The sequence below is a fragment of the Martinezella sp. CNPSo 3959 genome (assembly GCF_057784355.1).
In genome coordinates, this window is sequence record NZ_JBXSOV010000002.1 from 278,165 (window position 1) to 392,191 (window position 114,027).

A 114,027-nucleotide genomic window follows, 5' to 3' on the forward strand; every position below is an offset into this window, starting at 1 on the left:
TGACTTCGAGGATCGAGTGATGGCAAAGCCGCCGGAGGCTTTCCGGCGGCTCGTTTGCGGCAGCTTGGCAATCAGAGGCCGAGGGCGGCGCGTAGCTCAGCCTTGGCGCCTTCATACTCGGTCTTGTAATCGTCATGCGTCATGATGGTTTCGGCGATGACGGTGCCTGCAATATGGGCAGCTTCGATATCGGAGGCGTAGTGGATGCCGCCGACGATGCGGTTATGGCCGTATTCCCAGGCACGCGCCATGATGACGGCGCGCTTTTCCGGTACCATGTTCGCGAGCACGATGCCCATCAGCGTGCCGACAGTGGCATGGCCGGACGGATACGAGCCGGACTTGGAGAGCGGAACGATCGGTTTGACGAGGTCGCTGTAGAGATGCGGGCGCGGGCGCTTCCACACATCCTTGGCTGGATCGACGACGGCGCCTTCGGTCTCGACGACGCGATCGAAGAAGGCCGAAAACTTCGGCAGGTTTTCCTTGGTGAATTTCGGATTGTCGATGACGTCGGAGAAGCGCCAGACGTTCTCTTCGGCATCGGCCACGGCGCGAGCCGCCATTTCCGGTGTGCGGGTCACCTGGATCGTTAGGATTTCGCCGAGCTCCGCCTTCATCTGCGCGGAATCATTGGCGGGCGGCGGAGGCAACAGATCGAGAAGGTTGATCTCCTTGGCATCGGCGAAAGGCTTGGCATCTTCGGCGAAAACCGGCGAGGCCAGGCCGACGACGAGCAACAGGCTTAAAGCTTTGGCAAAAGTACGCATTTGGGGGCTCCGTTCAAAAGACCCTCGTACCTAGCAAGCTGTCATCTCAGTCTCGTGACAGCAATCGGTGCATAAACACTATGCACTCGACGTTGCCGTAGGGACATAATTCAATGCATCCGCAGTTTTTCACCTCGCCGGCGCCAGCCGGTCGATAACGCCCAGGTCGTCGTTCTCGCGCACCTGCTTCAGATGCTCCTCGGCCTGCGTCGCCTCGCGCTGGCGGTTCCACATGGACGCATAAAGCCCGTTCCGTGCCAGCAGTTCGGCATGTGTGCCGCGCTCGGCGATCACACCGCTTTTCAGCACGATGATTTCATCCGCGCCGACGACGGTCGACAGACGATGAGCAATCACAAGTGTCGTGCGGTTCTTGGAGACGACATCGAGGGCGGCCTGTATTTCGCGCTCGGTCGTCGTGTCGAGCGCCGAGGTCGCCTCGTCGAGGATCAGAACGGGCGGCGATTTAAGAACGGTGCGCGCGATCGCCACGCGCTGCTTCTCGCCGCCGGACAATTTGAGGCCGCGTTCGCCGACCTTGGTCTCGAAGCCTTCCGGCAATTGGCGGATGAAGTCGCCGATCTGCGCGATCTCCGCGGCCGCTGTCACTTCCGCCTCGCTTGCGCCCGGCCGGCCATAGCGGACGTTGTAGGCGATGGTATCGTTGAAAAGCACGGTATCCTGCGGCACCATGCCGATGACTTTGCGCAGGCTTTTCTGCGTGACGGTTCGCAGATCCTGGCCGTCGATGGTGATCGTACCGCTTTGCACATCGTAGAAACGATAAAGCAGGCGCGACAACGTTGATTTCCCGGCGCCTGAAGGCCCGACGACAGCGACGGTCTTGCCGGCCGGAACTTCGAAAGAAATGCCCTTCAGGATCGGCCGGGCCGGATCATAGGCGAAATGCACGTCCTTGAACGTGATCGCGCCATTACCGATGACAAGTTCCTTGGCGTCAGGCGCATCGACCACCTCGGGCCTGACCTCGAGCAGATCGAACATCTCCTCGATATCGGTCAGGCCCTGGCGTATTTCGCGATAGACGAAGCCGATGAAGTTGAGCGGCACGGAGAGCTGCAGCAGCATGGCATTGATGAAGACGAAGTCACCGACCGTGTGTTGACCGTTGAGAACCGACCAGCCGGACATGACCATCATCACTGTCGTGCCGAGGCCGAAAATCAGGCCCTGACCGAAGTTCAGCCAGCCGAGTGACGTCCAGACGCTGGTGGCTGCCTTTTCGTATCGTTCCATCGATTGATCGAAGCGCTTGGCTTCCATCTCCTCGTTGCCGAAATATTTGACCGTCTCGAAGTTTAACAGCGAATCGATCGCCTTGGTGTTGGCGTCGGTGTCGCTGTTGTTCATCGTCCGGCGGATGGAGATGCGCCAGTCGCTCGCCTTGACGGTGAACCAGATGTAGAGCCAGACCGTGACGGCCGTGACCGCGAGATAGGAAAAACCATAGCCGCGCCAGAAGATGATGGCGGTCAGCAGGAATTCGATGAAGGTCGGAAACGTGTTGAGGATCGTGAAGCGGACGATCGTCTCGATGCCCTTGGTGCCGCGCTCGATGATGCGCGAGAGGCCGCCGGTCTTGCGCTCCAGATGGAAACGCAGCGACAGCTCGTGCATGTGCACGAAGGTTCGATAGGCGAGCTGGCGTACCGCATACTGACCGACACTCGCAAACAGCGCATCGCGCAGCTGGTTGAGGCCGAGCTGGATCAGGCGCGTCGCGTTCGTGGCGATGATCAAGGCGACAGCGCCGACGAGGAAGGCAGGCAGAATGCCTTGCATGTCGAGCTTGCCGTTCAGCGCGTCGACGGACCATTTGAAGAAGTAGGGGACCAGCAGCAGGAAGAATTTCGAGACCAGCAGGAAGACGGTCGCCCAAACCACCCGCATCTTCAGATCCATGCGCCCGCTCGGCCACATATAGGGCCAGAGATTGACGATTGTATTCAATGGATTGCTGGAATCCGCCGATATGGTTTTCTTCTGGCCTGCCATGTCCGTCTCCGGCGAATGATTGGGCAGCCGGGCGTGGCAATGTTTGCACAGCCGGCTGACGAGCCTTCCCAGCCAAGACTGGCTATCGTGCGAAGGCTATAAAGGTTGGGGGACGCTTATACTATTTTCATGCCCTATAAAAGCAGCGGCCAGGCGCTGATGAGCCTGGCCGCTGTCAATGTTCACGATGGACCGTCGTTGCTGCTAGAGATGCTCGCCCGAAAGCCGCTTGCGATGAAGCGCCTCGGCATTCGGCAATGCGTCCTTCGGCAGACCGAAGACCTGACCCGGCAGGATCCGGTCCGGATTGTTGATCTTGTCCTCATTGGCCAAATAGATCGTCGTATAGCGCACGCCCGCGCCGTAGATGCGGCGCGAAATCTGCCACAGCGTATCGCCGCGACGGATGATGACGGCATTGCTATCTTGCGAGAGGGGCGCCTGCTCGAGCGTCTTCGGGCCGCTGTCGTTGGATGAGACCTCTGTGTTCGGCTGTGCCGGTGCTGTCTGAGCAGGCTCCGTGATAACGGCGATCATCTGTTCGAGTCCAGGCAGGGCGGCGCCGACCGACTTCGGGTCCTTCGGCAAGGCGACGAGAGCAGCTAGCGCCTTGCCGGCCACGCTGGAGGCATCGGCCGCCGCCTTCTTGAGCGCGGCGCTGGCGTTGATGGTCGGCCGGAATTCGAAGAGCGACTTCAACGCGATTTCCGTGCCGGAGCGGGCGGCTGCGAGCTGTTCCGTATTCGGTTGCTTACCGTCGGTAAAGAGGCCCTTCAGCAGCGCAAAAGCCTTGCCGGCGCCTTCCTTGAGCTTGGCAAGCTCACCCTCGTCGAGTGGTACCATGTTTGCCGTGGTCGCTTGCGCTTGACCATTGGCGGCGGGCGTCTGCGCCGCAACCGTCACCTGATTGCCCTCGGGGCGGGTGAAGTTGACGCTGGTCCGCACCACGACTTTGCCGGCGCCATCGAGCACGTCAACGCGGATCTTGTGATCGCCGACGGCAAGAGGCATGGGTCCGTCCACAACAAAATGACCATCCGCACCCGCGACGTTCTCACCGATCAGCTTGTCGTCGGCATAGGCGCGGACCTTGGCATTCGGCTTCGCGGTGCCGGCAACGAAGATATAATCGTTTTCGATCTCCACCGCATTGACCATGACGTCCTGATCCGCTTCCGCCTTTGCTGCCGGCGGCGTTGCCGTGCCGGCTGCCGGATTGGCGGATGCGACCGCCGTACCATCCTGTTGCAGCTTGGCGTCTGCCGTGGCTGCCGGCTTGTCCGTCGCTTTGGCTTGGGCGCCAGCCGCGGACGCGTCCTGTTCGCCGGCGGTCACGCGGCCCTGCTTGGCGGAAGGCGCAGTGATGATGCGGCTTGCAGCGCCTGGCTTGGACACCATCGCGAGGACCTGGGTGGAATTGTCTTTCGGCACGGAAACAGTGGCGACTTCCTCGGAATTGACGGCCTTGCCGTCCTTGCCGGTAGCGCGCAGCACCAGTTCGTGGTCCCCAGGCGGCAGCGGATTGTCGAGCACGGCGGCAAAGTCGCCGCTCGGGCCGGCATTGGTGGTGGTGACGACCTTTTCGCCGTCGACGATTTCCAGCTTGGCATTCGGCTCGGCCGAACCAGCGATGACGGTGGAGCCATCCGGCTCGACGCGCAACACGTCGAATGATGGTACGCGAGGATTGGCTGCAGAAGCCGTCGTAGGCGCCGGCTGGCCGGTTAGCGCTGCGAAAGCCTTGTCGATTGCTGCACTCGCTTCGGCGGTATTGTCGGGGAGAGACTGGATGATGGTGAGCGCCTTGCCAGCGCCGTCCTGTACCTTCTTCACAAGCCCCGTCGTCGCTGCGTCGATTCCCTCAGGAAGCGCGAAGCCGACGATCGATTGCAGGGCGTTGGTTGCCTTCGTCTTTGCGGCAGTGAAGGTATCCTGAGACGGTGTGTTGCCATCCTTGAACAGCGCCTTGAGATCGGCAAGCGAGGTGGTTGCCGCACCCGTCAGCTCGGTCAGCTTCTTGGTGAGATCTGCTGTGTTGAGGGCATTCTGCGCGGTTTTCGTCGCGTTCTGTGCAGTCTCGCCGGCCTTCTGCGCGTTCTCGTCGATGGTGTTCTTCACCGTGTTGCTGGCTTGATTGACGGCATCACCGATCGGGGTCTTGTCACCGTTGATGCGCGGCATCACGAAGAAGACCATCAACAGGGTCGCAATTGCCAACACCAACAGAGCCAGCCACCCGGCACGGTTCTTCATCATCATTCATCTCCACGCGGCGAAGTCGTCGCAACTCCTGAAATTGCTAGCGATTTCGGCTGCTTTTACAAGCTTTCTCAGCCATTTTCGCATGTCCCGGCACAAGTTTTCCTTTGAAAAATCTTGACTGAGCATCTGCAGCATAGTTGTTTGCATCCATGACCGACGATTCCACGCCAATTCGAACCATTTGCGTCTATTGCGGCTCACGGCCGGGGCGCGATCCCTCTCACATGGCTGCCGGCCGCGAACTGGGCAAAAGCATTGCCGAAAACGGCCTGCGCCTGATCTATGGCGGCGGAACGAAGGGCATCATGGGCGCTGTCGCGAGCGGCGTGCTATCGCACGGCGGTCAGGTTACCGGCATCATTCCGGAATTCCTCGTCGATATGGAAGCGACGCGCCATTCGCTCGGTCAGCTCGACGAGCTCATCATAACGCCTGATATGCATGCGCGCAAACACGGCATGTTCGAGCGCGCCGACGCCTTCGTGGCATTGCCGGGCGGCATCGGCACCTTGGAAGAGATCGTCGAGATCATGACCTGGGGTCAGCTCGGCCGTCACGAAAAGCCGATGGTCTTCGCCAATATCAACGGTTTCTGGGACCCGATGATGGAGCTCATCCGCCATATGACGGAAGAGGGCTTCGTCCATACCGCCCACCGCGTCCAGCCGCTGGTTATCGACAAGATCGCCGACATTATCCCCGCCATCCGCAAGCACGCTGCGGAAGTGCCCGGAGATCGCGGCGGCGAAGAGGCCGTCATTTCCAAGCTTTGACCGGGGATTTGCTAACCAGGCCCGCTGGTTAGCCTCCTCTGCTCTGACGCAGCATCGACCAGCTATAGAGTATGAGACCGGCCCAGATCAGCGAGAATGCAATCAGCTGCGTCGTGCCGAAGGGCTCCTTGAACAAAAAGACGGCGATCAGGAAGACCATGGTCGGCACGATGTATTGCATAATGCCGATGGTCGACATCCTCAGAAGCTTCGCGCCATTGGCGAAGATCATCAGCGGCAGCGCCGTCACGAGCCCGCAGCCGAGCAGAAGCGCGGTATCCGAAATGCCGGTCTGGTAAAAATGGCCTTCGCCGCGCGCTTCCAGATAGAGGATGTAAAATGCTGCCGGGATGCAGAGCAGCAGCACCTCGATGAAGAAGCCCTGATTGGCTCCGACAGACAGGGTCTTACGGAAAAAGGCATAGAAGCCCCAGGAGAAGGTCAGCGACAACGCGACCCAGGGCACGGTGCCGGCTTTCACCGTCAGAATGATGACGGCGGCGGCTGCAAGGCAGATCGCGACGATCTGCGTCGGCGCAAGCTTTTCCTTGAGCAGGATGGCGCCGAGCGCAATGCTGAATAGCGGATTGATGAAGTAGCCGAGGGCAGCATCGAGCGAATGGCCGGCGCCGATCGCCCAGACATAGGTTCCCCAGTTGATGGTGACGAGCGCTGCCGTCAGCGATGCCATGGCGATCGTGCGCGGATTACGAAACGCCGCCTTCACGTCACCTAGGCGCCCCAGCGCCAGCAGCACGATGCCGGCGACGGGAACCGACCAGACGATGCGATGGGCAATGACCTCGAAAGCCGGGATATGCGCCAGCGCCTTCATATAGAGTGGCAGAATGCCCCAGAAGAGATAGGCCGTCATCGCGAAGCAGAAGCCCCGGACTGCGTCGTTGTTCTTGATTTCAGGTTTGACCGCGTCGGTGGCCATGAATTTTCCCGTCATTCTCTGTTATTTGAGACGGGATTACCCCAATGCATGCGGCATGGCTAATTCATTTCATTGACGGCATCGTCAAGCTTTTTGATGGGCGGCGGATTACTCCGCCGCTATTCTGCCTGCCATGTGCCGGTTCTTCATCAGCTTGTAGATCACGGAATCCATCAACGCCTGGAACGATGCGTCGATGATGTTCTCAGATACGCCGACAGTCCACCAGCGTACGCCGTCGCTATCCGTCGACTCGATCAGGACTCGGGTTATGGCCTCCGTACCGCCATTGAGGATACGCACCTTGAAGTCGGCCAGTTCCAGATCGTCGATTTCGTGCTGGTATTTGCCGAAATTCTTGCGCAGCGCCAGGTCGAGCGCGTTGACCGGGCCGTCGCCCTCGGCAACCGACATGATGGTCTCGCCATCGATGATGATCTTCACGACCGCTTCCGAGACGATTTTCACCCGGCCATGGGAATCGAAGCGGCGTTCGACCATGACGCGGAAACCATCGATCGCAAAGAATTCCGGGATGGTGCCGAGCGTGCGCCGCGCCAAAAGTTCAAAGCTCGCATCCGCGCCTTCGTAAGCATAGCCTGTCGCTTCGCGTTCCTTGACGATCTGGATCAGCTGGTCGAGCTTCGGATCGTCCTTGCCGACCTCGATGCCGCGCCGTTTCAGGGCGTTGATGAAGTTCGACTTTCCGCCCTGGTCGGAAACCATGACCTTACGGAAGTTACCGACGCTCTCCGGCGGCACATGCTCGTAAGTGCGCGGGTCCTTCAGCAGCGCCGAAGCGTGGATGCCGGCTTTGGTAGCAAAGGCAGAGGCGCCGACATAGGGCGCCTGATGGTCCGGAGAGCGGTTCAGCAGTTCGTCGAAGGCATGCGAAAGACCGGTCAGGCCCACCAGCCGCTCGGCATCGATCGTCGTTTCGAAGCGTTCGCTGTAGGCTCTTTTCAGCGCCAGCGTCGGGATCAACGTGATCAGGTTGGCATTGCCGCAGCGCTCGCCGATGCCGTTCAGCGTGCCCTGGATCTGCCGAACGCCTGCCTCGACTGCGGCAAGCGAATTGGCAACCGCCTGGCCGGTGTCATTATGGGCATGGATGCCAAGACAGTGCCCGGGAACGCCACAGGCAATGACGGCTTCGACGATGGCGCGGACCTCCGGCGGCTGCGTGCCGCCATTGGTGTCGCAAAGCACCACCCAGCGGGCGCCCGCATCGTAGGCCGTCTTCGCGCAGGCAAGCGCATAGGTTGGATTGGCCTTGTAGCCGTCGAAGAAGTGCTCGCAATCGACCAGGGCTTCCTTGCCCGCGGCGATGGCCGCCTTGACGCTTTCGGCAATGCTTTCGAGGTTCTCCTCGTTGGTACAGCCGAGTGCCACCTTGACGTGGTAATCCCAGCTCTTGGCGACGAAACAGATCGCGTCGGATTTCGCCTGCAGCAGGCTCGCAAGGCCGGGATCATTGGAGGCGGAGATCCCGGCGCGCTTCGTCATGCCAAAGGCGACGAAGCTGGCCGATCTCGTGCGCTTCTCATCGAAGAAGGCCGTATCGGTCGGATTGGCGCCGGGGTAACCGCCTTCGATGTAGTCCAGGCCGAATTCGTCTAGCATGGTCGCAATCGCAATCTTGTCCTCGACCGAGAAATCGATGCCGGGCGTTTGCTGGCCATCGCGGAGCGTCGTGTCGAAGAGATAGATTTTTTCGCGTGTCATACTGTTTCCTCCGGCGAACCGGTTTTCTTGCTCAGTCGCTCCCTCTCCCCCACGTGCGGGGAGAGGGTTAGGGTGAGGGGCGTTATTCGGCCTATGCTTTCCCGGCAAACTTATCGGTCGCGCGGATCAACTGATCGAGAATGCCTGGTTCCGAATAGGCATGGCCCGCGCCCTCGATCAGATGAAATTCCGCTTTCGGCCAAGCCTTGTGCAGCGCCCAGGCATATTTGGCCGGGCAGGGCATGTCGTATCGGCCATGGACGATGACGCCGGGAATGTCTTTCAGCTTGTAGGCGTCGCGCAGCAGTTGGCCCTCTTCGAGCCAGCCGGCATTGACGAAGAAATGGTTTTCGATGCGGGCAAAGGCGTGGGCAAATTCCGCATCGGCAAAGTGGTCGCTGGTGGCCGGCTCCGGCAGCAGCGTGATCGTTTCGCCCTCCCAGATCGACCATGCCTTGGCGGCTTCCAGTCGGGCAGCCTTGTCCGGATGCGTCAGCAGCCGATGGTACGCTGCCATCATTTCATGACGCTCTTCCGGTGGGATCGGGGCGATGAAACGCTCCCATTTGTCGGGGAACATTTCGGAGACGCCGAACTGATAATACCAGTCGAGCTCGGTTTTCGTCAGCGTGTAGATGCCGCGCACGACCAGCTCAGAAACACGCTCCGGATGCGTTTCGGCATAGGCGAGCGCCAGCGTCGAGCCCCAGGAGCCGCCGAATACAAGCCATTTTTCCGCGCCGGCCATTTCGCGCAGCCGCTCGATGTCAGCGACGAGGTGCCAGGTGGTGTTGGCTTCCAGGCCTGCATGCGGCGTCGAGCGCCCGCAGCCGCGCTGGTCGAACAGGGTCACGTCGTAGAGCCTGGGATCGAATACGCGGCGATGGCTCGGCGAGATGCCGCCGCCCGGACCGCCATGCAGGAAGACGGCGGGCTTGGCGCCGGGCGTTCCCACCCGTTCCCAATAGATCACATGCCCGTCGCCGACATCGAGGTGACCGGAAGCATAGGGTTCGATTTCCGGATAGAATGTGCGCAGGACTTCGGTCATATTTTCAGTCCCTCCGCCGGCCAGACATCGGTATCGTGATCGGGATGCTGGAAGGAAATGATCTGCTCCTGCCGCGAATAGAAATCCGGATCCTGATAGACAGGTTTTTCGAAGATCGTCTCCACCCATGGCAGGCGATAGGCGTGGTTGACCTGGATCTGCGGAGCGAGATCGTCGCGCTCGTCGAAGGCGCCGATGGCAATTTCGAGGCCGCCCGGATGACGGTAGGTCAGCGGCGTGCCGCAGTTCTTGCAGAAGCCGCGATCGATGTTGACGGAGGATTGGAAATAGGTCGGCTCGCCACGCGTCCATTCCAGGCCATCTTCAGGTGCCGTAACGAGGGCGGAGAAGAAGTTGCCGAACTGCTTTTGGCACATGCGGCAATGGCAGATCGACGGGCGGCCAAGCTCGCCGCGAATGCGAAACCGCACCGCGCCGCATTGGCATCCTCCGCTTCTGGTGGCTTCACTCATGAGCTCTTCTCCTCTGGCCAGCTTGAGGTATCGTGATCGGGATGTTGATGATTGGAGAGCCTGATCGATATCGCACGATCCGAGCTATCCTCATCCGGTTCCATCGGTAGTGCATCGAGCGCCTGGAACCAGGGCATTTTTCCTGCGCGGTTCGATTGCGCAACGGGTTGGACCGCCGCTGGCTCATCCAATGAACCAAGTGTCACATTGATGGAATCCGTGCCGGGCACGTCGTAAAACAATGGTGTACCACAGGTGCCGCAAAAGCCGCGGCGCACAAGATCCGACGAATGAAACCACGAGGGTTCGCCGCGCGTCAGCTCGAAATCGACACGCTTGGCACTCCCCAGTGGGAGGGCGTAATTGCCGGATGCCTTCTGGCACATGCGGCAATGGCAAAGATGCGGATAGCCGAGCGCACTGGCGGTGCGATAGCGAACCGCGCCGCATTGGCATCCGCCGCTATGCCCTGCAACCGTTGTCATTTGCCGCCCTCCGGTGGCCATGCCGCCGTATCGTGGTCAGGATGCTGGTTGGACACGATGTTCAGCACGAAGGGCGCTTGCGCAGCGTCTTCCTCCGTCGAGCGCCCGGGCAACAGATGCAGCCCATCGACGAAGCCGATCTTGGCTTCCGTACCATATTGCACGACAGGCGGCAGTCGTGAGGGATCGTCGAACGCGCCGGTCGCGACTGCAATGCCATCGGGCGCCTCATAGGTCAGCGGCGTGCCGCAATCCCCGCAGAAGCCGCGCTTCACATAGTTGGATGATTGAAACACCTTCCGCTCGCCACGCGTCCATGCGAGTTCGGCACCAGGCGTCGAGACTAGGGGCGCATAATAGGCGCCGAATGCCTTCTGACACATGCGGCAATGACAGATCGACGCATCCTTCAGTTCGCCCCGCACCCGGAAGCGAACCGCGCCGCATTGACAGCCGCCGGTGTAGGTCGAGACGGTCATGATCTATCCTTTCCGGCGACGATGAGAATATGCATGCAGACGTTATCGATATCCTTCAGGACATCGTCGTTCCAGAAACGCAGAACAGTCCAGCCGTCTGCTTGAAGGCGTAGGGTGCGGACCCGGTCATAGGTTTGATCACTCGCATTGCCGTGTTGCGAGCCATCGACCTCAACGATGAGCTTTTCGGTCGGGCAAGCAAAATGGACAATGTAGCCGGCGATGGGGAATTGCCGGCGGAAGCCGAGACCCATGAGGCGATGTGCGCGCAATTCATTCCAGAGCCGAAGTTCCGCGTCCGTCATGACCTTGCGCATGCGGCGGGCATTGCTGCGGATTTTGGGTGGGACTGGAGTATGCGGCAAGTTACCCCCCTCTGTCCCTGTCGGGACATCTCCCCCACAAGGGGGGAGATTGTTAACCCGCAGCGCTCGCTCGGCCCAAATGGACATCGAACTTGCAGAGACTAGGCTTCGTGTTTGCGTGCACAAGAGCGGCAAACTCCCCCCAATCTCCCCCCTTGTGGGGGAGATGTCACGAAAGTGACAGAGGGGGGTATAAAAACTCACCGCTTGATCTCCCAAGTCGTGATGCGCTCACCCGTCGCCGCATCCTTGCCGTCCTTGAGCTGGATGCCCATGGCCGTCAGCTCCTCGCGAAGCTTATCGGCCTCGGCGAAGTTCTTCGCCTTCAGCAGCTCCAGACGCTGGCGCACCTTGGCATCGATCTCTGCGACCACAGCTTCGTCGATCTCCGCCTTCTTCGGCAGCAGGCCGAGAAGATCGGCGCTGGCCGCGAAGACCGACAGGAGGCTGGCATCGGCATTGGCGGCCTGTGCCAGGGCATGCAGTGCCTGGATGGCGGCGACCGTGTTGAGATCGTCGCCGAGTGCGGCAAGCACTGTTTCATCCGGAGCCGCCCCACTCACGTCAGCTGCCGGCCATTTCGCGATTAGCCGTTCGGCTTCCTCAAGGCGCTTGACGGAAAAGTCGATCGGCTCGCGATAATGCGTCATCAGCATCGCAAGCCTCAGCACCTCACCCGGCCATGTCCGGCCGCCGAGCTTCTCTGTCTGCAGCAGCTCGTGGATGGTGACGAAATTGCCTTCCGACTTCGACATCTTGCGGCCTTCGACCTGCACGAAGCCGTTATGCATCCAGACATTCGCCATCGCATGCGTGCCATGCGCGCAGCGCGACTGGGCGATTTCGTTTTCATGGTGCGGGAAGATCAGGTCGAGCCCGCCGCCGTGAATGTCGAAGACATCGCCGAGATAGCGCCCGCTCATGGCCGAGCATTCGATATGCCAGCCCGGACGGCCGCGGCCCCAGGGGCTTTCCCAGCCCGGTTCGTTCTCGTCCGACAGTTTCCACAGCACGAAATCGCCGGGGCTCTTTTTGTGTTCGTCGACGGCGACGCGGGCGCCAGCCTGCTGCTCATCGAGATTGCGCTTCGAAAGCTGGCCGTAATCGGCCATCGACTTGGTGTCGAACAGCACCTCTCCGGCCGCTCGATAGGCATGGCCCTTGTCGATCAGCGTTTCGATGATCGCGATCATCTGCGCGATATTGTCGGTCGCCCGCGGCTGTACCGACGGTTCCAGGCAGCCGAGATCAGTCGTATCCTCGCGGTACTGCTGCTCGGTCTTTTCCGTCACCAACCGGATCGCATCGTTCAGCGGCAGACCGGGGTGATCGCGCAACGCGCGCGCGTTGATCTTGTCGTCGACATCGGTGATGTTGCGGACGTAGGTGACGTGGCTCGCGCCGTAGACATGCCACAGCAACCGGAACAGCACGTCAAAGACGATGGCCGGGCGGGCGTTGCCGATGTGAGCGAAGTCATAGACCGTCGGGCCGCAGACATACATGCGGACGTTGTTGCGGTCGATCGGCTGAAAATCGACCTTTTCGCGCGTCAGCGTGTTGTAGAACTTCAATTGCGGCTCGGCGGCCATATCATTCTCCCAAGGCATAAATCCGAAAAATACCGTCACCGGCAGGCCGGACGTTTGTCATCTTGGATTTTGGGAGACGAAAACGGCCAGGCCAGCGAAACGCTAGCGAATAATCTTCCGGCAGATAATGCAGATAACCGTTTTCATGGGCGGCTTTATCGCGCGCCGGATGAATTTGGTCAAGTAGGGATAAGGCGTCTCGCGTAAAGGCCTAGGATGTTTTTATTCCGGCATCCGATAGCCGACGAGCTTGTTCTCGCGCACGACGAAAAGCTTGCCGGTTTCAGTGACGTCGGGACCGACGAGCGGGACGATTGCCTGGGCGACTTCTCGCGGATGTGGCAGCGTATCCGGATCTTCGCCGGGCATCGCCTGGGCGCGCATGGCGGTGCGGGTAGCACCGGGATCGACGCTGGTAATGCGCAGCGGCGTGCTTTGTGTTTCCCCGGCCCAGGTGCGGGCCAAAGCTTCGACAGCCGCCTTGGAGGCGGAATAGGGGCCCCAGAAGGGCCGGCAGCGATGAGCGGCGGCCGAGGAGAGGATGACGGCGCGACCGGCATCGGAGCGCATCAGCAGCGGCTCGACGGAACGGATCAGCCGCCATGTGGCGGTGACATTGATCGTCATCACCTTCTCGAACACCTTGGCCTCAACATGGCCGATCGGCGAGATCACGCCGAGGACACCCGCATTGGCGACGAGAATATCGAGTTTGCCCCACCGCTCGTAGATGGAGGCGCCGAGCGCGTCGATGGCATTCATGTCGGCAAGATCGAAAGGAACGAGAGTTGCCGAGCCGCCGGCAGCCTTGATGGCATCGTCAAGCTCTTCAAGCCCGCCGACCGTGCGGGCGCAGGCGATCACGTGCGCGCCGGCCTTGGCCAGTTCCAGTGCCGTGAAATAGCCGATACCGCGCGATGCGCCGGTGACGAGGGCGATCTTATCCTTGAGATTGACGCTCATACTACCTGGATCCGGATATGTAAGGGAAGGGAGAGGAGCGAAATGCCCCTCTCGGCCGTTACTTGGGCGTGTCAGCCGTTGCTGGCGAGAACGGAAAGCTTGCGCACGTTGCTGGTGCTTTCCTTGTCGAGCAGGCGCGTCGGATAGTCACCGGTAAAATAATGATCGGTGAACTGCGGCTGCGCGTTGTTGCGGGGCTCGCCGCCGACGGCTCGGTAGAGCCCGTCGATCGACAGGAATTCCAGCGAATCCGCGCCGATGAAATCGCACATGGCCTTCAGGCTGCTGTACTGGTTAGCGAGCAGCTTGTCGGCGTCCGGCGTGTCGATGCCGTAGAAGTCTGGATGGAAGATCATCGGGCTGGCGACGCGGATATGCACTTCGCTGGCGCCGGCATCGCGGATCATCTGCACGATCTTCACGGACGTTGTGCCGCGCACGATGGAATCGTCGACCAGCACGACGCGCTTGCCCTCGATGATGGCACGGTTGGCGGAATGCTTGAGCTTCACGCCGAAGGCGCGAATCTGCTGCGTCGGCTCGATGAAGGTACGGCCGACATAATGGTTGCGGATGATGCCGAGTTCGAATGGAATGCCGCTCGCTTGGGCAAAGCCAATGGCAGCAGGCGTGCCGCCGTCCGGCACGGGAACGACAACGTCGGCCGCAACAGGCGCTTCCTTGGCGAGGTTGATGCCCATGTTCTTGCGGGCAACATAGACGTTGCGGCCGCCGACGACGGAATCGGGGCGGGCGAAGTAGACGTATTCGAAGAGGCAGAGCCGCTCGGGCTTCGGAGCGTCGGGCTTGCGGGCATCGATGGTGATCGAGCCATCGGGCTGGATCTCGCAGATGACAACCTCACCGTTTTCGACATCGCGGACATATTTTGCGCCGATGATGTCGAGCGCGCAGGTTTCCGAGCAGAAGATCGGCTTGCCATCGAGTTCGCCCATGACCAGCGGCCGGATGCCGATGGGGTCTCGGGCGGCGATCAGCTTCGTGCGCGTCATGGCGAGCATCGAATAGCCGCCTTCCATCTGTCTGATGGCATCGATGAAGCGGTCGGAAGAGGAAACCTGCTTGGAGCGGGCAATGAGATGAAGGACGACTTCGGTGTCCGAATTCGACTGACAGATGGCGCCATCGGCGATCAGCTGCCGCCGCATGGTCAGGCCGTTGGTGAAATTGCCGTTGTGAGCGATAGCGATGCCGCCGACTTCCAGTTCGGCGAATAGCGGCTGCACATTGCGAAGCACGGCATCGCCCGTCGTCGAATAACGCACATGGCCCATGGATCGGTCGCCGGGCAGGCGGGCAAGCGTCGCGGGATCGGTGTAGTGATCGCCGACGAGACCCATCCGTCGCTCGGAATGGAAGCGTTGACCATCGAAAGAAACGATGCCGGCCGCTTCCTGGCCGCGATGCTGCAGGGCGTGCAGGCCGAGCGCCGTCAGCGCTGCCGCGTCCGGGTGTCCCAGAATGCCGAAGACGCCGCATTCTTCATGCAGCGTGTCGCCGTCGATATCGTCCTCGAAGGAAAGGGAATGATTCATGGCTGCGGGCCTTTGCTCTCAACGTGGGCGGATCGGGGCGGCGTCACGAGTAACCATTAAAATAGCTCAAAATCCGGCCGGAAAAAATATCCGGTCGGATCTTCTATTGTCACGCCGCTCAAATGGAGTTTCTCGAGCGGCAGGTCAAGCCTGTAAACGCACCGTCAATTGTTTGTCTGCGGCGCCGGCGCGTCATCCGAGGGCGCGGTATCGTTCGGCGCGGCGTTATCGCCATTTCCTTGCTGCTTCGGCGCGATCTTGTTGAGGATCTCAGCTGGCAGCCTTGCCTGAATGTCCTGCGGAAGCGCTGCGGTCAGTTTCTCGACCATCGAATCGAGGAACGGCTTCGACTTGGCGTTGTTGACCCAGTCCGGACGTGCGGCCGGTGCCACCAGCCAGTTCCAGAAGGCGACGACGACGACCATCAGGAGCAGGCCGCGAGCGGCGCCGAAGAGGAAGCCGAGCGTGCGGTCGAGCGCGCCGATGCGGCTGTCGATGATGAAATCGGCAATCCGGATGGTAATGAAGGAAATGATGATGAGCGCCAGCAGGAAGATGACGGCGGCTGACGCGATCGTCGCGATCTTGGTGTCGGCCTTGTATTGCAGGGCATAGGGAACGAGCAGCGGATAGAGATAATAAGCGGCGACTGCGGAGCCGCCCCAGCTGACGATCGAGAGGATTTCGCGCGAGAAGCCACGAACCATGGCCAGAACGGCGGAGAAGAGAATAACGCCGATAACAATACCGTCGAAAATCGTAATGGGCATTTATAATCCACTTCAAGACTTGCCAGACCTTTTGGTCGGCATCGGCCTCAATCAGGAGCCTCTTCTTCGCCAAGAACGGCTGAAGTAAGGCTCAGTCTTCATCTTCCGCGCGTTTCAGCGCGCCCTTCGATCCGGCAATGCGCGCCACCAGATCCGGCAGGCTGTCGATCTCGCTCCAGCGTCCGCCGTTGACCTTCGGCAGATCGGCAGAAGCGGCAGGCAGAACAGCCCCGGAAAATCCCAGCTTCTCGGCTTCCTTGAGGCGCTGGGCGGTGTGCGCAACCGGCCGGACGGCGCCCGACAGGCTGACTTCGCCGAAATAGACGCAATCGGCGGGCAGAGCAAGACCGGCTAGGGAGGAAACCAGTGCAGAAGCGACGGCAAGGTCCGCAGCCGGCTCGGAAATGCGGTAGCCACCGGCAATATTGAGGTAAACATCGTGCTGGCCGAGCCGCACGCCGCAATGCGCTTCCAGAACGGCCAGAATCATCGAGAGGCGCGCCGAATCCCAGCCGACGATGGCGCGGCGCGGGGTGCCGAGCGATGTCGGCGCGACCAGCGCCTGCACTTCGACCAGCACCGGACGTGTCCCCTCGATGCCGGCGAAGACAGCCGCACCGGGCGATTTTTCGTTGCGCTCGCCGAGAAAGAGCTCGGACGGATTGGGCACATCGCGCAGCCCAGCGTCGGACATTTCGAACACGCCGATCTCGTCGGTGGGGCCGAAGCGGTTCTTCACCGTGCGCAGGATGCGGTAATGATGGCCGCGATCGCCTTCAAAATAGAGAACGGCATCGACCATGTGCTCGACGACGCGCGGCCCTGCAATCTGGCCATCCTTGGTGACGTGGCCGACCAGCACCATGGCCGTGCCGGTCTGCTTGGCGAAGCGGATCATCGCCTGCACGCCGGTGCGCACCTGCGTCACCGTGCCGGGCGCGGACTCGGCAAGCTCGCTCCACAGCGTCTGGATGGAATCGATGATGACGAGATCCGGCCGCTTGCCTTCGGAAAGCGTCGCGAGAATGTCCTCGACATTGGTCTCTGCGGCCAGCAGCACTTCCGTATCAGCCGCTTTCAGACGTTGGGCACGCAGGCGAACCTGCGCCACGGCCTCTTCGCCGGAAACATAGACGATCTTGTGCCCCTGCCGGGCGAGGGCGGCTGCGGCTTGCATCAGCAGTGTCGACTTGCCGATGCCGGGATCGCCGCCGACAAGGACGGCCGAGCCGCGCACGAAGCCGCCGCCGGTGGCGCGGTCGAGCTCGGATATGCCGGTATGGATGCGCGGGGCTTCCTCGATCTCGCCCGAAAGCGTCGTCAGCGTGACAGGCTTGCCCTTGCGCGGCGTCTTCGCCGGTCCGCCGCCGATGCCGCCCATCGGATCTTCCTCGACGATGGTGTTCCATGCGCCGCAACTGTCGCATTTGCCGACCCAGCGATTGTGGACCGTGCCGCAGTTCTGGCAGATGAATTGTGTACGGGCCTTAGCCATCGGATGCTGTTCTCAAGTTCAAATGCTTCGCTCTTCGCGACGAATCGCGATCGGCTGACAGATAATGTCTTTCCCGGCCTATCAAAACTAATGATTTCCGTATCAATGGCGATCGTGTCAGCTTTTATGCTGGGTTTTTATGGACGATGACCGATGTTTGACTATTCGCTTGCGCACTGGATCGCCTTTCTCACCGCTGCAACCCTTCTCAATCTCTCGCCGGGGCCGGATATCGCTTTCATTCTCGGCCATACGATCAGAAGCGGCATGCGCTCCGGCTTTGCGGCGCTGTTTGGCATCTGGAGCGGCGCGTGCCTGCATGTGCTGATGGCGGCTGCCGGTCTTTCGGCGATCCTTGCAGCCTCCGCGTTGGCCTTCTCGACGGTCAAATGGATCGGTGCCGCCTATCTGATCTGGCTCGGCATCCAGGCCCTGCGCTCGAAGGGCGAGGCGGCATGGATCAAGGAGGCGGGCAAGACCTTGTCCTTTGGCCGCATCTATCGCCAAGGCATCCTGGTCTCGCTGCTCAACCCGAAGGTCGCCATCTTCTTCCTGGCCTTCCTGCCGCAATTCGTCGTCGAAGGCGCCGGCCCGGTCTGGGCGCAGCTTCTTCTGCATGGCAGCCTCATCATTGTCGTCGCCGCCTTCATCGAGCCGCCGCTCATTCTGCTCGGCGGCCGTCTGAGCGAGGCGCTTCGGCGCAATCGCAGTCTCGGCCTGTGGCTCGATCGCGGTCTCGGCACGCTATTCGTCGCCCTTGGCGTCCGGCTGGCGATCAGCGCCCGCTAAATATTTTGAGGAGTAGCCAGGCTATTCTTCGGTCTCTTCCGAGATATACCGGCGCTCGTGCCGCAGCCCCATGCTGGTCAGCATCTCGTAGCCGATCGTGCCTGCCGCCCTTGCGGCCTCGTCGACCGAGATGTTACTGCCGAAAAGCTCGACATAGTCACCGGCTCTGACCAGGTTTTCCGGCAGGTCGGTGACATCGAAGATGGTCAGGTCCATGGTGATGCGGCCGGCAACGGGCACCTTATGACCGGCGATAAAGCCATGACCGCCTGGGATGCCGGTCTGGCGCAATGGCACACCGGCGCTCGACTGGCTGCGCATATAGCCGTCAGCGTAACCTGCCGAGACGATCGCCAACCGGCTGTCGCGGGTCAATTGCAGGGCGCGACCGTAGCCTACGGTTTCGCCTGATTTGACCGAGCGGGCCTGGATGATCCGAGCCTCCGCCGTTGCCACTGGGCGCATCGGATTGGCCAAGCCGGGCGCCGCCTCGCCGCCGTAGGTGGCGATACCGGGGCGGGTGAGATCGAAATGATAATCCGGCCCGAGAAAGATGCCGGCCGAATTGGCAAGGCTTGCCTCGATGCCTTCAAAGGCAGCGCTGACCTTGCGAAAGGCCTCGAGCTGCTGCCTGTTCATTGCATTGGAAGGATCGTCGCCGCAGGCGAGATGGCTCATGACAAGCACCGGTGCAAAGCTTGCCGGGCGGGAAACGTCGTCGGCCAGCGCGATCGCATCGTCCATCGGCAGACCGAGCCGGTTGAAGCCGGTGTCGACCTGCAGCGCACAGGGATAGTCGCCATAGTCGGACAGAACCGACATCCAGAAGGTCAGCTGCTCCTCCGAAGCGATGACGGGCACGAGATCGTTTTCGAAGAACCGCCGCTCCATGCCCGGCCAGATGCCGCTGAGCACGAAGATGCGGGCCTCGGGGGCATAGAGCCGCAAGGTCGCGCCCTCATCCGCTGTCGCAACGAAGAAATCGCGCGCGCCGGCGCCATAAAGCGTTTCACCGACATCCTCGATCCCGAGCCCGTAGGCATCGGCCTTGACCACGGCCGACGTGCGGGCCTTTCCCGAGCGGCGCGCGAGGTCGCGCCAGTTTTCGACGAGCGCGCCGAGATCCACCGTCAGCCGCAGGCCGGCGGAAGCGAAAGCATCATCGTCATTGAAATTATCTGTCATGGGGCGCCCTGAATAAGGAAGTGGCCGGAGGTGATTTGGCTTGGGTCAGGATACTGGCCGTCGATGAAAAGAAAAAGTGCTGCGAGGCATGTAAGCGGAATTAGGCAGAAACTGCCGCCACATTTCTAACGACAGCTTCCGGCTGAGGGTCGGAAACCAACAGGCTGCTTCGAGGCACGAATTAGCTGAAGGGCAGGCCTTCAGGCACGCTGCGCGCATCATCTTGAAGGTAGTCTGTCGTAGGCTTTAGTTTCCGGGATGACGGCTATTTCGAAATAGCGGCATCGAGGAGTGCCTCGCTGACGATCGCCGGAATAGGCTCAGTCGTCACGCCATCTCACCGCCCATGAGGCGGTATCGCGATCAGGGTGCTGGTTGTTGCTCGTCTTGATCGCCGCAGCCCAATCGGCGCCGTTATTTTCCGTCGCACCGGTATTTTCTAGGCCCGTAATCGTATCGAACCATCTAACCATGTTCTCGGTGCAGGTGTTGGCATGCGGCGGGAAGGCGTGGGGATCGTCCAGCGAACCGATCATCAGGTTGGTGCGGCCGTTTTCGAGGTGATGGAAGAACAATGGCGTACCGCAATTGGCGCAGAAGCCCCGCTCGACAAGCTCCGAACTCTTCCAGACACTCGGCCTGCCTCGTGTCCAGGTGAGCGCATCATCGGGCGCGGCGACGAGCGCGGCAAAGATGTTACCCGAGGCTTTCTGGCACATGCGGCAATGGCAGAGATGCGAATTATCATGCATGGCAGTTGCGTGATAGCGCACGGCACCGCACTGGCAGCCGCCGCTCACCTTCATCTCGATGCGTTTCAATTTGTCTTCTCCTTCAAGGGGCGGGTTTGGGCCTAACGCTTTTTAGGTTTTCATTTTTGGATCGTCCAGCAGAACGACGGGTCCGATCACGTCTTCTCGAGAAAGCGCGGACAGGCAGATACCAGCCTTTCTCACATGCGATCACTTTTGTTCAAGACGCGCGGCAGCCGGCTCGATAATGTGCTGACATGCAGAACGTTTCGCAGAAAGAGGCGGCTGACGCCATGCCGCTTGCCAAGGTGGAATCGACCCGCTTCTGGCGGGACGGTCGCTTTCGCGGCATGGAATGCCTGAGCGCAAGCTTCGTGACGCATGAATATGCGCCGCATGCGCACGACACGTTCAGTATCGGGGCAATCGAAAGCGGTAGCCAGATCGCCACACTGCGCGGCAGGCGCGAAGAAACCGGGCCGGGCGATCTCTATCTGATCAATCCTGGCATCGTGCATGACGGCGCTCCGGGCGGCGGGGGCTATCGCTACCGCATGATTTACCCGGACGCGAAGCTCTTCGTCGACATTCTGGAAGACGTCACGGGCAAAGCCTTCAACGCGACGCCATCTTTCGCCAGTTCGTTGTTGCGCGATCCGCAGCTTGCCAGCGCCTTCCACAAGGCGCACCGCACACTCGAGAGCGGCGCTGGCGCGCTGGAATCCGATGAGGGCATGTTCTCGGTGCTGGCAGCACTCTTTGCGCGCTACGGCAGCACGATCGTCCTTCCCGTCGATACCAAGGAACGTAGCGCCGTTGCACGCGCCCGCGATTATCTGACGGAGAATTTCGACAGCGATATCGGATTGGAGGAGTTGGCCAAGGTGGCGGGGCTGAGCCGCGCGCACCTGATCCGCGCTTTCCGCAGGGAGTATCATATTACGCCCCATGCCTTTCTGACCGACCGGCGCGTCATCGTTGCCCGCCGATTGCTCAGGGAAGGCCGCATGCCGGCCGATGTCGCCATGGAATGCGGTTTCGCCGATCAGGCTCATTTTACGCGGCACTTCAAATCGCGCACCGGCGTCACCCCGGGCCAGTTCCGCGTCGGCTAGCGCATTTCCGGGAAAGTGCGCAGCGATTTTCCATCCGGAATGCGCTGAGAAATAAAAACATGGAGCATTTTCGCTTTTCCGCGAACAGTGAAAACGCCTTGCTGATTCTGGATGGAGCTCTAGTCACTTTCGTTCAATACAGCGCCAGATGCCGTCGGCTACCTCTTCGTCATTGTTGAAGTGGAGGTTGCCCATGTTGCAGCAAAGCCGGCCGGACGGCGAATTCAAAGCCGGGATGCGTGCCATTTTTCCGCTGATCGTCGCCGTCCTGCCGATCGGCCTCGTGTTTGGCGCGGTTTCGGCGACTAAGGGGCTTTCGCCGCTGGAGACCACGCTGATGAGCGCGTTCGTCTTCGCCGGCGGCTCGCAATTCGTGGCGATGGATATCTGGACACATCCCGCAAGCTGGATTGGCGCCGGCTTCGCGGCCCTGCTCGTCAATGTCAGGCACTTGCTGATGAGCGCTTCGATCGGCACGAAGATGGAGTCTTTCTCCGGCATCAAACGCTATATCGCCATGCTGTTTCTCGCCGATGAGATTTGGGCCATGGCGGAATTCCGTGCCGGCGCAACGCGACTCACACCCGCCTGGTATGCGGGCATCGTCACGCCCTTCTACTTGGCTTGGGTCGGCTCGTCGCTTGCGGGTGCTCTGCTTGGCGCCTTTCTCGGCGATCCCGCCGTCATCGGTCTCGACTTCGCCTTTCCGGCTGTCTTCATCGTGCTGGTCATGGGCTTTTGGAAAGGACCGGAAACCGGCGCGGTGCTTGCCGCGAGCGGAATTGCAGCCGTTGCTGTCCACCAGTTCGTGCCCGGTGTCTGGCATATTGCAGCCGGTGCGCTGGCTGGGCTGGCAATGGCTTTCTGGAAAGGCAGGGCGCGGGAGCAGGCCGCATGACGCTCGATCTCAACACGCTGCTCGCCATCCTCGCCATGGCTGCCGCAACGATTTTCACTCGTGTTGGCGGTCTTGTCTTGATTCGCTACGTTAGGATTGACGAGCGCCGGCGAACCGCAATCGAAGCCATTCCACCGGCCGTGCTGATGGCCGTCATTGCCCCGACAGCTTTTGCTACCGGTTGGGCGGAGACGCTGGCCTGCGCGGCCACCGCAATCGCCTCCCGCCGCTTGCCGATGCTGGCAAGCGTTGTTGTTGGCGTTGTGACGGTGGCTTTGCTGCGAGCTGCGGGACTGTGAAGCGTCTCCGGGAAAAGTGCGAAGCGTTTCTTCGTCTCAGCGAAACATTGACGCGTCAAGCTCCGTGTCAATGTTCCTCATACTGCGTGAAAGACGGGTCGGCGAGATCGGCAAAGCGGGTGAATTCCGACTGGAAGGCGAGCTTCACCGTACCCGTCGGTCCGTGGCGCTGCTTGGCGATGATGACGTCGGCCGTGCCTTTGACGCGGTCGAACAGGGCTTCCCATTCCCCATATTTCGGGTCGTTCGGATCGCGCGGCTCCTGGTTCTTGACGTAATATTCCTCGCGGAACACGAAGAGTACCACGTCGGCGTCCTGCTCGATCGAACCGGATTCACGCAGGTCGGAAAGCTGAGGCCGCTTGTCGTCGCGGCTTTCGACCGCACGCGAGAGCTGGGAGAGCGCGATGATCGGCACGTTCAATTCTTTGCCGAGCGCCTTCAGGCCGGTGGTGATCTGGGTGATTTCCTGAACACGGTTCTCGTTCGATTTGCCGGAGCCGGTCATCAGCTGCACGTAGTCGACCACCAGAACGTCGAGACCGCGCTGGCGTTTCAGGCGTCGGGCACGCGCGGAAAGCTGGGCGATGGAGATGCCGCCGGTCTGGTCGATATAGAGCGGCACCTTCTGCATCATCATCGAGCAGGCAACGAGCTTTTCGAAATCGGCGTCATTGATATCGCCGCGTCGGATCTTCGACGAGGAGACTTCCGTCTGCTCGGAGATGATACGGGTAGCCAGCTGTTCGGACGACATTTCCAGCGAGTAGAAGCCGACGACGCCGCCGTTCTTCGCCTTCATCGAGCCATCCGCCTGGACTTCGCCCTCGTAAGCGGCGGCGATATTGTAGGCGATGTTGGTCGCAAGCGAGGTCTTACCCATGCCGGGGCGACCGGCAAGGACGATCAAGTCGGAGCGCTGCAGGCCGCCCATCTTGCTATCAAGCGAGTGGATGCCCGTGGAGATGCCGGAGAGGCCGCCGTCACGCTCCTTGGCGACGGCCGCCATGTCGATCGCAAGGGCCACGGCGTCGTTGAAGGACTGGAAGCCGCCGTCGTAGCGGCCATTCTCGGCAAGTTCGAACAGCCGGCGCTCCGTATCCTCGATCTGCGCCTGCGGCGGCATGTCGAGCGGCGCGTCATAGGCGATATTGACCATATCCTCGCCGATGGTGATCAGCGCGCGGCGCAGCGCCAGATCGTAGATGGCGCGGCCATAGTCTTCCGCATTGATGATCGACACGGCTTCGACGGCAAGCCGCGCGAGATATTGCGCGACCGTCATGTCGCCGACCTTCTCGTCAGCCGGCACGAAGCTCTTGATGGTGACGGGGTTGGCAGTCTTGCCCATGCGAATGATGTCGCCGGCGACCTCGAAGATCTTGCGGTGCAGCGGTTCGTAAAGATGAATCGGCTTCAGGAAGTCGGAGACGCGGTAATAGGCATCGTTGTTGACGAGGATGGCGCCGAGCAGAGCCTGTTCCGCCTCAATGTTATTGGGCGCTTCACGATAATGCTGGTCGGCGGGAGCAATGGCGGCGAGCTTGCGCGCAGCTTCGTTCATTTTCCATCTCTTCGTACTTTAGGGTGTCGACTGGTTTGCGACGTTCCGATGTCATGGTCAACCAGGCAAATGGACAGCCACCCGAAGTGGGGCGAATAGGTCCGGCCTATCAACGTTTTTCCACTCGTCCACAGGCGCAGATTGCCGCCACGTAAAAAATCTCTTGTGGCCACTTTGCAACGAAAAGATCGACACACGAATCACATATGCAAACCATCTGTGGGGAATATCTTAGCTGGGTCTTTCGCCGTATGCATCAATTGGTGCGGCTATCCTGCTTGAAAAGCTGGGGAAATCCGGGTATTCCCTTTAAATTAGGGTAGGACGCTAATTATATAAAGCTGCAATAATGCCAGGTGCGCCATCAAGACAAGAACTCTTCGACGACCTCTCTTCGTTCAATCGCAAGCTGAGGGCGGCTTTTGACGCCCTCGTTCGCGAGCACGGCATGACCCTTTCCCGCGCGAGGGTTTTTCGCAAGCTCTCCCGCCGGGATGGGATAAACCAGAGAGAGCTCGCCGACGAGCTGGAGCTGGAAACGCCGACGCTCGTACGCATTCTCGATGCGATGGAGGCGCAGAATTTCATCGAACGTCGGGCCGCCGTATCCGATCGCCGCGCCAAGCAGATCTTCATAACGGAATCCGGAAAAGTCGTTGCCGCGGAAGTCGAAGCTCTTGCCACCGGTGTGCGCGCGGATATCTTGGAGGGGATTTCGGACGAGGATGTCGGCATGGCGCTGAAGGTTATTCGCGCCATGACTGCCAATCTTCAGAATATCGGCAAATCATGAGGTAATGCATGAGCGGGGATCCGGGCCCGGTCGCCAATGCGCAAGCTAACGCCGTCCCGCCCGCTCCACCGCCTATGCCGGGCTGGAAAGTGCCGCTCTATATTGCGGCATCCGTTCTGTTCTTCCTGACCCAGGGTCTGGGTCTTAATCTTGCCTTCGCCAACCTTACGCAGATCCAGGGAACCATTGCGGCGACGACCACAGAGTCGGCGTGGCTATCTGCTGCCTATATGGCGCCCAATGTCAGCCTCGCCATCGCGTTGGTGAAGATTCGCCTTCAATATGGCGTGCGCAATTTCGCCGAGGTCAGCATTCTCGGCTTCGTGCTCGCCTCGCTGCTCAATCTCTTCGTCTCCGACCTGCATTCTGCGATCGTCGTCCGCTTCCTGAGCGGGATTGCCGGCGCGCCGCTATCGACGCTCGGCTTCCTTTATATGCTGGAGGCCTTCGAGCCGGCGAAGAAGATGACTGTCGGCGTCAGCCTGGCGATGATGAACACGCTGCTTGCCGCTCCCATCACGCGCCTCGTGTCGCCATCGCTGCTGGACTATGGCGAATGGCGTGGCCTCTACACGCTCGAGATGGCATTGGCGCTGCTCGTCATGCCGATCATCTATCTCCTGCCGCTGACGCCGCCGCCGCGCGTCAAGGTCATCGTATTGGGCGATATTTTCAGCTATCTTCTCGTGGCGATCGGTTTCGGCTGTCTGGCTGTCGCGCTGTCGGTCGGTCGCCTTTATTGGTGGCTGGAAGTGCCCTGGCTCGGCGTCGTGCTGGCGGTCGGCATCGCCTCGATCACCGCCGCAATCGTCGTCGACCTGAGACGGGCAACGCCACTGATAGACGTTCGCTGGCTGCTTCGGCCGGAAATTCTGCATCTGACGGCGATCCTGCTGGTCTTCCGCATCATTGCCGCCGAGCAGACCTCCGTCATCATGACCTTTTATCAGAACGCGGTCGGGCTGCTCTATGATCAGCTTTCCATTCTGTACTGGATCATCCTGGCCTTCTCCATCATCGGGGGCCTCATCTGCACCGTGTTCATGAGCTACGGCTTTAGCTGGCAGATCCAGTTCGTCGCGCTCATCCTGATGGGCGTGGGCGCGCTGATGGATTCGCAGGTGACGAACCTCACCCGTCCCGAACAGATGTATTTCAGCCAGGCCCTGGTCGCAGCCGGCGCGGCCCTGTTCCTGCCACCCTCCATGTCGCAAGGCTTCAAGGAGGCTATATCCAAGGGTCCCCCCTATCTGGTGACCTTCTTTGTCGTCTTCACCTTCACGCAGAGCATCGGCGGCCTGATCGGCTCGGCCTTCTACGGCACGCTGATCACTATTCGCGAGAAGTTCCATTCTGCCGTCCTGACCGAGCGCGTGCTGCTGACGGATCCGCATGTGGCCACACGCGTCAGCCAGCTTTCATCCTCCTACGGCAAGGTGATCGGGGATAGCGTGCTCCTGAAGGGGGAGGGGCTGGCGCTGCTCGGCGCGCAGGTCAGCCGCGAGGCCAATATGCTAGCCTATGGAGATGCGTTCTTCGTCGCCGCCGTAATCGCTTTCCTGTCGCTTGCCGGCCTCTCAATCCATGTCTTCTTCCGATTCGTCAGGGCTCGCCTGGCCGACGATCGGGCTGAGGTCGTGACATCCAACCCATGAGGATATGAAATAGCTCCATGTCGAGGCTCGTTCGCTCCCCCATCGAAGTCATCGCGGTTCTCGCCGGCATCGGCGGCGTCATGCTGGTTCTCTATGCCTGGCATCTGCCGCCGTTCAAAACCGCGGTCGAGACCACGGACGATGCCTATGTCAAAGGCTATGTCACGACCATCAGCCCGCAGGTCAGCGGCTATATCACCGACGTGCCGATCAAGGACTACAAGCTCGTCAAGGAGGGCGACGTGCTCGCCCAGATCGATAATCGTATCTACAAGCAAAAGGTCGCGCAGGCCCACGCGACGCTGGACGGGCAGAAGGCGGCACTTGCCAATTCGCAGCAGCAGGAGCAGGCCGCCAAGGCTGGCATCGCCTCCAGCCAGGCGCAGATCGATAGCGCCAACGCAGCCCTGAAGCGTGCCCAGCTTGCCTTCGATCGCGTCACGACACTGGTCTCCAGAGGTGTCTCGACCACGAGCGATTCCGAACAGGCTCAGGCGACGCTGCAGCAGGCTCAGGCATCGGTCAATCAGGCAAAGGCCGCTCTCGACGTCTCTCAGCAGAACCTGACGACGATCATCGTCAACCGCGCCTCCCTGGAAGCCGGTGTCAGCGGCGCGGAGGCTGCCGTACAGCTTGCCGATATCGATCTCGACAACACGACCATCAGAGCGCCGCAGGACGGCCGCATTGGGGAGGTTGGCGTACGCCTCGGCCAATATGTGACACCAGGTACGCAGCTGATGAACCTGGTGCCGAAGGACGTCTGGGTCATAGCCAATTTCAAGGAAACGCAGCTCGATGGCATGAAGCTCGATCAGCCCGCCACGATTTCCGTGGATGCGCTCGGGCATCGCGAGATCAAGGGCCGCATCCAGCGTTTCTCTCCGGCAGCGGGTTCCGAATTTGCCGTCATCAGGCCCGACAACGCCACGGGCAATTTTACCAAGGTCGCCCAGCGTCTCGGTGTGAGGATCAAGATCGAGGATGGACAGCCACTCGCCGACCAGTTGGCGCCTGGCATGTCCGTCGTCGTTTCGATTGACAAGGATTCGGCTCCGCTGCCGGAGCCTAGGAATAATGACTGACAGAGGCGTTCGCTTTATCGTCTGCCAATAACCAAAAAGCCTGGGTCGAGGACCCAGGCTTTCTTTCATTCACAGTTTTGGAGAAGGCTTGAGGATCAAGCTTCTTCTTCGCCGTCGCGGTCAGCTTCCGGATCGAAGAAATCTTCCGGACGCAGCGCGTCTTCGTCAACGCCGTAGATGGCGTCTGCGGAGGTGAGGGTTTCGCCCTTGGCCTGACGCTCGGCTTCTTCAGCGGAACGGGCAACGTTGAGCTCAACCTTGATTTCGACTTCGGCGTGAAGCCCGATGGCAACATCGTGCAGGCCGATAGCCTTGATCGGCGTGTTCATGTGAACCTGGCTGCGGCCGATGTTGAAGCCTTCGGCGGCGAGGATTTCGACGACGTCACGAGCAGCGACCGAACCGTAGAGCTGGCCGGTTTCGCCAGCCGAGCGAACGACGATGAAGGACTTGCCGCCGAGAACGTCGGCAACCTTCTGGGCTTCGCTCTTGCGCTCGAGGTTGCGGGCTTCGAGCGTTGCGCGCTCGGCTTCGAAACGAGCCTTGTTGGCGGCGTTGGCGCGCAGCGCCTTGCCGAGCGGCAGCAGGTAGTTACGAGCAAAGCCGTCGCGAACCTTGACGGTTTCGCCCATCTGGCCGAGCTTGGAGATGCGTTCGAGAAGAATGACTTCCATTTTCTTGTTCCTTTCGATGTCAGATTTTCGTGTCTTGTTTGGGTGTGTCGGCATTCTTGTTCGGGGTGAGCGATATCGCTTTGCGAGTATCGTAGAGGCCGAGAACAAGGATGATGAAGAGCGGCAGCGTCACAAAGAAGCATACCAGGTAGCAGATGATCAGAACCGGCAGACGCCAGTCCTTGCCCCGCGTCCGGTAGTGCAGCGAGGCAAAGCCGGAAACGATGAAGCCAGCGCCGAAAGCACCGAGCACGGCGGCGGCGATGAGGCCGAGAACGCCACCGAAGAAGATCGCGACGATCGCCACGAGAAAGACGAAGATCGCATTGCGGTTCATACGCAGCGACGAGGGAATGTCTTCGCGCGGACGCTGGCTGCGGCCAGAGGCGACAACAATACGCGTTGCAAAATAATAGGCTGCAAAAACAGCGGACACCCAGCACACGCCCCAAGCGAAAGGGACCGCGTAAAGCAGGATAGTCTTCAACTTTTCGATCGAGGCAGCATCCAACGCTTGCTGCTGCTGATCGTTCAGCAGTTCGAGATTGAAAGCGATCGTCTTGCCGATGAGATCTGGACCGTAGCCCATAAGAATGCCCGCGACGACGATTGCGACGGAGGCAACTGCACAGAGATGCAGCATGATGTCCGAGAGCGGATACCACGCCATTAGATTATCCGGGCCACCAAGCTCGGATGCCGGGCGCGCCAGACTTGCAAGATGGCTGAGCCAAGCTGGGACGGCGGCGAGGACTATTGCGATCATTGCAAATGGCAGCGGACCGATAACGCTGCCCAAAATACCGGCAGCAACGATCGCCGTTGCGGCAGCAATATTTCCCCAGCCGAGACCAACGATCAAAATAGGGAGAGCGGAAGCACTGATGAACACGATAGCAAGAAATGGCTGACGTAATGCGCCATACACGAGTAGGGCGGCGGTCAGACCGGCGAGCGCGCCGATGCCAAGCTCTTTTGCGTTCAACTTTTTCACGTCGCTGTCCTGCTTCGTATCGAGCAGTTAGAGGATGCCTTCGCCACTCGGGCGTGAAAGCTTATCCCCAACATGGGGTTTCAAGGTTCCGATCCGCGCCCATCGCGAAAGGGAGAAGGGAAGGCATCGCTGCCTTCCCTCTAATTCAGTCGGCGTCAGCTTATATTAAGCGACGACGTAAGGCAGCAGGCCGAGGAAACGGGCGCGCTTGATCGCCTGGGCGAGTTCGCGCTGCTTCTTCTGGGAAACGGCCGTGATGCGGGACGGAACGATCTTGCCGCGCTCGGAAATGTAGCGCTGCAGGAGACGAACGTCCTTGTAGTCGATGCGCGGCGCATTGGCGCCCGAGAACGGGCAGGTCTTGCGGCGGCGATGGAACGGACGGCGGACCGGTGCGGAGGAAACTTCAGACATTCTCAAATCTCCTTATACGCGGTCTTCGCGCGGACGGCGCGGACGGTCTTCGCGGTCACCACGATCCGGGCGCGGACCACGATCGCCGAAGCTGCGCTCCGGACGGTCGCCATCGCGGCGCGGACGGTCGTCACGGTCGCGCTTCTGCATCATGGCCGACGGGCCGTCTTCGTGCTTCTCGACAGCGATCGTCATGTAACGCAGGACGTCTTCGCTGATGCGCATCTGGCGTTCCATTTCCTGGATCGCAGCGGCCGGAGCATCAATGTCCATCAGGGCGTAGTGAGCCTTGCGGTTCTTCTTGATGCGGTAGGTGAGGGACTTGAGGCCCCAGTTCTCGATACGCCCGACTTTACCGCCGTGAGCTTCGATGACACCCTTGTACTGTTCTACGAGGGCGTCGACCTGCTGAGCGGAAATATCCTGCCGGGCAAGGAATACATGTTCGTAAAGAGCCATGGATAGCTTTGCCTTTCTTGCGTTGGTCTGAACCCGATATTCGGCGGCTAAGCCTCAACGACTGCTCCTGAGAGGGTAAACCCAAGCAAGAAAAGCGTTTCCGAGACGGTCGAGAGCGGAGACACGGGAGGCTGGAACGCTTCCGTTCCGAACGATTCCCCTTGCGGAAAACCGGCCCTCCGTTCAGCCACCAGCCAGAAGACCGGGTTGCGAACAGGGCGGCTTATACGGATTTTTCTCCGAAAGGCAAGGGTGCGGGCGAAATTATGCCGTTTTGCCCGTGAGCGGCGTTGATGCTTGGGCCAAATCGTGAGCTCCCGTTCGCCGCAGCGTTGCGCCAGCCGCACTCTCCCATATGATAGCATGCGAATTGCAGCAACAGGGATGGTTCATGCGCATCTTTCTCGTTCGGCACGGCGAATCCCTTGGTAATATAGACGACCGGGCCTATCGGCAGTTCGGCGATCATAATGTGCCCTTGACGGAATGGGGCTATCGACAGGTGCTGGAGGCGGGTGAGGCGATATCAGCCTATCTGAAGGCATTGCCATCAGCCGAATTACGCAAGCTGAGCGTCTGGTACTCGCCTTTCCTGAGGACGCGGCAGAGCAAGGACGCCCTGCTGGAGGTTCTGCCTGCCGAACTCATCGGGGATACCAGAGAGGATTATCTGCTGCGCGAGCAGGATTTCGGGCTCTTCACCGAAATCTACGATCACGCCGAACAGAAGCGGAAATTCCCCGACGAGTTCGAGAAATGGGCCAGGCTGCGCAACAACAACGGCAAGTTCTACGCGCGTCCGCCGGATGGCGAAAGCCGCGCCGATGTCGCCCAGCGCGTCCGTCTGTTCCTGCAGACCGTCATGCACGACGCCGAAAACGGCAGAAACAATGTCATCATCGTCGGCCACGGCGTCACCAATCGCGCTTTCGAGATGAACTTCCTGCACCACCCGGTCGATTGGTTCGAGCGCTCCGACAATCCGGGAAATGCCGATGTCACCCTGATCGAAGGGCGTAGTTCGGAGGGTTATCGGTCGATCCTGCTTCACAAGTCCATGGACCGCGTGAAAGGGCAGGAAGAATTGAAGGAGGCTTATGGTTCCGAATTGGCGATTGCGCCGAAGGCGGAGTAATCGGCCGCTTGCCGCAGGCATGACTCTTCCCGCTGCCGTGTAGGCCCGCTTTTATTTCGGCGGCAAGGCCGAATCTTTCGAACGCGTGCTGCAATCATGGCTTGTGAAGCGCCTGGAGCTATGGAATTCATGGCTTGGCTGCAATTGGGGGTGGGCTGTGAAGACTGTGAAGAAAAGCTTTGCTTTGCTGAGTTTTGCTTTGGGCTTCGCCCTGCTTGCGCAAGATGCAGCGGCGCGGCTGAGCTACGACGTTCGAACTGCGGATGATGGCGTTACCTATATTACGGTAATTGGCAGCTTCGAGGCTGACGATGATTTGAGCCTGTTCCGCAATAAGGCTGTTTCAAGCCATGCTATTTACGTTGGCTTCAATAGCGGCGGTGGAAATGTCTACAAGGCATTGGAACTCGGCCGGCTGATTAGGTCTCTAGGGCTCAGCACACTCGCTGTAAGAAGCGCCGAATGCTCCTCGGCTTGTTCCCTGTCATTTCTTGGCGGAGTAGGCCGCTTTGCCCACCCGGGTTCGATCGGCGTTCACAAATCTTCGTTCAGCGATACAAGAGGGATGGACGTCGAGGCTGCTGTTGCAGCCGTTCAGCAACAGACCGCTGATGTGATTGCTTACATGAATGAAATGGGCGTCGATCCAGGTTTGCTGCAACTCACGCTCAAGTACGACAGAAACGATATGCGCTACCTGTCCTCGAGCGAAATGACGCAGTTTCGGGTAACGACCGTGTCATATCAGGAGCTTCAGGAGTTCGAGGCAAAGTCGTCATCTAACAACGCTCCGACGGCGAGCGCTGAAGCGCGTAAGGCGGCTCAGCCAACGAGCGAGGAATCGCCGCTTCTGCAAGTTCCAGTCCCCAGAAATGGCATTGTTCAAAACGACGCAGGGGCAGCCCTGCTGAAGACAAGCCGAAACATGAGCGCCAAGACGATTGCAACTTTCCCGAATGGGAGCCAGTTGACGATCAATAAGAGCATTGGCGACTGGTATCGTGTGTCGATCGGCAAGAAATCCGGCTATATGCTTCAGACGTCGGTGTGGGTGCGCGAATTCGAAGAGAACCGGTTCGGCAAACAATATATCGAAATAACCGTCGATCCGGTATTGAAGACAGCTCTGCAGTTGGCCAGGGAGTCAAACCTTCCCATGGCGGTCCATTTGACTGTACAAGGCAGGTATGCTGTTACCGTTAAGGACGCATATGACAAAAACATCGCGCCGCTGGTGTATCAGCACCTCACGGGGAGTAAAAAGATCGCCCTCAGTGCCATCCTCACTCACGGCAACAACTACGTTCGCGAAATCTGCTGTAGCGCTTCCAACATAACGGCCGAATGAGCGGGCAAACTTGCCCGCTTATCCGTTTGAATCCTACCGGAAGGCTTCCTCACATCGGCATCGGATACTTGCGATGCACCTGCTCGATCTCGGCAAGTGCCTCTTCCGGCAGCGTCACATAAGCGGCGGCCACATCGGTCTCGAGTTGCGCCATCGTCGTCGCGCCGATGATAACCGAGGTCATGAAGGGCTTGGTGAGGCAGTAGGCGAGCGCCAGCTTTGACGGGTCGATACCGTATTTGGCGGCGATTTCGAGATAGGCCTTTACCGGCGGTTCCTGCAGCGGCTGCAGGCGGCCACCGATATCGAGATTGATCGAGCCGCGCGAGCCGGCCGGCCTTGCGCCACCGACGTATTTGCCGGTGAGGATGCCGCCGGCGAGCGGCGAATAGGCGAGCAGGCCGACATCTTCGTGATGCGACAGTTCGGCCAGATCGAGGTCGAAATGGCGGTAGAGCAGGTTGTATTCGTTCTGGGTGGTGGCGACGCGCGGCAGGCTCTTCTGTTCGGCAATCGTCAGATATTTCTGGATGCCCCAGGTCGTCTCGTTCGAGAGGCCGACGGCGCGGATCTTGCCGGCCTTCACCAGTTCGCCCATCGTTTCCAGGATCTCGGTGATCTCGGCTATGACTTTCTCGCGATCCTGATGGAAGGGGTTATAACGCCAGTTCTGTCGGAAATGGAAATGGCCGCGGTTCGGCCAGTGAACCTGGTAGAGGTCGATATAATCGGTCTTCAATCGCTTCAGGCTGGCATCAACAGCTGCATTGATATTGGCGGCATCCGGCCCTTGTCCGCCGCGCAGATATTCGCGGCCCGGACCGGCGACCTTGGTGGCGAGCACGACATCCTTGCGCTTGCCGCTCTTCTCGAACCAGGTGCCGATATATTCTTCGGTGCGGCCTTGAGTCTCTGGTCCGACGGGCGTCGTCGGATACATTTCGGCGGTGTCGAAGAAATTGATGCCTTTATTGACGGAGTAGTCCATCTGTTCATGGGCTTCGGCTTCGCTATTCTGCGTGCCCCAGGTCATCGTGCCCAGGCAGATCTGCGAAACGGAAATATCGGTGCGGCCTAATCTCTTATATTTCATGGGAAAACCTTGGGGATGGGAGAAGGTCAAAATGAACGAGGTCGCGCAAATTTAGGCCCGATCTGAGCGAGCGCAAGAAAAAAATCATTGCACTTCGCAGGCGCAAAAGCGCGGGGCTGCGGGGCTTGCACTATTGACTCCGCTGCAAACAATGTCATTGGGAAGCAAAACGACCCCCAAAAGGACGCTTTATAATGACTGTTGCTTTCACATTTCCCGGCCAGGGCAGCCAAGCTGTCGGCATGGGCAAGGACCTTGCCGACAATTTCGCCGAGGCGCGCGCCGTCTTCGAGGAAATCGATGATGCGCTGGGTGAAAAGCTCTCCGACGTTATCTTCAACGGCCCGGAAGATAAGCTGACCCTGACGGCCAATGCGCAACCTGCGCTAATGGCAGTGTCGCTGGCAGTTATCCGTGTACTACAGGCGCGTGGCCTCGATCTGACGAGCAAGGTCGCCTATGTGGCTGGTCATTCGCTCGGCGAATATTCCGCTCTCTGTGCCGTCGGCACCTTCTCGCTTGCCGACACGGCGCGGCTTCTCCGTATCCGGGGCAACGCCATGCAGGCGGCTGTTCCGGTCGGCGTCGGCGCGATGGCTGCGATCATCGGCCTTGAACATGCCGATGTCATCGCGGTTTGCGAAGAAGCTTCCACGCTTGGCGCCTGCCAGATCGCCAATGACAATGGCGGCGGCCAGATCGTGATCTCCGGCGAGAAAGCCCCGGTCGAAAAAGCAGCGGAACTTGCGACCGGCAAGGGCGCGAAACGCGCGATCCTGCTGCCGGTTTCCGCGCCGTTCCATTCCGCATTGATGGCGCCTGCTGCGGACGCCATGCGGGAAGCGCTTGCCGGCGTCGCCAAGAGCAACCCGGTCGTGCCTGTTATCGCCAATGTGAAGGCGGCTCCCGTTGCCGACGCCGATGAGATCGCGCGGTTGCTCGTTGAGCAGGTCACCGGACAGGTGCGCTGGCGCGAGACGGTGGAATGGTTTGCCGCCAACAACGTGACGACATTGTATGAAATTGGCGCCGGCAAGGTGCTGACGGGTCTTGCCCGCCGCATCGACAAGTCGGTCAACGGCATCGCCGTCAACAACGCTGCAGATATAGATACGGCGCTTGCCGCATTGCTTGCCTGACATATTCAAGGAACGAGGGACACACATGCTTGATTTGACCGGCCGCAAGGCCCTGGTAACCGGTGCATCCGGTGGTATCGGCGAAGAAATTGCCCGGCTCCTGCACAAGCAGGGCGCCATCGTCGGCCTGCACGGCACGCGCGTCGAAAAACTCGAGACGCTGGCCTCCGAACTCGGCGATCGCGTCAAGATCTTCCCGGCCAACCTGTCGAACCGCGATGAAGTCAAGGCGCTCGGCGCCAAGGCCGAAGAGGAACTTGGCGGCGTCGATATTCTCGTCAACAATGCCGGCATCACCAAGGACGGCCTGTTCGTTCGCATGAGCGACGAGGACTGGGACGCTGTTCTGGAAGTCAACCTGACGGCCGTCTTCCGCCTGACGCGCGAGCTGACCCATCCGATGATGCGCCGCCGCTATGGCCGCATCATCAACATCACTTCGGTCGTCGGCGTGACCGGCAATCCGGGCCAGGCGAACTATTGCGCCTCCAAGGCCGGCATGATCGGCTTCACCAAGTCGCTGGCCCAGGAAATCGCGACGCGCAACGTTACGGTCAACTGCGTTGCCCCGGGTTTCATCGAAAGCGCGATGACGGGCAAGCTGAACGACAAGCAGAAGGAAGCCATCATGGGTGCCATTCCCATGAAGCGCATGGGCACTGGCGCGGAAGTCGCTTCCGCCGTCGCCTATCTTGCATCTTCGGAAGCCAGCTACGTCACGGGTCAGACGATCCACGTCAATGGCGGCATGGCGATGATCTAAAGGAATTGCTGTTGGAGGGTGCTTTCCCGCCAATAGCATGTTGAGCAACCCGGAGCCGGCTATTTTCTGGCTTTGCGACAGACTTAAACCGTGTTAAGCGGGCCATGACTGTGAACAGTCGTCCGGAAAATTCAGGCGGACTGGGCCATATTCAAGGCGCTGGACCGGATCTCAATGCCGGATTGAACGGGTTTGCCAGCGGCGTCGGAACAGATGCTGCAGGTTTGAATTAGGGTAGGGATGTCACAAGGCATTCTCATCAGGATATAAGGTCGAGGAAACCGACATGAGCGATATCGCAGAACGCGTAAAGAAAATTGTTGTTGATCATCTTGGCGTTGACGCCGACAAGGTTGTTGAAAGCGCAAGCTTCATCGACGATCTGGGTGCGGACTCGCTCGACACCGTCGAACTGGTCATGGCCTTCGAAGAAGAATTCGGCGTCGAAATTCCGGACGATGCTGCCGACTCGATCCTGACGGTCGGCGACGCGGTAAAGTTCATTGAGAAGGCCCAGGCCTAATCTTTCGCGCTTTTTGACAGGGCGGGCTGAAGAGTCCGCCCTATTTCGTCCGGCGAAGCCGGCCGAAACCCATTTATACGCATATCATCATAAAAAGACGGGGGTCTGCGGGCGATGAGACGTGTCGTTATCACGGGTACCGGCATGGTATCACCTTTGGGCTGTGGCACTGAGGTGTCTTGGACGCGGTTGCTCGCTGGGCACAACGGCGCCCGCCTCGTAACGGAATTCGAGGTCGAGGACCTCGCGGCAAAGATCGCCTGCCGCATTCCTGTCGGCGACGGCACCGACGGCACCTTCAATGCTGACGATTGGATGGAGCCGAAGGAGCAGCGCAAGGTCGATCCCTTCATCATCTATGGCATGGCGGCCGCCGATATGGCGCTGGCCGATGCCGGCTGGCACCCGGAAACGGACGAGGATCAGATTGCAACGGGCGTGATGATCGGCTCGGGCATCGGCGGCCTCGAAGGCATTGTCGAAGCCGGCTATACGCTGCGCGACAAGGGGCCGCGCCGCATCTCGCCCTTCTTCATCCCAGGGCGTCTCATCAATCTCGTTTCGGGGCAGGTCTCGATCCGCCATAAGCTCCGCGGCCCGAACCATGCCGTCGTCACGGCATGTTCGACCGGTGCGCACGCGATCGGCGATGCCGCCCGCCTCATCATGCTCGGCGATGCCGATGTCATGGTTGCCGGCGGTGCCGAAGCTCCGGTCTGCCGCATTTCGCTTGCCGGCTTTGCCGCCTGCAAGGCGCTGTCGACGGACTTCAACGATACACCGCAGAAGGCTTCGCGCCCCTATGATCGCGACCGTGATGGCTTCGTCATGGGCGAGGGCGCCGGCATCGTCGTGCTTGAAGAGCTCGAACATGCCAAGGCACGCGGCGCCAAGATCTATGCCGAAGTCGTTGGCTACGGCCTCTCGGGCGACGCTCATCATATCACCGCTCCGTCCGAAGACGGCGAAGGCGCATTCCGCTGCATGACATCGGCTCTGAAGCGTGCCGGCCTGACGCCTGATGATGTCGACTACATCAACGCCCATGGCACTTCGACCATGGCGGATACGATCGAGCTCGGCGCCGTCGAGCGGCTGGTCGGCAATGCCGCGTCGAAGATCTCCATGTCGTCCACCAAGTCGGCCACTGGCCATCTGCTCGGCGCCGCCGGTGCGATCGAGGCGATCTTCGCCACGCTCGCCATCCGCGACAATATCGCCCCGCCGACGCTCAATCTGGACAATCCGGAACGCGAAACCGCCATCGATCTCGTTCCGCACAAGGCCCGCAAGCGCGAAATCAATGTCGCGCTGTCGAACTCCTTCGGCTTCGGCGGCACGAATGCGTCGCTTGTTCTGCGTCGCTATGAGGCTTAATAACAACGCGTAACTATGAGAGCGGGGATGCCTTTCGGCAACCTCGCCCGCATTCTTGATTGTTGCTGCGCCTTCGTCTTTTTCGGGAATGCGGTGCGGGAACGCCTGATCGGTCGAAGTCGGAGCTCGCGTTCCGCCTTATCTTCTGAACCTGTTTTTTGCCGCATTGCTTGGCCAAAGAGCAGGCAATCACAAAAGGGAAGGGATTGCCGGTGAGCGATACGAACCAGAGCAATGGAACTCCGAACGGGCAGAAAGGGCCGATCATCCCGAAGTCGGCCAATGAAGCCTTGCGTCCGGAGCGTGTTCCGGACCCGCCGAAGCGTTCGCGCAAAGCCCGTAGCCAGATGGTTATCTTCCTGAACTTCCTGATGACGCTGGCAGTTTTTGTTGCCGTCGTTGCGATCGGCGGCGCCTATTACGCGTTTTCGATCTATCAAGGCCCCGGTCCGCTGACGACCAATACGAATTTCATCGTTCGGAATGGTGCCGGTCTCGGCGAGATCGCCAATCGCCTTGAATCCAATAACATCATCAGCGATCAGCGCATTTTCCGGTGGCTGACGGCCACCTATCTCCATGACGGCGAAACTCTTCGGGCCGGCGAATATGAGATCAAGGCTGGCGCTTCCATGAAGGACATCATGGAACTGCTGAAGTCCGGCAAGTCGATCCTCTATTCCGTTACCCTGCCTGAGGGCCTGACGATTCGGCAGATGTTCAACAAGCTGCAGGCCGATACCGTGCTGGAAGGCGATCTGCCGTCGGCGCTGCCGCCGGAGGGCAGCCTGAGGCCCGACACCTATAAGTTCACGCGCGGCACCAAACGCACGGAAATCATTCAGCAGATGGAGGCCGCGCAGACGAAGCTAGTCGAGCAGATCTGGGAAAAGCGCGACTCCAGCGTGCAGTTGGCGAATAAGCAGGATTTCGTCACGCTAGCCTCCATCGTGGAAAAGGAAACCGGTCTTGCCGATGAGCGTGCGCACGTCGCGTCCGTCTTCCTGAACCGCCTCGGCAAGGGCATGCGTCTGCAATCTGACCCTACCGTCATTTACGGCCTCTTCGGCGGCGAAGGGAAGCCGGCCGATCGTCCGATCTATCAGTCCGACCTGAAGAAGGACACGCCTTATAATACTTACCTCATCAAGGGTTTGCCGCCGACGCCGATCGCAAATCCTGGGAGGGACGCCCTGGAGGCCGTTGCCAATCCGTGGAAGACGCAGGACCTTTATTTTGTCGCTGACGGCACGGGCGGACACGTCTTCGCCGCAACGCTGGACGAGCACAACGCCAATGTCAGGCGCTGGCGCAAGCTGATTGCCGAAAAGGGTGAAGATCCCAGCGCCATTGCCGTTGACGGTCAGCCCGACGATGCTGCCGTCGCTCCAGGCTCAGGCGCACAGCAGAAGAAGAAAACCAACTGATCCTCACTGCGCCGCGGCTTGTATAGGAAGCGCGGTGCGGATTCACTTTACATTGACCCATAATGCGAAGACTTTCGTTGGATGGGGATGGAATTATCGGAGGCTTGCATGGCATTGCAGTCCATGACCGGTTTTGCCCGGCGTGAGGGAACGAGCGGTCGTGGCCGTTGGGCATGGGAGCTGCGTTCCGTGAACGGCAAGGGATTGGATGTCCGTCTGCGCCTGCCGCCAGGCCTGGAGCGCCTTGAGGCTGATGTGCGCAAGTCGATTGCGGATCGGCTCACGCGCGGCAACCTGCAGGTCAGCCTTTCCCTTTCCATAGAGGAGAGCCGCGTCGAGGTCGTCGTGAATCAGGATGCGCTGGCCGCGGTCCTGGCGCTGCGCGATCAGCTGGCCGGCATCGTCGATCCCGCGCCGCTGCGACTGGAAAGCCTGATGGCCGTGCGCGGTTTGGTGGAATTCAAGGAAGCCGAAGAAAATGAAGATGCGATCGCTGCCCGAGACGCCGATATCATGGTGGGCCTTGAGGCCGCGCTCAGTGATCTCAGCGACATGCGCCGGCAAGAAGGAGATGCACTCGGCAAGGTGCTGCTCGGCCACGTGGCAACGATCGAGGCATTGACGACGACGGTCGAGCGTGATCCCTCCCGTTCGCCGCAGCAAATTGCAGCAAGGCTAGCCACGCAGGTGTCGATGCTTCTCGATGGTTCGTCAGGCCTCGACCGTGACAGGCTGCATGCGGAGGCGGCCCTTCTCGCCACCAAGGCTGATCTGCGCGAGGAAATCGATCGTCTCAAAGCGCATGTGGCGGCAGCGCGCGATCTCATCTCGAAGGGCGGCCCTGTCGGACGCAAGCTCGATTTTCTTGCACAGGAATTTAACCGGGAATCGAATACCATCTGTTCAAAATCGAATGCAGCGGCCGTGACTGCCGCCGGCATCGAGCTGAAGGTAGTAATCGACCAGTTCCGCGAACAGGTCCAGAATTTGGAGTAGGCCATGAAGCCGGCGACATCCACATCCATTCCGATCGCCCGCCGAGGGCTGATGCTAGCCATCTCCTCGCCGTCAGGTGCCGGCAAGTCGACGATCGCGCGCACACTGCTCGATAAGGACAAGCAGGTGAGCCTCTCCGTCAGCGTCACGACGCGGCAGCGCAGGCCGAGCGAAATCGAGGGCGTGCACTACCATTTCGTCTCGCAGCGTGAGTTCGAGCGCCTTCGCGATTCTGACTCCCTGCTCGAATGGGCCGAAGTGCATGGCAATTTCTATGGCACACCGCGCGAGCCCGTGGAGACTGCCATGGCAGAGGGTCGCGACATGCTATTCGATATCGACTGGCAGGGTGCGCAACAGTTGCAGGAGAAGATGCCGGCTGATGTCGTCTCCATCTTCGTGCTGCCACCGACCATGACGGAGCTGCAGTCGCGCCTGCATCGCCGTGCTGAGGATTCCGAAGAGGTCATTGCCATGCGTCTCGCCAATTCCCGGGCCGAGATCGCTCACTGGCGCGAATACGACTATGTCATCGTCAATGACGATCTGAACGTTGCTTTCGACGCCGTTCAGTCGATCGTCAAAGCCGAGCGCCTGCGCCGCGACCGCCGGCATGGCATGTTCGATTTCGTTCGCGATCTTCTGGAAGAGACGCCGAAGCTGTAAAGCCGGTTACAGGCAGTTTGCCAGCCGGCAGAATTCTTCTACCGAAAGCGTTTCCGCGCGACGCTGCGGGTCGATATCGGCCTTTAGCAGCAGGGTTTCGCCACCAATTGGCTTCAGGCTCTGGCGCAGCATCTTGCGGCGCTGGCCGAACGCGGCCTGTGTCACCTTCTCCAGCTTGTCGACTGAGCAAGGAATGGGGCTTTCCCTTGGTGTCAGATGCACAACCGTCGAGGTCACCTTCGGCGGGGGCGTGAAGGCCTGCGGAGATATGTCGAACGCCATATGAGCCAATGTCCGCCAGCCGCAGAGCACGCCAAGCCGGCCGTAATGGTCATCATCCTCCTGCGCCACGATCCGCTGACCGACCTCCTTCTGGAACATCAGCGTCAGGGACTGCCAAAAAGGCGGCCATTGCCCCGGCAGCAGCCAGTTCACCAAAAGCTGCGTCCCGACATTATAGGGCAGATTGGCGATGATTTTGACTGGCCCTTGCTGGGCAAGGGCGGCGAAATCCGTCTTCAGCGCATCGCCTTCGATCACCTCGAGCCGGCCCGGATAGTGATCGGCGATTTCGGCCAGCGCCGGCAGGCAGCGCGCATCGCGTTCGACGGCGATAACCTTGGCCGCCCCGAGCGCCAGGATGGCGCGCGTAAGGCCGCCCGGTCCGGGCCCAACCTCGAAAACAGTGACGCCCTCGAGCGATCCCGCCGTGCGCGCGACCTTCTGGGTCAAATTGAGATCGAGAAGGAAGTTCTGCCCAAGCGCTTTGCGCGCGTCGAGGCCATGGCGCTGGATTACATCGCGAAGGGGGGGCAAACCGTCCAGTGCGGCCATCAGGGATTGTTTCCGGTCTTGCTGCTGATCTCGCTCGCCAGCTTCAGGGCGGCAACCAGGCTATCTTCCTTGGCAATGCCTTTGCCGGCAATCCCGAAGGCTGTACCATGATCTGGAGACGTGCGGACAAAGGGTAAGCCGAGCGTGACATTGACCGAATCGTCAAAGCCGAGCGCCTTGGCGGGGATTAAAGCCTGATCGTGATACATGCAGATCGCGACATCGTAACGTCGGCGGGCATCGTCATGGAACATGGTGTCGGCGGGCAGGGGGCCGAATGCATCGATGCCCTCGGAGCGGAGCTTGTCGATCGCAGGCCGGACGATTTCGTCGTCTTCCTTGCCGAGCGCGCCATTCTCTCCGGCATGCGGATTAAGGCCTGCCACGGCAAGGCGCGGCTTGGAGATGCCGAAACGGACGCGGAGATCGTGATCGGTAATCCGGCATGTCTCGGCGATCAGGTCAGAGGTCAGCGCTTCCGGCACCTCTTTCAGAGGAATATGGATGGTGACCGGAATGGCGCGAAGCTTCGGACCGGCAAGCAACATGACCGGCATGACCGGCTTTCCGGTCGCACGCGTTGCAAGATCTGCCAGGAACTCCGTATGACCGGGAAAGCCAAAACCGGCATCATAGAGCACCGATTTGGCAATCGGATTGGTAACGACTGCGGATGTCCGGCCGCTCATACTGAGAGAAACAGCCATCTCTACGGCGGCTATCGTACCCTTGGCGGTGGCGACATGCGGTTCGCCGGCGATGACATCGACCCCTGCTTCGATCGACAGGATTGGCAGTGCGTCGGGAAAAACGCTGCCGGCATTCGTCGGATCGGCGATCGCAAACGGTACAGTCAATCCGAGCTGAGAGGCCCGTGCCGCAAGCACGGCAGCATCGCCGAGGAACAGAAAGCGCGGCAAATTTAACTCGTCGCGGCGCAGCCAGGCGGCGAGCGTAATGTCGGGGCCTATGCCAGCCGGATCCCCCTGCGTGAGCGCAAGGGGGAGGGAGGAGCGCGGCGGCATCGTCAATCAGCGATAGACGATCTGCGCCTTGGAGCGCAGTTCATCCATGTACTTCTTATCGTTGGCGCTCACACCCGTTGCCTTGTCCTTGCCGATATCCTCAGCGCGGAACACGGCGGCAGCGGCAACGTCATCGTTCACCTGGCGCTGCGAACAAATGGCCACATATTCGACGCCACGATCGGTCACGATGGGAGCAGTCGTATTGCCGGAAGCCTTCTCCAGCATCGGCTTCCACATTTCCGGGACTTCCGGTGCGAGCACACGGCCGAGATCCTGGACGGAAACGTCACGCATCGTAGCGGCAAAGACCTTCGCCTGATCGCAGCCAGGGAACTTCGACCGTGACGCCTCGGCTTCTGCCTTGCGCGCATTGAGGATCGCGTTGCGCTTTGCTGCCGGTACGACGAAAACGATCTGCTTCAGGAAATACTCGGTCGTAACGGGTTTTGTCTTGTTTTCCGTCATGCGCGTCACGAGATCGTCGTTCGACATTCGGCTTCTTGCGCCGAAACGTGCATTGACAACCCGGGGCCAGCTCATGGAAACGGCGATATAGGACTTGAAATGATCAACGCCGACGCCGGCCTTTTCCAGAATCTGGCTGAGCTGCGCCGGTGTCATCTTGTTGCTGGAGGCGAAACGACCGAAAGCGGCATCGACGTCCGTCGTTGAAACGGACATGCGCAGGCGGGAGATCTCCGCGCGCTTCAACGTTTCGTCGACGAGCTGCTCCTTGGCGAGCTTGTTCAGATCGCCCTTTTGGCGCTGCAATTTGAGGAAGGCGACGCGTTTGGCGATGTCACCGGATGTGATCACCTGGCTATTGACGAGAACTTTCACTTCGCTTGCTGCAAAAGCAACATCGCTGCTCGGCACGGCGAAGCTCGCCATAACCAAGGCCGCCGCTCCAAACACCAGAGCGCGCATCGGTGCATTTCCAGAAAACATCAATTACCCCTTCCCAAAGGTATTTCCTGCCAGCATTGCGCCGTTTTGGTGCGCCTGTCGCGCAATACGGCAACTTTGCGCCACATGTCTACATCAAGCGCGATGAATTGCAAAATCCTTGCGGCGAAACAATGACGTCGGAAACAGCAAGCCGCATCCATGCAAAAGAGCCGGCGGTGAAGCCGGCTCTTTTGCAGTTTCGATTCATATCAGAATGTCGCGTCCTGGACGCTGCCAAGGTTGACATCGCCAAGCGTACGGAAGGTCAGGCGAGCGCCGATCGACCAATTGCTTGCCGAGCTGGCCGTCGAATCCTTCTTGTCGAGGAAGGACACGGTAAAGATCGTGCATTCGTCCTCGTAGGAAAGACCCACGCCCTGGCGAGTGATCTCATTGCTGTTGAGATCATAGCTGACTGTGCCGAAGACGGACCAGTATTCCTTGAACTTGATCTGCGCGCGCGACTGGATTTCATCCTGATTGCTGGTGAAACCATATTGCGGCTGGGCCGCAATATGCGTGTAGATCAAGGACGTCTGGAACACATCGTTCGAGAAACCGACAGATGTATCGCCGCGCTTGAAAGCGAAATCCTTCTGGTCGAAGCGATAGGATGTCGCGAGCGAGATACCTTGCGGTGTCGTCAGACCGAACATGGTGACGTAGTCGGAACGGGTCGTTTCAAGCCCCGAATCCGAACCGACGCCAGCCAGATCGTCGGTCGCAAACGAGTTGCGGCCCGCGAGCTGATAGGACTGTCCGAAGATATGCTGAAGCTTGTAACCGCTGTCGAAGCTGGCCGTATAACGCCACCCCACATTCGCGCGTGTACCACCCTCGATGCGATCGAAGCCCGAGAACTTGTCACGATCGAAGAGATTGGTGGCGTCGAAAACGAAGCTCTGTGCATCTTCGTTCGGCAACCGACCAGCAAGCTGCTCGTCCGGCCGCACATAGATCTGCGCGATCGGCTCGAACACGTGCGTGCTGTTGCTTGTCGTGATGAGGAACGGGTACTTGGCTTCGAGCCCCGCCGTGACCATGCCACGGGTGGCATAGTCGCTGGTGTCGTAATTGCCGGGATAGCTGAACGATGTGCCGAAAGAGTTGGGCGAGTTCATATCCAGACCATAGACGTCACCGCGCGCCGCCGCCAATGGCGTCAGCACAAGGCCTTCATCGGTCGTAAAGGTACGCTGCCACTGCACCTCGGTGCTCAGGCGCGTATAGTCGCCGGAGAGGCCGAGGAAGCGGTCGTTCAGGTTGGCATCGCCAAGATTGACGACGTTGTCGAGTGCGGATGTCTTCTCGCGCGACAGGTGCGTGAAGTTCATCGTTGCCGACAGCTCGCCGCCGTAAACCGACTTCGGGTCTACATAGTGATAGTCGATGCTCGGATAGACATATGCCTGCTGCTTTTGTGCCGTGGCATTATTATCTGTATCCTGCTCGTTATAGTAGAAGGCGCGCATGTCGAAGAAATTGCGCTTTCCGATACCAGTCAGGTAGGCTTGGTTCGTATGGGTGCTCTGGTTGAGCCCGTCCAGTCCATAAGTGCGCGAGAAATTGTTATCGCTCTGCACCATGACATCCCAGCCGAACGTCCAGCGAGGATTGATCCTGAAATCGGCCTTGGAATTGATCATGCCGCGCGTTTTGTTCTCGGCATCAGTCGTCCCGGCCGTGAAGGCGTCCGGATTCATCTGATTGATGCCGGCAACGCGCAGGATATGCGTGCCGTTCTCGAAACGCTGGCGGAATTCACCCTCCAGCAACAGCCCCTGGTTGCTGAAGCCCGTGGCGGTGACCGTCGCATCCATGCTCGGTGAGATGACGTAGTAGTAAGGAACCCTTACGCCAACGCCGAGACGCTGCGAAACGCTCACCGACGGAAACAGGAAGCCGGACTTGCGCTTGACCGTATTGTCGGGAACCGTGACCCACGGAACATAGGCGATCGGCAGGCCGAACAATTCGAAGCGAGCGTGCTCGAGACGGATCGTGTGCGTCACGCCGTTCTGGACGACGCGTTGTGCTTTGACCTGCCACAGCGGCGCACGTCCCTGTTCGGAGCAGGCCATGCAGGCGGTGTAAACGCCCTTTGTAAGAATCAGCTGATTGCCACCGACGCGCTCGCCCTTTTCGGCGACCATTCGGGTGTTGTCAGGCATTTCAATGCGAAGGGCGTTCACGAAGCCGTCGGAGAAGCTGTCGGTGACGTCCATTTTGTCACCGTACATGCGATTGCCGTCCGGTGTGATCAGCTCGACATTGCCGAGCGCCGTCATTCGTCCGGATTTCTGATTATATTCGACCCGCTGAGCGACCATCCTGTAGCCGCCATAGTTGATCTGGACCGCACCGCTTGCGGTGACGATCTGCGTATCCTTGTTATAGACCAGTTCGTTGGACGAAAGGACTAGCTTTGCACCGTCCGGCACCTTGACCTTGATAGGGGAGGTCGCAGTGCCGGCACCGCCATTGTTATTGCTGGCATTATTATTGTTGACCTGGGCGTAAGCGACGACCGGGCTCAAAATATATGCACATGCGGCCGTGCCCGTAACCAGGGCAGCCACAAACTTTCTGATACTCTTGCGGTTGCCTGCCGCCACTTAGCCGTCCTCCTGATGAAGCAGGATCGTTGCCCCGAATGCCAATGCGACGATCACGGGTATCCATGTTGCCACATAGGGAGGAACCACTCCGCTGCTCCCGAATGCCTTTACAAGCACGGTGACAACATAAAGCACGAAGCCGGAGAGGATTCCACCCAGAATCACAGAGCGCGATTGATTGAATCTACTGAATTTTAGGGACACGGTTGCCGCAATCAGCGTCATTGCCACCAGAAGGAATGGCTGTGACAGAAGCGAATAAAACTGTGTCTCAAGTGCGTTGGTCGATATGCCGAAGGAGCGTGCGACCTTTATTCGATTAGAAAGATCATAAAAAGCAATGGTTTCCGGTTGAGCCAAGCGTTGCGAAACGAAATCCTGTTTCAGATTCGTACGAACCTGTACCGAACTCTTGTGGTCGGGAATTTCACCGGGCCGCCGCTCGACGACGTTGTTAAGAAGCCAGTAACCATCTTGCAACTTAGCCGAGTCGGCGTCCTGCCGCAGGACGATATTTCCCTGTGAATCAAAGTGGATAAACACGACACCGGTCAACGTCGTTCCATTGTTCAGAATGGCCTTGGCACCGATGATCGTGTCGTCTTTTCCGCTGGATTGTCGCAGCCATGGAACAGAAAGCGTATTGCGATAAGACGGGTCTCCGCGCAGGTCGGCTTCGATTGTTTCAGCATGTCGCTGACCCCATGCCGCAACCGGATTAAGCGCGAGCATGGTCATGAGACCGACGCAGAAAGCGCCCATCACGAAGGGCGTCATGAATTGCCATACGGAGATGCCAGCCGCGCGCGCGATAACCAGTTCGCGGCGGCGGTTGAGGGCGATCAGCACCGTCATCCCGACGAAGAGCGCGATGAACGGTACCGTCTGCTGCAGGATGAACGGCAGCCTGACCGCCGTCATCAGCAGGCCGACGGACACCGTATATCCGGGCAATCCCGCAAGACGCCCGGCGGTCTCGCTGAAATCGACGAGATAGACAATCGAGACGACGCCAAGGAAGAACCAGAACGTCGTTACGATGTAGCGCGTAAAGAAGTAGCGCCAGAGCGTGCCGAAAATCATGCACCGCCCCCGTTCGAGCTGCCCGGTGCGGTCGGCATGCGGTCCTGGATTTTTTGTCTCCAGTTGTTGAGGCGGTTGCGGATCGAGACGGGCATCGCCATCTTCCGGCTCCGCAGCAAGAGGACAATCGCGATAAGGGCTGCGATGATATTGATGCCGTAGAGAACGCCAATGAATTTAGTCGAATGGTCAATCTGGTTGGCGGCGTAGAAATCCGCCCAGCGTAGCGCGAACGCTATGCCCAGCGCCGATACCATCGGATGCAGCCGCGCCTCGCGATGTGACCGCGCATCGCCCGCGATCACCAGAGATATCAGCGCGAAGATTGCCGGCAGTGCCCAGTCGTTGAGCCGGCGATGCAACTCGGCCCGATAATCGCCAGGCCTTTGCTTGTAGTCCGGATCGTTCGTGTCCGGATTGAGCAGGAAACCGAGACTGCGATCGCTGGCTCGCGCATTTGGCTGGCCGCGACTTTGCGTCATGTCCGAGAGGTCGAAAGAGTAGGAATCGAACTTGATGACCGAGACGGTGCTGTCGGGTGTCTTGCGGTGAACTTCACCGTCCTTCATGAGCAGCGACGTACCGCTTGGGTCGACCGCCCCTTCCTTCGCATAATAGATGAGATCGAAGGCGGGATCGCGCGAATCGACCACGAACAATCCCTTGAGGATGCGTCCCGACAGACGCTGCGAAATCTGGACATAGAGCCCGTCCTCGATGCGCCGGAAGTTCTTCTCTTCGATCACTGTGGATAGAAGATCCGCATAGGCTTCGGCCACCATCTGACGCGCGGCGACGCGGGCTCTCGGTTCGACGACATTGTCGACGAAAAAGGAGAACACGCTAATCGCAATGGCGAGAATCATGATCGGGCGGATGATGATGCTGCGCTTCGCGCCGGCAGCTTCCATGACGGTCAGCTCGGAATCGCTGTTCATCGCGGTCAAGGTCTGCGTGATGCCGATGACCAATGCGAAAGGCAGAACGATCGGGATAATCGTCGGCAGAATGAGCGTCGCGAGCTTTGCGAAGGAGCCCATGGACTGACCACTATCGGTCACGAGGTTGATGCGCTGCAGAACCTGGGTGGTCCAGATAATAGCGAGCACCGGCAGCAGTGCCACCAGGAACATCATACCGACACGCCGTACGATATATGTCTCGAATAACTTCATGCCGGCCCTTAAACGCAACAGCTGCCGGGCGAGCCGACAGAGATTCACCCTCCTCTACGCTGTTTGCGTTTTTTTGGCGACAACCAACTCGAAAAAAATTCGTTAATTTTCCGAGATTTTTTTGTCGTGTGTCGTTTGAGATAAAGCCAGCAGAGCGGTGAATATGACAGGCGAAGAAAGCCAGCCGAGGACGGCATCGGAGAGATAATGCGCGCCAAAAGCCACTCTCAGCGCGGGAATCAGCAGTGAAATCGCCGTGATCGGCAAAGCCGCGGCCGATCGGAACGGCTGCGGGATGATGAGAATAAGACAAAAGAGCCAGCCGGCCGCCGCGGCCTCACCGGAGATGAACGAACAGTTGCTGACACATTTGCCGGCGAAGGACCCGGCATGCACGAAATCGAGCGTGCCGCCGAAGAGATCGGTTTGCCGTGGGCGCGGACGGCCGGAAAATGCTTTCAGCCACAGATTAACGATCAGCACGGGGCCGATGAACAGGGAGCCAAGCGCCACCTTGAGATTGTGGGCTCTGCGCGCGTTGAAGGTCGCGCCGTGATCCTGCCAGCATCTGAGCAGCATCCAGAGCAGCACGAAGGCGACGACATAGGGCAGTTGAAAGAAGATTTCCCTCAGCAGGCGCATGTGCTGATCGCTGCTATAAGGAAAAATGCCACAGATCTGGTCAGGCCTTGTGTTTCCAAAGCATTGCTGCCGTTGGAAGAACATGTTCGCGATGCTGAGATCGATCTGTGGAAAAAGGGAAAACAGACCTAGCAAAGCCCACCAGAGACAGAAGAGGGCAATGAAGGCATCGCCTGCCGTGCGTGGCCGTAGAACCTCTGGAAACCGATCTTCGCGGTTGATGCTGTTGAAATCTATGATCAAGGCGGCTTCCCGGCGAGAATTGAACCGCCGAGGCGGTTAAACACCATCGCACTAGCCTAATCCCGCTAAATGACAGGGATTTGAAGAGGCCGGACATCTCTTATGGAGAGAATGCCGCGTCGAAAGCTTGTATTCCTTAGGGAGACCTTGAATGATGGTTGTGCAAAATTCTCTCACTACGACGTATATTTATCGGAGCAGAAATGTCTGTGAAATTCGAGATTTCCTTCGCCAAGTCGGCTCGTCTCAGCGGCGGTCTGGCCATTCTCCTGAAAGACACGGACAGTGAACTGCCGGCGGGGGCGGAGAGCGCCGATCCGGCGAATGTTTTCGCCAAGGCGGCACCTGTATCCGGCTTCAAGGGCAAAGTGCTGAGCAGTCTGGATCTCATCGCGCCCGAGGCCTCGCCCGCCGATCGGATCATCGTCATCGGGGCCGGCAAGGCCAGGAACCTGACCGCGCACGACTGGCTGAAACTCGGCGGCGGTGCGGCGGCAAAAATCCGCAATACTGAGAAGGTTGCGGTCTTCCTCGATGCGCCCAACGTCGAAGTCGGTCCCAAGGAGGCCGCCGATTTTGCCTTGGGCATGCTTCTGCGCGCTTACAGCTTCGATACCTACAAGACGAAGAAGGGCGATGACGACGAGAAGGGAGCCTCCCGCAAGGCGGTGAAGGTGACGATCGTCACACAGGAGGCGGCTGCCGCCAAGAAACTCTACGCGACCTCCGAAGCTGTGGCCGGCGGCGTGATTCTCGCGCGCGATCTCGTCAACGAGCCGCCGAATGTCCTCGGCCCCGTAGAATTCGCGGCCAAAGCCAAGGAGTTGGAGAAGCTCGGTGTCGAGATCGAGATCCTGACGGAGCGTGAGATGCGCCGGCTCGGCATGGCGGCTCTGCTGGGCGTCGCGCAAGGTTCGGCCCGGCCGCCGCGGCTGGTGGTCATGCAATGGAAGGGCGGCAAGGCGAAGGACAAGCCGATCGCCTTCATCGGCAAGGGCGTCGTCTTCGACACCGGCGGCATTTCCATCAAGCCGGCTGCCGGCATGGAGGAGATGAAGGGCGACATGGGAGGGGCTGCGGCCGTCACCGGCCTCATGCATACGCTTGCCGCGCGCGAAGCCAAGGTCAACGCGATCGGCGTTATCGGTCTTGTGGAAAACATGCCCGACGGCAATGCGCAGCGTCCGGGCGATATCGTCACCTCCATGTCCGGCCAAACGATCGAAATCATCAATACCGATGCCGAAGGCCGGCTCGTTCTCTGCGATGCACTCTGGTACACGAACGACCGCTTCAAGCCGCAGTTCATGATCGATCTGGCGACCTTGACCGGCGCGATCCTCGTGGCGCTCGGCAATCTGCAGGCCGGCCTCTTCAGCAATGACGACAAGCTCGCCGGCGAACTGACGGCGGCGGGCCTTGCGACCGATGAGCGTCTCTGGCGCATGCCCCTTGGCAAGGACTACGACAAGATGATCGACAGCAAGTTCGCCGATATGAAGAATACCGGCGGACGCCATGCCGGCTCGACCACAGCCGCCCAGTTCCTCAAGCGCTTCGTCGGCGACACGCCCTGGGCACATCTCGATATTGCCGGCACGGCGATGGGCTCGGTTCAGGACGAGATCAATCAGTCCTGGGGTTCCGGCTTCGGCGTGCGCCTGCTCGATGAACTGGTCCGTGCCAATTACGAATCGTGACCAGCCCGATTTTGTAAGATAGAAGAGGCGCCATGACCGACGTTCTCTTCTATCATCTGACGGAATCGAAGCTTGAAGACGCCCTGCCGCCGCTGATCGACAAGAGTGTCGAGCGTGGCTGGCAGGTCGCCGTGCAGATGCGCGAGCCGGCTCGGCGCGATCTCCTCGATAGCCATCTATGGACCTATCGCGAGGACAGCTTTCTGCCGCATGGCACGGATGAAGGCGACATGGCAGACAAGCAGCCGGTGCTACTGACCATTTCCTCTGAGAACATAAATAATGCTTCGGTGCGTTTCTTCATCGACGGCGCCGAGGCAACGGATGTCGGAGCCTATCAGCGCGTCGTGCTGATGTTCGACGGCTACAATCAGGAACAGTTGGAAAGCGCGCGTGCCCAATGGAAGCGCCTGAAAGGCGAGGGGCATAACCTAACCTATTGGCAGCAGACGCAGGACGGCCGCTGGGAGAAGAAGGCCTGACCTTCTTCCGATTGATTGGCGGGAAGGTGCTTTACGCGCCTTCCGACAGGATCTTCTGGATGAAATCCTTCTTCGCCGCCGTATAGGACGCTCGATCATTGGCATATTTTGCCGCAAGCTCGATCTTCAGTGCCTCATAGGCATGCGCCAAATCCGGCTCCCTGCGCAATCGATCGCGAAAGATCAGGAAGTTGCGCCAGGTAGGACCGCCATATTCGACCACATGCACGAGGTGCGTGCGGGTATCCCCTTGAATGTCACGACCGAAAATATGGTCGTCCGGCACGATATTGCTGCCGGCATAGACGTAGCCGATAGACGCCATCGGCTCGACACAGGCAAGCCCATCCTCGAAACGCCGCACGCCGACGGCAATATCGATGATCGGCTTGGCCTTTATTGTTGGGATCGAGGTGCTGCCGAAATGCTGGACATCGACGGCAAGGTCTCCGAGAGCCTTGCGAATGGCAGCTTCCTCCAGCAAATAGGCTTCATGCCAGCTCTGGTTCGGGTCGGCGAGCTTGACGGATTTGTTGCCGACGCCGAGGCCAAAAGATTGTTCATGCTCCGATGCCATAGGCATCTCTCCAGTGAAGACGATGCACCACGCTAGCACGCCGCGGGCGGCATTGTCTTCACCGGGAAAGCCTCATCAATCGTAAAATGCTTCAACGAATTTGCGCTTGCCCAGCATGAAGGCATCGGCGACGTGGCGCAGCGGCGAAAGATCGACGTCGGATGTCCCGGCTTTGACGATCTCTGCAAAACGGCGATAGAGCGAGGGATATTCGGCCTCGGGCGCCGAGAATGTGAGCTCGCCATTGACGGAAAGCTTGGAGCCGCCTTCGGCCAGAACCATCTGGCCGGCATCCGTCTCTGCGACAATATCCCAGCTCTGCTTGCCGGTCTGGCGCCAGTCAAATTCGGCGTGGACCGGAAGGCCGGTCCCGCTCTTGAAATGCAGGTCCGCCGCAATCGGCGAATCGCGGTTTTCCGGGAATTCGAGTGTCGCGCCGGTCAGGAAAAGCGGCGGCAGGATATGGGTGACGATCGATAGCGCATTGATGCCCGGATCGAAGACGCCGAGCCCGCCGGCCTGCCAGATCCATTCCTGGTTCGGATGCCAGTGGCGGACATCTTCCTTCCAGATCACGTGAGCGCTACGGATATTGGTGCTGGCGAGGAAGCTCTTTGCAGCCTCCACCGCCGGAGCATAGCGCGAGTGCCAGCTCGCAAAGAGCGACACGCCCTTGGCCTTGGCAAGGTTTTCGAGGTCGGCGACTTCACTCAGCGTCGCACCCGGCGGCTTTTCCATGAAAACATGCTTGCCGGCCGAAAGCGCCTTGTATGCGGCTTCATAACGATATTGCGGCGGCATGCAGAGAGAAACGGCATCGATGTTAGGCACGGCATCGAGCATGGCTTCGATCGTCGTGAAGGCGGGAATGCCTTCGACCGTGCCGTGACGGCTTGCCGTGGCGATCAGTTTGAAATCCGCATTGTTCGCGATGGACGGAAGATGCTGGTCGCGGACGATCTTGCCGACACCGACGATAGCGAGGTTGATGGGGGACATGTGCGTCTCTCGATTAGTATGATTATTGATGCGATCTTTATCAGAATGCCGCATGTGGGCAAGGGCGGCAAATCGCAAATGCAGGAACCAGGTCCAATCTTGGACCATCGTGCCCAGGCGTCATCATGCTTGGAAAACGGGTGCGGGCTCTTGATTCACAGCTTGAAATCGGCACTCTTCCACTGCGCGGCCAAAAGATCCGGGAAGAATCGCTGCGGGGGGAAATCATGAAAACATTGCTCGGCTTCAGCCGAATCGTCGACTATGTGACTGAGATCATTGGAAAATCAGTCTCATGGCTTATTCTGGTGGCCGTCTTGGTCAGCGCTGGAAACGCGATCGTCCGTAAGGTCTTCAACACCTCGTCTAATGCCTGGCTTGAAGCGCAATGGTATCTGTTCGGCGCAGCCTTCATGCTCGCCGCTGCCTATACGCTGCGCCAGAACGAGCATATCCGTATCGATATCATCTACGGCTCGCTGTCGCGTCGCCTGCAGCACTGGATCGATCTACTCGGCCACTGCTTGTTCCTGATGCCTTTCGTGCTGCTCATGGTCTACGATCTCGTGCCCTATGTCCGCATCTCTTTCATGTCCGGAGAGGTGTCTTCCAGCGCCGGCGGCCTGATCATCTGGCCGGGCAAGGCATTGCTGCTGGCAGGCTTCTTTCTGCTGGCGTTGCAGGGGCTTTCCGAGATCATCAAGAAGATCGCCGTCATGCGCGGCGATATGGATGATCCGACCCCCTATGTACCGACGCATGCGCCGCTCGATATCGAAACCCCGGCCGGGGAGGCGCGCTGATGATCGAATTCATCGCCGTGAACATGGCGCCGATCATGTTCGCCTCGCTCATCATTTTCCTGCTTCTGGGTTATCCCGTCGCCTTTGCGCTCGCTGCCAACGGTCTGCTGTTCTTCTGGATCGGCGTCGAGCTCGCACCCTATTCGGGCGGTACCATCCATCTCTCATGGCCGCTCCTCAATGCTCTTCCCGATCGCTTCTGGGGGGTGATGTCGAACGACACGCTGCTGGCGATCCCGTTCTTCACCTTCATGGGCATCGTGCTGGAGCGATCCGGCATGGCCGAAGACCTGCTCGACACGGTCGGCCAGCTGTTCGGGCCGATCCGCGGCGGTCTCGCCTATGCGGTCATTTTCGTTGGTGCGCTGCTGGCGGCCACCACCGGCGTCGTCGCAGCTTCGGTTATCGCCATGGGGCTGATCTCGCTGCCGATCATGCTGCGTTATGGCTATGACCGGCGGGTCGCCTCCGGCGTCATCGCCGCTTCCGGCACGCTGGCGCAGATCATTCCGCCGTCGCTCGTCCTGATCGTACTTGCCGACCAGCTCGGCCGTTCGGTCGGCGACATGTATGCCGGCGCTCTCATTCCTGGCCTCGTGCTGACCGGTCTCTACATGCTCTATGTATTGATCATGTCGATCGTGAAGCCGGACTCCATGCCGGCATTGCCGAAGGAGGCCCGCTCGCTCGGCTCGGGCGTCACATCCTTGCTGATCGCATTGCTAGTGTGTGCCGGCGTGGCCTATGCCGCCCACATCTATCTGACCCCGACCTATGGCGGGGACGCGGATATTCTCGGTGCCACCGTCGGCGTTGCCTTCATCTATGCTATTGCAGTCCTGGACAAGGGGCTGAAGTTCAACGTCATGTCCCGGCTGGCGCAGCAGGTCATCATCGTCCTCATCCCCCCATTGGCGCTGATCTTCCTCGTTCTCGGCACGATCTTTCTCGGCATCGCGACGCCGACGGAAGGCGGCGCCATGGGGGCGGTGGGCGCGCTGGTGATGGCGGCTGCCAAAGGCAGGCTGAACATGGAAGTCGTCCGCTCGGCACTGACCTCCACGACCCGGCTTTCAGCCTTCGTGCTGTTCATCCTGATCGGCTCGCGCGTCTTTTCGCTGACCTTCTATGGCGTCAACGGCCATCTCTGGGTCGAGCATCTGCTGGTGTCGTTGCCCGGCGGCGAGGTCGGCTTCCTGATCGCCGTCAACATCCTCGTCTTTGTGCTGGCCTTCTTCCTCGACTTCTTCGAGCTTGCCTTCATCATCGTGCCGCTGCTGGCACCCGCGGCAGACAAGCTCGGCATCGATCTCATCTGGTTCGGTGTTCTGCTCGGCGTCAACATGCAGACGAGCTTCATGCACCCGCCCTTCGGTTTCGCGTTGTTCTATCTCCGCTCGGTCGCTGCCCGCGTGCCCTATCTCGACAGGGTGACGGGCAAGCAGATCGCGCCCGTCACGACCGGGCAGATCTACTGGGGATCCGTGCCCTTCGTTGGCATCCAGATCCTGATGGTGGCATTGACGATCATGTTCCCGCAGATGGTCATGCACTACAAGGGAGCGGGAACGGGTGTCGATCCCAACACGATTAAGATCGAGGTTCCCGGCTTCGGTGCACCCGGCCAGGACAATGGCGGCGGCCTCGGTCTGCCGGGGCTGCAGCTTCCAGGCGGCAATCCGCTTGACGGCAAGCCGGCGGATCAGGGCGCCGGCGATCAGCCGAAGCCGCCAGCCAACGATCTCAGCAAGCCTCCGTCTTTTAATTGATGCACACGACACGCATCGGCATGCCTATCGATCTAACACAACGAAAAACCCCGGAGCATCGCTCCGGGGTTTCCTCTCTTGGGGTCGGCTATTCGATCAAATCTTCCCAGAGCGCTGCAGCGTCATCATGTAGACGTCGTAGCTGTATTCGGCGACCTGGGTATAGAGATAGTGCTGGCCGCGGAAGCCCTTGATCGATTCCCAGATTTTCTTGAAGGTCGGGTTGTTGGCTTCCATCTCGGCATAGACCTCGTTGGCCTTGTCGAAGCAGGCATTCATGATCTCGGTGCTGAAGGGCCTGAGCTTCGCCCCTTCGGCAACGACCCGCTTGATGGCGGCCGGGTTCAGGTAATCGTATTTCTGCAGCATGTTGGCGTCGGTCGCCTGCGCGGCGGTGCGCAACAGCGATTGATAGGCCTTCGGCAAGCCTTCATAGGCCGCCTTGTTGAACATGACATGCACCGTTGGGCCGCCTTCCCACCAGCCGGGATAATAGTAGTAGGGCGCGACCTTGTAGAAGCCGAGTTTCTCGTCGTCATAGGGGCCGACCCATTCGGCCGCATCGATCGTGCCTTTTTCGAGCGCCGGATAGATATCGCCGCCGGCGATCTGCTGCGGCACGACACCGAGGCGTTCGACCACCTTGCCGGCAAAGCCGCCGATGCGCATCTTCAGGCCCTTGAGATCGGCAACCGTGTTGATTTCCTTGCGGAACCAGCCGCCCATCTGTACGCCGGTATTACCGGCCGGGAAGCCGATCAGCCCTTGCGTCGCCAGGAATTCGTTGAACATGTCGATGCCGCCGCCGTGATATTGCCAGGCATTCATGCCGCGGGCGTTGAGCGCGAAAGGAACGGCAGCTCCCAAGGCCCAGACCGGGTCCTTACCCCAATAATAATAGGCGACCGAATGGCAGGCTTCGACGGTTCCGGCCGCGGTGGCGTCTGCTGCCTGAAGGCCCGGCACGATTTCGCCGGCCGCAAACACCTGGATGTTGAAATTACCGTCTGTGGCCTCCGACACATATTTCGACAGCACTTCGCCGCCGCCATAGATCGTATCGAGCGATTTCGGAAACGACGATGTCAGGCGCCAGTTGATCTTCGGATTGCTCTGGGCAATGGCCGGAGCAGCAAGCGTTGCGGCAGCTGCCACCGAACCCGCACCGGCGACGCCGGCCTTGCGCAGAAATGAACGACGATCCATCTATTACTCCCCCCGGATACGAGCGGGCGGGCTCGCCCGCTCTTCGTGATCACGGCTGCAGCTAATCACGCCCCTCGACGCGTTTCAAGCGTATCGGAAGCTCGTGCAACCATTGATTTTTACTCGAACCCGGAAGAGGGGCGACCTAGAGGTTTTTGCCTTTCACGATCGTTTCCCGCAGGAAGCTATAGCCCAGCGCGGTACGTGTCGCGCGTTCCGTCGAAGCGCCGTCGCCGCCATGGCCACCCGAGCCGAATTCGTGGAACAGCGGGTGATGGCCGAGCGCTTCCAATTGAGCCGCAAAACGTCGGGCATGCGAAGGGTGAACCCGGTCGTCATTGCTCGAGCTTTCGATGTAGATCGACGGATAAGTGATCTCGGAGATAGGCTTGACATTGTGCAGTGGAGAATAGCTCAGCAGATAATCGCGGTCCGCCGGATTGTCGGGATCACCATATTCGTCGATCCAGGCTTTTCCGGCCGGGAAGACATGGAAGCGGGTCATATCCAGGACAGGCACCTGGCACCAGATGGCGCCGAAATCCTTTGGGTAGCGTGTCGTCATGACGCCGGTCAAAAGCCCACCATTGCTGCCGCCATTACCGGCAATGCGCGACGGCTTGGTATAGCCGCGGGCGACCAGATCGCGGGCGACGGCGGCAAAGTCCGCGAACGCCTTGTGGCGCCCAGGCCCTTTGGCGGCACGGTGCCAGTTCGGCCCGAATTCGCCGCCGCCGCGAATATAGGCCATGACATAGGCGTTGCCTTGCTCCAGCCAGCGGCCAATGACGCCGGAATAATAGGGGGCAAGCGAGACGTCGAAGCCGCCATAGCCATACATCAGCACCGGCAGTTCACCCTTGGTCCAGCTTCTCGGCAGGACGATATGATAGGGAATTTTCGTGCCGTCTTCCGAAGTGGCTTCCAGCAGGACGGAAGTCATGCCTTCGCTGTCGAAATAGGTTGGGGAGCTGGCAATGTGCTTGAGTTCAAGCGGAGTCTGGCGATCGCCAAGATCCAGCCGGTAGGAGGAGGGCGGCTGCAGAAAGCCCGCGCCATAGACCTGCAGCGTATCGTCGCCGAGATGCGGATCGGAATAGAGCGGTGCGACCGACACCGTCTGAACATCCGCCGGTAGCGCGATTTCGCGGATTTCGGCATCGGTCCTGGTCAGATCGAGAACGAAGAGATGCGGTTGCATATTGTCCGAGACGATGAAGACGCACCATTCGCGCAGCAGCAGGAATTGCGAAACCGATTGCCGCTCATTGGGCGAAAACAGGATGCGTCTTTCATCAGCATCGCTCTTGCCGGGCTCCCGCGGCAGGGGCTGCAGGGCCAGGCTGCCTGCTGGAATCCGTTCATCGGTCTTGGCAAGCCAGATCAGATGGGAGTGGTTGAACCCGAACTCGGCATCCTTCGGCAGGTCGATTCGTCGCAGCGAACCATCCCCATCGTCGATGAAATGGCTGGCGCTGCCGATTTCATGACCCGCGCTGAAGATCCGGATCGGCTGGGCCTCACCTTCCGCTGCAAGACCGGCAAGCTGCGGATCGAAGATCGAACAGGAGCCATAGATGTCGCTGTCGTCGGCGGCATAGAGCACGGGCGCATCCGCCGGCGCCTGGCCGCGTTTCAGGCGGCGGCCGACGCGCGGCCAGCCGGAACGCGTCGAGGATTCGCGATCGATGGAGCCGAAATAGGCGATTTCGTCGCGGCCGAGCCAGGTCGCGTGACTGCGCACGGCCGGCGTGTCGAAGCCGCCTTCGACGATGCTCTTCGTCTCGCAATCGAATTCGAGCATGCGAATGGGATCGGAGCCGCCGTCGGAAAGGCAAAGAAGCACCCGCGTCGGCTCCCACGGGCAGGTGATGGCGCCGCGCCAGAGCCATTTCCTGTCTTCCTGTTCACAGAAAGCATCGAGATCGAAGATCGGTTCCCACGGCGCATCGGGGAGGGGTGCGAGATCGGCCGGCAGCCGATACCAGCGACCGAGCGGATGATCGGCGCTGCGATGAAAATCGAACAGCCAGTTGCCGCGCCGAGTGGTGGTGATCAGCCGGTCCTCGCGCTCGATCATGTCCTTGATCGCGATGCAATCCGCCTCGAACTCCGGCGTTTTCAGCAGCCGCTCGGAGTCCGCATCCATTTTGGCGACGAATTGCAAGGTTTGCGGATCGTCGTCGCGTTCGAGGTGGAGGTGCATGGCGGCTCCGGATTCTATTGCTGATGGTGGTGAGGCAGCAGCAAACCAAAATACGGGCGCTGAAGCAACCATGCTTCCGCGCCGTATTGGTCATAGATTTTTCGGTATTGACCCGGCTCAGCGGACCATCTTGGTGCCGGCCTGCGCGACGAGATTGGTCGCCGGACCCGGTTCGCGCTTGTATTTCAGCGTGACGACCTTGTAGCCCTCATTCTCCAGGCGGCTCAGAAGAGTGGGCAGCATCCTGACGGTGCGCTGGTGAATGTCGTGCATCAGGACGATACCGCGGCCGCGCTGATGGAGCTGCTTCATGGTGCGATCGACTACCGAGGCGGGCGTCGAGGTGAAGTAATCCTTGCTGTCGATATCCACGTCCATGACGATCATGTCGCGGGCCGCGATGGCGGAGCGCAGGCGCTTGGAGTCGGCGAGATAGGGGAAGCGGAAGAAGGGAACATCCATGCCGATCGCCTTGGTGACGGCATCCTTGCCGCGGGCGATCTCTGTCATCGCCGCGTCGAAGGTCATCTTGTCGAGATCGGGATGGCGGAAGGTGTGGCTGCCGATCGCATCGCCATGCGCAAGCACCTCGCGTGCCGTCGCCGGATGAGCCTTCGCCATTTCGCCAACCATCATGAAGGCGGCCTTGACGCCGAATTTGTCGAGCGTGGCGAGAATGCGTTCCGTCTTGCCGGGAGCCGGGCCATCGTCGAAGGTCAGAATGACCTCCTTGTCGGCGAGCCTGATATCCTTGAGCGACGAGACTTCCAACGTGCGACCGGCGAGATTGTGCGGACCGTTCATGCCGGCCAGGTCATCCCGGGTTTCGAGATCGGCGACAAGCCATTTCTTCGGCTCCATCTCGATGGGATCGTTGGCATTTAGCGGCTTGTGGCGCGGCTCTTCAGCGGCATAGCTGCTCTTCAGCGACGCTTCATTGCCTGGCTTCGTGGCGCATCCTCCGAGAGCCAGGGACACGGCAAGGCCAGCCAGCAACACACGGTAGTTCATCAGAATCGCTCAACACTATGTCTATGAAAGTTGAGCGCATATTCTGCAGTTATGGTTAATGATCGGTTAGGAGCGACCGCGAATTCCTTAACAAGCAGTCAGCTTCAGCCGGCCATGCCGCTTTCATATTCCGATGAAAGTTCCAGCCACTGCTCCTCGGCTGCCGCAAGCTTCTCGGCGGCATCGGCGCGCTGCTTTGCCTTTTCCGCAGCCTTTGCCGGTGCCTTCTCGTAGAGGGCGGGATCCGCAAGTTCTGCATCAAGGGCCTGAATCAGTTTCTCAAGCTTGCCGGTCAAGGATTCGATTTCGTTGATCTTCTTCTTGAGCGGCGCCAGCGACGCGCGCCGATCGGCGTTGAGCTTGCGCTGGTCGGCCTTGGAAACGGAATCGTCGATGCCGTTCGTCTTGGCCTTCTCGTCCCTCGACTTCGGGCTGGCGACGACGAGGCTGCGGTATTCCTCCAGATCGCCGTCAAACGTCGTGACAGTGCCGTCGCGCACCAGCCAGAGACGATCGACGGTGGCTTCGATCAGATGGCGGTCGTGCGAGATCAGGATGACCGCACCGGAATAATCGTTCAGCGCCTGGATCAGCGCATTGCGGCTGTCGATATCGAGATGGTTCGTCGGTTCGTCGAGGATCAGCAGGTTCGGTGCGTCGAAGGCGGCAAGGCCCATGAGGAGGCGTGCCTTCTCGCCGCCGGAGAGATCCTTGACCTGCGTGTCCATCTTCTCCGTCGCCAAGCCCATCTGCGCGACGCGGGCGCGCACCTTCGCCTCCGGTGTCTCAGGCATGCGGCGGCGGACATGCTCGACGGCCGTCTGGTTCGGAATGAGATCGTCGAGCTGATGCTGGGCAAAGAAGCCGATCTTCAGGTTCGGTGCGAGCCTGACTTCGCCGCTCTCCGCGCCCAGCCGGCCTGAAATGAACTTCGCGAAGGTCGATTTGCCGTTGCCGTTGGAGCCGAGCAGGGCGATGCGGTCGTCGGCATCGATGCGCAGGTTCAGGCGCTTGAGGATCGGCTTGCCCGGCTCGTAACCGACGGCACCGCCGCTGATTGCGATGATCGGTGAGGCGGGCTGCTTCTCCGGCTCCGGAAAGCTGAAGCCCATCACATGATCTTCGATGACGGCGGCGACCGTGCCCATGCGTTCCAGCGCCTTGATGCGCGATTGCGCCTGTCGCGCCTTCGAGGCCTTGGCCTTGAAGCGGTCGATGAAGCTCTGCAGATGCTTGCGCGCCGCATCGTTCTTCGCCTTCGCCTTCATCTGCAGCTCGTCGGCTTCAGCCTTCTGCCGCTCGAACTGGTCATAGGAGCCGCGATAGAAGGTGAGTTTCTTCTGGTCGAGATGCACGATGGAGTTGACGGCCGTATTCAGGAGGTCGCGGTCGTGTGAGATGATGATGACCGTGTGAGGGTAGCGGCGGATATAGTCCTCAAGCCAGAGCGTGCCTTCCAGGTCGAGATAGTTCGTCGGCTCGTCGAGCAGCAGTAGATCCGGCTCGGAAAACAACACGGCCGCGAGCGCGACGCGCATGCGCCAGCCGCCGGAGAAGGAGGAGGCGGGACGCTTCTGCGCCTCGTGGTCGAAGCCGAGGCCGGCGAGAATGCTGGCGGCACGCGCTTCGGCCGAATGCGCATCGATATCGGCAAGCCGCGTCTGGATATCGGCGATGCGGTGCGGATCGGTCGCGGTTTCGGCTTCAGCAAGCAGCGCGGAGCGCTCCTTGTCCGCTGCGAGGACGATATCGATGAGAGGTTCTTCAGTGCCAGGCGCTTCCTGTGCAACCTGGCCGATGCGGGCGTTGCGCGGGATCGAGACCGAGCCGCTTTCGGCGGCGAGATCGCCTGTGATGATCCTGAACAGCGTGGACTTGCCAGCACCGTTCTTGCCGACGAGGCCAGCCTTCGTGCCCGCCGGAAGCGTCACGCTGGCATGATCGATGAGAAGGCGGCCGGCAATGCGGGCGGAAAGGTCTGAAATCGAAATCATGGCGCGGTTTTGGCCGAACTCGACGCCGAAGGCAAGAGCGCGAAGTCGCTTAGGCGCCAGCCTTTTGCGACGGCTTCGCGAGGTTGGCGCAGTTGCGCAGCCGCTCGGTCAGCTCGGTTTCGTAGAGCATGAGATTGGTGAGAGAGGCATTGAGGCTGTCGAGGGCGGGGTTCGCATCCGCTGCCGTTTCGGTTTCGCGGCTAAATTGCTGTTTCTTCATCAGCCCCTTGGCGAGCTGATCTGCGACTTCGCGCAGCATTTCGGCGGCATCGCTTTCCGATTTGCGCGCCACCAGCCCGCAATGGCTGACGAGGCGATGCTTCAGGCCGATCTCGTCAAGCCCGCTTTGCGAGGGAAGGGGGCCAAGCGCCTCGATTTCTTCGGCAAGACGGCGATCCTGCCCGTAAAGCGCCTCATGAAAGAGCTGATAGTTACGCGGCAGGTTCTTGACCTTCAGCCGCGTCATGAAGCGGCCGATAACCTCGAGCTCGGTTTCCGTTTCATCATTATCGATGGAATATGCCGAAACGCTTGTTTGCGAGTTCTTCATGCCTGCTTCTGACCGTGAGCTGATATATCTTATCAATCTGCAGGTCGGCAGGTTAAGGGAACATGAACAAAATGCCTTATTCACGCTGCGTCGCAACAAAATGAGGCAGGTGCTCAACGCCGTGGCGAAAGCGGAAAACAGCAATTCGCTTTCCGCTCACATCCAGCGTGTTCCTTCACTGCGCAGGAAGTTCAGCAGGTCCAGCACCAGCGACGGCTTGCCCATGGATGTGAGGATGGTATGGCACTGGCCGCGGTGGTGGGTGTGGTGGTTGAACATATGGGATACCGCCGCATGGAGGGGAACGGTGATGGCGCCCGGTCGCAGGATCGAGGTATAGGTGAGATCGACGGCAAGCGCGTCGGCATCGAGTGTTTCCAGCCAGGCGATGATATTTCGATCTTCCGCCTCCCGTAAGCTGTAGAGTCCTTTAAGTGTGTCATGAAGGACGGTCTCGAGCGACGCCGGCACCCCGCCGGTGCCGTTGAAGCGGTGCATCCACAGCCGATCCGTGACAAGCAGATGGTTCAGCGTTCCGTGGAGCGAACCGAAGAACGCGCCGCGATCCTCGTGGAATTCCGCATCACTGAGGTCTGCCGCGGCGTTGTAGACCTGAACATTGGCCCAACGATTGTAGTCGGCAAGCATCCTGAAATGTTTGAGCATATGACCTCTCCTCAATGGTGTGGCGATGTTGCCGCTGAGTTTGCAAATAAACCATCGCAATGCCATCGGCCGATTGCGAATCGGATGCCCGGACTGTGACAGCGGCGTGAAATTGGCCCATCCCCCTTGTTTTCGGGCCTTGGGGCAGGTAAAGACCGCCCACTTTTCTCTGATTACAAGGAACGGACCCATGGCGATTGAACGTACTTTCTCGATGATCAAGCCGGACGCGACGAAGCGCAACCTGACCGGCGCCATCACCAAGGTTTTTGAAGACAACGGCCTGCGCGTCATCGCCTCCAAGCGTGTCTGGATGAGCAAGCGTGAAGCTGAAGGCTTCTACGCCGTTCACAAGGAACGTCCGTTCTTCGGCGAACTCGTTGAAGGCATGACCTCCGGCCCGACCATCGTTCAGGTTCTCGAAGGCGAAAACGCCATCCTGAAGAACCGCGAAATCATGGGCGCGACCAACCCGGCCAACGCTGACGAGGGCACGATCCGCAAGACCTTCGCTCTGTCGATCGGCGAAAATTCCGTTCATGGCTCGGACGCTCCGGAAACGGCTGCCGTCGAAATCGCCTACTGGTTCTCCGAAACTGAAATCGTTGGCTGAATCAGCCTTTCAGCTTCAGCGCTGAACGATTTGAAATGACTCATGAAGGCCGGGACCTCGCGTCCCGGCTTTTTTCATGCAGGGCAGGCGGCATCATGTCCATAATCGGTGCTGCCATCGCCCTTGAAGACATCGGGATTGGCGGTATAGACCGGGCCGACGACCAGCGGCTTCGTCGGCAGCACGGTCTGGTCGAGGTCGGATCTGACCTCGGTCTTGATCGTCTGGATCGTCTTGTCGCTGGCATCGACCAGCTTGATTGAGACGGAGTAAGGGCGGTCCTTGCGGACGCAATGGAGGTCCGGACTTTCCAGCGTGATCTTGTCCCAGAATGTATAGATCTTCTGATTGACGACAAGCGGGTCGCCGCCGGCCGGATTTTCGAATTCCGCGATCGCCTTTGTTCCCTCGGGGATCGGAGCGATCTTCTTGAGCGTGATCATGTAGCTCGCGCTCGCCACGCGGTAGTTGAAGACGAAGAGGCGGCCTGTGAGTTGGGTCGGGCCCTCATCGTCCTTCCGCTGGCAGCCGGCCAGCGCCAGACCGGCGACGATCACGGCACCTGTCATTGTCAGCATGAACCTTCGCATCGTCATGGCGCAGTCTCCTCCTTCTTGCGCCGGTAGTGCCGGCTGGCTTTGGCCCGGTTGCCGCAAACCGCCATATCGCACCAGGCGCGGCTCTTGTTCTTGCTGCGGTCGATAAAGAGCCAGCCGCAGTTGCGGCATATCTTCATTCGTTCCGGATCGGGCATGGCGATGAGACGCAGCGTCGAATGCACGGTTGCGGCATCGAGCCCATCGGAGGACGCGCGCTTCAGGACCCCAGCCAATGCCGCAAGCAGATCGGCGAGCAGCAGATCGACAGCCTCCCCAAGAACGCGTGCTCGGAAATAACGATCGATCAATTCGCGGAGCGCGATGAAATCGGTTCGGTTTTCCCGCTTCACCGGCAGGATATCGCCGAAGAGCGCCCGTTCGGCGCAGAAATTGGCTGCCGCCTTCGGAAAGCTATCCATCTGTCCTGCCGCCTCGAAACGGTCGATCCGACGCTCGTCGTCATGGCGCAGGATCACGCTGTTGGCGACATCGAGCGCAAGCGCGCCACCGGAAAAGCGATGTGGGGTCCAAGTAAAGCTCATAACAAAAATTATAACTGGTAAAATGAATTTTGCCAGTTACTATTTGCTCGTTCTTCGGAGGGGTGGAATGGCCTATCTTCTGCAGCAATTGGCGAATGCCGTTCCGCTCGCTGCCCTTTATGCGACGCTGGCCTTCGGCTATTCCATTGCCTTCGGGGTCATGAAGCGGGCCGATATCACCTATGGCGCGCTCTTCGCCTTTGCCGGCCAGATGCTCGTGCTCTTCACGGACGTCGGTTATACGAAGATGTATCTCATCCTGCCGGCTGCCTTTGCTTTCGGGGCTGTGATCGCCGTCGGCTATACGATCGGCACCAGCTTTCTGGTCGGCCGCGCGATCATGCTACCGCTATCGCGCAAGTCGCCGAACACGGTCATCGTCGCGGCACTTGGCATGATGATCATCCTGATGGAAACGGCACGGCTGGCGTCTAATACGCGCGGCATCTGGCTGCCACCCTTTCTGAACGGTGCAGTCGTGTTCTGGGATAGCGGCGGCTTCCGCGTCACACTGACCGAAATCCAGCTGCTTAACACCGTGCTGATGATCCTCGTTATCCTTATAGGTGCCTATGTCCTCAAATGTACCGGATGGGGCCGCATCTGGCGTGCCGTCACCGACGACGCGCTTGCAGCCGAACTGTGCGGCGCCAGCGCCAGCCGAGTCTTCCTGATGGCCTATGTCGCCTCCGCTATGGTCGCGACCATCTGCGGTCTGCTGGCTACTTCCTACTACGGAACCATGGATTTTGGCGCGGGGCTTATGTTCGGGCTGAAGGTGCTGATGATTGCGGCGGTCGGCGGCTATTCCGAGCCGCTGAAGTCGGCCGGCGGGGCCGCGCTCCTCGGCCTGACGGAGACGATGTGGGGAGCTTACGGTCCGTTCCTTTGGCGCGATTTCGTCATCTTCTCGCTGCTCGTGCTGATGTTGGTGTTGAGCCGCCGTGAACGAGTGGTGCCCTGAAGCCTACTTGTTACCGGCCCACTTGGCCCGCGCGGCATCGTCGGCATCCTTGGCGGAAACCCAACCGCCTTGCGTGCCATCTTTGCCGTGTTCCTTCTTCCAGAATGGCGCGGAGGTTTTCAGGAAATCCATGACGAAATTGGCGCCGTCGAAAGCCGCCTGCCGATGCGGTGCCGCGGCAATGACGAGCACGATGTTTTCGCCAGGTGCGATCTTGCCATAGCGATGAATAGCAGTAAGGCCAAGAAGCTCGAAACGTTCGATGGCAAGCTTGGCGATGCGGTCGATCTCCGCCTCCGCCATGCCCGGATAATGTTCGAGTTCCAGCGTACCCAAAGTGCCGCCTTCGTCACGGCAGAGCCCGGAGAAGGTGACGACAGCGCCGATATCGTGCCTCTTTGAGGTTAGTTGGTCGATCTCCGCCTGGAGGTCGAAATCCTCGCGCTGGACGCGGACTAGCGGTTGGACGGCCATCAGTTCATCCCCCCGTCATCGGCGGGAAAAGCCCGATCTCTCGCGCTCCGGCGATCGGCTCATCGTGCTCGGCGTGCTCCATATTGATTGCGACGCGGATCGCCTGGGGGAATTGAAGTGCCGCCTCGTATTCTTCGCCCAAGCCCTTCAAATGACTCAGGAGATCGCCGACGGTAACGACATCGGCGGGCAGGGAAATCTCTTCTTCCGCTTTGCCGATCCGCTCGCGCACCCAGGCGAAATAGACGAGCTTCGTCATCATTCCTCATCCACGACATGCTTCAGCCCGGCCCGGAAATAATCGTAGCCGGTATAGATGGTCAAAAGCGCTGCGACCCAGAGCAGGACGATGCCTATCTCCGTCGTATAGGGTAGCACCTTGTCGCCCGCAGGCCCAGCCAGCAGGAAAGCGATAGCCACGAGCTGGGCGGTCGTCTTCCATTTGGCGATGCGCGTCACGGGAACGCTGACCTTTAGCGCCGCCAGATATTCGCGCAGGCCCGAAACCAGGATTTCGCGGCAGAGGATGATGATGGCAGCCCAGAGAGACCAGCCGGCAATGGTGCCGTCGGCCGCGACCAGCAGCAGGATTGCGGAGACCAACAGCTTGTCAGCGATCGGATCGAGCATGCGGCCGATATTCGAGGTCTGGTTCCAGATGCGCGCGAGATAACCGTCAAGGAAATCGGTGATCGAGGCAATGACGAAAATCCAGAGCGCGACCCAGCGCGCGAAATCCGAACCCTCCAGCTTGCCTTCGATGAAGAAGCATAGAACGATCAGGGGTACGCAGAGAATGCGGCCGTAGGTGAGCAGATTGGGGATGCTATAAGCGCGCGAAGCCATGGAAATCGTTTCGTTTCGGTTGTCTCGGCGGATCGCGATTAGCCTCGATTTCGGGCTTCATCGCGCTCCGAGCATTTGATTTTCTTGATCTTCTCCAAAAACCGCTTCGCACTTTTTGGGATCAAATCCTAGATGATGGTTTGGCGACCTTATCGTCAATATTATTTCTATTTTTTCACCGCCATTGCGTGGAATTTGCGACCAGCGTTTCTTATTTCGCGGCATCCTCGTGGAAATGGTTGTAGACCTGTCGTGCCACGGTTTCGGATATGCCCTCGACCGCCATCAGATCCGATAGTGCTGCCCGCGATACGGCCTTGGCGGTGCCGAAATGCTGCAGCAGCGCGCGCTTGCGCGAGGGTCCGATGCCGCCGATCTCGTCCAGCGGATTCCTAACCATCTCCTTCTTGCGCCGGGCACGATGCGAGCCGATCGCGAAGCGGTGCGCCTCGTCGCGCATGCGCTGGATGAAATAGAGCACGGGATCGCGGGGCGGCAGCGAGAAGCTTTCGCGCGCTGGTGCGAAGAAGCGCTCGCGCCCGGCCTCGCGGTCGACGCCCTTGGCGACGCCGATGGCGATGACGCTGTCGGTGATCCCAAGCTCCTCGAGAATGGCGCGTACGGCCGTCATCTGCCCCTGGCCGCCGTCGATGAGGATGACATCGGGCCAGGCCGGGAAGGGCTGGTCGGCTGCATCGGTGCCGGATGCTTCTGCGGCAGCTGTCCGATCAGGCTTTCCTTCCTCCTTCAGGAGGCGCGAGAAGCGGCGGGTCATGACCTCGCGCATCATGCCGAAGTCGTCGCCCGGCGTGATGTCGGTCGATTTGATGTTGAATTTGCGATACTGGCCTTTGACGAAGCCTTCCGGCCCTGCCACCACCATGCCGCCAACCGCATTCGTCCCCATGATATGGGAGTTGTCGTAGATCTCGATGCGCTGCGGCACATAGGGAAGCTTGAATGTTTCCTTGAAACCTTCGAGCAGCCGCGATTGCGAGGCGGTTTCCGCCAGCTTACGGCCATGCGCCTCGCGTGCATTGGCGATGACATGCTCGACCAAATCGCGCTTTTCGCCGCGCTGCGGCACGAGGATCGCGACCTTGTGGCCGGCTTTCTCGGTAAGCGCTGCCGCCAAGAGTTCCATTTCCTCGATGGTCTCCGACAACAGGATCTGCCGCGGCACGGGCTTGTCATCATAGAATTGCGCAAGGAACGCGTCCAGCACTTCGGCGCCGGAGAGCGACGGATCGGCCTTCGGAAAATAGGCGCGGTTGCCCCAGTTCTGCCCGGTGCGGAAGAAGAAGACCTGGATGCAGGAAATGCCGCCCTCGTGATGGATGGCGAAGACATCGGCTTCCTCCACTCCGGCCGGATTGATGCCTTGGTGGCTCTGCACATGCGAGAGCGCGGCAAGCCGATCGCGAAAGATCGCGGCGCGCTCGAAATCCAGATCTTCGGCGGCAGCATTCATCGCCTCGGCCATATGCGCCTTGACGTTCTGGCTCTTGCCGGAAAGGAAGTCCTTCGCTTCCTGTACTAGTTCCGCATAGCCTGCATCGCTGATCTCATGCGTGCAGGGGCCGGAACAGCGCTTGATCTGATAGAGCAGACAGGGCCGCGTGCGTGTCTCGAAGACGCTGTCGGTGCAGGTGCGGATCAGAAAGGCCCGCTGCAGCGAATTGATGGTGCGCCCGACCGCGCCGGCCGATGCGAAGGGCCCGAAATAGTCGCCCTTGCGAGCGCGGGCGCCGCGATGCTTGAAGATCGCCGGCGCGCGATGATCGCCCGTGATCAGAATATAAGGGAAGGATTTGTCGTCCCGCAGCAGCACGTTAAAGCGCGGGCGCAAGCGTTTGATGAGATTCGCTTCCAGCAGCAGCGCTTCCGTCTCCGTGCGCGTGGTGACGAATTCCATATTGGCGGTTTCGCGCACCATACGGGCGATGCGGTTGGAGTGCACCTTGCCCAGCGCGTAGTTGGAAACGCGCTTCTTCAGGTTTCGCGCCTTGCCGACGTAGAGTACGTCGCCGGCTTCGTTGAACATGCGATAAACGCCGGGATTGTTCGGCAGCCGCTTGACGAATTCGGCGATCAGTTCGGCGCCGCGAAGCCCGGTCTCGTTCTTGCCGCCTTCATTCCAATCGACAGGCGCAACAGGGGAGGCGGCGGCATCGCCCTCCACCTCGATGTCGTCTTCGATATCCTCTGATTCGTCATAGAGAACGCCGCCATCGGGCAGCTTTCTTCCATTCATTCCGCACTCTCCGACACGTCTGGCGTTTCCCAGGCAAGGTGCTGGCCGCCATCGAGCGCTATCATTTGGCCCGTGATCGAGGGCGTGTCAAAAAGAAAGCGGATGGTCCGGCCGAATTCTTCGAGCCCCGGCGCCGCCTTCAATATGAGGCCCGCGATCTGTGCTTGAAAGTCCTCCTCGCTCTGCCGCACGCTGCGCACCGTCGGACCTGGGCCGATCGCGTTGACGCGGATGCGCGGCGCAAAGCTCTGCGCCATCGTCTGGGTTGCGGTCCAAAGAGCAGCTTTCGACAGGGTATAGGAATAGAAGCGGGGATTAAGCGCCCAGACCCGCTGATCGACCATGTTGACGATCAGGCCCGGATAGGGTTCGGGAAGCTGCCGGACGAAATCGGCAGCCAGAATGGATGGCGCGCGCACGTGCACGGCGAAGTGCGCCTCGAAGGCTTCGGCGTCGAAATGATCGGCGGAATCACCGAGGAAAGCCGAGGCGTTGTTGACCAGAAGATCGAGCGGACCAAGAGCATCCGCGGCCCTTTCGACAAGGCTTGACGTCTCGCCCAAATTCAGCAGATCGGCCTTGATCGCAATCGCCTTTCGGCCCGTTTGCCGCAGTTTCGCCGCAATTTCTTCCGCCTCGGCGAGGGACTGATGGGCATGCAACGCCACCGCGAAGCCATGAGCCGATAAATCCTCGGCAATTGCCAGACCTATTCTTTTGGACGCGCCGGTAATCAGCGCCGTGCGTAGTTTTTCCTGGCTCAAGAGATCGCCTTCTGCTCGTCGTTACCCGATCGATGTTCATATAGGGCGTCGATACACCATATGAAAAGATGTGGGAGCAAATGACGCGCTTCGGAATTTCTTATGTAAAACTTGAGATATATTTAGTTTAAAATAAGTATACATGCTTTAACCATTGGTTATGGTTAATAATTCCTCTGTTGCGATGAAGCAACATCGAAATTCAGCCACCTCTGTGCCACAATGATATCATATTTTGGCTCTTCCAATTCCTCATTTGCATTCCAATTTCAACCTCGATCCGGGAGGGATATGTTTAATTGCTCGTGGCGCTTCACAGTCGAAGACAGTAAGCGAAGCACACGGGCCTGAAAGGAGAAAAGTATGCGTACTCTTATCAAGACCCTCATGGTCTCCACTCTCGCCCTCGGTGGCTACACCGCAGCTCACGCCGCTGACGCTGTCGAGCAGATTCCGCAGCCGCCCGTCGCTCAGGAAGCAGCTCCGGCCGTCAACAACTGGTCCGGCTTCTACATCGGTGGTGCAGGCGACTGGAGCAAGGGTCATTTCAGCCACAATGGCAATGGCTATGGTTTCGGCGGCCAGGCCTTCACCGGCTACAACTGGCAGCAGGGCCAGATCGTATACGGCGTTGAAGCAGACCTCGGCTATGCCGGCATTGACAGCACCCGCAACGGTCTGACCGCCAAGAATGGCGTCAATGGCTCGGTTCGCGGCCGTATCGGCTACGACTTCAACCCATTCATGCTGTACGGCACGGCCGGTCTGGCGCTCGCTCAGAACAAGCTTGAAGACGCTACCTCGTCCGACAGCAAGACGGCAGTTGGTTACACGGTTGGTGCAGGTGCTGAAACCTTCATCACCAACAACATCACCGCTCGCCTCGAGTACCGTTACACGGATTACGGCAAGAAGAACTTCGACCTCGACTCCGGTCGCTTCTCTCGCGGTTACGACGAGCAGAGCGTCAAGGTCGGTATCGGCGTCAAGTTCTAATCATCTGAAGGCACAGCCTGAAGAAAAGGCCGGGGTGAAAACCCCGGCTTTTTTGCATTACGCCTCGGAATGTTTAGGCGGCTTCCTTCGGGAAGTCAGTCGAGACGGCCAGTTCGCGCCAATCGGTCAGCTCTCTGGCGACATATTCGTTCTTGGTCTCGATCGCGCCGACCGTATCCGAGCCGAAAGGCATGCGCAGAGGCGGGTTGGCCGAATGGGCAAGCGTGATCATCGATTTTGCAAGACGTTTGGGATCGCCGGGCTGGGCGTGATTATGGCCGGCCGCGAAATCGCGCATCGCTCCGGCCGGAGTGTCCCTGTAGTCGGCAATCGAACTCGGGCTGACTGCAAGCGAGCTCTCATCGAGGAAGTCGGTGCGGAAAAAGCCGGGTTCGACAACGGTGATCTGGATGCCGAGCGGCTGCAACTCCGCTGCCATCGCTTCGGATAGGCCTTCGATGGCGAACTTTGTCGAGCAATAGACACCCCAGCCGGCAAAGCTCTGATAACCGCCGACCGAGGACATGTTGATGACATGGCCCGAACGCTGCCGGCGCATGTGCGGCAGGACGGCGCGCGTGACCTTCAGCAGGCCGAAGACGTTGGTCGCATAGAGCTTTTCGATTTCCTCGGCAGTTGCTTCCTCCACGGCACCGAGCAGCCCGTAGCCGGCATTATTGACGAGGACGTCGATCTTGCCGAAACGCTTGACGGCGATCTCGGCGGCTTCATGGGCCTGCGTCTCGCTCGATACGTCGAGGGCGACGGATAGGAGGTTTGGGTGATTGCCGAACTTCTCCGTCAGCCCAACGGGATTGCGAGCTGTAGCAACAACGGCGTCGCCGGCGGTGAGGGCTTCCTGAGTGATAAGGGCACCGAACCCGCGGGATGCACCCGTAATGAACCAAACACGCATGGCTTTCTCCTTCGTGAGTTTGCAATTCCATGGGTGGAATTCGCTTGCAGGAGAAAGGTAGCTTGATGGTATCGCTGAGATAATCTACTTTCTCTTCCATGAAGAGCTGAGAAAATCTCACCAATGCGACGCATCCGTTCGATAGATCTGGCGATCTTCCTTGCAATTGCCGAACACCGTAGCTTTCGCAAAGCGGCGGTGGAGTTGCGGGTGACTCCCTCCGCGCTCAGCCATTCGTTGCGCGCCATCGAGGAGCGGCTGGATGTACGGCTGGTCAATCGCACCACCCGTGGCGTCGGCTTGACGGAAGCCGGCGAACGCCTGTTCGATCGCATCCGCCCGGCGTTTCTCGATATCGACGATGCGCTGGAGGATCTCGATAAATTCCGCGGCCAGCCCTATGGCAAGCTGCGCATCAATGCCCCGCGTCCTGCAGCCAGGATGGTATTGCTGCCGATCGTGTCGCGGTTCCTGAGGACTTACCCCGCCATTGAAGTCGAAATCGTAGTGGACGATGCGCTTGTGGATACGGTTGCCTCCGGTTTCGACGCCGGCATACGGTTCGGCGAACGCATCGCCGCCGACATGATCGCTGTCCCCATCGGGCCTCGCCAGCGGACGGCGATCGTCGGCTCGCCCGAACATTTTCAGCGTTTTCCCAAACCGCTCACGCCCCACGATCTGAAGGATCACCCCTGCATCCGCTACCGTTTCGCGAGCGGCACCTATTATCGCTGGGAGTTCGAGCGCGGGGGCATCGAGCTGGAGATCGAGGTGCAGGGGCCGCTCACGCTTGGCGATCTCGATATCATGCTGGATGCCGCTATCAATGGCTCCGGTCTTGCCTTCGTATTTGAAGATCACGCGCTACCGGCCTTGCGGGATGGCCGGCTGATCCGCGTGCTTGAGGACTGGTGTCCTTATTATCCCGGCTTCTTTCTCTATTATCCGAGCCGCCGGCAGTTGCCGACGGCTCTGCGCGCCTTCGTCGATTTCGTAAAGGCCGACGCTGCCCGCGAGGGCTGAGTTGACGGCGTCAGACTTGCGGCTTCATCGCCGGAAAATCGGGGAAATGCTTCTCGAACTTGCGTGCCCAGTCCGTCAATCCCGTATAGTCCCCTTCCCATTGCCCTTCGAAGCGGAGCTGCAGATAGCCGACGAGAGAGGCAAGCGCGAAATGGCCCGCATGCAGCTTCTTGCCGATTTTCGGCGGCTCGGCATCGAGATGGGTGAGGGCGCGGCTGACCTTCGTCCATTGCCGGTCGATCCAGGGCTGGTGCTGTTTTTCAGGCTCACGAAGGCGCCGCTCGTAGACGATCGACAGCAGGCACTCGTTGGTGCCGTCGATCAGCGCTTCCAGAACCTCGATTTCGGTGCGCTTGCCCGCCTTCGAAGGATAGAGCCCGCCCTCGCGCCGGTCGAAATAATGCATGATGGCGCGGCTGTCGAAAATGGCCTCACCGTCGCCGGTCAGCAATGTCGGGATCTTGCCGAGCGGATTGTTGTCGATGAGCAGCGTCGGACCGGCATTCGTATCGACGTGGATTTCCTCGAGCTTGATGCCGAGATGGCGTGCCGCCATGCGCACCTTGCTGGAGAAGGGGGAGGTGGACGAGCAAAGAAGTCTCATGAAATCACCTGTGGGATATGTATGTGAAAAATCTCAATGTTCGCCACGCAGCCAGAAGGCGCGCTGCGAGGCGAAGCGGTCCTGCGCCAGCAGATCCTTCAAAGCCGGCAGCAGCGCGTGCAGCTCGTCCTTGAGCGTGAAGGGCGGGTTGACGATGATGAGGCCGGAGCCGGTAAGCCCGGTGAAGCCGCGGTCGCTTTTGACGCTCAGCTCGGCGCAGAGCATCTTCGGAATTTCCAGTGCCTGGAGCGCCTCGTGAAATGGCTTAATCGGCGCATCCTTCTTGATCGGATACCAGAGGCAATAGGTGCCGCCGGGAAAGCGGCGCCACGACTTTGCGAGGCCGTCGATCAGCCGCTCATATTCGCCTTCTTCCTCGAAAGGCGGGTCGACGAGCACGATGCCGCGCTTTTCCTTCGGCGGCAGATGCGCGCCGAGCGCCAGCCAGCCGTCCAGCTCGGTAATGCGCGCGTGGTGATCGCCCTCGAACAGCCGGTGCAGCCGCTGGAAATCGTCCGGATGCAGTTCCATCGCCGACAGCCGGTCCTGCGGGCGAAACAGCATGCGGGCGAGTTTCGGCGAGCCGGGATAGAGCCTGACGCCGCCTTCGGGGTTCAATTCTCGGATGGCGGCAAGATAGGGCTCCAGAAGCTCGGCGACCTGCGGCACGAGTTCCGCCTCCAGCACCCTGCCGATGCCATCGCGCCACTCGCCGGTCTTCTGCGCTTCCTCGGAGGAGAGATCGTAGAGCCCGATGCCGGCATGCGTGTCGAGGACGCGGAACGCCTTGTCCTTGTTCTGCATGTAGCGGACGAGGCGAGCAAGGATCGCGTGTTTCAAGACATCGGCAAAATTGCCCGCGTGGTAGATGTGCCGATAGTTCATTGTCGGTGAAGTCCGCATGAATTGTTGAGATGGGCCGGATTGTCTCTAGTGGCCGGACATCGCTTGAAATATACAAACATCATGAACATTGCGACCCCTATCCAAGCCAAATCGCGCATCGGCCACACAGCCTGTCCGCATGACTGTCCCTCCACCTGCGCGCTGGAGGTCGATCTGACTGAAGACGGCAGGATCGGCCGGGTTCGCGGGGCCAACGACCATTCCTATACCGCGGGCGTCATCTGCGCCAAGGTCGCGCGCTATGCCGAGCGGCTTTACCATCCTGATCGCCTGATGAAGCCGCTTCGCCGCGCCGGCGCCAAGGGCGAGGGGCGCTGGCAGGAGGTTTCCTGGGACGCGGCGCTGGATGAAATCGCCGAGGCCTTCGTGAAGGCGGAAGCGAAAGACGGCAGCGAGGCGATCTGGCCTTATTTCTATGCGGGAACGATGGGCTGGGTGCAGCGCGATTCCATCGAGCGGCTCCGCCATGCCAAGCGCTATTCCGGTTTCTTCTCGTCGATCTGCACCAATCCGGCCTGGACCGGCTTCACCATGGCGACAGGCGTGCTGCGCGGCCCCGATCCGCGGGAAATGGGCCGCACGGATTGCGTCGTCATCTGGGGCACGAATGCCGTGGCGACGCAGGTCAATGTCATGACCCATGCGGTGAAGTCCCGCAAGGAGCGCGGCGCCAAGATCGTCGTCGTCGATATCTACGAAAACCCGACGATGAAGCAGGCCGACATGGCCTTGATCGTCAAGCCCGGCACGGATGCGGCCCTTGCGTGCGCCGTCATGCACATCGCCTTCCGCGATGGCTATGCCGACCGCGACTACATGGCCAAATATGCCGACGATCCCGCCGGCCTCGAAGAACATTTGAAGTCGAAGACCCCGGCATGGGCCGCTGATATCACCGGCCTTTCGGTCGACGAGATCGAAGCCTTCGCCAAGCTCGTGGGAACGACGAAGAAGACTTACTTCCGCCTCGGCTACGGCTTTACACGTCAGCGCAATGGGGCGATCGCCATGCACGCGGCAGCCTCGATCGCCACAGTTCTCGGTTCCTGGCAATATGAGGGTGGCGGCGCCTTTCATTCGAACAGCGATATCTTCCGCATGGACGCGAGCGAACTCACCGGCCGCGCCATGAAGGATCAGGATATCCGCATGATCGATCAGTCGCAGATCGGCCGCGCTTTGACCGGCGATGCCGTGGCGCTGCGCCATCGCGGGCCGGTGACCGCGATGCTTATACAGAACACCAATCCGGTGAATATCGCACCGGAGCAGCGGCTGGTGAAGCGCGGCTTTGCCCGTTCCGATCTCTTCGTGGCGGTGCACGAGCAGTTCATGACCGATACGGCCGACATGGCCGATATCGTCATTCCCGCCACCATGTTCGTCGAGCATGACGACATCTATCGGGCCGGCGGGCAGAACCACATTCTGCTCGGCCCGAAGCTTGTCGAGCCGCCGCCGACCGTGCGCAGCAATCTCTTCGTCATTGAGGAATTGGCGAAGCGCCTCGGCGTCGCCGATCGCCCCGGTTTCGGCTTCTCCGCCCGCGAGATGATCGACAGGATTCTGTCGAGGAGCGGTCTGCCGGACTACGAATATTTTCTCGAACACAAATGGTTCGACCGCCAGCCGGATTTCGAGGAAGCACATTTCGTCAACGGCTTCGCTCATCCCGACGGCAAGTTCCGCTTCCGCCCTGATTGGACCAACCAGCCGGCGCCGAACCGCCCGCCAGCGTCGGTCGGTCTGCTCGGCCCTCACGTCGAACTGCCGGAGTTTCCGGACCAGGTCGACGTGATCGAGGTGGCTGATCCCGAGCATCCTTTCCGGCTCGCCACCTCGCCCTCGCGCAATTTCCTGAATTCGAGCTTCGCGGAAACGAAGACGTCACGGCAGAAGGAAGGCCGTCCCGAGGTGATGATCAATCCCATCGATGCCGAAGCGCTTGAGATTGCACACGGCGATCTGGTGTGTGTCGGCAATGGCCGCGGCGATATCCGCCTCCACGCCCGCGTGACGACGGAAGTGAAGCCCGGTGTGCTGATCGCCGAGGGGCTGTGGCCGAACAAGGCTCATGTCGACGGCGAGGGGATCAATGTGCTTACCGGCGCCGATCCCGTCGCGCCCTATGGCGGCGCCGCTGTCCACGACAGCAAGGTATGGCTTCGCAAGGACGTGGCATGAGTAAATTCGAAAACGCGAAAGCTGAAATCGTCAGCGAAAAGACGCTGGCGGATCAATGGACTCGGCTGAGCACATTCGAGGTCGACTACACGGATTCGCAGGGCGAAAAGCATCGGCTGAAGCGCGAGGTCTATCATCGCACGCCGGCAGCCTGCATTCTCCTCTATGATCCCAAACGCGAAACCGTGGTGCTCGTTCAGCAATACCGTCTGCCAGCCCAGTTGGTCGGCGAGCCGGTCTGGATGATCGAAGTGCCCGCCGGATTGCTCGACGGGGACCAGCCGGAAGCCGCGATCCGCCGCGAGGCTATGGAAGAGACCGGCTTTCGCGTGCGCGACGTCCACTTCCTGTTCAAGGCGATGACCTCGCCGGGCTCATCGACGGAGGTCATTCATTTCTTCGCCGCCGTAATCGACACGTCCGACCGTGTTGCCGATGGTGGCGGGCTTGCGGAAGAGCATGAGGATATAGAGGTGCTGGAAGTTCGCCTGTCCGATGCGATTGTCATGATCGAGACCGGCGATATCTGTGACGCCAAGACGATCATGCTGCTGCAATGGGCGGCCTTGAATCTCGCCAGCCTGAAATAGGTTGCTGCATGAATGGGAGCTTGCTCTCCCGTTCATCACATTGTCACGAATCGAGCTTACCGGGGCGTGCGGCCGAAGACACTCGAATGCTTCCGCCCTTCCTTCGCTTATGGATGTTTCAGGAGAAAGCCGATGTGGCTCAGCAATTTCACGCTCGTTCTTCCTCATGAAGTCGTCGAGAAGGGTGCAGTGCGCATTGAGGACGGCGTGATTGCCGAAATCCGCTCGGAGCCGGTGGAGCAGCCGACTTTTGATGGCGGTGGCCGCTTGCTGATGCCGGGCTTCGTCGATCTGCATTGTGATATGGTTGAGCGCGAGATCGCGCCGCGGCCGAATGCGATGATGCCGATCGATTTCGGCATTCACGAGCTGGACAAGAAGCTGGCGGCGGCCGGCGTCACCACGGCCTTTGCGGCGCTCTCCTTTGCGACCGAAAGCGTCTACGGCCACGTCCGCTCGCTCGAAACCACCTCGGCGGTGATCCGCGGCATCGGCAGCCTGCGCGATGAACTCCTGATCGACCACCGCGTCCATGCACGCTACGAGATCACCAATCTCGGCGCTGCTCCGACCCTGGAGCGGCTGCTGGAAGAAGGCTCCGTCGATATGATTTCGCTCACCGACCACACGCCGGGGCAGGGGCAGTATAACGACATCGAAAGCTATATCCGCAGCATGTCCGAGCGCCGCTCCATGTCGCGCGAGGCGGCCGAGGAGGTCGTGGCGAAGCGCATCGCGCAGCGCGAGGACCCTGAGATAGAGCGCAAGCTGCATGACGTGGTCGAACTTGCGCTGAAGCACAAGCTATCGCTCGCCTCGCATGACGACGACAGTGCCGAAAAAGTCGCCGCGATGCACGATCTCGGCGTGACGATCAGCGAGTTTCCGGTGACGGGACCAGCTGCGGAAGAAGCCTGCCGTCGCGGTCTCTGGACTTTGATGGGCGCGCCGAACGCACTGCGCGGCCAGTCCATGTCCGGCAATCTCAGCGCCCTGGATGCGGCGCGCTCCGGCCTGCTCGGCATCATCGCGGCTGATTATCACCCGGCGGCCTTTGTGCCGGCGATTTTCAAGATCGCCGATGTTGTTGCCGGCGGCCTGCCGGCGGCTGTTGCGACGGCAACCGCCAACGCTGCCCGTTCGGCCGGTCTAACGGATCGCGGTGAGATTGCTGTCGGTCAGCTTGCCGATCTGGTCGCCGTCGAGCCCGGCTCGGTTCACCGTATCCGCGCCACCTTCCGCGGCGGCCGCATCGTCTATAGCGACGGCACGCTGCATCCGCTGATGGCAATTGCGGCTTGAGGAAGGGCGATTGAGAGCGGCGGATGAGGGGGACTGTTTGCCGCCGGAATTCCTTATTTAACCTGCGTCCCCAAGCAGTGACAAAATCTGCCGTCCATCGACAGCAGGTATTTTGCCGAGGCTCACGGCCTTGCCGCCTTCCATCCTGACCTTGCCTTCCGCCAGCAGCCGCAGCGATTGCGGATAAATCTGATGCTCGACCGTAAGTACGCGGGCGGCAAGGCTGTCGGCGGTATCGTCGGTCAAGACAGGCACGGCAGCCTGGCCGACGACAGGACCTTCGTCCATGCCCTCGGTGACAAAATGCACGGTGCAGCCGGCGATGCGCATGCCGGCGTCGATGGCGCGCTGATGAGTATGCAGGCCGGGGAAAAGCGGCAGGAGGGAGGGATGGATATTGATGATCCGGCCCTCATAGGCCTGGATGAAGCGGCCGGAAAGCAGCCGCATGTAGCCGGCGAGGCAGATGATATCGGGCGAGAGGGCTTTCAGCTGCGCAAGGATCGCCTCTTCATGGGCTTCCTTGCTGGCAAATTCCTTGCGCACGAAAGCGAAGGTCGCGATGCCCTCCGCCGCAGCCTTTGCGAGGCCACCCGCATCAGCCTTGTCGGAGATGACGCCAACGATCTCGGCGGGGTAGTCAGCTGCCTTTGTGGCTTTCAGAAGAGCCAGCATGTTGGAGCCGCCGCCCGAGATGAAGACGACGACGCGTTTGCGCGGCGTGGTCATAGAGCGAGCGTGCCCTTGTAGACGGTGCCGGGAGCGCCTTCTTCGCGGGCGATCATGCGGCCAAAGGTAACGACCGCTTCGCCTTCAGCTTCAAGCGCAGCCTTCACGGCGTCGACGTTTTCCTGAGCGACAACCACGATCATGCCGATGCCGCAGTTGAAGGTGCGCAACATTTCCTTGGCCTCGACGCCGCCCGTCTTGGCAAGCCAAGAGAAGACCGGCGGCACCTTGACGGCGGCCAGATCGATTTCGGCGGCCAGATGCTTCGGCAGTACGCGCGGAATATTCTCCGGGAACCCGCCGCCGGTGATGTGGGCGAGAGCCTTGAGGGCATGGGTTTCACGGATCGCCTTGAGCAGCGGCTTCACATAGATGCGCGTCGGCGTCAGCAGCGCTTCGCCGAGCGCCTTGCCTTCGGCGAAGGGAGCCGGCGCATCCCAGCCGAGCCCGGAAAGCTCGACGATCTTGCGCACCAGCGAGAAGCCGTTGGAATGAACGCCTGACGATGCCAAGCCGAGAATGATGTCGCCCTCGGCAATATCGCCGGACGGCAGCAGCTGGCCGCGCTCGGCCGCACCGACGGCAAAGCCCGCCAGATCGTAATCGCCGTGGGAATACATGCCCGGCATCTCAGCCGTCTCACCGCCGATCAGCGCACAGCCTGCGTCACGGCAGCCTGCCGCGATGCCGCCGACGATCGCTGCGCCCTGGTCGGGGTCGAGTTTGCCGGTGGCGAAATAATCGAGGAAGAAGAGCGGTTCGGCGCCCTGGACGACCAGATCGTTCACGCACATGGCAACGAGGTCGATGCCGACGGTGTCGTGATAATTGGCGTCGATCGCGATCTTGAGCTTGGTGCCGACGCCGTCATTGGCGGCGACCAGCACCGGATCGGTGAAGCCGGCGGCCTTGAGGTCGAACAGGCCGCCGAAGCCGCCGATCTCGCCATCGGCACCCGGCCGGCGCGTCGAACGGACGGCAGGCTTGATCTTTTCGACCAGCAGGTTGCCGGCGTCGATATCGACACCCGCGTCGCTATAGGTCAGACCGTTTTTCCCAGACTGGCTCATGCTTCCGCCTCCGATGGCCGCCCGTCCATTATGACAGGGCTTTGATCGGGTCGCCATTGCATGATAGGGGCCTTTATGCAAGGCGCAAGCGCCGCAACACCCTCAATTTTCCCCGCTTCCCATTGCTCAGGGCAGATTTCCGGCCGCAGACTTGACCATAATTGCGGCATCATCCTATGTCCTAAGCACACGGCAAACGGGCGCGGAGTAACGGGGAAGACGATGGAGCAAAAGGTCAGCGGGGCGAGCCTCAAGCGTCAAGTCACCTTCTGGGTGATCGTGCTCGTCGCCTTCATCGCCTTTATCTATATCTTCAGCACGATCCTGCTGCCGTTCATCGCCGGCATGGCGGTTGCCTATTTCCTCGATCCGGTCGCCGACCGGTTGGAGCGGATCGGCCTCAGCCGCCTTATGGCAACGGTGGTGATCCTCGTCTCCTTCGTGCTGCTCTTCGCGCTGGCTCTGACGATCTTCATCCCGATCATCGTCAATCAGTTCAACGATTTCATCCAGCACATTCCGACCTATGTGCAGCAGATCCAGCAGCTGATCGCCAAGGCGCAGACCATGGTGCTGCCGGATTGGATCCGCAACCAGCTCGGCGCGATCAAGGACAATTTCTCCAGCATCATGTCCGAAGGTCTGAGCTTCGTCGGCGGCCTGTTCGCGCAGCTCTGGAGCTCCGGCAAGGCGCTGGTCAACATCCTCTCGCTGATGGTCGTCACACCCGTCGTCGCCTTCTATATGCTGCTCGACTGGGATCGGATGGTCGCCAAGGTAGACGACTGGATCCCGCGCGATCATGTTGCCACCGTTCGCGAAATCGCCCGCGAGATCGATCAGGCGATCGCCGGCTTCATTCGAGGGCAGGGCTCGCTCTGCATCATTCTCGGCGTCTACTACGGCGTCGGTCTGTCGCTGGTCGGCCTGAACTTTGGCCTGCTGATCGGCCTCTTTGCCGGCATGATCAGCTTCATTCCCTATGTCGGCTCGATGGTTGGCCTCGTTCTGGCCGTCGGCGTCGCGCTCGTTCAGTTCTGGCCGGATTATCTCTGGGTCGGCCTGACGCTCGTCGTCTTCTTCACCGGCCAGTTCCTGGAAGGCAATGTGCTGCAGCCGAAGCTCGTCGGCGAAAGCGTCGGCCTGCATCCAGTCTGGCTGATGTTCGCGCTTTTCGCCTTTGGCGCGCTCTTCGGCTTCGTCGGGCTGCTGATCGCCGTTCCTGCCGCTGCAGCCTGCGGCGTTCTTGTCCGCTTCGCCCTTTCGCGCTACCTTCAGAGCGATCTCTATTACGGACGCTCGGAAGCGGGCAAGGCGCGCAGAGCCAAGGCCGGCAAGACCGAGAATAGCTAGACATGACCGACGCAAAGAACGCTGATCTAAGGCGCAAGGCCGCCGAGCAGCTGCCCTTGGCCTTTACGCATGACCCCGCAAACGGGCGCGACGATCTGCTCGTCGCCGATCCCTTGAGCGCGGCCGTGAGGATCGTCGATTCCTGGCCACATTGGCCGTCGCCGGTGGTGATCCTGGCGGGGCCTGTCGGTTCGGGCAAATCGCATCTCGCCAGCATCTGGACCGAGCGGTGCGGTGCCGCCCACATTCATCCTGTCGCCGGCTCCGATGCCGCAGTCGCAGCGGCAAACGGCCCCGTCATCTTCGAAGACGTGGATCGCATCGGCTTTGACGATACCGAACTCTTCCATGTCATCAACAGCGTTCGCGAAAACGGCACCAGTCTTTTGATGACGAGCAGGCTTTGGCCGATGTCCTGGCCGGTGACACTGCCCGACCTGCGCTCCCGCCTGAAAGCGGCAACGGTGGTCGAGATCGGCGAGCCGGACGAGGAATTGCTGTCACAGGTGATCGTCAAGCTCTTCGCCGACCGCCAGCTTTATATCGATGACAAACTCGTCCTTTATATCGTCAATCGCATGGAGCGTTCCCTGAACGCGGCGCAGCTGATCGTCGACAGGCTGGACCGGCTGGCGCTTGGACGGGGAACTAGGATCACGCGCCTGTTGGCCGCCGAGGTCCTGAACGAGCTGGGCAGTTCCGGCCAGCCGGATTGAGCTGGCTGCGACTGTCACAGTTCCGTCGTCAAACTGATATAGGTGGCACAAGATTGGAAAGAGGGTAGGTGGAACATGGACTCGGCACTCACGGAACATCAGGACGCCAACCAGGAAAATCCAGAGGCGGCACCTGCGGTCAACGAATTGATGACCAGCCCCGAGCGCTTCATCAACCGCGAATTCTCCTGGCTGCAGTTCAACCGCCGCGTCCTTGAGGAGACGCTGAACACCGCACATCCGCTGCTGGAACGTGTCCGCTTTCTCTCGATTTCCGCCGCCAACCTCGATGAATTCTTCATGGTGCGCGTCGCCGGCCTCGAAGGCCAGGTGCGCCAGAAGATCCTCGTGCGCACGCCAGACGGCAAGACGCCCGCCGAGCAACTCGACGATATCCTGCGCGAGATCGACAATCTGCAGATGGAGCAGCAGGCCTCGCTGGCCGTTTTGCAGCAATATCTCGCCAAGGAAGATATTCTGATCGTCCGCCCGGCTGCCCTTTCCGATGCCGATCGCCAGTGGCTCCATAATGAGTTCGAACAGGCGATCTTCCCGGTTCTGACGCCGCTCTCCATCGACCCGGCCCATCCGTTCCCGTTCATTCCGAACCTCGGTTTCTCGATTGCGCTGCAGCTCAAAAGCATGAACGGCCGCGAACCGATGACGGCGCTGCTGCGCCTGCCGCCGGCGCTGGACCGTTTCGTGCGCCTGCCGGACGCCAGCAACGTCATCCGCTACATCACGCTCGAAGATGTGGTGAATATCTTCATCCACCGGCTCTATCCGGGTTACGAGGTTCAGGGCTCGGGTACTTTCCGCATCATTCGAGACAGCGATATCGAAGTCGAGGAAGAAGCCGAGGATCTGGTGCGCTTCTTCGAAACTGCGCTGAAGCGCCGCCGCCGTGGGTCCGTGATCCGCATTGAGACCGACTCCGAAATGCCGCTCGAGCTTCGCCAGTTCGTGGTGGAATCGCTGAACGTGCCGGGAAACCGCATCGCGGTTCTGCCGGGCCTGCTCGCGCTCAACACGCTCTCCGAAATCTGCAAGGCGCCGCGCGACGATTTGCGCTTCGAGCCTTACAATGCCCGATTTCCTGAGCGCGTCCGTGAACATGCCGGCGATTGCTTCGCCGCAATCCGCGAAAAAGATATGGTCGTCCACCACCCGTACGAATCCTTCGACGTGGTGGTCCAGTTCCTTCTCCAGGCTGCTAGGGATCCTGACGTTCTGGCGATAAAGCAGACGCTTTACCGTACCTCGAACGATAGCCCGATCGTCCGCGCGCTGATCGATGCAGCCGATCTCGGCAAATCGGTTACGGCGCTGGTGGAACTGAAGGCCCGCTTCGACGAAGAGGCGAACATCCGCTGGGCGCGCGATCTGGAGCGCGCCGGTGTGCAGGTCGTCTTCGGCTTCATCGAGCTCAAGACCCATTCGAAGATGTCCATGGTCGTGCGCCGAGAGGACGGCAAGCTGCGCACCTATTGCCATCTCGGCACCGGCAACTATCACCCAGTCACCGCCAAGATCTACACCGATCTTTCCTACTTCACCTGCGACCCGAAGATCGCCCACGACATGGCGAATATCTTCAACTTCATCACCGGCTATGGCGAGCCGGAACACGACATGAAGATCGCGGTCTCGCCCTATACGCTGCGTCCCCGCATCCTCCAGCATATCGAAGGCGAGATCGAGCACGCCAGGAACGGCCATCCGGCCGCGATCTGGATGAAGATGAACTCGCTTGTCGATCCCGACATCATCGACGCGCTCTATCGCGCCAGCAATGCCGGCGTCGAGATCGATCTGGTGGTGCGTGGCATCTGCTGCCTGCGTCCGCAGGTACCGGGTCTATCGGAAAATATCCGCGTCAAGTCGATCATCGGCCGCTTCCTCGAGCACAGCCGCATCTTCTGCTTCGGCAATGGTCAGGGTCTGCCGTCGGACAAGGCGCTGGTCTATATCGGCTCCGCCGACATGATGCCGCGCAACCTCGATCGTCGCGTCGAAACGCTCGTGCCGCTCACCAACAAGACCGTGCATGAACAGGTGCTTTCACAGATCATGCTGGGCAATATCATTGACAATCAGCAAAGCTACGAGATATTGCCGGACGGGACTTCACGGCGCATGGAAGTGCGTCAGGGAAAAGAGCCATTCAACGCGCAGCAGTATTTCATGACCAATCCCAGCCTGTCTGGCCGTGGTGAAGCCTTGAAATCCAGCGCTCCGAAACTCATCGCTGGACTGCTGTCGGGCCGCAACAAATAAATTGGACCTGCATGGTTGAATCAGAAGCCCAGGGGCGTCTTCCGGGCATCGCCCCTGTCTCCGTTGTCGATATCGGGTCGAACTCGGTCCGTCTTGTCGTCTATGAAGGCCACTCGCGGTCGCCAACCATCCTCTTCAACGAAAAAGTGCTGTGCGGCCTCGGCAAAGGCATAGCGCTAACGGGAAAGATGGATGAGGAAAGCGTGGCGCGGGCGCTTGCGGCGCTGCATCGCTTCAAGGCACTCTCCGATCAGGCGCGTGCCGCCACCATCTACGTCCTGGCAACGGCTGCGGCGCGCGAAGCCAGCAACGGTCCGCAGTTCATTCACCAGGCCGAAGCCATTCTTCAGCGCAAGGTGCGCGTGCTTTCCGGCGAAGAAGAGGCACGTTTCTCCGCGCTCGGCGTCATCAGTGGTTTCTTCCATCCCGATGGCATTGCCGGGGATCTTGGCGGCGGCTCGCTGGAGCTGATCGACATCAAGGACCATGAGATCGGCAAGGGCATCACGCTGCCGCTCGGCGGCCTGCGTCTGTCCGAATATGCCGGCGGCTCGATCGATAGGGCGCGCAGCTTCGCGCGCAAGCATGTCAAGACTGCGAAGCTATTGAGCAAGGGCGAGGGCCGCACGTTCTATGCGGTCGGCGGCACATGGCGAAGCGTCGCCAAGCTGCACATGGAAATCCGCAAATATCCGCTCCACATGATGCAGGGCTATGAAGTGCCGCTGGATGAGATGCTGCGGTTCCTGGATCAGATCGTCGAAGCGAAGGATTCGAAGGATCCGGCATTTCAGACGGTGTCCAAGCATCGCCGTTCGCTGCTGCCTTTCGGCGCAGTCGCCATGCGCGAAGTGTTGACGGCCATGAAGCCGTCCGTCATCTCCTTCTCCGCCCAGGGGGTTCGTGAAGGTTATCTCTATTCGCTGCTGACCGAGGCCGAGCGTAACAGCGATCCGCTGCTCACCGCAGCCGGCGAGCTTGCGATCCTGCGTGCGCGCTCGCCGGAACATGCCCGTGAGCTTGCCGATTGGACCGGGCGAATGATGCCCTTCTTCGGGATCACCGAGACCGACGAGGAAAGCCGTTATCGCCAGGCAGCCTGCCTGCTTGCCGATATCAGCTGGCGTGCCCATCCGGATTATCGCGGCCTGCAGGCGCTGAACATCATCGCCCACACGTCCTTCGTCGGTATCACCCATGCCGGCCGCGCCTTCATCGCGCTTGCCAATTACTATCGCTTCGAGGGCTTGAACGACGACGGTGCGACCGAGCCGCTGGCAACGATCGCTACGCCGCTCTACATCGAACGCGCCAAGCTACTCGGCGGGCTATTGCGCGTCGTCTACCTATTTTCGGCCTCGATGCCCGGTATCGTCCGCAACCTGTCGTTCCGCCGTTCGACAAAGCCTGATCTCGATCTCGAATTCGTCGTTCCCTCTGAATATCACGATTTTGCCGGCGAGAGGCTGGACGGCCGCCTGCAGCAGCTCGGCAAGCTCACCAATCGCCGCCTGGCTTTCTGCTTCGAATAAGCTTTGTGTTGCATGGGATTGAAGCCTCTCCCTGCACGGCAGGGAGAGGCGGTTTCATTGTGCTTACTTCGCGTTCAGGAAATCGCCGACTTCGAGAAGGCTGAATTCATTGTCGTCAGCCTTGTTGACCGCGCGGCCTGCGGAGAAGGGCAGGTTATTGTCGTTGCCGATGATGATGTGCGTGGCATCAACGCGGTCGACATTCTCGATGGTGACGAAGGGCATGTCGTAGAAGCCTTCGCCGCCGCTCTCGCGACGCTTGTGGTCCGGATCTTCGATGTGCAGAAGGTCGATATAGCCGATCTTGCGAACGGACTTGCCGACATTGGCGTCGCTGAACTCGATCTTGTAGACGCGCTTCAACTCTGCCGGGACCTCGAAGCAATCTGGCTTCGGCTGCTTGGGGTCGGTACAAGCCTTGTCCTTCGTGCCGGCGCCATTGTCGCGTTCGATGACGAGGGCAGTCTTTTCATCAAGCATGTTGAAATCGCCGATCGACACACCCTTGTCCGCGAAGGGATAAAGCCAGCTGCGACCGGTCCAACTCTTCGAGGCAACGTCGAATTCGATGACGCGGATGGCCGTCTTGCCATCGACATTCTCCATCTGGCCGTCATCCTTGTAGATCGGGCCCTCCAGCAGGCCGTAGAGCTTGGAGCCGTCCTTCGACATGGCGAGACCTTCGAAGCCGCCCGAGCGCTTCAGATTGAAGGCCGGCATCTTCTGTGTGGGGTTGCCCGGCAGCTGGATCAGCGGATTGTCGGGCGACATAACCGGCTTGCCGTCGAGCGTCGTTGCGAAGACGTCGGTCAGTTGGCCGTCCGTGTCGAATTTCAGCAGGTAAGGACCGAACTCGTCGCCGATCCAGAAGCCGTCGGCGACCGGCTGGATCGATTCGATGTCGAAGTCGGCGCCCGTTAGATAACGCTTTTCGGCGCCTTCCATGACGATCGGGAAGGGGGCCTTCTTGTTCGGGTCGGACAGGAACAGGTTCTTGACGACCTCGGCCTTGCCGCTGTCCCAGTTGAATTTCAGCTGATGCAGGAAGAGCATCGCGTCCGATGAGTTCTGCTTGGAGCCGAAGCCGTTGTCGGAGAGTGTCCAGAAGGTGCCGTCGGGCATAGTCTTGATGCCGGAAAAGCCCTGGATCGGCTGGCCGGCGAAGGGCAGCTTCAGGTCGGTGACGCGGGCGCCATCCTTGCCCGGCACGGTGCCGAGAGCGTCGGTGCGCTTGCGATCCGGCGTGGTGAACTTGCCTGAAGTCTTCAGGAAATCTGGTGCATCGGCAGGAGCGGCAGTGATGGTGTTGGCCGGCAGGATTGCTTGGCCGACGAGCTTTGCCTTGAACTGCTGCTCGTCTGCCTGGGCCGAGCCGGCAAGCAGAATGAAGAGTGCCGTGGAGGCGGAAAGGATTCGGGTCATCATGTCACCTTGTGGCGGAGAGTGGCGAAAACAACTCCGCATAACAGTCGACCTGTGTCCGCGAATTAACGCTCAGGTGAAGATTTGGTGACTGTGGACAACCCATAGGCTGTGAAGCTCAGGCGTGCATCGGTGCTGAACTGCAGCCAACAATTCGTATTGTTTACGATCTGCCGCGAACGGTCTTCAACGCTTGCCGGTCTTGTGTATGAAGGGCGATCACGCCGAGGTGCTGATCGCGGCCACGAACGGCATGTTCGCCGAGTTCTTCCTTGAGGACTCCTTCGGGAAGCTCCATCCGTCTGGCGAGGTCGCTGGAAATCAGCACCTGGCGCTCCAGCGTTTTGCAGAGCGACTCCAGCCTTGCCGTCGTATTCACCGTGTCTCCGAAATAGGCGATCTTGTGATGGTCGACCCCGATTTCGGCCGTCACCACGCTGCCGCCATGCAGAGCGGCCCTAAGACGAGGCACCCTGCCGTAGGATTTCAGCCAAGTCTCGGCGTTCTTTTCGATATCGTCGAGGATATTGAAGACGCAGCGCACGCAATTGGCATTCTTGACGCCCCGTTGGAGCGGCCAGGTGATGATGGCGGCATCACCGATATAGTCGTCGATCGCGCCCTTGTGCCGCCGCACCGGCTCGGCCATGGCACTGAATACCGCGCCAAGGAATTCCTGCGTTCTCAAGTCGCCATATTCCTCGGCAAAGGCAGTGGAGCCGACGAGATCGACGAAAAGAAAGACACGCTCCTCCTGCACGGGATTGCGGTAACGGCCGGTCAACAGGCTGGAGAAGACGTCACGACCGAGCAATTCCCGCACGCGGCCGATGAAAATGACGATGGCGGTTACGACGACTGCATAGATGTAGACGTCTATCTTCAGTACTGTCAGGTCTTCCCATGATGCTTTGACGAGGCCCAGCAATTTCATGGAGCTGCCTGCGATGGCATAGCCGACGCTCATCAGCAGGAAATCGACGACGAGAGCCGAAAGGATGAAGGCCGGCGTTGGCAGTCTGTGCATCCAGTCGCTCAGCCGCGGCAGGATCATGCGGCGCTCGAAGGCGAGCAGCGGCATGCCGCAGAACAGGGCGAAGATTCCGCCGATATATATCGGAGATTCAGGAAAGAATAGTTTGCCGTAAATGACGCCCGTCGAAGCGACGAACAGCGATATCAGGATCCAGTTGCGCATCGAATGGAAAATACCCATTCACTTTTCCGCCGAGAAACGACGCCTGTCCTCGACGCGGAATTGCGCCGGCAAACTGGAACGTCATCGAATAGAACGATTACATCAGACGTTCATTCCATGAGATTTGCGGCGCAATCGTGATTGCAGCCGCCATACCACTTCGCGAATCATACGCAATTACAAGGGATCCGGGAAGGAGAATGTCTTGACTAGAGGGCGACGGTCTCGATTCGCTTGCCGACGAAGCGCAAAGCCACTTGCCCCTGTATCAGCTGCAGGGCCGTCTCGCCGAAGAGATCGCGCCGCCAGCCGGTCAGAGCCGCGACATCGGCCTTCTCTCCTTCGGCGGCGATCTTGTCGAGATCCTCGCTGTTGGCGATGACTTTCGGCGCGACGCCATGCTTTTCGGCAATCAGCTTCAAAAGGACTTTCAACAGTTCGGAAGCCGCTGCGGTACCTTCGGGAGCCTGCTGGTGGCGCGGCGGATGCGGCATTTCGGCCTTTGGCAGCGCCAATGCAGCATTGATCGCTTCAAGCACCGCCGTACCGGCGGCAGAGCGCTCCCAACCCTTCGGGATGGTGCGCAGCCGCGCAAGCGCCTCGGTGTCCTTCGGTTGCTGCTGGGCGATCTCATAGATCGCATCGTCTTTCAGTACGCGTGCCCGCGGGACATTGCGTGCGCGGGCCTCGCGCTCGCGCCAGGCGGCCACAAATTTAAGGACGGCCAGTTCCTGCGGTTTGCGCAGCCGCATCTTCAGCCGCTGCCAGGCATCGTCGGGGTGCAGGTCGTAGGTCTCGCGCGCCTCCAGGATCGCCATCTCCTCCTGCAGCCAGGAGGCGCGTCCTTCGCGCCGCAACTGCTCCTTGAGCGAAAGATAGACGTCGCGCAGATGCGTGACGTCGGCAAGCGCATAGTCGAGCTGCTTTTCCGAGAGCGGCCGCCGGCTCCAATCGGTGAAGCGGGAGGACTTGTCGATATGGACGTTCTTGATGCGGCTGACGAGCTGGTCGTAGGAAACCGAATCGCCGAAGCCGCAAACCATTGCCGCAACTTGCGTATCGAAGATCGGATGCGGAATGAGGTTGCCGCGATGGAAGATGATTTCAATGTCCTGGCGGGCAGCATGAAACACCTTCAAAACCGATGAGTTGGCCATCAGTTCGAAGAAGGGCGCGAGATCCAGCCCCTTGGCCAGCGGGTCCACCAGCACTTCGGTGGTGGGGCTTGCCATCTGTATCAAACACAGCTCCGGCCAGAAGGTCGTTTCTCGCAGGAATTCCGTATCGATGGTAATGAATTCCGACTTGGCCAGCTCTTGGCAGGCCGCCTCCAATTGGGCGGTAGTTTCGATCATATCAACACATTCAATGGTAAAATACTTCCTTAACTTCCTTCTCCTTTCAGCCGGATATGTCAATACTTTCGCGGACAAAGCCCTTGCCGCATTTCGCTTTTCGCTGAAATTGCCGGGGACTGTGACAGCTTCGACCGAAACTGCCTGCAAGCGAGGTGGCTTGCGACCGCCTACGCCACACGGATGTAACTCGTCATGCCCGTCTTCTGGTGTTCGATGATATGGCAATGCAGCAGCCAATCGCCGGGATTGTCGGCAACGAAGGCAAGCTGCACTTTCTCGTCCGGCTGGATCAGATAGGTATCGGAGACAAAGGGCTGCGCCTGCCGAGTCGAAGAGGAGAGGACCGTAAAGCTCATCCCGTGCAGGTGGATCGGGTGGCTATGCGGCGTGACGTTTTCCATGTCGATGACATAGCTCTTGCCGAGTTTGAGCTCGGCAAGCGGCGCGGTCGGATCAGGCGTATCGCCCGGCCAAGGCACCTTGTTGATCGCCCAGAAGCTGTAGCCGAGCGAGCCGCATATGCTGTTGTCGGCGGTGTTCTCCGCCGTCGAGCTCAAGATCAGCGGAATATGGGTGGCCGAGCCGAGATCTGCCCTCTGCACGGGATTGTCTTCGAGCGGCGCCAGATCGCGTACGTCTCGCTTCAAGGACGCGCCCACGGCGCGCAGCGTCGCTAGCACTTTCGGATTGGTGCCCTTGATGTCCTCGAGCTTGACGACCGCGCCTTCGCTGTCGGGCATGCGCACGGCAAGCTCCAGCCGCTGCCCCGGCCCAAGCTGCAGAAGATCGAGCGGAAAGCGCTGCGGTACGGGATTGCCGTCGATCGCGATCACTGTCGCCTCGGCGCCGTCCATGCGGAAGGAATAGATGCGCGTGACATCGGTAATGGCAATGCGCAGCCGCACCAGCCCGCCGGAAGGCGCGTCATATTGCGGCTCCTGTTGCCAGTTGACGGTCCGGACGGTGCCGTAGGTGCCGGATTTCGCGGCATCCCGCGGCCTGAATTGCGCAATGAACTGTCCGTCTCCTCCCAGTCGCCAGTCCCGCAGATTGAGCACGACTTCCGAATCGAACGCCGGATCTTTAGGGTTTTCGACCACGATGACGCCGGTCATGCCGTGGCCCATCTGCTCCAGCGTGTTGCAATGCGGATGATACCAGAAAGTACCGGCATCCGGCGGCGTAAAGGCATAGTCGAAATGATCGCCGGTATAGACATAGGGCTGGGTGAGGAACGGCACGCCATCCATCGCGTTCGGAAGTCGGATGCCGTGCCAGTGGATAGTCGTCGGATCGTCTATGCCGTTGATCAGTCTCGCCGCGAAGGGCTCGCCCTTCTTCATGCGCACGACCGGCGGCATGCCGGCATCGCCATAGGTCCGGACATTCTTGGTCTTGCCGCCGTCGGTAAGGTTGGCCTCGATCTTGGCCGTCTTCAGCGTGAGTGGCTCGGCCGCGGCCGCCTTGTCGGCGAACTTCCCGGCAATGCCAAGGCCTACCCCGTAGGCGCCGGCAACGGCTGAAACTTTGAGCAGATTGCGGCGGGTAAGGATCGGCATGTTATGCTCCGGGGGCGACGATATAAGGATGCCTGTTTAAAGTTGACTGGAGTGTTCAGCAATAGCATCCAGGTAGCCAAACCGCGGCAGCGGCTACTTGCGCGTGGTATGTTGCATAGCGACTGAAAACAGCTTTAAGCTGACTTCCGGTGTTCGAGCCTTGACAAATCGGGCGTGCCATGCGCTTTTCCGCCCGATTTTCTCGTCGGCGGGCGAGGGGTTTGCGTGTCCTTTCGCCGCTGCCCGCCAAGTCCAGGATATATACTATGCATCTCTATCGCAGCCACACATGCGCCGCCCTGCGCAAGTTCGACGTCGGTTCGACTGTCCGTATCTCCGGCTGGGTCCATCGCGTCCGAGATCATGGCGGCGTGCTGTTCATCGACCTGCGCGATCACTACGGCATCACCCAGGTCGTTGCCGACCCTGATTCTCCAGCCTTCAAGCTCGCGGAAACCGTTCGCGGCGAATGGGTCATCCGCATCGACGGCCTGGTGAAGGCGCGTACCGAAGACACGATCAACAAGAACATGCCGACCGGCGAGATCGAGCTTTACGCTCAGGAGATCGAAGTGCTCTCCGCCGCCAAGGAGCTGCCGCTGCCCGTCTTCGGCGAGCCGGATTATCCGGAAGACGTTCGCCTGAAGTATCGCTTCCTCGATCTTCGCCGCGAAACGCTGCATAAGAACATCGTCAAGCGCACGCAGATCATCTCCTCCATGCGTCGTCACATGGGCGAAGTAGGCTTCACCGAATACACGACCCCGATCCTGACGGCCTCTTCGCCGGAAGGCGCGCGCGACTTCCTCGTGCCGAGCCGTATCCACCCCGGCACCTTCTACGCGCTGCCGCAGGCGCCGCAGCAGTACAAGCAGCTGCTGATGGTTGCCGGTTTCGACCGCTACTTCCAGATCGCCCCGTGCTTCCGCGATGAAGACCCGCGCGCCGATCGTCTGCCGGGCGAATTCTACCAGCTCGACCTCGAGATGAGCTTCGTCACGCAGGAAGACGTCTGGAACACGATGGGTCCGCTGATGACCCAGGTGTTCGAAGAGTTTGCCGAGGGCAAGCCGGTCACCAAGGAATGGCCGCGCATCCCCTATGACGTCGCCATCCGCAAGTATGGCTCCGACAAGCCGGATCTGCGCAATCCGATCGTCATGGAAGCCGTCACCGAGCATTTTGCCGGCTCTGGCTTCAAAGTCTTCGCAAACATGATCGCCTCCAACCCGAAGGTCGAAGTCTGGGCCATCCCAGCCAAGACCGGCGGTTCGCGCGCCTTCTGCGATCGCATGAACGCTTGGGCGCAGAGCCAGGGCCAGCCAGGCCTCGGCTACATTTTCTGGCGCAAGGAAGGCGAGAAGCTCGAAGGCGCAGGTCCGCTTGCCAAGAACATCGGCGAAGAGCGCACGGATGCGATCCGCAGCCAGCTCGGCCTCGATGACGGCGACGCCTGCTTCTTCGTCGCCGGCGATCCCGCCAAGTTCTACAAGTTTGCCGGCGAGGCTCGCACCCGGGCTGGCGAGGAGCTGAACCTGGTCGATCGCGACCGTTTCGAGCTGTGCTGGATCGTCGACTTCCCGTTCTTCGAATGGAGCGAGGAAGAAAAGAAGGTCGACTTCGCACACAACCCGTTCTCGATGCCGCAAGGCGGCCTCGAGGCGCTGCAGAACCAGGATCCCCTCACGATCAAGGCGTTCCAGTACGACGCCGTCTGCAACGGCTTCGAAATCGCCTCGGGCTCGATCCGTAACCAGTCGCCGGAGACCATGGTTGCCGCCTTCGAAAAGGTGGGCCTCAGTCAGACCGACGTCGAAGAGCGCTTCGGCGGCCTTTACCGCGCCTTCCAGTATGGTGCGCCTCCGCACGGCGGTGCTGCTTTCGGTATCGACCGTATCGTCATGCTTTTGGTCGGCGCCAAGAACCTGCGCGAGATCTCGCTGTTCCCCATGAACCAGCAGGCGCAGGATCTGCTGATGGGTGCTCCCTCGGCCGCAACGCCGACGCAGCTGCGCGAACTGGCGATCCGCCCGGTACCGCCGGTTAAGAAGGACTAAGTCCTCTACGGTTTGACAAAATGCAAAACCCGGCGACCGAAATCGCCGGGTTTTTGTTTGGGACGCTGATCTCAGCTAGATTGCGGCATAGACCGCTTTTGCCAGATCCGTGGTGAACTGGCCCCACATGCCCTCAAGAGTCGTATTGGTCAGCGCAACCACCGTCAGACCCTTTTCGGCGTCGACGAACCAGCTGTGCCCGTAGACGCCTCCCCATTTGATCGTGCCAGCCGAGAAGGGGACCTGCGCGACCACGGGATCGAGGACAACGGACCAGCCGTAGCCGAAACCGAAACCGGCCTGCTGCGCCTGCATATGCCCGCCCGCCTGATCGGCCATCATGGTTTTCACCGTATCAGCCGATAGCAGCGGTGCACCGCCCTTCCTGATCGTGTCCAGAATGGCAAGGATATCGCTTGCCGTTCCGGCCATGCCGGCGCCGCCGGAGTGGTAGGATGCGGGATCGAATATCCTGTCGGATGCAAAGCGGATCGTGCCGTCGAAGATTGGAACGAGCGCCTCGTCGCCCATCCGCTGTGGCTCCGGTGAGCCATTCACATAGGCGGCGGCCAGGCGGCGACGGTCGCGTACGGAGAAGGCCGTATCGGAAAGGCCAAGCGGCTTCATGACCAGATCGGCAACCGCATCGCCGAGCGGGCCGCCGGTTTCCTTCTCGACGATGCCGCCAAGGACATCCATCGCCAGGGAATACTGCCAGTTTTCGCCAGGCGCGAAGAGAAGGGGCGCGCTGGAGAGGCGCTGGAGGTTGTCAGCCAATGATCGGCCTGGAGTGTCCAGGCCGTCGGATACGCCTGCGCGATGATAAGGGCCGTCCGGAGCTTCGGCGAATGAGTAGCCCAATCCAGAAGTATGGGAGAGCAGATGCCGGATGCGGATAGCGGCTTCACCACCATCCGGCAGACGCGGCCGGAAATCCGGCAGCCACTTGGTGATTGGATCGTCGAGCCCGATGCGGCCCTGTTCGACGAGCCGCATCGCGGCAATGGTGACGATCGGCTTGGTGACGGAGGCGAGGCGGAAGATGGCATCTTCCCGCATTGCTACCTTGTTTTCGCGATCCGCCAGACCGGCGGCGCGGGCGTAGACCAATTCTCCATCCTGAGCGATCAGAACGACGGTTCCGACCAGCCTTTTGTCCGCGAGGGCGGAATCGATTGCCGCATCGACGCCTTCAGCAAGGCTGCCGTCGCTTGTATGTGCGGAATTTTCCAGGGGAAGACTCATGGAGCAAAACCTTCTATAATCACAATGACCATTCCTGAATAAACCAGATCGGGAAATAATTCTAGAGTGACCATTGTGAAAAATATTGAAGAGAAGAAAAATTCTTCGCCGCGCAAGCGTGGGCGCCCGCCGGCCTTCGATCGCGAGACGGTTCTGGCTGCCGCCCGGGACACCTTTTGGAAGCATGGCTATGACGGTTCCTCCATCGCCGATCTGACGGCGGCGATGGGCATCACGCCGCAAAGCCTCTATGCGGCCTTCGGTTCGAAGGCCGAGCTCTATCGCGAGACGCTTGATCAATATCGGCGCATGCCTCGTCCGGAACCCGGCAATCCCTTTCAGGACAAGCTGGATACCGTGACGGCCTTTGAGCGCTTTCTGACGAACTCCGCCAGGATCTTCACGGCTCCGGAGCATCCAAAGGGCTGCATGATATCCACAGCGGTGCTGAATTGTGCGGAGGAGAACGAGCCGATCGCCCATCATGTCGCGTCAATGCGTCTGCAGACGCTCGATGTCTTCACCGCCCGCATCGAGCGCGGGATTGCAGAAGGCGACATCCGGCCTGAGGCCGACCCTCGGTCGCTGGCACGCTTTCTGGGAGCAATCGTGCAGGGCATGTCCGTTCAGGCGCGCGATGGGGCGACGACGGAGGAGCTGCTTGCCCTCCTGTCTCATGCGCTTGACGAGCTCAAGACGTATCAGCGACCGAAAGTCTCGGAGCGTTGAGGCAAAGAAAAACCCGGCGACCGAGATCGCCGGGTTTTGAATGGTTCGACGAGCGGCCGCTCAGTCGTTCGAGGAAACCTTAAGGCCGATAACCTGCGGGATCGTCGTCGGTGCGCCCATGGCGGCGCCGATGATCATCGGCACCGGCACCGGCTTGCCGGGGGCAGCGGTGACCGTCAGGCTCTTCGGGTTGTCGAGGTAAGTGCTGACCGCTGCCGAGACGGCATTTTGCAGCTCCGGAATGTTGAGCTGCGCCATCATGATCGGCGTCATTGCCTTCAGTGTGTCGGCGAGCTGCTTGCCCGTGACACCCTGCTGTTTGCCAGCAAAGTCAAGCGCGCGTGCCGTAATCGACGCATCGTCGAAACGGATCTGGGCGCTGTTAAAGGTGAGCTGCTGCAGCAGGCCAAGCATGGCGAGGCCGGCGGACTGCTGTGCTTCCTGCTGGTTCGGATTGGAGCGAACCGTCTTCAGCGCATCCTGCAGCGACTTGGCGAAGGCGGGCGTGTAGCCGGAAATGCTGAAGGCGAGGTTCAGCTTGCCGATGTCCCTGAAGTCGAAGGAATATTCGCTAATGTTGATAGTGCCGGGTCCCATGTCCCAGCTGCCCTTCATGGAGACAGTGCCGTCGATCTGCTGCAGCTTCAGCGCTTCGATGGCTTCCTTGGTCTTCGCATCGTCGACTTTGCTGAGATCGGCCTTGATGCCATTGATCTTGGCGTCGAAATCGAGGCCCGACTTGTCGTCGCGCTTCTTCGTGTTGGCGTCTGCGCCCTCGATCGAGAACACCTCGACATCGTCCTTGGTGACGGACACGGCGCCGGCATGGGCGCTCTTGTAGTAGAACAGCGAGCTTAGGTCGCCCTTGGCCGCGTCGGCCGGGATCTCGACACCGGTCAACTTGAGGTCGGTGGCGGAAACGGAAGCGCCGTCCTTGTTGAAGTCGACATCGGCAAAATCGATTTCCTCGATCGTATAGCCGCCGTTGTTTTCCTCGACGCCATCAAGGGTGATGTCGCCGAGCGGAATGCTGTCTTCCATACCGGCTGCCTTGAAGCTCGCACCCTTCAGCGTCACCGTGCTGCCGTCGACATCGATGCCGGTAGCTGCAATCGAACCGCCCTGTTGGCCGTAAAGGTCGTTGATCTTTTTCAGCAGATCATTGCCGTCGAGCGCGAAGGCGGAGCTGGCGAAAGACACGATGGCGGCGCTGCAAAGCATCAGCCGCGTGGTCCGGTAGAAAGTCATTATGGCGTTTCCTCTTTAAGCCGGTGGTATAGGCATGGGCATACAGATTGAGCGTGTGCTGGGCTGACTTATATTGATCTTTCTCTGAAAATCCAATGACAATGAATGTTGAAGGCAGGTGCAGCAAAAATGTATCGGTCGCCATCTCGCAAGAGAGCTGAAACGCCTTCATCCACAGGTGCTTTCCACCGATTTCTTGCCCGGAATCGCCATCTCTTATAGTCAAGAGCCATGGGAAAAAATCTGACTCCGCCGCCCGGTGACGGCGACGACAATATCCTTCCGGTCGATCTGAAGGCCGCGCTCGAAGAGCGCTACCTGGCCTATGCCTTGTCGACGATTACGCAACGCGCGCTTCCGGACGTTCGTGACGGGCTGAAGCCGGTGCATCGCCGTATCGTTTATGCGATGAGCGAGATGGGGCTGCGCCCCAATGCCGCTTTCCGCAAATGCGCCAAGATCGTCGGCGAGGTGATGGGTAACTATCACCCGCATGGCGACCAATCGATCTATGATGCGCTGGCGCGTCTCGCTCAGGATTTCTCGCAGCGCTACACGCTGGTCAACGGCCAGGGTAATTTCGGCAATATCGACGGTGATAGCCCGGCCGCGATGCGTTACACCGAATCCAAGATGACGGCGGTTTCCGAACTGCTGCTCGAGGGTATCGATCAGGACGCGGTCGATTTCCGCGACACCTATGACGAGTCGAATTCTGAACCGATCGTTCTGCCTGGAGCTTTTCCCAATCTGCTCGCCAATGGCTCTTCGGGTATCGCTGTCGGCATGGCGACCTCTATCCCGCCGCACAATGCTCACGAGCTTTGCGACGCGGCGCTGCATCTGATCAAGGATCGTGAGGCCACGGTCGAGAAGCTGGTGGAGCTGTATATTCCAGGTCCCGACTTTCCGACCGGCGGCATCATTATCGATGATCGCCAGAGCATTATAGAAAGTTACAAGACCGGTCGTGGCGGCTTCCGTGTCCGGTCCAAATGGGAGATCGAGGATCTTGGTCGCGGCGGCTATCAGATCGTTGTCACCGAAATTCCGTTCCAGGTGCAGAAGTCGCGGCTGATCGAAAAGATTGCCGAGTTGCTGCTGGCGCGCAAGCTGCCGCTGCTCGAGGACATCCGTGACGAATCCGCCGAGGATATCCGCGTCGTTCTCGTGCCGAAAAGCCGCACCGTCGACGCGACGATCCTGATGGAATCGATGTTCAAGTTGACCGAGCTTGAGAGCCGGTTCCCGCTCAATATGAACGTTCTGTCCATGGGCCGTATCCCCAGGGTCATGGCCCTGAACGAGGTGCTGAAGGAATGGCTGGATCATCGCCGCGAAGTCTTGCTGCGCCGCTCCCGCTTCCGCCTGGCGGCCATCGAAAAGCGGCTCGAAATTCTCGGCGGCTTGCTGGTCGCCTATCTCAACATCGATGAGGTCATTGCCATCATCCGCGAGGAGGATGAGCCGAAGCCCGTCATGATGGAGCGGTTCGGCCTCACCGACAATCAGGTCGAGGCGATCCTCAACATGCGGCTGCGCTCCTTGCGCAAGCTGGAAGAGTTCGAGATCCGCAAGGAATTCGACGGCCTGACGAAGGAGAAGGCTGACATCGAGGCACTGCTCGCTTCGGACGAGAAGCAGTGGCAGACGGTTGCCTGGGAAATCGGCGAGGTGAAGAAAAAATTCGCCAAGGCCACCGAGATCGGTCGCCGCCGCACGCAGTTTGCCGAAGCGCCCGAAGCTGACGATGCGGCCATCCAGCAGGCGATGATCGAGAAGGAACCGATCACGGTCGTCGTTTCGGAAAAGGGGTGGATCCGCGCCCTCAAGGGCCACATTTCCGATACGTCCTCGCTGACCTTCAAGGAGGGCGACGGTCTGAAGGTTGCCTTTCCGGCGCAGACGACGGACAAGATCCTCATCATCACGACGGGCGGCAAGGCCTATACGCTCGGCGGCGACAAGCTGCCCGGCGGCCGCGGCCATGGCGAACCGCTGCGCATCATGGTCGACATGGAAAATGATCAGGATGTGCTGACCGCCTTCGTCCACGATCCCCAGCGCAAGCAGATGATCGCATCGACGGCGGGCAACGGCTTCATCGTTGCCGAGGCGGAACTGGTCGCCAATACCCGCAAGGGCAAGCAGATCATGAACGTCTCCTATCCCGACGAGACCAAGCTTCTCGTCCCGATATCAGGCGATCACGTTGCCGTGGTCGGCGAGAACCGCAAGATGCTCATCTTCCCGCTCGCGCAGGTGCCGGAAATGTCACGCGGCAAGGGCGTGCGCCTTCAGAAATACAAGGATGGCGGCATCGCCGATGTCAGGTGCTTCGCGATTGTCGATGGCCTGACATGGGAAGACAGTGCCGGCCGCACCTTCACCAAGACCAAGGACGAGTTGGTGGAATGGCTGGGCGACCGCGCCGGCGCCGGCCGCGCCGTGCCGAAGGGCTTCCCCAGAAGCGGCAGGTTTTCTGGGTGAGGAGCGGTCGGACAAAGCTTGAGCAATCGACCCAGCGGGTCGATTGCAGCGACGAACGCCCTGAGCCTTAACGAAGGCCGGGTGGCACGGCTTGACCTTAACAGATAGCTATCGGCCTGTTGGATTGATTGCCGACAGACATAGGAAACCCAACGCCGAAGCGAATAGGAGGCGGTTAGTTCTAAGCTGTCTCCGGAACGCAGACATCTCGCAGGAAACGTGTCGCTCCCTCTTCATCGATTTCGCCGGCGGCCACCGCCATGACGAAGCTGTAAAGATTGGCGTCCGTGGTTTGAATACGGTAGCCGTTGTCCATGAGGAAGACTGCCGTCGTCACGATGGCGATGCGTTTATTTCCATCTATGAACGCGTGGTTTTTCGCCAGCCCAAATAGATACGCCGCCGCCAGTTCGATGATATCGTTGCTGCCATATTGGGCTTTGTTAATCGGGCGTGCCAAGGCTGATTCGAGGGAGCCTTCGTCTCTGAGACCATAGGAACCACCGAACCTTTTGATCTGCATCTTGTGCAATTGCTCGATGAGCGGCCTAGTCAGGAAGATAAAGGGCATTACTCTGCCAACTTCTTAAGTGCCACTTTATACTGATCCATGAAACGTTGTGCATGTTCCATCTGACGCGCAAAGTCCGCGTCGGTTGGCTGCATCAGCAATCCACCATCCTTCAGGCTGAGCTCCAATGTATCGCCAGCGCCGAGCCCCAACTGGTCAAGAACTTCCTTCGGAATAATCACGCCCTCGGAATTGCCGATTTTGCGGATGGTGACGTTCATGTCTCAGCTCCAATGTGATAACCTAGTTATAACATTGGAAGAGGAATACTTCAATGCGCAAGGCTCTGTGCGGTGATTGCTGCTCTGGCTTTCACCCGGGCCTGCCATAGCGAGTGAGCGGCCAGTGCCAGGATCAGTATCGCGCCGCCGGCAAGCGTCATGTTGGTTGGCGCTTCTGAGAAGATCATCCAGACCCAGATCGGCGCCAGGATCGTTTCCAGCAGATAGAACATCGCCACTTCCGGTGCCGAAAGAAAACGCGTGCCCGTCGCAAGGCACCAAAAGGAAAGCGGCATCAGCACGGCGCCGTCGAAAAGGATCCAGCCCGGATGATCGATGGAAAAGCCCGAGGGCACCATATGATAGAGCCCGACTGCCGCCGGAATGACGGCCGCCAGCAAGGAAGCAAAACCCATGTCCCGGCCCGAGGCGCGGCTGATCGCGATGGCGCAGGCGATGGAAAGCGATGCGAGCACGGAAAGCGCGTCGCCAAGCAGATGCCCAGCCTCCATGCCGTCACCGACGATCAGACCAACACCGAGGATCATGACAGCCATGGTAATGAAGGTGGAAAGGGCAGGGCGCTCTTTCAGAAAAATCCAGGACAGCAGCGCGGTGAACATCGGGTTGAGCGCGATGATGAAGACCACATTTGCCGCCTTGGTATAATAGACGGCGAGAAGAAAGGTGATGGTGGTCAGCCCATAGAAGAAGCCAACGGGAATTCCGAGCCAGCCCGGTAACACAGTCTTAAGCGAGCCAGTGACCCGGCGAATGACGAAAAGGGCGGCCAGCGCCACGACGATGGTCGCAAGGCTGCGGGCAGACAGCACCGACCAGACTTCGCCGCTGGAAAGCCGTATCAGCGGAATATCCATCGACAGCGCCAGACCACCGAGCGTCGTCAGCAGCAGGCCCTTCTTATGGTCCGAGAGATGGGAAAACATTCAGCGGAAGGTATCTTTGTCGCCGTCGGCTGCGGGGTCGAAACGTTCCCAGCCGCGCGGCGTCAGATGTTCCTGCGGCTGAAAGCGGGTCTTGTAGTCCATCTTGCGCGAGCCCTTGACCCAATAGCCGAGATAGACGTGCGGCAACCCCAGCGCCTTCGTCCGCTTGATATGATCGAGAATCATGAAGGTGCCGAGAGATCGCTCGTCGAGATCGGGATTGAAGTAGGAATAGACCATGGACAGCCCGTCGCTCATCACATCGGTCAGAGCCGCAGCCAGCAGTTCGCCCTTCGGACGCTGCTCCAGCCCTGAACCTTCCTCGCGACGGCGATATTCGATGATGCGCGTGTTCACATGCGTGTCCTCGACCATGATCGCATAGTCGAGCACGGTCATGTCGGACATGCCGCCTTGCTGATGACGATAGTCGAGATAGCGGCGGAAGAGCGAATATTGCTCGCTGGAGGGCTGCGCCGGAAATTCGGTGGCGATGATATCGCTGTTGGCCGTCAGCACCCGTTTCATCGATCGGGTGGGCTCGAACTCTTGCGCCAGGATGCGGACCGATATGCAGGCCCGGCACGATTCGCAGGCGGGACGATAGGCGATGTTCTGAGAACGCCTGAAGCCGCCCTGCGTCAGAATATCGTTCATCTCGGCGGCACGAGGCCCCACAAGGTGCGTGAAGACCTTGCGTTCCATCTCATGCGGCAAGTACGGGCAGGAAGCCGGTGCCGTCAGATAAAACTGCGGAGATGGCGTCGACTGCGTGTTCATCTGCCGTTGATTGACCTTTCTTTCGGCATCCGCTTTCCACAAGCATGGCCCAAGTTTAGAAAACGTCAACTACGTCCTTCGCTAAAGATCGAAGTTTCCTAATTGACCATGCACAGAAATATCTCCCGCGCGCCAGTGGCTCCGCAGGAGATCCGTGCGGTGTCCCAAGATTATGCGTGGTTTTAGGCCGTTCGAGCGATGACGGTGCCGAGCAGTAGGTCATGCACAAGCCGGCTGCGGTCAGTAAAGAGACCCACCAGCAGGATAAGCGGCGTGAGGACGGAATTCAGGATCCAGAACAGCGCCAGATGAACGATCGCCGTCAGGAAATCCATGCGCCGGCCATCGACACGAACCATGGTCAGGCCCATGGCGCGCATGCCGAGCGAAGCCTGGTAAGGACCGCCGAGTGTCCAGCCGAAATAGAGGCCCGCAACAAGAACGAACAGCACCGGATAAAGGAAGAAGCCGAGCCCCAGTGTCAGGATCGAAACGAAAAACAGCAGCACGGCCGCGGGAATGCACAGCAGCGCGACGATGATGTAGTCAACGATGAACGCGAAGATGCGCCGGCTCAGCACGCCACTATAGGCGCGCCAGTCATCCGGTGCTGCATAGAGCGGGCTGTGGTTCAGGCTCATTGCTTTCCTCCTTGGGAAATATTTGCCGAACATATGGTATCGGCTCCAGCAAATACAATAAGTCGATGGATCGAAGCTATTTCTTCGCCAAATGTCTCGCCACGTCGACAGCGAAATAGGTGAGGATGCCGTCGCATCCGGCGCGCTTGAAAGCGAGCAGGGTTTCGAGCATTACCTTCTCGCCGTCGATCCAGCCATTGGCGGCGGCAGCCTTGATCATCGCGTATTCGCCGGAGACCTGATAAGCGAAGGTTGGAAGGCCGAAGGCTTCCTTCAGCCGCCAACAGATGTCGAGATAGGGCAGCCCGGGCTTGACCATCAGCATGTCGGCGCCTTCCTCGACGTCGAGCGTGGCGTCGCGCACGGCTTCGGTGCCGTTCGCCGGATCAATGTAATAGGTCTTCTTGTCGCCTTTCAGCAGGCCGCCGGTCGAAATCGCCTCGCGGTAGGGGCCGTAGAAGGCCGAGCTGAATTTCGTCGCGTAGCTCATGATGCCCACGCTCTGGTGTCCGGCAGCATCGAGCGCCTGGCGGATCGCGCCGATGCGACCGTCCATCATTTCCGAAGGCGCGATGATGTCTGCTCCGGCATCCGCCTGGTAGACCGCAGCGCGCGCCACCTGTTCGACCGTTTCATCATTGACGATTTCATTGCCGCGCAGGATGCCGTCATGGCCGTGGCTGGTGAAAGGGTCGAGCGCGACATCGGTGATGACGCCAATGTTCGGCACGGCCTTCTTGATTGCGGCAGTGGTGAGATTGATGAGATTGTTCTTCTCGAGGCTGTTGGAGCCGGTCTCGTCGCGCAGCTCCATTTCGATGTTCGGGAAGGTGGCAAGCGCGGGGATGCCGAGATCGGCCGCTTCCTTGGCCGCTTCTACCGCCATATCCACGGTCATGCGGTTGACGCCGGGCATGGCAGGGATCGGCTCGACGATGCCGGTGCCCGGGATCACGAAGATAGGCCAGATGAGATCGTCGACCGTCAGCCGGTTTTCCTGCACGAGACGGCGCGTCCAATCGGCCTTGCGGTTGCGCCGCATGCGCCGATGACCGGTGATCTCGTCAACGAGATGCGTCTTGTTCTCCATGATGCCGCCATCCTTCTTCGTCTATTTATGGCATTCTATATGGGGCGCGTACCTATCACGCCGTCCCCAGGATTCAAAACCGGGCGAAAGGCCGCAGCCATTATATTCTGGCGAGGCACGTGCCTCCTACGTATTGTTCGCGCATGGAACCTGATTCTTCGACCGTACCCAAGAATACGCTGACGGACATCCTGTTCGTGCTGTTCCTGCGGCTGATCGCGATCACCTGCTTCTGGCTCGGCCTGCAATATTGGGCGATGCTGGTCGGCTACTCTCTGGATGGCCATGCGCGCTTCGATCTGCTGGCGCTGCCATGGAAGGTCGCGGGCGCAGGCTTGGCCGTTGTCTTCCCCGTCGCGGCACTCGGATTGTGGCTTACTGTCTCCTGGGGGCCGGTCATGTGGGTGGTGGCGGCAGGGGGGCAGGCACTGATGTATGGCGTATGGCCGGAGATATTCGGATCCAATCCGCTGATCATGATCTTGCATGCCTGCGTCGCCGTGATTTATTGCCTTTTCCGCATCCTGCTATGGCTGGAGAAACGCCGGCGTCGGCAGCAGCAGGTAATGGTTGATTTACCCTGAGACAGCAACACGTCCTGGTAAGGTGCTGTTAAGCCTGCAGTTTAAGTAGAATTTTATGTGTATTCGATAGGGTCTCACTCAAGGCGGGAAGAAAACGACACCGCCAAACAAAACAGAGTGAGGCCAAGTCATGATGAACACGAAAATCAAGCCGCAGGCAGTTGCAAACGCTCGGGATCAGCAGGTTGATGACATCCGGGCTCTCTACATGGAATCCCTTCACCTGGTCGAGCGTCTGCACCGCCGCCTGCTTGATGTTATCAAGGACGAGTTCGACCGTCAGGGTCGCGACGACGTCAACGCCGTCCAGGCGCTACTCCTTTTCAATATCGGCAACTCCGAGCTGACGGCCGGCGAACTGCGCTCGCGCGGTTTCTACCTCGGCTCCAACGTTTCCTACAATGTCAAGAAGCTGGTCGACCTCGGCTTCATCAACCATCAGCGCTCGCGCATCGACCGTCGCTCGGTCCGCATCAGCCTGACGGAAACCGGCCAGGATATCGCCGAAACCGTCGCCAAGCTCTATGAGCGCCACATCGGCTCGATCGACAAGGTCGGCGGCATCGGCACCGACGAGTTCACCCAGATGAACAAGCTCCTGCAGCGCCTCGACCGCTTCTGGAACGACAGCATCGCCTACCGCATGTAAGTAGCGGTGGCGGATCGATCATAAGACCTTCCGGTAAAAGCAAGCTGGACACGTTCCCTGCGTGTCCGGCTTGAATGCGTTACCGGCCCGGCTGTTGTGCGCTTTTTGTCACGTTTGCGCTTCACCTTCCGTCCCATGTAACGTCCCCGGTGGCTAAGCCATTGACGCCGGTTCAAGACACGCTATGAACCACGCGTAGCTGTGGTATTTTAGCAAATGCAGTTTGGCTTTTCTTTCGCTGTGACGCGGCAATGCAAGTTCCATGCCGGGAGACACGAATTGGCCATATTGCTATGACAGCGGAAATCGACTGCAGGCAGCGTTCTCGAAATACGATCTTCCGACCTGAAGGTCTTGGCTTCGCGATATTGTGATAGTGCGTGGCCAAGTTTTTGGTGGTGCATTAAGGGAACGGGTTGATACTGAGCCAGGTTACTTGGCGCAAGCTGCGCTATTTACTGCTTCCTCTCTAAGCTGCTCGTGATTGGATCGCAGCGTTGAACGGTTAGGATATGTCGAAGAAAAACGGAATTGAACCCTTTTCGCGCCGCTCTTTCCTGCGGTCGGCTGCAACTCTTGGCGCTGCCGCACTGGCCGCTCCGGCCCTTGCGCAAAACGCAACTCCGCTTGAGGCGTTGATCAACGATCGCTCCCGTGGCAATTGGGACGACCAGTTCGACGCCAAGGCTGCGGCGCGCACCGCCGCCGCTGTCCAGTCGAACACACCAATCCTCGGGCCAGATTCCGTACCGAATATTCAGCAGGCGATCGCGCAATATCAGAATATTGCCGCTAACGGCGGATGGCCGCAGGTCAATCCGACAAGCCAGCAACCGCTGCAACTCGGCGCAACCGATCCGGCCGTGCAGTCGCTGCGCCAGCATTTGATGATTACCGGCGACCTTCCGCGTGAGGCTGGTATGTCCTCTGCCTTCGACTCCTATGTCGACGGCGCTGTCAAGCGTTTCCAGGCCCGCCACGGCCTGCCGGCCGATGGCGTCATGGGTGATTTCACGCTGAAGGCGATGAACATCCCTGCAAACGTCCGTCTGCAGCAGCTCAACACCAATCTTGTCCGCCTCCAGACGTTCCCGTCAGACCTCGGCCGTCGTCATGTCATGGTCAATGTCCCGGCGACACGTGTCGAAGCCGTCGAGGACGGTCAGGTGGCGCTGCGCCACCAGGCGATCGTCGGCCGGGAATCACGGCCGACGCATATCATCAATTCAAAGATTTACGAGGTCATCCTCAACCCGTACTGGACGGCACCGCGCTCCATCGTCGTCAAGGACATCGTGCCCTTGATGCGCAAGGACCCGACCTATCTGACGAAGAACAACATCCGTCTTCTCGACGGCAAGGGCCAGGAAGTGGCTCCCGAGACGATCGACTGGAATTCGGACAAGGCGCCAGACCTGATGTTCCGTCAGGACCCGGGCAAGACCAACGCCATGGCGTCCACGAAGATCAACTTCTATAATCCCAACAACGAATATATGCACGACACGCCGGAGCAGGGCCTGTTCAACAAGCTCATGCGTTTCGACAGCTCGGGCTGCGTACGCGTCCAGAACGTGCGCGACCTCGCGACCTGGCTGCTGGCCGAAACGCCGGGCTGGCCGCGTCAGCACATCGAGCAGGTCATCTCCACCCGCGTCAACACGCCGATCAAGCTGGCGACCGAAGTGCCTGTCTATTTCGTTTATATTTCGGCCTGGAGCGCCCGCGACGGCATCGTCCAGTTCCGCGACGACATCTACAATCTAGACGGCAACTCGCAGTTGGCGCTCAATACGACCCAGGGTATGGAGCAACCGGTTCAATAATCGGCGTTGTTCGAACCCCATCTGCATGGAAGCCGCATCTCAGGATGCGGCTTTTTCGTTTGCCAGGGTCGCTCTGCGTAGAATGCTTACTGCGCCGCGCGTCTTTAGACGCGCAAAGGACGCAGTAACGCTTTGAAATGGCGCGTAATCCTTTCCGAAATCCTACTGGATTTCGGGATTATGCGCGCAAATGTCGCTGGTCGTATTGCTCTCCGGCGACCCTGACGCTAATACCGTTTGCATTGCCCTTCCGGCCCGTTCAGGAGCTTTCACGATGACCAATGCGTCCACCGAACCCTTCTTCAATCGCTCGCTTGCCGATACCGATCCGGAAATCTTTGGTGCGATCGGCAAGGAACTCGGTCGCCAGCGGCACGAAATCGAACTGATCGCCTCGGAAAACATCGTCTCGCGCGCCGTGCTGGAAGCGCAGGGCTCGATCATGACCAACAAATATGCCGAGGGATATCCGGGCAAGCGCTATTATGGCGGCTGCCAGTATGTCGATATCGCCGAGGAGCTTGCCATCGAGCGTGCCAAGAAGCTGTTCGGCGTCAACTTCGCCAACGTTCAGCCGAATTCCGGTTCACAGATGAACCAGGCCGTGTTCCTGGCGCTCTTGCAGCCTGGCGACACCTTCATGGGTCTCGACCTGAATTCGGGCGGTCACCTGACGCATGGTTCGCCGGTCAACATGTCCGGCAAGTGGTTCAACGTCGTGTCCTACGGCGTGCGCGAAGGCGACAACCTGCTCGATATGGACGAAGTGCAGCGCAAGGCCGAGGAAACCAAGCCGAAGCTCATCATCGCTGGCGGCACGGCCTATTCCCGCATCTGGGACTGGAAGCGCTTCCGCGAGATCGCCGACAGCGTCGGCGCCTATCTGATGGTCGACATGGCCCACATCGCCGGTCTGGTTGCCGGTGGTCAGCATCCGTCGCCATTCCCGCATTGCCACGTTGCCACGACGACCACACACAAGTCGCTGCGCGGCCCGCGCGGTGGCATGATCCTCACCAACGATGAGGATCTGGCGAAGAAGTTCAACTCGGCCGTCTTCCCCGGTCTTCAGGGCGGCCCGCTGATGCATGTCATCGCCGCCAAGGCGGTTGCGCTCGGTGAAGCGCTGCAGCCGGAATTCAAGGACTACGCCGCCCAGATCGTCAAGAACGCCAAGGCGCTTGCCGAAACGCTGATCTCCGGCGGCGTCGACGTCGTCTCCGGGGGCACGGACAACCACCTCATGCTGGTCGACCTGCGCAAGAAGAACGCCACCGGCAAGCGCGCCGAGGCCGCACTCGGCCGCGCCTACGTCACCTGCAACAAGAACGGCATTCCCTTCGACCCCGAGAAGCCCTTCGTCACGTCAGGCGTTCGCCTCGGCACCCCAGCCGGCACGACGCGCGGCTTTAAGGAAGCCGAGTTCCGCGAAATCGGCAATCTGATCATCGAAGTGCTCGATGGCCTGAAGGTCGCCAATTCCGACGAAGGCAATGCTGCCGTTGAAGCTGCCGTGCGCGAGAAAGTGGTCAAGCTCACCGACCGCTTCCCGATGTACGGCTACATGGGCTAAGGAGAGCGCATGCGCTGCCCCTATTGCGGCTCAGAAGACACGCAGGTCAAGGACTCGCGCCCGGCGGAGGACAATACGTCCATCCGCCGTCGGCGCATTTGTCCGGATTGCGGCGGCCGCTTCACCACCTTCGAGCGCGTGCAGCTGCGCGAGCTTATGGTTATCAAGAAGACGGGCCGCAAGGTGCTGTTCGATCGTGACAAGCTGGTGCGCTCCTTCGAGATCGCGCTGCGCAAGCGCCCGGTCGATCGCGATCGGATCGAGCGGGCCGTATCGGGCATCGTGCGCCGCCTCGAAAGCTCGGGCGAGACCGAAATCAGCTCCGAGCAGATCGGCCTGCAGGTGCTGGAAGCGCTGAAGAGCCTCGATGACGTCGCCTTTGTACGCTACGCCTCCGTCTACCGCGATTTTTCGCATGCGGAGGATTTCGAGCACGTGATCGACGAGATCAACGCCAAGATCGCTCGCGATCCGCTGGACCCTTGACCATGGCGCTGCGGCCCGAGGACGAGCATTTCATGGCCGCGGCCATCCGTCTGTCGCGCCAGCATCTGGGATTGACTTCCACCAATCCATCCGTCGGCTGCCTTATCGTCAAGGATGGCGTGATTATCGGCAGCGGTGTGACCGCGCCGGGCGGGCGCCCGCATGCCGAGCCTCAGGCGCTGGCCGAGGCAGGTGAGGGGGCCAGAGGTGCCACCGCCTACGTGACGCTCGAGCCTTGCTCGCACTACGGCAAGACGCCGCCCTGCGCCGAGGCGCTGATCGCTTACGGCGTGGCACGCGTCGTCATCAGCGTCACCGATCCCGACCAGCGCGTCTCCGGACGCGGCATCACCATGCTGTGCGAGGCCGGCATCGCGGTCGATACTGGTATTCTGGAGACGGAAGGCAGGCGGTCTCTCGCGGGCTATCTTATGCGCCAGACGAGAAACCGCCCCTATGTGACTCTCAAGCTTGCGATTTCCGCCGATGGCATGATTGGCAAGACTGGCGCGGGGCAGGTTCGCATTACCGGCGATGCCGCACGCGCTGAGGTGCAGATGCTGCGCGCCGAAAGCGATGCCATTCTTGTCGGCATAGGTACGGCGATAGCAGATGATCCTGAATTGACCTGTCGGATCCCCGGTATGGAGGATCGCACGCCGTTGCGCATCGTCATTGACGACGAGCTGCAGCTTCCCCTTGGCAGCAAGCTGGTCCGCACGGCCCGGCAATATCCGGTGATCGCGGTCGCCGGCCATCCGCCGCCGTTTGACGAGAATACCGACACCGCATTCCTCGGACGCCGCGCAGCGCTGGATGCCATCGGCGTCGAGGTCTTGCAATCCAATTCGAGCGAGCCGGGCGAGCTGCTGGAGGCCTTGGGCACCCGTGGTATCTCGTCGCTGCTGGTGGAGGGTGGCGCCAAGACGGCACGGCGCTTCCTCAACGCTGGAATGGTCGACCGTATCCTGCTGTTTCAAGGTCCCGCCGAGATCGGCGAGGGTGGTATTGAATCGCCGGTTCTGAAATCCAATATCCCAGCTGATTTTATTCATGTTGGCCAGAGCCGCTTCGGCGACGATCTCTGCGACGAATACGAAAGAGGTTTTTGATGTTTACCGGAATTATCACCGACGTCGGCACGGTCGAATCCATTTCCCCGTTGAAGGAAGGCATCAAGCTGCGCGTTGCCACCAATTACGATCCGGCCACGATCGACATGGGCGCGTCTATCTCGCACGCCGGCGTCTGCCTGACGGTTACGGGTCTGCCTGAACAGGGCAGCAACGGACGATGGTTCGAGGTCGAGGCCTGGGAAGAGGCGCTGCGGCTTACGACCATCGGCACCTGGGAAGCAGGCGCCAAGATCAATCTTGAACGCTCGCTGAAGATCGGCGACGAACTCGGCGGTCACATCGTGTCCGGCCATATCGATGGCAAGGCGGAAATCCTGTCGGTGACATCAGAGGGTGAGGCCACGCGCTTCCGTCTGCGCGCGCCGGAACATCTTGCCAAGTTTGTCGCGCCGAAGGGTTCGGTCGCGCTTGACGGCACCTCGCTGACCGTCAATGCCGTCGAGGGTACGGAGTTCGACGTGCTGCTGATCCGCCATTCCCTGGAGGTCACGACCTGGGGCGAGCGCAAGGCTGGCGACTTCGTCAATTTCGAAGTCGACACCATGGCACGCTACGCCGCTCGTCTGGCAGAATTCCCCGCGGTCCGCGAATCCTGAGTTTCGTAAGCTCACTGCAGGAAGGCGTCGATCGGCGCCTTTCCGGCCTACGCAAGTGTTTTTTCCATAAGAAAATTCGACAATATCTGGCCGCGCTTTTCCACCTGCTGCGCCGCCAGGACGATAAAGCCCCTCCGCTCGAAGAAGGGGCTGGCGGTCAGGCTTGCTTCGGTGAAAATCCGTTGCAAGCCCTGTTCGCGAGCGGCCCTTTCGACCGTCTCTAGTAAAAGGCTGGCGACGCCCTTTCCCTGATAATCCGGCGAAACGAACATCATATCCAGGCAGCCATCCGATTTTAGATCGGTAAAGCCGATGGGTATAGAACCATCGACAGCAAGCCAGGTCGGCCGGCTTGCCCGATACTGCGCCCAGACTTCGGCATCATCGACCTTTGCCCAGGCGGCAACCTGCTCCGGGCTGTAGTCTTTCGATGCGACCTCACGAACGGCCCGCAGGAAAATCTCGATCGTGGCTCGGGCATCGCTTGGTTCGTAGCGTTTGACAGAAAACCTTTTCTGCGAAACCGGCACGATGGTTCACCCCTGTAACGGCTAACGTTCGAAGATGACGTTGGATCTGTCCTTGAGCATGAGCTCATCGATACGCCGGAAGCCGATCTTTTCGGCAACCCGCAACGACGGTAGGTTCTCAACGTCTACGATGCAGGTCATGCGCCGTCCTGCGAACTGTCTGTCCGCCCAGGCGATGGCGGCGTTCATGGCCTCTGTCGCATAGCCCTTGCCCTGCATCGGCGGCGTGATGCCCCAGCCGGCTTCCAGTGTGCCTTCCGTCATCGGCGTCATGTCACGATGCAGGTCGAGGAATCCCACCTCGCCGATCAACCGGCCGCTTTGGCGTTCCTCCACAGCAAAGAAGCCGAAGCCGAGATGATGCCATAGGCCGGCGTAGCGCAGCAGGCGGGCCCAAACCTGCTCGCGTGTCGGCATCTCGCCGCCGATGAAGCGGACGATCTCCCTGTGTTTCCAGAGCTCGAGGAATTCGTCGAAATCATCAAGCGTGTGGCCGCGCAGCAGAAGCCGGTCGGTCGTCAGTGTCGGTATATGGGTCATCGGATTAAATCTTTGCCGAAAATGGTTTTGGTGATGGTCAGTCGTTCGAGGCGCCGGGCTCGCCGTCCCAGTAGTCGAGGTTGGTGGCAGCGGCGCGGCCGATGGCACGGAACGCCGTCTTGCCGTCGCTATAGGTTTTGGCCAGGAACTTGCCGGAATCGGGATATTCGACGATCTCGGTTCGAGCCTTGGTGGAAATGGCGAGGTAGGTGAGCACGCCGGGGCCGATATTGATGAGCTGATGTGCCGTTTCCGGGCCGCCGGCCGGAGCTCCAAGAACATCGCCTTTGCCAACTGCGATGCGCTGGTCGCCGAAGCGATATTCGCCTTCGCCGTCGAGAATGACGAACATCTCCTCCTCGACGTGATGATTGTGAAACGGACAGCCGGATTTGCCCGGAGGCACTTCGTTGTAGCTGATGCCGAGCTGCTTCAGCCCGAGCTTCGCCCCGAAGGAGGTGTCGCTGCCGGCAAAGAAGCTGCCTTGCTGCCAGTGTTCCAGCTCGAGTTCGCCGACATTGACGGCGGGTGCGGATTTCTTCGTCATGAACCTCCCCCTTGCAGGCTTCAAATTATTATCGAAGCGGTTGCGTGTGCGGAAGCCACAATTTCCGCGGTGCGTCGATCATTTCCAAATAGGGCCGGAATCGGCGCGGGCCATTGAAAAACACTTGCCAAGCGAGGCCCGCCGTGGTTTGACCCGGCCTAACAAGGTGCCGCGCCCTCTCAAATCGCAGGTGATGTATGACCAGCTCTTCCAATGCTCATATCCTTATCGTCGAAGCCCGCTTCTATGACGATATGGCCGATGCCCTGCTTGATGGCGCTAAGGGCGCTCTCGACGAGGCTGGTGCGACCTACGATATCGTGACTGTGCCCGGCGCCCTGGAGATCCCCGCGGCAATTGCCATGGCGCTCGATGGCGGTGACAATGGTAATGTGGTTTATGATGGCTATGTGGCTCTCGGCATGGTTATCCGCGGCGAGACATATCACTTCGATATCGTTGCCAATGAATCCTCGCGGGCGCTGATGGATCTGGCCGTCAGCGAATCCCTCGCAATCGGCAATGGTATCCTCACCGTCGAAAACGATGAGCAGGCATGGGCGCGTGTGCGCCGTTCGGACAAGGACAAGGGCGGTTTTGCCGCCCGTGCGGCGCTGACCATGATCGCGCTGAAAGAGAAGTTGGGTGCATAATACATGAGCAATCAGGATAACGAGCGACCGGCCAAGCCCGCCAATCAGCGGGGTGCCGCACGTCTAGCGGCGGTTCAGGCGCTCTATCAGATGGATATCGGCGGAACCGGCGTTCTGGAGGTGGTGGCTGAATACGAGGCTCACCGCCTGGGGCAGGAGCTGGATGGCGAGACCTATCTGAAGGCCGATGCATCCTGGTTCCGCTCTATCGTATCGGGTGTCGTGCGTGAGCAGACGCGGCTTGATCCGCTGATCGGCGCCGCGCTTCAGGACGACTGGGCACTGTCGCGTCTCGACAGCACAGTGCGCGCCATCCTGCGCGCCGGCACCTTTGAGCTTATCGACCGCAAGGACGTGCCGGTTCCGGTCATCGTCACCGAATATGTCGAGATCGCGCATGCCTTCTTCGAGGAGGACGAGCCCAAGCTCGTGAATGCAGTGCTCGACCGAATCGCTAAGCAGGTTCGCGGCGAAGCGAAGAAATAAAACCGCGCCGAACGCTCGGATCGCGGCATAACGCATTTTCGTTTCCTTCGTTCGCGCCTGATTTCATCTTCGAATATTCTTTTGAACCTTCTGCGGGTGTTTTACCCGCGGACGGTCTTGACGCGACGTTTTCCCGCCATCAATCTCGCAACTGCACATCAGCCGATCTCCTGGAGGAGGGGACCGATCGTTGTTGCAGGCGGCCGGGGGAGGAGT

The 114,027-nt window shown here is 59.9% G+C and carries 109 protein-coding genes; 44 read left to right on the plus strand and 65 right to left on the minus strand.

What is annotated here, in order from left to right:
• Positions 1-71 precede the first annotated feature (71 nt).
• The 3 genes from AC13RE_RS09325 to AC13RE_RS09335 all read right to left on the minus strand — a co-directional run bounded on the left by AC13RE_RS09325 (position 72) and on the right by AC13RE_RS09335 (position 5,042).
• On the minus strand, positions 72-770 hold the full coding sequence (locus AC13RE_RS09325; protein ID WP_488562731.1) for an acid phosphatase: 699 nt from the start codon (positions 768-770) through the stop codon (positions 72-74).
• 129 nt (positions 771-899) lie between these two features.
• Complete coding sequence (locus tag AC13RE_RS09330; RefSeq protein WP_488562732.1) at positions 900-2,786, minus strand: ABCB family ABC transporter ATP-binding protein/permease; 1,887 nt, start codon at positions 2,784-2,786, stop codon at positions 900-902.
• Positions 2,787-2,990: 204 nt separating this feature from the next.
• Entirely contained in the window at positions 2,991-5,042 is a 2,052-nt protein-coding gene (locus tag AC13RE_RS09335) for a LysM peptidoglycan-binding domain-containing protein (RefSeq protein ID WP_488562879.1), read from the minus strand.
• Positions 5,043-5,197: 155 nt separating this feature from the next.
• Here AC13RE_RS09335 and AC13RE_RS09340 point away from each other — a divergent pair, with 155 nt between their 5' ends.
• A complete protein-coding gene (locus tag AC13RE_RS09340) occupies positions 5,198-5,821 on the plus strand; it encodes an LOG family protein (RefSeq protein ID WP_015339326.1) in 624 nt (207 codons plus the stop codon).
• 28 nt (positions 5,822-5,849) lie between these two features.
• On the opposite strand, the gene rarD is transcribed toward AC13RE_RS09340, so the two are convergent.
• From rarD to radA, 12 genes are all read right to left on the minus strand, one after another.
• Positions 5,850-6,761, minus strand: a complete 912-nt coding sequence (gene rarD / locus AC13RE_RS09345; RefSeq protein ID WP_488562733.1) for an EamA family transporter RarD — start codon at positions 6,759-6,761, stop codon at positions 5,850-5,852.
• A gap of 108 nt (positions 6,762-6,869) precedes the next feature.
• Entirely contained in the window at positions 6,870-8,486 is a 1,617-nt protein-coding gene (gene cimA / locus AC13RE_RS09350; RefSeq protein ID WP_132716224.1) for a citramalate synthase, read from the minus strand.
• A 91-nt stretch (positions 8,487-8,577) separates the two neighbouring features.
• Positions 8,578-9,537, minus strand: a complete 960-nt coding sequence (pip, locus tag AC13RE_RS09355; RefSeq protein WP_488562734.1) for a prolyl aminopeptidase — start codon at positions 9,535-9,537, stop codon at positions 8,578-8,580.
• Positions 9,534-10,010 carry a GFA family protein gene (locus AC13RE_RS09360; RefSeq protein WP_132716226.1) on the minus strand — a complete coding sequence of 159 codons (477 nt, stop codon included), beginning with the start codon at positions 10,008-10,010 and terminating at the stop codon, positions 9,534-9,536. Before AC13RE_RS09360 ends, pip begins: the two co-directional genes overlap by 4 nt.
• Positions 10,007-10,495, minus strand: a complete 489-nt coding sequence (locus tag AC13RE_RS09365) for a GFA family protein (RefSeq protein WP_488562735.1) — start codon at positions 10,493-10,495, stop codon at positions 10,007-10,009. The genes AC13RE_RS09360 and AC13RE_RS09365 overlap by 4 nt, the downstream gene beginning before the upstream one ends.
• Positions 10,492-10,974 (minus strand): GFA family protein, encoded by a 483-nt coding sequence (locus tag AC13RE_RS09370; RefSeq protein ID WP_488562736.1) that lies wholly within the window; start codon positions 10,972-10,974, stop codon positions 10,492-10,494. The genes AC13RE_RS09365 and AC13RE_RS09370 overlap by 4 nt, the downstream gene beginning before the upstream one ends.
• A complete protein-coding gene (locus tag AC13RE_RS09375; protein WP_488562737.1) occupies positions 10,971-11,339 on the minus strand; it encodes an endonuclease domain-containing protein in 369 nt (122 codons plus the stop codon). Before AC13RE_RS09375 ends, AC13RE_RS09370 begins: the two co-directional genes overlap by 4 nt.
• A gap of 200 nt (positions 11,340-11,539) precedes the next feature.
• On the minus strand, positions 11,540-12,931 hold the full coding sequence (cysS, locus tag AC13RE_RS09380) for a cysteine--tRNA ligase (RefSeq protein WP_488562738.1): 1,392 nt from the start codon (positions 12,929-12,931) through the stop codon (positions 11,540-11,542).
• Between the two features lie 222 nt (positions 12,932-13,153).
• Positions 13,154-13,894, minus strand: a complete 741-nt coding sequence (locus tag AC13RE_RS09385) for an SDR family NAD(P)-dependent oxidoreductase (protein WP_488562739.1) — start codon at positions 13,892-13,894, stop codon at positions 13,154-13,156.
• Positions 13,895-13,965: 71 nt separating this feature from the next.
• Positions 13,966-15,450 carry an amidophosphoribosyltransferase gene (gene purF / locus AC13RE_RS09390; protein ID WP_132716232.1) on the minus strand — a complete coding sequence of 495 codons (1,485 nt, stop codon included), beginning with the start codon at positions 15,448-15,450 and terminating at the stop codon, positions 13,966-13,968.
• A gap of 164 nt (positions 15,451-15,614) precedes the next feature.
• Positions 15,615-16,220, minus strand: a complete 606-nt coding sequence (locus AC13RE_RS09395; protein ID WP_112337935.1) for a CvpA family protein — start codon at positions 16,218-16,220, stop codon at positions 15,615-15,617.
• Between the two features lie 91 nt (positions 16,221-16,311).
• Entirely contained in the window at positions 16,312-17,715 is a 1,404-nt protein-coding gene (gene radA / locus AC13RE_RS09400) for a DNA repair protein RadA (protein WP_015339338.1), read from the minus strand.
• 153 nt (positions 17,716-17,868) lie between these two features.
• Between radA and AC13RE_RS09405 the strand changes: the two genes are divergently transcribed.
• Positions 17,869-18,504, plus strand: a complete 636-nt coding sequence (locus AC13RE_RS09405; RefSeq protein ID WP_015339339.1) for a LysE family translocator — start codon at positions 17,869-17,871, stop codon at positions 18,502-18,504.
• 21 nt (positions 18,505-18,525) lie between these two features.
• Here the strand turns inward: AC13RE_RS09405 and alr are convergent, their stop codons facing one another.
• Both alr and AC13RE_RS09415 read right to left on the minus strand, forming a co-directional pair.
• Complete coding sequence (gene alr, locus AC13RE_RS09410) at positions 18,526-19,689, minus strand: alanine racemase (RefSeq protein WP_488562740.1); 1,164 nt, start codon at positions 19,687-19,689, stop codon at positions 18,526-18,528.
• Positions 19,690-20,009: 320 nt separating this feature from the next.
• Entirely contained in the window at positions 20,010-20,510 is a 501-nt protein-coding gene (locus AC13RE_RS09415) for a GFA family protein (RefSeq protein WP_488562741.1), read from the minus strand.
• A gap of 224 nt (positions 20,511-20,734) precedes the next feature.
• On the opposite strand from AC13RE_RS09415, the gene AC13RE_RS09420 reads away from it, so the two are divergent.
• The 3 genes from AC13RE_RS09420 to AC13RE_RS09430 all read left to right on the plus strand — a co-directional run bounded on the left by AC13RE_RS09420 (position 20,735) and on the right by AC13RE_RS09430 (position 22,753).
• Positions 20,735-21,556 (plus strand): AraC family transcriptional regulator, encoded by an 822-nt coding sequence (locus AC13RE_RS09420; protein ID WP_488562880.1) that lies wholly within the window; start codon positions 20,735-20,737, stop codon positions 21,554-21,556.
• 193 nt (positions 21,557-21,749) lie between these two features.
• Positions 21,750-22,454: an AzlC family ABC transporter permease gene (locus tag AC13RE_RS09425; RefSeq protein ID WP_488562742.1), complete on the plus strand. Its 705-nt coding sequence runs from the start codon at positions 21,750-21,752 to the stop codon at positions 22,452-22,454.
• Entirely contained in the window at positions 22,451-22,753 is a 303-nt protein-coding gene (locus AC13RE_RS09430) for an AzlD family protein (protein WP_488562743.1), read from the plus strand. Before AC13RE_RS09425 ends, AC13RE_RS09430 begins: the two co-directional genes overlap by 4 nt.
• 67 nt (positions 22,754-22,820) lie before the next feature.
• Here AC13RE_RS09430 and AC13RE_RS09435 read toward each other — a convergent pair whose 3' ends face one another.
• Entirely contained in the window at positions 22,821-24,317 is a 1,497-nt protein-coding gene (locus AC13RE_RS09435) for a replicative DNA helicase (RefSeq protein ID WP_015339348.1), read from the minus strand.
• Between the two features lie 349 nt (positions 24,318-24,666).
• Here AC13RE_RS09435 and AC13RE_RS09440 point away from each other — a divergent pair, with 349 nt between their 5' ends.
• From AC13RE_RS09440 to AC13RE_RS09450, 3 genes are read left to right on the plus strand one after another with little or no spacing between them, the layout of a single operon-like run.
• Complete coding sequence (locus tag AC13RE_RS09440; protein ID WP_112607325.1) at positions 24,667-25,110, plus strand: MarR family winged helix-turn-helix transcriptional regulator; 444 nt, start codon at positions 24,667-24,669, stop codon at positions 25,108-25,110.
• 8 nt (positions 25,111-25,118) lie between these two features.
• Complete coding sequence (locus tag AC13RE_RS09445; protein WP_488562744.1) at positions 25,119-26,765, plus strand: MFS transporter; 1,647 nt, start codon at positions 25,119-25,121, stop codon at positions 26,763-26,765.
• Positions 26,766-26,782: 17 nt separating this feature from the next.
• Positions 26,783-27,850 (plus strand): HlyD family secretion protein, encoded by a 1,068-nt coding sequence (locus tag AC13RE_RS09450; protein ID WP_488562745.1) that lies wholly within the window; start codon positions 26,783-26,785, stop codon positions 27,848-27,850.
• A gap of 95 nt (positions 27,851-27,945) precedes the next feature.
• Here the strand turns inward: AC13RE_RS09450 and rplI are convergent, their stop codons facing one another.
• From rplI to rpsF, 4 genes are all read right to left on the minus strand, one after another.
• Positions 27,946-28,524 carry a 50S ribosomal protein L9 gene (rplI, locus tag AC13RE_RS09455; RefSeq protein WP_015339352.1) on the minus strand — a complete coding sequence of 193 codons (579 nt, stop codon included), beginning with the start codon at positions 28,522-28,524 and terminating at the stop codon, positions 27,946-27,948.
• Between the two features lie 19 nt (positions 28,525-28,543).
• Entirely contained in the window at positions 28,544-29,518 is a 975-nt protein-coding gene (locus AC13RE_RS09460) for a DUF2232 domain-containing protein (protein ID WP_488562746.1), read from the minus strand.
• A 165-nt stretch (positions 29,519-29,683) separates the two neighbouring features.
• A complete protein-coding gene (gene rpsR / locus AC13RE_RS09465) occupies positions 29,684-29,932 on the minus strand; it encodes a 30S ribosomal protein S18 (protein WP_004122103.1) in 249 nt (82 codons plus the stop codon).
• 12 nt (positions 29,933-29,944) lie between these two features.
• Complete coding sequence (gene rpsF, locus AC13RE_RS09470) at positions 29,945-30,391, minus strand: 30S ribosomal protein S6 (protein WP_015339354.1); 447 nt, start codon at positions 30,389-30,391, stop codon at positions 29,945-29,947.
• Positions 30,392-30,782: 391 nt separating this feature from the next.
• On the opposite strand from rpsF, the gene AC13RE_RS09475 reads away from it, so the two are divergent.
• The gene (locus tag AC13RE_RS09475) at positions 30,783-31,526 is read left to right on the plus strand and encodes a histidine phosphatase family protein (protein ID WP_488562747.1); all 744 of its coding nucleotides are present in this window, start codon (positions 30,783-30,785) and stop codon (positions 31,524-31,526) included.
• A 157-nt stretch (positions 31,527-31,683) separates the two neighbouring features.
• On the plus strand, positions 31,684-32,874 hold the full coding sequence (locus AC13RE_RS09480) for a hypothetical protein (RefSeq protein WP_488562748.1): 1,191 nt from the start codon (positions 31,684-31,686) through the stop codon (positions 32,872-32,874).
• Positions 32,875-32,923: 49 nt separating this feature from the next.
• Here AC13RE_RS09480 and AC13RE_RS09485 read toward each other — a convergent pair whose 3' ends face one another.
• Entirely contained in the window at positions 32,924-33,967 is a 1,044-nt protein-coding gene (locus AC13RE_RS09485; RefSeq protein WP_488562749.1) for an aldo/keto reductase, read from the minus strand.
• Positions 33,968-34,161: 194 nt separating this feature from the next.
• Between AC13RE_RS09485 and fabD the strand changes: the two genes are divergently transcribed.
• The 7 genes from fabD to gmk all read left to right on the plus strand — a co-directional run bounded on the left by fabD (position 34,162) and on the right by gmk (position 40,858).
• Complete coding sequence (fabD, locus tag AC13RE_RS09490; protein ID WP_488562750.1) at positions 34,162-35,106, plus strand: ACP S-malonyltransferase; 945 nt, start codon at positions 34,162-34,164, stop codon at positions 35,104-35,106.
• A 25-nt stretch (positions 35,107-35,131) separates the two neighbouring features.
• Positions 35,132-35,869: a 3-oxoacyl-[acyl-carrier-protein] reductase gene (gene fabG, locus AC13RE_RS09495; protein WP_488562751.1), complete on the plus strand. Its 738-nt coding sequence runs from the start codon at positions 35,132-35,134 to the stop codon at positions 35,867-35,869.
• Between the two features lie 286 nt (positions 35,870-36,155).
• Entirely contained in the window at positions 36,156-36,392 is a 237-nt protein-coding gene (locus AC13RE_RS09500; protein ID WP_004122114.1) for an acyl carrier protein, read from the plus strand.
• 114 nt (positions 36,393-36,506) lie between these two features.
• Complete coding sequence (gene fabF, locus AC13RE_RS09505) at positions 36,507-37,769, plus strand: beta-ketoacyl-ACP synthase II (protein WP_015339360.1); 1,263 nt, start codon at positions 36,507-36,509, stop codon at positions 37,767-37,769.
• A 212-nt stretch (positions 37,770-37,981) separates the two neighbouring features.
• Positions 37,982-39,196 carry an endolytic transglycosylase MltG gene (gene mltG / locus AC13RE_RS09510; RefSeq protein WP_488562752.1) on the plus strand — a complete coding sequence of 405 codons (1,215 nt, stop codon included), beginning with the start codon at positions 37,982-37,984 and terminating at the stop codon, positions 39,194-39,196.
• Positions 39,197-39,304: 108 nt separating this feature from the next.
• On the plus strand, positions 39,305-40,192 hold the full coding sequence (locus AC13RE_RS09515; RefSeq protein WP_488483467.1) for a YicC/YloC family endoribonuclease: 888 nt from the start codon (positions 39,305-39,307) through the stop codon (positions 40,190-40,192).
• 3 nt (positions 40,193-40,195) lie between these two features.
• On the plus strand, positions 40,196-40,858 hold the full coding sequence (gmk, locus tag AC13RE_RS09520) for a guanylate kinase (protein ID WP_015339363.1): 663 nt from the start codon (positions 40,196-40,198) through the stop codon (positions 40,856-40,858).
• Positions 40,859-40,864: 6 nt separating this feature from the next.
• Here the strand turns inward: gmk and rsmA are convergent, their stop codons facing one another.
• The 7 genes from rsmA to AC13RE_RS09555 form a co-directional block, all read right to left on the minus strand.
• Positions 40,865-41,692 (minus strand): 16S rRNA (adenine(1518)-N(6)/adenine(1519)-N(6))-dimethyltransferase RsmA, encoded by an 828-nt coding sequence (gene rsmA / locus AC13RE_RS09525; RefSeq protein WP_488562753.1) that lies wholly within the window; start codon positions 41,690-41,692, stop codon positions 40,865-40,867.
• A complete protein-coding gene (gene pdxA / locus AC13RE_RS09530; RefSeq protein WP_488562754.1) occupies positions 41,692-42,717 on the minus strand; it encodes a 4-hydroxythreonine-4-phosphate dehydrogenase PdxA in 1,026 nt (341 codons plus the stop codon). Before pdxA ends, rsmA begins: the two co-directional genes overlap by 1 nt.
• A 6-nt stretch (positions 42,718-42,723) precedes the next feature.
• Positions 42,724-43,668 (minus strand): SurA N-terminal domain-containing protein, encoded by a 945-nt coding sequence (locus AC13RE_RS09535; protein ID WP_015339366.1) that lies wholly within the window; start codon positions 43,666-43,668, stop codon positions 42,724-42,726.
• Between the two features lie 209 nt (positions 43,669-43,877).
• Positions 43,878-46,283, minus strand: coding sequence for an LPS-assembly protein LptD (locus AC13RE_RS09540; protein WP_132716250.1), 2,406 nt, complete (start codon positions 46,281-46,283; stop codon positions 43,878-43,880).
• On the minus strand, positions 46,284-47,369 hold the full coding sequence (gene lptG, locus AC13RE_RS09545) for an LPS export ABC transporter permease LptG (RefSeq protein WP_015339368.1): 1,086 nt from the start codon (positions 47,367-47,369) through the stop codon (positions 46,284-46,286).
• Positions 47,366-48,544 carry an LptF/LptG family permease gene (locus AC13RE_RS09550; RefSeq protein ID WP_112337913.1) on the minus strand — a complete coding sequence of 393 codons (1,179 nt, stop codon included), beginning with the start codon at positions 48,542-48,544 and terminating at the stop codon, positions 47,366-47,368. Before AC13RE_RS09550 ends, lptG begins: the two co-directional genes overlap by 4 nt.
• 102 nt (positions 48,545-48,646) lie before the next feature.
• The gene (locus tag AC13RE_RS09555; RefSeq protein ID WP_488562755.1) at positions 48,647-49,429 is read right to left on the minus strand and encodes a phosphatase PAP2 family protein; all 783 of its coding nucleotides are present in this window, start codon (positions 49,427-49,429) and stop codon (positions 48,647-48,649) included.
• 203 nt (positions 49,430-49,632) lie between these two features.
• Here AC13RE_RS09555 and AC13RE_RS09560 point away from each other — a divergent pair, with 203 nt between their 5' ends.
• Both AC13RE_RS09560 and AC13RE_RS09565 read left to right on the plus strand, forming a co-directional pair.
• On the plus strand, positions 49,633-51,129 hold the full coding sequence (locus AC13RE_RS09560) for a leucyl aminopeptidase (RefSeq protein WP_488562756.1): 1,497 nt from the start codon (positions 49,633-49,635) through the stop codon (positions 51,127-51,129).
• Positions 51,130-51,161: 32 nt separating this feature from the next.
• Entirely contained in the window at positions 51,162-51,611 is a 450-nt protein-coding gene (locus tag AC13RE_RS09565) for a DNA polymerase III subunit chi (RefSeq protein WP_488562757.1), read from the plus strand.
• A gap of 31 nt (positions 51,612-51,642) precedes the next feature.
• On the opposite strand, the gene AC13RE_RS09570 is transcribed toward AC13RE_RS09565, so the two are convergent.
• Together AC13RE_RS09570 and AC13RE_RS09575 are read right to left on the minus strand one after the other, a co-directional pair.
• On the minus strand, positions 51,643-52,188 hold the full coding sequence (locus tag AC13RE_RS09570) for a GrpB family protein (protein WP_015339373.1): 546 nt from the start codon (positions 52,186-52,188) through the stop codon (positions 51,643-51,645).
• A 75-nt stretch (positions 52,189-52,263) separates the two neighbouring features.
• Positions 52,264-53,187: a Gfo/Idh/MocA family protein gene (locus AC13RE_RS09575; protein ID WP_488562758.1), complete on the minus strand. Its 924-nt coding sequence runs from the start codon at positions 53,185-53,187 to the stop codon at positions 52,264-52,266.
• 227 nt (positions 53,188-53,414) lie between these two features.
• Between AC13RE_RS09575 and AC13RE_RS09580 the strand changes: the two genes are divergently transcribed.
• Both AC13RE_RS09580 and AC13RE_RS09585 read left to right on the plus strand, forming a co-directional pair.
• Complete coding sequence (locus AC13RE_RS09580; protein WP_488562759.1) at positions 53,415-53,990, plus strand: TRAP transporter small permease subunit; 576 nt, start codon at positions 53,415-53,417, stop codon at positions 53,988-53,990.
• Positions 53,990-55,759 (plus strand): TRAP transporter large permease, encoded by a 1,770-nt coding sequence (locus AC13RE_RS09585; protein ID WP_488562760.1) that lies wholly within the window; start codon positions 53,990-53,992, stop codon positions 55,757-55,759. Before AC13RE_RS09580 ends, AC13RE_RS09585 begins: the two co-directional genes overlap by 1 nt.
• 96 nt (positions 55,760-55,855) lie before the next feature.
• On the opposite strand, the gene AC13RE_RS09590 is transcribed toward AC13RE_RS09585, so the two are convergent.
• The 6 genes from AC13RE_RS09590 to AC13RE_RS09615 form a co-directional block, all read right to left on the minus strand.
• On the minus strand, positions 55,856-56,965 hold the full coding sequence (locus tag AC13RE_RS09590; RefSeq protein WP_488562761.1) for a TRAP transporter substrate-binding protein: 1,110 nt from the start codon (positions 56,963-56,965) through the stop codon (positions 55,856-55,858).
• Between the two features lie 145 nt (positions 56,966-57,110).
• The gene (locus AC13RE_RS09595; protein WP_488562762.1) at positions 57,111-59,171 is read right to left on the minus strand and encodes a prolyl oligopeptidase family serine peptidase; all 2,061 of its coding nucleotides are present in this window, start codon (positions 59,169-59,171) and stop codon (positions 57,111-57,113) included.
• 117 nt (positions 59,172-59,288) lie between these two features.
• Positions 59,289-60,182, minus strand: a complete 894-nt coding sequence (locus tag AC13RE_RS09600) for a polysaccharide deacetylase family protein (RefSeq protein ID WP_488562763.1) — start codon at positions 60,180-60,182, stop codon at positions 59,289-59,291.
• Positions 60,183-60,286: 104 nt separating this feature from the next.
• Positions 60,287-62,176 (minus strand): ribosomal protection-like ABC-F family protein, encoded by a 1,890-nt coding sequence (gene abc-f / locus AC13RE_RS09605; protein ID WP_488562764.1) that lies wholly within the window; start codon positions 62,174-62,176, stop codon positions 60,287-60,289.
• Positions 62,177-62,225: 49 nt separating this feature from the next.
• Positions 62,226-62,726 (minus strand): hypothetical protein, encoded by a 501-nt coding sequence (locus AC13RE_RS09610; protein ID WP_488562765.1) that lies wholly within the window; start codon positions 62,724-62,726, stop codon positions 62,226-62,228.
• 156 nt (positions 62,727-62,882) lie between these two features.
• Positions 62,883-63,392 (minus strand): DinB family protein, encoded by a 510-nt coding sequence (locus tag AC13RE_RS09615; RefSeq protein WP_488562766.1) that lies wholly within the window; start codon positions 63,390-63,392, stop codon positions 62,883-62,885.
• Between the two features lie 190 nt (positions 63,393-63,582).
• Here AC13RE_RS09615 and ndk point away from each other — a divergent pair, with 190 nt between their 5' ends.
• Positions 63,583-64,005 (plus strand): nucleoside-diphosphate kinase, encoded by a 423-nt coding sequence (ndk, locus tag AC13RE_RS09620; protein ID WP_004122188.1) that lies wholly within the window; start codon positions 63,583-63,585, stop codon positions 64,003-64,005.
• A 74-nt stretch (positions 64,006-64,079) separates the two neighbouring features.
• Here ndk and AC13RE_RS09625 read toward each other — a convergent pair whose 3' ends face one another.
• Complete coding sequence (locus AC13RE_RS09625; protein WP_488562881.1) at positions 64,080-64,595, minus strand: hypothetical protein; 516 nt, start codon at positions 64,593-64,595, stop codon at positions 64,080-64,082.
• A gap of 2 nt (positions 64,596-64,597) precedes the next feature.
• Complete coding sequence (locus AC13RE_RS09630; RefSeq protein ID WP_132716264.1) at positions 64,598-65,146, minus strand: CGNR zinc finger domain-containing protein; 549 nt, start codon at positions 65,144-65,146, stop codon at positions 64,598-64,600.
• A gap of 67 nt (positions 65,147-65,213) precedes the next feature.
• Here AC13RE_RS09630 and AC13RE_RS09635 point away from each other — a divergent pair, with 67 nt between their 5' ends.
• Positions 65,214-66,110 (plus strand): branched-chain amino acid ABC transporter permease, encoded by an 897-nt coding sequence (locus tag AC13RE_RS09635; protein ID WP_132716265.1) that lies wholly within the window; start codon positions 65,214-65,216, stop codon positions 66,108-66,110.
• A gap of 3 nt (positions 66,111-66,113) precedes the next feature.
• On the opposite strand, the gene AC13RE_RS09640 is transcribed toward AC13RE_RS09635, so the two are convergent.
• The 5 genes from AC13RE_RS09640 to AC13RE_RS09660 all read right to left on the minus strand — a co-directional run bounded on the left by AC13RE_RS09640 (position 66,114) and on the right by AC13RE_RS09660 (position 70,448).
• Complete coding sequence (locus tag AC13RE_RS09640) at positions 66,114-66,584, minus strand: molybdenum cofactor biosynthesis protein MoaE (protein ID WP_488562767.1); 471 nt, start codon at positions 66,582-66,584, stop codon at positions 66,114-66,116.
• Between the two features lie 4 nt (positions 66,585-66,588).
• Positions 66,589-66,843 (minus strand): molybdopterin converting factor subunit 1, encoded by a 255-nt coding sequence (gene moaD, locus AC13RE_RS09645; RefSeq protein WP_069616328.1) that lies wholly within the window; start codon positions 66,841-66,843, stop codon positions 66,589-66,591.
• Entirely contained in the window at positions 66,843-67,430 is a 588-nt protein-coding gene (gene pgsA, locus AC13RE_RS09650; protein ID WP_015339389.1) for a CDP-diacylglycerol--glycerol-3-phosphate 3-phosphatidyltransferase, read from the minus strand. The genes moaD and pgsA overlap by 1 nt, the downstream gene beginning before the upstream one ends.
• A 211-nt stretch (positions 67,431-67,641) precedes the next feature.
• Positions 67,642-69,684: an excinuclease ABC subunit UvrC gene (gene uvrC / locus AC13RE_RS09655; protein ID WP_488562768.1), complete on the minus strand. Its 2,043-nt coding sequence runs from the start codon at positions 69,682-69,684 to the stop codon at positions 67,642-67,644.
• Positions 69,681-70,448 (minus strand): SDR family oxidoreductase, encoded by a 768-nt coding sequence (locus AC13RE_RS09660; RefSeq protein ID WP_488562769.1) that lies wholly within the window; start codon positions 70,446-70,448, stop codon positions 69,681-69,683. Before AC13RE_RS09660 ends, uvrC begins: the two co-directional genes overlap by 4 nt.
• A gap of 363 nt (positions 70,449-70,811) precedes the next feature.
• Between AC13RE_RS09660 and AC13RE_RS09665 the strand changes: the two genes are divergently transcribed.
• The gene (locus tag AC13RE_RS09665) at positions 70,812-71,444 is read left to right on the plus strand and encodes an outer membrane protein (protein WP_015339392.1); all 633 of its coding nucleotides are present in this window, start codon (positions 70,812-70,814) and stop codon (positions 71,442-71,444) included.
• Positions 71,445-71,517: 73 nt separating this feature from the next.
• Here AC13RE_RS09665 and AC13RE_RS09670 read toward each other — a convergent pair whose 3' ends face one another.
• On the minus strand, positions 71,518-72,360 hold the full coding sequence (locus tag AC13RE_RS09670; RefSeq protein WP_488562770.1) for an oxidoreductase: 843 nt from the start codon (positions 72,358-72,360) through the stop codon (positions 71,518-71,520).
• A gap of 123 nt (positions 72,361-72,483) precedes the next feature.
• On the opposite strand from AC13RE_RS09670, the gene AC13RE_RS09675 reads away from it, so the two are divergent.
• Positions 72,484-73,386, plus strand: coding sequence for a LysR family transcriptional regulator (locus tag AC13RE_RS09675; RefSeq protein WP_488562771.1), 903 nt, complete (start codon positions 72,484-72,486; stop codon positions 73,384-73,386).
• Between the two features lie 10 nt (positions 73,387-73,396).
• Here AC13RE_RS09675 and AC13RE_RS09680 read toward each other — a convergent pair whose 3' ends face one another.
• Positions 73,397-73,990 (minus strand): glutathione S-transferase, encoded by a 594-nt coding sequence (locus AC13RE_RS09680; protein WP_488562772.1) that lies wholly within the window; start codon positions 73,988-73,990, stop codon positions 73,397-73,399.
• 33 nt (positions 73,991-74,023) lie between these two features.
• Positions 74,024-74,875, minus strand: a complete 852-nt coding sequence (locus AC13RE_RS09685) for a 23S rRNA (adenine(2030)-N(6))-methyltransferase RlmJ (RefSeq protein WP_488562773.1) — start codon at positions 74,873-74,875, stop codon at positions 74,024-74,026.
• A gap of 81 nt (positions 74,876-74,956) precedes the next feature.
• On the opposite strand from AC13RE_RS09685, the gene AC13RE_RS09690 reads away from it, so the two are divergent.
• From AC13RE_RS09690 to AC13RE_RS09700, 3 genes are all read left to right on the plus strand, one after another.
• Positions 74,957-77,080 (plus strand): molybdopterin-containing oxidoreductase family protein, encoded by a 2,124-nt coding sequence (locus AC13RE_RS09690; protein WP_488562882.1) that lies wholly within the window; start codon positions 74,957-74,959, stop codon positions 77,078-77,080.
• Positions 77,077-77,670 carry an NUDIX domain-containing protein gene (locus tag AC13RE_RS09695; RefSeq protein ID WP_488562774.1) on the plus strand — a complete coding sequence of 198 codons (594 nt, stop codon included), beginning with the start codon at positions 77,077-77,079 and terminating at the stop codon, positions 77,668-77,670. The genes AC13RE_RS09690 and AC13RE_RS09695 overlap by 4 nt, the downstream gene beginning before the upstream one ends.
• 132 nt (positions 77,671-77,802) lie before the next feature.
• Positions 77,803-78,972: an alpha-D-ribose 1-methylphosphonate 5-triphosphate diphosphatase gene (locus AC13RE_RS09700; RefSeq protein WP_488562775.1), complete on the plus strand. Its 1,170-nt coding sequence runs from the start codon at positions 77,803-77,805 to the stop codon at positions 78,970-78,972.
• Between the two features lie 57 nt (positions 78,973-79,029).
• On the opposite strand, the gene purN is transcribed toward AC13RE_RS09700, so the two are convergent.
• Together purN and purM are read right to left on the minus strand one after the other, a co-directional pair.
• Complete coding sequence (purN, locus tag AC13RE_RS09705; RefSeq protein ID WP_132716276.1) at positions 79,030-79,701, minus strand: phosphoribosylglycinamide formyltransferase; 672 nt, start codon at positions 79,699-79,701, stop codon at positions 79,030-79,032.
• Positions 79,698-80,771, minus strand: a complete 1,074-nt coding sequence (gene purM, locus AC13RE_RS09710) for a phosphoribosylformylglycinamidine cyclo-ligase (protein WP_488562776.1) — start codon at positions 80,769-80,771, stop codon at positions 79,698-79,700. The genes purN and purM overlap by 4 nt, the downstream gene beginning before the upstream one ends.
• A gap of 222 nt (positions 80,772-80,993) precedes the next feature.
• Here purM and AC13RE_RS09715 point away from each other — a divergent pair, with 222 nt between their 5' ends.
• From AC13RE_RS09715 to ppx, 4 genes are all read left to right on the plus strand, one after another.
• Positions 80,994-82,124 carry an AI-2E family transporter gene (locus AC13RE_RS09715; RefSeq protein ID WP_132716278.1) on the plus strand — a complete coding sequence of 377 codons (1,131 nt, stop codon included), beginning with the start codon at positions 80,994-80,996 and terminating at the stop codon, positions 82,122-82,124.
• Between the two features lie 2 nt (positions 82,125-82,126).
• Positions 82,127-82,840 carry a DnaA regulatory inactivator HdaA gene (hdaA, locus tag AC13RE_RS09720; protein WP_488562777.1) on the plus strand — a complete coding sequence of 238 codons (714 nt, stop codon included), beginning with the start codon at positions 82,127-82,129 and terminating at the stop codon, positions 82,838-82,840.
• 75 nt (positions 82,841-82,915) lie between these two features.
• A complete protein-coding gene (locus AC13RE_RS09725; protein WP_132716280.1) occupies positions 82,916-85,117 on the plus strand; it encodes an RNA degradosome polyphosphate kinase in 2,202 nt (733 codons plus the stop codon).
• Positions 85,118-85,128: 11 nt separating this feature from the next.
• A complete protein-coding gene (gene ppx, locus AC13RE_RS09730) occupies positions 85,129-86,649 on the plus strand; it encodes an exopolyphosphatase (RefSeq protein WP_488562778.1) in 1,521 nt (506 codons plus the stop codon).
• A gap of 63 nt (positions 86,650-86,712) precedes the next feature.
• Here the strand turns inward: ppx and AC13RE_RS09735 are convergent, their stop codons facing one another.
• The 4 genes from AC13RE_RS09735 to AC13RE_RS09750 all read right to left on the minus strand — a co-directional run bounded on the left by AC13RE_RS09735 (position 86,713) and on the right by AC13RE_RS09750 (position 92,186).
• The gene (locus tag AC13RE_RS09735; RefSeq protein WP_488562883.1) at positions 86,713-88,071 is read right to left on the minus strand and encodes an esterase-like activity of phytase family protein; all 1,359 of its coding nucleotides are present in this window, start codon (positions 88,069-88,071) and stop codon (positions 86,713-86,715) included.
• Between the two features lie 163 nt (positions 88,072-88,234).
• Complete coding sequence (locus tag AC13RE_RS09740) at positions 88,235-89,287, minus strand: adenylate/guanylate cyclase domain-containing protein (protein ID WP_488483436.1); 1,053 nt, start codon at positions 89,285-89,287, stop codon at positions 88,235-88,237.
• Positions 89,288-89,478: 191 nt separating this feature from the next.
• A complete protein-coding gene (rnd, locus tag AC13RE_RS09745; RefSeq protein WP_488562779.1) occupies positions 89,479-90,624 on the minus strand; it encodes a ribonuclease D in 1,146 nt (381 codons plus the stop codon).
• A gap of 170 nt (positions 90,625-90,794) precedes the next feature.
• Positions 90,795-92,186, minus strand: a complete 1,392-nt coding sequence (locus AC13RE_RS09750) for a multicopper oxidase family protein (protein WP_488562780.1) — start codon at positions 92,184-92,186, stop codon at positions 90,795-90,797.
• 266 nt (positions 92,187-92,452) lie between these two features.
• On the opposite strand from AC13RE_RS09750, the gene aspS reads away from it, so the two are divergent.
• Positions 92,453-94,243, plus strand: coding sequence for an aspartate--tRNA ligase (aspS, locus tag AC13RE_RS09755; RefSeq protein WP_488562781.1), 1,791 nt, complete (start codon positions 92,453-92,455; stop codon positions 94,241-94,243).
• 75 nt (positions 94,244-94,318) lie between these two features.
• Here aspS and AC13RE_RS09760 read toward each other — a convergent pair whose 3' ends face one another.
• A complete protein-coding gene (locus tag AC13RE_RS09760; RefSeq protein ID WP_488562782.1) occupies positions 94,319-95,488 on the minus strand; it encodes a serine hydrolase domain-containing protein in 1,170 nt (389 codons plus the stop codon).
• Between the two features lie 66 nt (positions 95,489-95,554).
• On the opposite strand from AC13RE_RS09760, the gene AC13RE_RS09765 reads away from it, so the two are divergent.
• Complete coding sequence (locus tag AC13RE_RS09765) at positions 95,555-96,217, plus strand: TetR/AcrR family transcriptional regulator (RefSeq protein ID WP_488562783.1); 663 nt, start codon at positions 95,555-95,557, stop codon at positions 96,215-96,217.
• 60 nt (positions 96,218-96,277) lie between these two features.
• Here AC13RE_RS09765 and AC13RE_RS09770 read toward each other — a convergent pair whose 3' ends face one another.
• Positions 96,278-97,465, minus strand: a complete 1,188-nt coding sequence (locus tag AC13RE_RS09770) for a YdgA family protein (protein WP_488562784.1) — start codon at positions 97,463-97,465, stop codon at positions 96,278-96,280.
• A gap of 231 nt (positions 97,466-97,696) precedes the next feature.
• Between AC13RE_RS09770 and parC the strand changes: the two genes are divergently transcribed.
• The gene (parC, locus tag AC13RE_RS09775; RefSeq protein ID WP_132716288.1) at positions 97,697-99,955 is read left to right on the plus strand and encodes a DNA topoisomerase IV subunit A; all 2,259 of its coding nucleotides are present in this window, start codon (positions 97,697-97,699) and stop codon (positions 99,953-99,955) included.
• Between the two features lie 181 nt (positions 99,956-100,136).
• Here the strand turns inward: parC and AC13RE_RS09780 are convergent, their stop codons facing one another.
• The 6 genes from AC13RE_RS09780 to hemB form a co-directional block, all read right to left on the minus strand.
• The gene (locus AC13RE_RS09780) at positions 100,137-100,526 is read right to left on the minus strand and encodes a type II toxin-antitoxin system death-on-curing family toxin (RefSeq protein ID WP_488562785.1); all 390 of its coding nucleotides are present in this window, start codon (positions 100,524-100,526) and stop codon (positions 100,137-100,139) included.
• Positions 100,526-100,747, minus strand: a complete 222-nt coding sequence (locus tag AC13RE_RS09785; protein ID WP_069616332.1) for an AbrB/MazE/SpoVT family DNA-binding domain-containing protein — start codon at positions 100,745-100,747, stop codon at positions 100,526-100,528. The genes AC13RE_RS09780 and AC13RE_RS09785 overlap by 1 nt, the downstream gene beginning before the upstream one ends.
• Positions 100,748-100,797: 50 nt before the next feature.
• Entirely contained in the window at positions 100,798-101,694 is an 897-nt protein-coding gene (locus tag AC13RE_RS09790; RefSeq protein WP_488562786.1) for a DMT family transporter, read from the minus strand.
• Entirely contained in the window at positions 101,695-102,474 is a 780-nt protein-coding gene (locus AC13RE_RS09795; RefSeq protein ID WP_112337870.1) for an arginyltransferase, read from the minus strand.
• Positions 102,475-102,656: 182 nt separating this feature from the next.
• A complete protein-coding gene (locus tag AC13RE_RS09800) occupies positions 102,657-103,115 on the minus strand; it encodes an RDD family protein (RefSeq protein WP_113229597.1) in 459 nt (152 codons plus the stop codon).
• A 76-nt stretch (positions 103,116-103,191) separates the two neighbouring features.
• Positions 103,192-104,205 (minus strand): porphobilinogen synthase, encoded by a 1,014-nt coding sequence (gene hemB, locus AC13RE_RS09805; RefSeq protein ID WP_488562787.1) that lies wholly within the window; start codon positions 104,203-104,205, stop codon positions 103,192-103,194.
• Between the two features lie 143 nt (positions 104,206-104,348).
• On the opposite strand from hemB, the gene AC13RE_RS09810 reads away from it, so the two are divergent.
• The 7 genes from AC13RE_RS09810 to AC13RE_RS09840 all read left to right on the plus strand — a co-directional run bounded on the left by AC13RE_RS09810 (position 104,349) and on the right by AC13RE_RS09840 (position 111,055).
• The gene (locus tag AC13RE_RS09810; RefSeq protein WP_488562788.1) at positions 104,349-104,789 is read left to right on the plus strand and encodes a DUF6163 family protein; all 441 of its coding nucleotides are present in this window, start codon (positions 104,349-104,351) and stop codon (positions 104,787-104,789) included.
• 133 nt (positions 104,790-104,922) lie between these two features.
• The gene (gene ldtR, locus AC13RE_RS09815) at positions 104,923-105,438 is read left to right on the plus strand and encodes a transcriptional regulator LdtR (RefSeq protein WP_041677845.1); all 516 of its coding nucleotides are present in this window, start codon (positions 104,923-104,925) and stop codon (positions 105,436-105,438) included.
• Positions 105,439-105,950: 512 nt separating this feature from the next.
• A complete protein-coding gene (locus AC13RE_RS09820) occupies positions 105,951-107,264 on the plus strand; it encodes a L,D-transpeptidase family protein (protein ID WP_488483425.1) in 1,314 nt (437 codons plus the stop codon).
• A 274-nt stretch (positions 107,265-107,538) separates the two neighbouring features.
• Positions 107,539-108,837 (plus strand): serine hydroxymethyltransferase, encoded by a 1,299-nt coding sequence (gene glyA, locus AC13RE_RS09825; protein WP_015339424.1) that lies wholly within the window; start codon positions 107,539-107,541, stop codon positions 108,835-108,837.
• A gap of 9 nt (positions 108,838-108,846) precedes the next feature.
• The gene (gene nrdR / locus AC13RE_RS09830) at positions 108,847-109,323 is read left to right on the plus strand and encodes a transcriptional regulator NrdR (protein WP_047627126.1); all 477 of its coding nucleotides are present in this window, start codon (positions 108,847-108,849) and stop codon (positions 109,321-109,323) included.
• Between the two features lie 2 nt (positions 109,324-109,325).
• Positions 109,326-110,435, plus strand: coding sequence for a bifunctional diaminohydroxyphosphoribosylaminopyrimidine deaminase/5-amino-6-(5-phosphoribosylamino)uracil reductase RibD (gene ribD, locus AC13RE_RS09835; protein ID WP_488562789.1), 1,110 nt, complete (start codon positions 109,326-109,328; stop codon positions 110,433-110,435).
• Entirely contained in the window at positions 110,435-111,055 is a 621-nt protein-coding gene (locus tag AC13RE_RS09840; protein WP_488562790.1) for a riboflavin synthase, read from the plus strand. Before ribD ends, AC13RE_RS09840 begins: the two co-directional genes overlap by 1 nt.
• 47 nt (positions 111,056-111,102) lie before the next feature.
• On the opposite strand, the gene AC13RE_RS09845 is transcribed toward AC13RE_RS09840, so the two are convergent.
• The 3 genes from AC13RE_RS09845 to AC13RE_RS09855 are packed head-to-tail and all read right to left on the minus strand — an operon-like array spanning position 111,103 to position 112,672.
• Positions 111,103-111,585 (minus strand): GNAT family N-acetyltransferase, encoded by a 483-nt coding sequence (locus tag AC13RE_RS09845; RefSeq protein WP_488562791.1) that lies wholly within the window; start codon positions 111,583-111,585, stop codon positions 111,103-111,105.
• Positions 111,586-111,606: 21 nt separating this feature from the next.
• Entirely contained in the window at positions 111,607-112,125 is a 519-nt protein-coding gene (locus tag AC13RE_RS09850) for a GNAT family N-acetyltransferase (protein WP_488562792.1), read from the minus strand.
• Between the two features lie 37 nt (positions 112,126-112,162).
• Positions 112,163-112,672: a cupin domain-containing protein gene (locus AC13RE_RS09855; RefSeq protein WP_132716299.1), complete on the minus strand. Its 510-nt coding sequence runs from the start codon at positions 112,670-112,672 to the stop codon at positions 112,163-112,165.
• A 197-nt stretch (positions 112,673-112,869) separates the two neighbouring features.
• Between AC13RE_RS09855 and ribH the strand changes: the two genes are divergently transcribed.
• Positions 112,870-113,325, plus strand: a complete 456-nt coding sequence (gene ribH, locus AC13RE_RS09860) for a 6,7-dimethyl-8-ribityllumazine synthase (RefSeq protein WP_488562793.1) — start codon at positions 112,870-112,872, stop codon at positions 113,323-113,325.
• A 3-nt stretch (positions 113,326-113,328) separates the two neighbouring features.
• Positions 113,329-113,811 carry a transcription antitermination factor NusB gene (gene nusB, locus AC13RE_RS09865; protein ID WP_488483421.1) on the plus strand — a complete coding sequence of 161 codons (483 nt, stop codon included), beginning with the start codon at positions 113,329-113,331 and terminating at the stop codon, positions 113,809-113,811.
• Positions 113,812-114,027 lie beyond the last annotated feature (216 nt).

Coding starts and splice junctions, on each gene's coding strand:
- AC13RE_RS09335 (WP_488562879.1), bottom strand. CDS start 5,042: ATGATGAAGAACCGTGCCGGGTGGCTGGCTCTGTTGGTGTTGGCAATT.
- AC13RE_RS09475 (WP_488562747.1), top strand. CDS start 30,783: ATGCGCATCTTTCTCGTTCGGCACGGCGAATCCCTTGGTAATATAGAC.
- rsmA (WP_488562753.1), bottom strand. CDS start 41,692: ATGGCCGCACTGGACGGTTTGCCCCCCCTTCGCGATGTAATCCAGCGC.
- cimA (WP_132716224.1), bottom strand. CDS start 8,486: ATGACACGCGAAAAAATCTATCTCTTCGACACGACGCTCCGCGATGGC.
- AC13RE_RS09695 (WP_488562774.1), top strand. CDS start 77,077: ATGAGTAAATTCGAAAACGCGAAAGCTGAAATCGTCAGCGAAAAGACG.
- AC13RE_RS09385 (WP_488562739.1), bottom strand. CDS start 13,894: ATGAGCGTCAATCTCAAGGATAAGATCGCCCTCGTCACCGGCGCATCG.
- AC13RE_RS09700 (WP_488562775.1), top strand. CDS start 77,803: ATGTGGCTCAGCAATTTCACGCTCGTTCTTCCTCATGAAGTCGTCGAG.
- AC13RE_RS09715 (WP_132716278.1), top strand. CDS start 80,994: ATGGAGCAAAAGGTCAGCGGGGCGAGCCTCAAGCGTCAAGTCACCTTC.
- AC13RE_RS09550 (WP_112337913.1), bottom strand. CDS start 48,544: ATGAAGTTATTCGAGACATATATCGTACGGCGTGTCGGTATGATGTTC.
- AC13RE_RS09450 (WP_488562745.1), top strand. CDS start 26,783: ATGTCGAGGCTCGTTCGCTCCCCCATCGAAGTCATCGCGGTTCTCGCC.
- purF (WP_132716232.1), bottom strand. CDS start 15,450: ATGAATCATTCCCTTTCCTTCGAGGACGATATCGACGGCGACACGCTG.
- AC13RE_RS09340 (WP_015339326.1), top strand. CDS start 5,198: ATGACCGACGATTCCACGCCAATTCGAACCATTTGCGTCTATTGCGGC.
- AC13RE_RS09635 (WP_132716265.1), top strand. CDS start 65,214: ATGGCCTATCTTCTGCAGCAATTGGCGAATGCCGTTCCGCTCGCTGCC.
- ndk (WP_004122188.1), top strand. CDS start 63,583: ATGGCGATTGAACGTACTTTCTCGATGATCAAGCCGGACGCGACGAAG.
- cysS (WP_488562738.1), bottom strand. CDS start 12,931: ATGGCCGCCGAGCCGCAATTGAAGTTCTACAACACGCTGACGCGCGAA.
- purM (WP_488562776.1), bottom strand. CDS start 80,771: ATGAGCCAGTCTGGGAAAAACGGTCTGACCTATAGCGACGCGGGTGTC.
- AC13RE_RS09420 (WP_488562880.1), top strand. CDS start 20,735: ATGCCGCTTGCCAAGGTGGAATCGACCCGCTTCTGGCGGGACGGTCGC.
- AC13RE_RS09785 (WP_069616332.1), bottom strand. CDS start 100,747: ATGAACGTCACCATCCGCAAAATCGGCAATTCCGAGGGCGTGATTATT.
- AC13RE_RS09625 (WP_488562881.1), bottom strand. CDS start 64,595: ATGCGAAGGTTCATGCTGACAATGACAGGTGCCGTGATCGTCGCCGGT.
- AC13RE_RS09735 (WP_488562883.1), bottom strand. CDS start 88,071: ATGACCCGAATCCTTTCCGCCTCCACGGCACTCTTCATTCTGCTTGCC.
- purN (WP_132716276.1), bottom strand. CDS start 79,701: ATGACCACGCCGCGCAAACGCGTCGTCGTCTTCATCTCGGGCGGCGGC.
- AC13RE_RS09680 (WP_488562772.1), bottom strand. CDS start 73,990: ATGAGACTTCTTTGCTCGTCCACCTCCCCCTTCTCCAGCAAGGTGCGC.
- abc-f (WP_488562764.1), bottom strand. CDS start 62,176: ATGATTTCGATTTCAGACCTTTCCGCCCGCATTGCCGGCCGCCTTCTC.
- AC13RE_RS09445 (WP_488562744.1), top strand. CDS start 25,119: ATGAGCGGGGATCCGGGCCCGGTCGCCAATGCGCAAGCTAACGCCGTC.
- AC13RE_RS09485 (WP_488562749.1), bottom strand. CDS start 33,967: ATGAAATATAAGAGATTAGGCCGCACCGATATTTCCGTTTCGCAGATC.
- AC13RE_RS09595 (WP_488562762.1), bottom strand. CDS start 59,171: ATGCACCTCCACCTCGAACGCGACGACGATCCGCAAACCTTGCAATTC.
- glyA (WP_015339424.1), top strand. CDS start 107,539: ATGACCAATGCGTCCACCGAACCCTTCTTCAATCGCTCGCTTGCCGAT.
- fabG (WP_488562751.1), top strand. CDS start 35,132: ATGCTTGATTTGACCGGCCGCAAGGCCCTGGTAACCGGTGCATCCGGT.
- rpsR (WP_004122103.1), bottom strand. CDS start 29,932: ATGTCTGAAGTTTCCTCCGCACCGGTCCGCCGTCCGTTCCATCGCCGC.
- AC13RE_RS09750 (WP_488562780.1), bottom strand. CDS start 92,186: ATGCCGATCCTTACCCGCCGCAATCTGCTCAAAGTTTCAGCCGTTGCC.
- AC13RE_RS09325 (WP_488562731.1), bottom strand. CDS start 770: ATGCGTACTTTTGCCAAAGCTTTAAGCCTGTTGCTCGTCGTCGGCCTG.
- AC13RE_RS09840 (WP_488562790.1), top strand. CDS start 110,435: ATGTTTACCGGAATTATCACCGACGTCGGCACGGTCGAATCCATTTCC.
- AC13RE_RS09795 (WP_112337870.1), bottom strand. CDS start 102,474: ATGAACACGCAGTCGACGCCATCTCCGCAGTTTTATCTGACGGCACCG.
- AC13RE_RS09575 (WP_488562758.1), bottom strand. CDS start 53,187: ATGTCCCCCATCAACCTCGCTATCGTCGGTGTCGGCAAGATCGTCCGC.
- AC13RE_RS09770 (WP_488562784.1), bottom strand. CDS start 97,465: ATGACTTTCTACCGGACCACGCGGCTGATGCTTTGCAGCGCCGCCATC.
- AC13RE_RS09370 (WP_488562736.1), bottom strand. CDS start 10,974: ATGACCGTCTCGACCTACACCGGCGGCTGTCAATGCGGCGCGGTTCGC.
- alr (WP_488562740.1), bottom strand. CDS start 19,689: ATGACAGATAATTTCAATGACGATGATGCTTTCGCTTCCGCCGGCCTG.
- rpsF (WP_015339354.1), bottom strand. CDS start 30,391: ATGGCTCTTTACGAACATGTATTCCTTGCCCGGCAGGATATTTCCGCT.
- AC13RE_RS09630 (WP_132716264.1), bottom strand. CDS start 65,146: ATGAGCTTTACTTGGACCCCACATCGCTTTTCCGGTGGCGCGCTTGCG.
- AC13RE_RS09850 (WP_488562792.1), bottom strand. CDS start 112,125: ATGACCCATATACCGACACTGACGACCGACCGGCTTCTGCTGCGCGGC.
- radA (WP_015339338.1), bottom strand. CDS start 17,715: ATGGCTAAGGCCCGTACACAATTCATCTGCCAGAACTGCGGCACGGTC.
- AC13RE_RS09725 (WP_132716280.1), top strand. CDS start 82,916: ATGGACTCGGCACTCACGGAACATCAGGACGCCAACCAGGAAAATCCA.
- AC13RE_RS09665 (WP_015339392.1), top strand. CDS start 70,812: ATGCGTACTCTTATCAAGACCCTCATGGTCTCCACTCTCGCCCTCGGT.
- AC13RE_RS09685 (WP_488562773.1), bottom strand. CDS start 74,875: ATGAACTATCGGCACATCTACCACGCGGGCAATTTTGCCGATGTCTTG.
- ribD (WP_488562789.1), top strand. CDS start 109,326: ATGGCGCTGCGGCCCGAGGACGAGCATTTCATGGCCGCGGCCATCCGT.
- uvrC (WP_488562768.1), bottom strand. CDS start 69,684: ATGAATGGAAGAAAGCTGCCCGATGGCGGCGTTCTCTATGACGAATCA.
- hdaA (WP_488562777.1), top strand. CDS start 82,127: ATGACCGACGCAAAGAACGCTGATCTAAGGCGCAAGGCCGCCGAGCAG.
- hemB (WP_488562787.1), bottom strand. CDS start 104,205: ATGGAGAACAAGACGCATCTCGTTGACGAGATCACCGGTCATCGGCGC.
- AC13RE_RS09855 (WP_132716299.1), bottom strand. CDS start 112,672: ATGACGAAGAAATCCGCACCCGCCGTCAATGTCGGCGAACTCGAGCTG.
- fabF (WP_015339360.1), top strand. CDS start 36,507: ATGAGACGTGTCGTTATCACGGGTACCGGCATGGTATCACCTTTGGGC.
- aspS (WP_488562781.1), top strand. CDS start 92,453: ATGCATCTCTATCGCAGCCACACATGCGCCGCCCTGCGCAAGTTCGAC.
- AC13RE_RS09690 (WP_488562882.1), top strand. CDS start 74,957: ATGAACATTGCGACCCCTATCCAAGCCAAATCGCGCATCGGCCACACA.
- AC13RE_RS09610 (WP_488562765.1), bottom strand. CDS start 62,726: ATGAAGAACTCGCAAACAAGCGTTTCGGCATATTCCATCGATAATGAT.
- lptG (WP_015339368.1), bottom strand. CDS start 47,369: ATGATTTTCGGCACGCTCTGGCGCTACTTCTTTACGCGCTACATCGTA.
- AC13RE_RS09790 (WP_488562786.1), bottom strand. CDS start 101,694: ATGTTTTCCCATCTCTCGGACCATAAGAAGGGCCTGCTGCTGACGACG.
- AC13RE_RS09565 (WP_488562757.1), top strand. CDS start 51,162: ATGACCGACGTTCTCTTCTATCATCTGACGGAATCGAAGCTTGAAGAC.
- AC13RE_RS09820 (WP_488483425.1), top strand. CDS start 105,951: ATGTCGAAGAAAAACGGAATTGAACCCTTTTCGCGCCGCTCTTTCCTG.
- AC13RE_RS09405 (WP_015339339.1), top strand. CDS start 17,869: ATGTTTGACTATTCGCTTGCGCACTGGATCGCCTTTCTCACCGCTGCA.
- AC13RE_RS09585 (WP_488562760.1), top strand. CDS start 53,990: ATGATCGAATTCATCGCCGTGAACATGGCGCCGATCATGTTCGCCTCG.
- AC13RE_RS09360 (WP_132716226.1), bottom strand. CDS start 10,010: ATGAGTGAAGCCACCAGAAGCGGAGGATGCCAATGCGGCGCGGTGCGG.
- AC13RE_RS09640 (WP_488562767.1), bottom strand. CDS start 66,584: ATGGCCGTCCAACCGCTAGTCCGCGTCCAGCGCGAGGATTTCGACCTC.
- AC13RE_RS09440 (WP_112607325.1), top strand. CDS start 24,667: ATGCCAGGTGCGCCATCAAGACAAGAACTCTTCGACGACCTCTCTTCG.
- AC13RE_RS09560 (WP_488562756.1), top strand. CDS start 49,633: ATGTCTGTGAAATTCGAGATTTCCTTCGCCAAGTCGGCTCGTCTCAGC.
- AC13RE_RS09365 (WP_488562735.1), bottom strand. CDS start 10,495: ATGACAACGGTTGCAGGGCATAGCGGCGGATGCCAATGCGGCGCGGTT.
- pip (WP_488562734.1), bottom strand. CDS start 9,537: ATGACCGAAGTCCTGCGCACATTCTATCCGGAAATCGAACCCTATGCT.
- AC13RE_RS09570 (WP_015339373.1), bottom strand. CDS start 52,188: ATGGCATCGGAGCATGAACAATCTTTTGGCCTCGGCGTCGGCAACAAA.
- AC13RE_RS09395 (WP_112337935.1), bottom strand. CDS start 16,220: ATGCCCATTACGATTTTCGACGGTATTGTTATCGGCGTTATTCTCTTC.
- AC13RE_RS09675 (WP_488562771.1), top strand. CDS start 72,484: ATGCGACGCATCCGTTCGATAGATCTGGCGATCTTCCTTGCAATTGCC.
- fabD (WP_488562750.1), top strand. CDS start 34,162: ATGACTGTTGCTTTCACATTTCCCGGCCAGGGCAGCCAAGCTGTCGGC.
- AC13RE_RS09535 (WP_015339366.1), bottom strand. CDS start 43,668: ATGTTTTCTGGAAATGCACCGATGCGCGCTCTGGTGTTTGGAGCGGCG.
- AC13RE_RS09330 (WP_488562732.1), bottom strand. CDS start 2,786: ATGGCAGGCCAGAAGAAAACCATATCGGCGGATTCCAGCAATCCATTG.
- AC13RE_RS09760 (WP_488562782.1), bottom strand. CDS start 95,488: ATGAGTCTTCCCCTGGAAAATTCCGCACATACAAGCGACGGCAGCCTT.
- nusB (WP_488483421.1), top strand. CDS start 113,329: ATGAGCAATCAGGATAACGAGCGACCGGCCAAGCCCGCCAATCAGCGG.
- ppx (WP_488562778.1), top strand. CDS start 85,129: ATGGTTGAATCAGAAGCCCAGGGGCGTCTTCCGGGCATCGCCCCTGTC.
- AC13RE_RS09740 (WP_488483436.1), bottom strand. CDS start 89,287: ATGGGTATTTTCCATTCGATGCGCAACTGGATCCTGATATCGCTGTTC.
- AC13RE_RS09435 (WP_015339348.1), bottom strand. CDS start 24,317: ATGAACGAAGCTGCGCGCAAGCTCGCCGCCATTGCTCCCGCCGACCAG.
- gmk (WP_015339363.1), top strand. CDS start 40,196: ATGAAGCCGGCGACATCCACATCCATTCCGATCGCCCGCCGAGGGCTG.
- AC13RE_RS09615 (WP_488562766.1), bottom strand. CDS start 63,392: ATGCTCAAACATTTCAGGATGCTTGCCGACTACAATCGTTGGGCCAAT.
- AC13RE_RS09430 (WP_488562743.1), top strand. CDS start 22,451: ATGACGCTCGATCTCAACACGCTGCTCGCCATCCTCGCCATGGCTGCC.
- AC13RE_RS09780 (WP_488562785.1), bottom strand. CDS start 100,526: ATGCCCTTTATCTTCCTGACTAGGCCGCTCATCGAGCAATTGCACAAG.
- AC13RE_RS09580 (WP_488562759.1), top strand. CDS start 53,415: ATGAAAACATTGCTCGGCTTCAGCCGAATCGTCGACTATGTGACTGAG.
- rnd (WP_488562779.1), bottom strand. CDS start 90,624: ATGATCGAAACTACCGCCCAATTGGAGGCGGCCTGCCAAGAGCTGGCC.
- parC (WP_132716288.1), top strand. CDS start 97,697: ATGGGAAAAAATCTGACTCCGCCGCCCGGTGACGGCGACGACAATATC.
- rarD (WP_488562733.1), bottom strand. CDS start 6,761: ATGGCCACCGACGCGGTCAAACCTGAAATCAAGAACAACGACGCAGTC.
- AC13RE_RS09590 (WP_488562761.1), bottom strand. CDS start 56,965: ATGGATCGTCGTTCATTTCTGCGCAAGGCCGGCGTCGCCGGTGCGGGT.
- nrdR (WP_047627126.1), top strand. CDS start 108,847: ATGCGCTGCCCCTATTGCGGCTCAGAAGACACGCAGGTCAAGGACTCG.
- AC13RE_RS09515 (WP_488483467.1), top strand. CDS start 39,305: ATGGCATTGCAGTCCATGACCGGTTTTGCCCGGCGTGAGGGAACGAGC.
- AC13RE_RS09425 (WP_488562742.1), top strand. CDS start 21,750: ATGTTGCAGCAAAGCCGGCCGGACGGCGAATTCAAAGCCGGGATGCGT.
- ribH (WP_488562793.1), top strand. CDS start 112,870: ATGACCAGCTCTTCCAATGCTCATATCCTTATCGTCGAAGCCCGCTTC.
- pdxA (WP_488562754.1), bottom strand. CDS start 42,717: ATGCCGCCGCGCTCCTCCCTCCCCCTTGCGCTCACGCAGGGGGATCCG.
- AC13RE_RS09670 (WP_488562770.1), bottom strand. CDS start 72,360: ATGCGTGTTTGGTTCATTACGGGTGCATCCCGCGGGTTCGGTGCCCTT.
- pgsA (WP_015339389.1), bottom strand. CDS start 67,430: ATGGCTTCGCGCGCTTATAGCATCCCCAATCTGCTCACCTACGGCCGC.
- ldtR (WP_041677845.1), top strand. CDS start 104,923: ATGAACACGAAAATCAAGCCGCAGGCAGTTGCAAACGCTCGGGATCAG.
- AC13RE_RS09500 (WP_004122114.1), top strand. CDS start 36,156: ATGAGCGATATCGCAGAACGCGTAAAGAAAATTGTTGTTGATCATCTT.
- AC13RE_RS09810 (WP_488562788.1), top strand. CDS start 104,349: ATGGAACCTGATTCTTCGACCGTACCCAAGAATACGCTGACGGACATC.
- AC13RE_RS09600 (WP_488562763.1), bottom strand. CDS start 60,182: ATGAACTACCGTGTGTTGCTGGCTGGCCTTGCCGTGTCCCTGGCTCTC.
- AC13RE_RS09800 (WP_113229597.1), bottom strand. CDS start 103,115: ATGAGCCTGAACCACAGCCCGCTCTATGCAGCACCGGATGACTGGCGC.
- moaD (WP_069616328.1), bottom strand. CDS start 66,843: ATGACGAAGCTCGTCTATTTCGCCTGGGTGCGCGAGCGGATCGGCAAA.
- rplI (WP_015339352.1), bottom strand. CDS start 28,524: ATGGAAGTCATTCTTCTCGAACGCATCTCCAAGCTCGGCCAGATGGGC.